This is a genomic window from Cryobacterium zhongshanensis (assembly GCF_022760445.1).
GTDB lineage: Bacteria > Actinomycetota > Actinomycetes > Actinomycetales > Microbacteriaceae > Cryobacterium > Cryobacterium algoricola.
Genome location: NZ_JALGAR010000006.1, coordinates 113224 through 206918, shown reverse-complemented (window position 1 = coordinate 206918; position 93695 = coordinate 113224). Strand labels below are relative to the sequence as shown.

The following is a 93695-nucleotide window of genomic DNA, read 5'->3' as shown; positions in this document are numbered from 1 at the left end:
GACTTCACGGCCTCGAGGCTGGACTTCGCGTTTGAGTCCTGCGAGTAGTTGTACGAGGCGCCGATAGCGACGCCGATGCCTGCCAGAACGAGCACGCCGATAACGAGCGCACCGAGAGACTCGGAGATGCTGGTGGAAAGGCCCTTCTTGCCGCGGAGGACGTCCATAGTGGAGGACGGGCCACCAATCTCACAGAGATCCTGGTTGGTCACGTCCGAGGTTGCCTTGAACAAATTGCCACTTCCTTTTTTGTGCGGGGTACTCGGTGCGTGAGAGCGATCTGGGTTTCCAAATCGACGGACTCTTACGGCTGAGGTGTGCGCTTGCTGTGTAACTGGCGAACTTAAAACACTTAGCTCGCTCGTTAGTCTATAGGTGTTTTTCCTCGTTTATCAACGAAATGCGCGTTTCTGCACCCTAGATGTGCACCGGAAAGGCGATTGAAGCGACGAGTGTCGCGAGGGCCATTGCCGGGACGTGAGGGAGGGCCAGCGGCGCTTTTCGGAGCCGCGTATTGACAGCGAAGAACGTCTGGTGGAGAACGATCGCGCAGGCAATCCACCACAGCCCGATAATCGGGTTGCTCAGGCCCAGAACGAAGGCCGGCACGATGGACAGCTTCACGTCACCGCCGCCCATGATTCCGCGCCGACCGAGGCCGAGGTAGACCGTGAACGCAATGCCTGCTGCGAGTAGTGCGCCGACCCACTGCTGCGGGTGGACGCCCTCGAGACCCGCGCCCACGACCGCGATGCCGAAGAGTGCGGCGGTGGCGTAGTCCTCGACCTCGCGCCGCCACACATCCAGGGCTGCGAGCACGAGCATGCCCACGATGACCACCGAAATGGTCGTCGTGGGTACAACGTTCTCCGGGCTGCCCATCATGAGACCCAGCAGGAAATCAGTCATCAGCCGATGGTCGCGATCATCGTCGGGATGAAGGTCAGGATCGGGCTGATGATCAGCATCACCAGGAGGATGACCACGATGACGACGGCACCTTCGGTGAGCGGGCCGACGCGGTCAGCGAACCGGGTCAGTCGCTGCTGCGCCTTGGTGTGGAACGTTTCGGCCAGCTCGAACAGAATCTCGATCCGGCGGGTGAGTGAGCTCGTGGTCTCGATGCGGTTGCGGAAGTTCCACGGCAACATCTCGGTCTGTGCGACGTCACCGAAAGCGACCAGGCCGACGCGCTGGCGGCCGACGTGCTCGTCGACCCAAGCCTTCAGTGCCCGGTTGCCACAGGCGCGCCCTGCGGTCTCCAGGGCTTCGATTTCGGACATACCCACGTTCAGGCACGCGGCCAGGACGTCGCAGAAGCGCGCCGCCACGGACATACGGGTGATCTCGCCGATCAGCGGCATCTCGAGTGCCCAGGTGTCGCTGATGGTGGCCATCCGCTCGTTGTTCTTGCCGATGATGGCCCAGAAGAGCTTCCACACCACGATGAAGATGATGACGGCGAGCAGGCCCCACTTCAGCCATGAACCGACGCTGATGATAATCACCGTGGTCGGGGGAATGGCAGCACCGATGCCGGTGAACATGCCTGTGGTCATCGGCAGCAGCCACTGGATTGACGCCAGCGTGAAGAGCAAAAGGAAGAATGCCATGAAGCCCGGCTTGAACAGGGCGTTCTTGATCTGCGACTTGATGTTGTCGGCCTCAACGATGATGATCGCGGCCTGGCGAAGGTTGCGGTGCATGTCTTTCGGCATCTTCGCGGCGCCAATGAGCTCACGCACTACCGGGGGGAAAGCGTCTTCCTGGTCGGCCATGGCTGCACCGAGAGTCACGCCGCGGTCCAGCAGCATGACCACTCGCTCGTACGCCTCGCCGATGTCATAGTTCGAGTACTGCTCCGCCAGCGCTTCGACGGACTTACGCTCGGACTGCCCGTTCTCGAGCATGGAGGCCAGGTCAGTGAGGGTCTCCGCGACCTCGTCCGGCCGGGCCCGCTTTCCGTTGAAGACCGTCAGGAACGGCTTCTTCGGGATCACGATGTTGTCGTCGTCCGTGCCGTTGATGCGCATGGCCGCGGCGTCGGCTGTGCGCTCCTTCAGCAGAAGCGCCTTGTCGGCCTTCCTCTGCTCCTTCTTGCTGAGCTTCTTCGGCGGTTTCGGCTCGGGAAGCATCTTCACCGGTGCAGCAATACCCTGTTCATCGACCGGCGCCTTGGCCTTGGACTTCTTGGCCGGCTTGACTGCCTTGGCCGCCTTCCGGGCAGCCGGCTTCTTGTTCGCCGGCGTGCTGATCGCGCCCGGTGCTCCCACCAAGAACGTAGCGTTCGCGCTCGGCTGCCACCCTGTGACCGGCGCAGCGGCGCCGGTGTCAGGCGAGGTATCCGTGTTGACCCCGCCCGCCTCGGCCGTGTCATCGGCCAGTGTGAAAGTGTTGCTCATTGCTGTTCCCCCTGCGATCAAGTGCAAAAAATGATTGGCCGTGCTGCTGTGGCTATGGCTATGCTGCGCTGGGCACACGGACACCCACGAGCGTGAGCTTCTCCTCGAAGGCATGGCGGTCGCGAGCTGTTGAGTAACCCGACTCGAGCGTGATCTCCTCTTTCCGAACGAGGGTGGCCAAGGCCTCCTCCATCGAGATCATGCCGTCGGCTTTGCCCGCGGTGCTCAGGAGCAGCTGCTGGATGTACTTGGTGTCGTTGCTGCGGTTGCCGGAACCGCGCAACAGCTCGGCGAAGGTCGGTGTGTTGAAGGCGATCTCCTGGGCCAGAGCCATGCCACCGCCCGGCTTGGCGATCAGGTTCTGCGCCACGATGCCCAACAGGCTCTGGGCCAGCTGTGTCCGAACCAGGCCCTGTTCCTCTGGCGTGAACATGGACACGAACGAGTCGACGGCTTCTGCAGCCGTACCGGCGTGCATCGTGCTCACAACGAGGTGACCCGAAGACGCGGCCAGCAGTGCGGAGCGAGCCGTCGCGGTGTTCAGGATCTCACCGACGACGATGATGCGCGGGTGTGAACGCTTGGCGTTCTCGACACCCTCTGCAAACGAGCCGACGTGAACGCCGATCTCACGCTGCACCACGAGGCTCTTGCCCTCCGGGTACACGTACTCGATGGGAGCCTCGAGCGTGTAGATGGAGGTCTCCTGCGTCATGTTCACGAGGTTGTTCAGCGCCGCGATGGTCGTGCTCTTGCCCGAGCCCGTCTGGCCCACGAGCAGAACGAGACCAGACGGGCGTCCGATCAGGTTCACCACCGGGCTCGGCAGTCCCAGCTGCTTCGTCGTGGGGATGTCGCGCGAGATGATCCGCATGGTGCCTGACAGCCCGCCGAGCTCCTTGCGGATCGTCAGGCGGCCGCGGTAGCTGCCTCCCTGGTCGAACGAAGCATCCGCCTGACCGTGCTCGTTGATCTTTGCCATGCCTCCGACGATGACGTTGTCAATGAGGCTCTGGATCAGTTCGTCACCCTTGAAGGGAAAGTTCTTGATCTTGCGGGTTGCCTTGTCCTTGACGTAGTAGGCCCCACGATTCGAGGTGAGCTGAATGTCCGAGGACTTGAAGTCGCCGTACTGATCGAGCATCTCGGAAATCGTGCTCAGTGCGTTAGACATTGCGTACCACCTTGCGTACCTCTTCGAGTGTTGTGATTCCATCGGAAACGAGTTCGGCGACCGTTTCCTTGAACGTTGTCGATGTGGCTGCTGCGGCAGACCGGATGTGCGTGCGTGACGTGCTTTCGATCAGCGCATCGGTCAGCTCATCCGAGTTGGCCGTGACCTCGTGGATCGGGTATCGACCGGAGAACCGGTTCGTGCCGGGGATCAGCCGCGGCACCAAACGCTGGGAGACGACCCCGTTGACGGATTCCAATACCGACAGGGGCGTGTCGTCAACCATGCTGATCAGCCGGAGGAACGCACTCACGTTGTCGGTGGCGTGAATCGTGGCGATCACACGGCGGCCGGACTTGGCGATCTCCACGGCGGCCGTGGCCGTCGCGCGGTCGCGGATCTCACCCACGAAGAGCACGTTGGCGTCCGAGCGCACGAGGAACCGCATCATGTCGCCGAATCCAGCGCCCTCCACTTCCTCCTGCACCTCCATCTGGGAGACGCCCGGCATGACGCGTTCCACCGGGTCTTCCAGCGTGATGATGACGCCGTTGTCCTGGTCACGCAGATACATCAGCGAACTCTGTGACGTGGTGCTCTTGCCCTCACCGGTCGGACCGGCGAAGAGTGTCATGCCGCCGGGGATGTCTAGGAGCTCCTTCGTGGCGGTGAGGTTCTTCGCCGTGAAGCCCAGCTCGTCCAGCGTGCGCAGCCGGCCGGTTTGCGGCAAGCGGAATACGAGATGCTCCCCACCGTCGAAGAGTGGAAGTCGCACGGCGCGGGCACGGTAGGGAAAACCGTCGATGGGCAACGCGTAGCTACCGTCCTCGGGGACCTTGTTCACGTCGGTCGCCATCTTCGCCCGCGTTTTGAGGAGCGTGATGATCTTCTTGGCTTCGACGCCTTCATACTCGTGGACAAGCTGTTTTTTGCCGTCGACCCGGGCTTCAAGCCTGAGTCGGCCATCCGAGCCCGACATCATCATGTGCACGTCGGAGACGCCGTGTGCGACCAGGTCACGAAATACGTCTGAGAAATCGAGTGCATCGCGCCGGGTGATGACCTCGCTCAGGGGCGTGACCAGTTCGGCGTGCATGGGTGCGGCGTGAACCCTGGGGGCCGCAGCGGGAATTCGCTCTGGTGACAGGCTTCCCAGCGGTCGAGCAGCGTTTGGCGAAAGAGACGGTGTGGACGGTGCAAACGGAGCGCCGAAGCTAGGTGCTGGCGCGGTGCGCGCTGACGGGCGGGTCGCAGGCGAGGCGGTCGGGGTCGTTGCGGACGCCGGGCGATCCCTCTCCGAAGAAGCCGCGCTCGGGAAGAGCGCCCTTCTCTTCGGCTGAGCGATGTCGTTGCTCATTGTGGCCTTTCTGCGAATGTAAATGGGTCTTTCTGCGTGGCACTTGCGCATCGACATGGAGGTGTCTCTGCACCCCCAATCGTATCGTTATTTACTCGTAAATGTGCAATTATGCGCTTTTCGCCATGACCCCCGAAGGGGAGTATTCGGGGCCGTTTTGCCAAATTGCGACGGGTCCGCCACTGCGTTCCGGCATCGCGCCAGCCTCCCGACAACCGGGGCAGAAATGCACTGGCAAAGCACATCGCCCGCACCGGGTTCCCGTGTGCGGCAGCGCTGCAAATCAAGAACAAGCCGTTGCAGCAGAGCTGCCCCCGGGGGCTTCATCGAGACGTCTCTCGACACTGCACCTGCTGTCGTGTCGCGCGTCATCGCGCGCGTCATCGCGTCCATCACGTCGCCCGCACACAGCCCTGTTCACCCCTACGTCACCGCATCCGAAAGCGAGCGCCTCTGTCATGTCTAAGACCCCCAAAACCCTCGTCGTCGACGAGACACCGCACCTGACCGACTATGCCGTCGCCCCAGGTGAGTTCCTGGCGGAGTGGATCAGCGAGCAAGCGCCCTCCCCGCAGCCCATCGCCGAGCGGCTTGGCTTCAGCGGCGATCAGCTCGACGAGATCATCACCGGGCGCGTACCCGTCACCCGCGAAACGGCACACCGCCTGGAACGGGTCGTGGGCATACCCGTCGACGCCCTGCTCCGGTACGAGGCCGCCTATCGGGCCGATCTGGCACGACTGGCCGGCTGAGCAACGAAACAGCAATCAACCACAGAGTGCTGCGACTCATCGCAGCCGGGTATCTCCGTGAGAAGAAAAGACCTCTTCCTCCAACCTCTGTCGCGAGACTCCGAAGACCCCCAACTGCCTCTGCAGTGGGGGTCATCCTCTCGTGACCCCTCGCGTTTCATCCCGCGCCACTCACTGAAGGAGCACGCCATGTTCATGAACCTCTTCGAGGCCCCCGAGGCCGAAGCTGCCCGCCTGGCCCAGTCTCCTGTCAGCTCGATCAACCACACGCTGTCGACGCTGCCGGTGAACATCGACAGCTACCTCCAGGACCTCATCATCCAGATGCCGCGGATGCACCCTGACGACACTTACACAGTGATCGTCGTGCCGTTCGAGCCGGTCAAGCTGAGCGCCGAAGAGATCGCCGACCGGGACGAGCTCCCCCGCAAGCGCCACACCGGCTGGTGGACCTGCCTCGTGGTCGCCTCCGACCACCCGAGCTACCCGGTCGGCGGCCACCGCCTCAGCGTCCCTGCTGCCCAGCTGGTCCGCGGTACGCAGCGCACGCTGGCGCTCACCGTCTAACTGCACGCACTTCTCGCCATACCCCGATCTCAGGAGCCAACCCCTCATGGAATACAGAATCGACCCCGCGTCCTACTCGCAGATCTCGGGCATGACCTACGCCGAAGCCGTCACGTCCGTGATGGCGCGCTCTGACCTGAGGGAAGAGCAGGCACAGGCCGTCATCGACATCAAGCAGTTCGCGGCGCCCCGTGCCCCCGAGTTCGACGAGATGGCAATCGACGCCGAGTGGGCCGCGTTCGACGCCCTCGGCGGCGGCGAAACCGATGAACGAGCTGCGTTCCGCGCGGGCGTCTTCGCGGGTGCGCGCCTCGCAAATTCTCAGCACGTCCTCTGACGCCGTTCGCGGCGCACACCCCCGTTCAAGAAAGCGAGTCACCTCATGACCACCGCCACCTCACCCGCAACTGCCTCAGCCAACGCGCCGCTGCGGCTCGAAAAGGACTTTCCGCGCACCGCGACCGTCACCCTGTTCGCCCCCAGCGGTAGGTACTACAAAACGGAGTCGTGGCGCCGCCCGTTCGGGGCAGTCCACCCGAGCGAGATGAACGCGAGCCCCGACTTCCACCAGATCAACGGCGGAGCCATCCTCGTCGAGACCGACGCGGGCACAGAGTTCCCCGAAGACGAGAACTGGGGCTTCCCCCACATCATCATGGTGTCCGCACTGGCCCTCGCCGTGCGCGCCGGAAGGGTGCAACGATGACCACACAAATCATCCCGTTCCAGACCGCCGTGACACGGCCGCTCAGCCTCGTCGTCGAATGGGACGCGGCGATGAACCGACTGCGCGTCGAGGATCCCGATACCAAGGCGACGCTCGCGGTCTACAGCAACGGAGAGGTCTACCGGGTCATGCCCGAGGCCCCTGCCGGGCACATCGTCATTACGGTCGGCGACGAGATGCCACGCATCGTCGAGGACCTGGTCCGCGCCGGCGTCATCCGCGTCGTCACCAAAGTCCACGACAGCGTGTTCCACAACACGGTCGTCACCGCCAAAGTCCTGGTCTAACCACGACTCCAACCCCACCGAACCGCCCAAACCGACTCAGTCAGGAGCACACCGTGCTGAAAAACATCATCAAGCGCTACCGCTCGACCAAGTACACCGTCCTCACCCTGGAGCCCCTCGAGGGGCTCCACACGGCGTCCGACGCTCAGATCGAGGACGAAATACAGATGCACTACATCCGTATGCGATCGCTCTTCTCCGACCTCGGCTACCGGCCGCGCGGGCTCGTCGCCGGCATGTACAACGACGGTGTCAGCGCGCGCGCGACCGTGCGCGTCGCCTCGGAGCAGGAGATGTCTCACCTGCTCGCAGCCATCAATATGCGTCTGAACCCGAGCAACGATCCCGTCAGGCAGATCGCCACCGTCGACCGACTGGACCCTCGTCACCGCCACCTGGTGCCGAAGATGTCGTGGCTGGCTGCGTAACCCGCACGCCGCGCTGAGAGCACGCCCTTCGGGTCCATATCGGAGACCCATCGTGCAGACCTTGTTCGATCTGGGTGTTGCCAGTGCTGGCGCCGAAGGGTGGTGACGGAAGAAGTGAAGGGCCAGTGGCGATGCTGCTGGCCCTTTCGTCGACCCTGAGCCACCCCGGCAGCCGCTGGTCTCACCAGCATTTCGCATGATCACGACCGCTGAATCACGACCACCAACACTGAACACAGAGGAGAGCACGCCATGACCGAAACACTTCTGAGAGAGGCCACCGCCTTCTCGAACACCCCCGCGTACAAAGCCTTGACCGAACAGCAGAAGACCACCTACGTCCGCAATGACGCCGTCGGTTTCGGCTATGCCTGGGGCCGCTTGGACCAGGGACACCCCGCGATCGTCTCGCTGAGCAAGATCCCTGACCTGGGTATCCGGCCGGCTCAACCGTCCACCACGGATACCGCGTGGGCGTTCGGGAGCCTCTACGCACAGATGCTGCTGGAACTGCACAGCCCCGTGCACCCCCGCACGTCAGGATTCTCCGTGCAGGGGGCCTGGGACATCTTCGCCAAGACCGGTTGCCCCGAGGGCCACCTGCCTCACCGGCTGAGCTGAGTCACGCGAGCTGATTCATGAGCTCGCGTGACTGCGCGCTTTGCGTCTTAGAAAGGCGTCTCATCGCTGAAGTTGCCCGGGGTATTCCACACGTCTCCGCCGGCGCCTGCGCTCACGGATGCCGGTGCTCCGCCGGGGGCTGTGGTTGCCCAACCGTTCTGAGCACCGCCCTGAGACGGCTGCTGTCCGCCGTGACTGTTGCTGCTGGCCGCGCGCGTCAGCGATGCCGTGGCGTACTTCAGCGACGGGCCGATGTCGTCGATTTCCAGCTCGAAGCTCGTGCGCTTCTCGCCTTCCTTCGTCTCGTACGAACGCTGCTTCAGTCGTCCGGTTGCGACGACCCGCGCGCCCTTCGTGAGAGAGCCGGCGACGTGCTCGGCGAATTCGCGCCAGACGCTCGCGCGGAGGAACAGCGCGTCGCCGTCCTTCCACTCGTTGGCTGCCCGGTCGAAGTTGCGAGGGGTCGACGCGATGGTGAAGTTCGCCACCGCCAGACCGCCTTGGGTGTAGCGGAGTTCTGGATCGCTGGTGAGGTTGCCCACCACTGTGATTACCGTTTCGCCTGCCATTGGATTCCTTTCCGTGCGGTCGAGCCGCGGTTCGTATGTGATTTCGGCGTGCTGACGAGGGGCCACACGAGGCGGCACAGACGGCGCGAACGATTCCGCGTTGCAGGGTGCGTGGGATCTCTGGGTACTGAGACCGGATGCCACAAACGACGCCCCGCCGAGGCTGCTGCGCTGACCCACCCCGCACAACTGCCTACCCCATTCTGCACGAATATCAGAGAAAAAGGAGACATGGCCATGAGCCCCGTCCGCCCACCTGCACTCCCCATGCCGACCAAGGCTGAGGTTCTTGAACTCGTTTCTTTCCTCGCCGCCAACGTTGCTGTGTCCCAGGAAGACGGTCACCCCGAGAAGGCCGATCGCTACCAGGCGCTGCTCGACACCGTGAAGGCCCTGGCCGAGCGAGCTGTTGACCTCGTCGATGTCAGCCGCGTTGTCATCGTGACCCAGGGCGCGGGCCGGCTTTACGACCGCGGCGCGCTCTACAGCAACGGATGCGTCGCCGAGGTCCAGGATGACGGGCGCACGCTGAAGCTGATTCCGACGCCCAGGCCCGGATCGTTCATCTGATGCGCGCACTCCTCCGGCGCTATTTCGCCAGCAAAGACTGGCGGGAGACCTGGATCATGGGGGTGTTCACGGGCGTGACGCTGAGCCTGATAAAGGCCGGTGCTTCGTTCTTCCTCCAGATCGAACTGCCCGCAACGGCGAGCTGGATAATCACGGCCGTCATCGTCGTTGGCGGGCGCTGCGTCGTGGATCTGGTCCAGCGCAACCCACCTCCCGAACCGACCGGTGATCCCGATGACGTGGACCCCTGACGCACGATCACGATCCACCGAACGGCCGCCGGCTACCTCAACGAGAGCCGGCGGCCCACCTCGCAGCGAATCCGCCGCGTCATTCTCGACCAAGAAGGAAGCACAGCTATGTCATCCCAGACCCAGACCCAGGCACCCAGCCTTCGCGCCGCCGTCGAGTCCACCGACCTCAACGTGCTCATGCTGGTGGAATTCGGTTCCCGCGCTTACGGTGCAGCGACGGTGGAGTCCGACCATGACCTGCTCGGCATCTACGTCGAACACGACCGCCAGCTGTATGGCCTCGAAGTTGCCGAAACGCAGAGCTACCGGCTCCACGCCGACGGCGAACTGGTCCGCATGGGTGTATCGAACAAGCCGCGCAGCCATGCCGACGACATCGAATTCCTCCTGCATCCGCTGCGGAAGTACGTGTCGCTCGCCGCTGCAGGTAACCCGTCCGTGCTGAGCACGCTCTGGGTGGACACGAGCAGCGACCTCGGAGTCATGACGTCGCCTGCCGCCGAGCTGCTGCTCGCCCACCGGGACGCGTTCGTGTCCAAGCACGCCGGGTTCCGTCACGCGGGATACGCCCGTGCACAGCGCGACGCTCTGCTTGGCCTCACGAACAAACGCACGAACCGTCCGGAGCTGAAAAATCTTCACGGTTTCGACTCGAAGTATGCCTCGCACCTGATCCGGCTGCTGATGGCCGGTCTTGACCTGGTCCGCGAGCACGCGTATCACCTGCCAATGAAGCCCGAGCAGACCGAGCTGTTGCTGGAGATCCGCCGCGGCGAACTCACCCTCGCCGACGTGCTCACTCTCTCCGAGAAGCTCGAGAACGAGCTGATGACCGAGACCCAAGATTCGAGCCTCCCCGACTCGGTCGACTTCGGGTTCCTCAACGACCTGCTTCGGCAGGTTCGCAACGAGCACCTCGGCCGCTGACGAGCCTGTATCGTCACCCGAATACGCGCACCTGAATGCAGAAGGAAACGAGCCTCATGAATCCCGCCACTCCTGCCGCGGCCGCCGGCGAACCGGACGCCGTGACGCCCGAGCCGATGCTCTGCCGCGCCAAGGACCCGAACGGCGAGCCCTGCGTCAGGGACCGTGCACACCCGTACTCGGACTCGGCAGGTCCCAAGACGGCTCACCACACGGCCGACAAGACGGCCTTCTACGGCGGCATCAAAACGCCGGCTCGGTTCTATCTGGGGCCGGCTGATACAGGGCACGTCTCTGAGGCCGACCGCCAGACCTGGATGCGCCTCTAGCGTCACCTGAATACCCCATGACCCGCTGGAAGTCACTGCAACACCTGCTTCCAGCGGGCCTTTGTCGACCCATTTTTCCGCCCAGATTCCTTTCGTGCCCACACCTGAACCAGGAGACACCCTCATGACCAGCCCCGTATCCACTGCGCCCACCGAGGCCTCCCGTGTCGCGGACTACGACGCGCGCGTCCTGGCGACCATCGTCACGGCCTATCAGACCGAGTTCGAGACTCGTGGATCAACGATGTCCGGCCACTTCGCCGCCAACGTCGCTCGCGCCGTCCTCGCAGCGGGAATATCCCGCTCGGGTGACCCCCTGACGGACCAGATCGACATCATGCACCTCCACGTCAGCGCGCACGACCTCTGGTTCGCCGGCGCCTACAAGTGCCAGGAGCCCGGATTCCACTTCCGCGACTTCCTCGCGGCCGAGCTCGTGGCCAACCGCTTCTTCCTCGACGAGTCGATTGCTCGCTGAGCTGCACCCCTCCCCCGATCACCAGCGTCACCTCACGCCCAGAAAGCGAGCTCCGATCATGGACACTGACATCCGCATCGAAACCGACCTCATGCCCGAGATCAAGGACCGCGCCGAGCTTGCCAGCGAGACGGGTTTCACCGGAACCCTTGCGGCGTTCCTGCAGTGGCTCGACGACGCGTGCATCTACGGCGGCGTCGTGATCCATGAGCCGTCGCTCAACAGTTTCGGGCACCCCATCATCAAGGTGGAAACCGTCACCTGCGGCTACTCCTCCGACGAGCACCTGCTGGGCCGCGTCGCCCAGAGCGTGCTCGTCCGGTCGCGCTGGGTCTCCAGTCACCGCGGGGGTCTCGTGGTCTATGAGTTCCCGACCGACTGGGTAGCCAGCGTGGACGAGCAGGCCTGGCTCGAACCCGAAAGCGACGTCTTCGACACCGTCTATCGCGTGCGCCGGGTTCGGCTGTACGACACGACGGGCTACTACGTTGAGATGGGCTACGACGGTGTCGCTGAGCTGCTCTTCAGCGAGCCCGACCGTGACATCAACGAGCCGGCGGGCCTGCTGATAATCCGTCCGGCCGTCGATCAAGACGTGTCCGCTGTCGACGCCCAGCTCTGACACCACCTGCAGCAACGAAGGCCCGCCGGGAGACGCGCACACGCGATCTCTTCCCGCGGGCCTTCGTTCGCTCTCCTGAACCATTTCATTCCACCCTTTCGCGTCCCCACCAGAATCGAGATCCCTCTCATGACTGAGACACCAAGCGCGCAGCTACTGCCGCCCCATTTCTCTTGCGATTGCGTTCCCGACCTCGGGCCGAAGCACTGCCACCGCTGCAGCCAGATTGCAGGCAGCGGCATCGTCGAATGGGAGAACGCGCCCTGCCGCGAGATGGTCGAGGGCTTCACCTACTCGGTTCTGCTTACGGCGCGCTCCGACGCGGCGTTGCTGCTCGTGTCGGATGCGTTCGACGCTGAGTGCCAAGCGCCCGCTGTGGCCATCGCCGAGACGCCGGCGTGCGAGAGCCTCGCGGACCCTGCGATTGCTGTGGGGGCCATCCCCACTCCAACGAAGCCCGTGCCCCGTCCGTCCAAGGTCGTGCTCCTGAGCGCTCACGAGGGTCAGGAGATGGCCGCGACCTCCGGGCCCTGGCGTTTCACGAACCTGGCCCGCGATCAGTTCCACGAGCTCGAGCTCAGGAGAGACGACATCGTCAGGATTCTGGAAGAGCCCCACGTGACAACGCCGTCCCAATCGGGAACGGCCACGAACCACTTCGGTGAGGGGCTGCTGATCATGGTCGACGAGGACGAAGAGTGCGTCATCTCGATCATCAAGCGCCACGCGCCCGCCGCCGTCGGAAGCGCCAGCTACACGGATGCACCGTTCTCGACCAAGTCGCCCGCGCTCCGAAAGGCGCACAGTGGCGGCGCCGGTCGAAGGATCCCCTCCAACTGGAAGGAATTCCTCACAGCACTGACAGCGCACGGCTTCACCACTGAACTCGGTGGCAAGGGTCACCACCTCACCGTGCACCCGCTGCATCCCGACGTACGCATCTCGGTGCCCGGCTCGCCGAGCGACAACCGTTCGTACATGAACGCTGTCGCCGACATCAAGCGCCGGACCGGCATCGACATCACCAAATCGAAGGACTGAACCCATGCCCAAACGAACAGTTTTCTACCCCGATCGAAGCCACCAGCAGAAGATGCACGCGCGTGCGATCGCCGTCCAGTCCTTTCTGGCCGCGCCCTTCACCAAGCTCAGGATGCCGAAGCCGAAACTCACCGAGGTGCCGGCTGTTGCGCCCGTTGCTTTGCCACATGAACACCTCACCGAAAGGCCGCCGGTCGACTCCATCGGTCGAGTCGTAGCGCACTCTCGGTGCACCGAAGACGACAACGGGGTCCTGGTCGACTAGGGACACTCCGACGGGCGTGTGCGCTGCTCGTTGGACGAGCTGGCGCTGGTCGTCGACGAGCTGCGTCTCTGAGCGGTACTGGCGCCCTTCAAGCGAACAGCCAAGAGCCCTGCGACACAGTCGCAGCGGGGTGACTTGCGACGAGAAAGATGACTCGTCCCCAAGCATCCCGCGATCCCGCGGAATCAGACAGCCCGATTCACACAATCCAGAAGAGGTTCACCATGCTCACCATCCTCAAGACAGATGTCGCTGTTTCGTTCGGTTCGTACCGCACAGAGGGCACCATCCTGCACGACCCCGAACGCCAGATCCTGGTCATGTCTGACCCGATGGAGCCGGACGAGGTCATCAGCAAGCGCCTCGACGCCTACGGCTACTTCCCGGCCGAGGACGGCACCACCGTCTTCATCACCGACTGGAGCGAGAACGAAGGCCTGGCGGCATCGCTGGTCGCCGCCGGCGTCATCGAGATCGTGCGCGAGCTGATCGTCGGACCGTTCAAGTCGCGGGCCTACGAGGTGCGCGTGCTCCCCATGGGAGCCGCCGCTGCAGTTGCTGCGCCCGTTGCCGAGCTGGCGGCGGTGTAACGATGGTGGAGAAGTTGACGCCCTCCAGCCCGAATTCTCGGATCATCGACCCGGGCATCACGCTCCAGCTCGCCAACGGCAAGAGCCTGACCGGCCGCCTCGAGTACTTCATCCCGTCCAAGAACCTCGTCGTCTTCGATGATGACTCTCTCGAACCGGTGACGCTCACTGTCCTCGTCGCCGAGGCACCCAGCGAGCACGCTGCTCTGGGATCGGACGAAGTGCTGCTGCGCAACTGGACCGATCTGCGGGGCGCGCCCGCCGCGCTGGCCGGCGTCGGAATCGTGGAACTCACGGGTCAAGAGGTGAAAGTCGGCATGTTCCGGCTCCAGGCTCTCGTTGCCCGACTGCTCTGACCTGCTATATCCCATCCCAATCACCCGAGTAGGAGCAACATCATGCCTGAACAGACCACACCGCTGGCCCCGCCGGCCTCTGCCGCGGCGCGTCTCGCGGTGCAGATCGCGGACATCACAGCTCGCGCAAAGGCGGAAGCGCAGATCGAGATTGGGCCTGCGGAAGTTGAGCTCGCGGCGGCCCGCGATGACGTCGTGCGTGCTGAGGCGCGATTGGTCCGGGCGGTTGCCAGCGTGCGCGAGCTTCAGGACCTCCTCGGAGACGTCGCAACGTGCGACGTCATCATGACTCAGGACGAGGTCGACAGCCACAACGTCGAGATCCAGTACGACGAGCGCGTGGACCCCATGGTCTTCGGGCACTCCCTCAACAGCAACCCCTAAAACCAGGGCGAGGGCAAGAGCCAGAGCAAGGTCTTCGCGAAGCGCAGACCGGGTAGAACCGTGAGAGTGATGCTCTCAGACCTGAAAAGGGAGTTTCACCGACCAAGCCGCATAAGTGAACCGAGGACGCTCGGAAGCAGCGTGAGCAGTCTGGTGAAGCTCCCTTTTCATTCCCAAACCACAACGAAATACCGCGCAGCAAGGCGCTGCGACCAAGTACCAACTCCCTAGAGCAGCACAGCTGCTTCCGGGGGGATAGGTGACGGAGGAACATCCTCTGCACCCAAGAACTCAGGTCCCGACACACGTCGACGACCACCCTTCCAAAAGGAGAACTGAAATGACGAACCCCCTCAACACCGGCACGCTCGTTGGCCGCGTTTCGCAGGACATCAAGGAGTTCCCGAACAACGACGGCAGCAAGGTGCTCCTCGTGACCGTCGCCGTCGACAACAACTTCACCTCGGGTGCCGACAACACCGCCAAGACCCAGTACGTGCCCGTGCGCGCGTTCCTGGCCAAGACCGTCAAGGGTCGCGGCTCCTGGGACCGCGTCCACAAGGGCGACCTGATCGCCATCCAGACGCGCATCTCGTCCGAGCCGTACCAGAAGAACGGCGAGACGGTCTACCCGGCGCCGACCATCGAGGTCGACGGCTTCCCGCAGTTCCTCGAGTCCAAGTCCGTCACCGAAGCACGCGCCGCGCGCAAGGCTGTCGAGGCGCCGACCGCTCCGGAGACCCCTGCCGAGACGATCGCTCGCCTCACGAAGGAACTCGCCACGCAGGCCGCCCCCGCGACCAACTACGACGAGACCAGCCCGTTCGCGTAGCTCCATCGCTGCGGCAGAACGCTGCAACACCTCGTCGAAGACGATCCACGGGCCATCCATAGATCCTGACACCAAGTGCTCCGAGCCATATAGAGGCCGTAGCCGAGAACCAGGAACTCGCTCAGATGAGCAATGCCCTCATAACTAAATAGACGAGAAACCCTGCCCGGAGCACACGCTCCTGGGTGGGGTTTCTTTTTTCCCAGTGACACGTCGAGCAATTCGTTTACGCGGCGATTTCGAGGCAGTAGCAACACGGCACAGCCGTGTCGGAGAGGCCTGTGACAGAGAGAAATACCTGTCTAAAAGCTTGCATGCCCGTCCACCTGGACCGCACGAATCGACCGATCAAGGAGCACCGATGATTCACATGTCCCCGTACCAGAGCTGGACCACGGTGCTCCTGCTCGTCGTCTTCGCCGCCGCCATCGTTTGGCTGATCCATGAACTCAACCGTGCTCGTGCCGAAAGCAGCCGCCTGGCTGCCAGCGCCGCCGATGTTCGCCTGGCTACTGCAGCCGCCACGACTGTCCGCTACGCCAGCGTGACCGAGCTTCGGCCCGATCGTGCCCGCCAGCTCACCCTCGTTCCGGACCTTCCCCGTGAAGCGTCCCCTGAGGTCTACGACTGGCAGGTCAGCGGCCTCTAGGCCGGCTGCTCCCGCCTCGCGCTTCCTGCGCTGCCCGAACATCCGCTGATACTCAGCGCCCCCATGCAAAGCCAGTTCTGACCTCTCACCAAGGAGTACCACCTTGTCCCCTCGCACCATTGAGCGCGCCGATTCTCGTGCAACCAAGTCCACGCAGGTCGCCCCGTCCGTCCGGACGTTGCTCGCCCGCACCGGCCACTTCACCGTGTCGACGCCGCTGCTCGCCGCCTACATCGGCAACGTCATCGTCCGCGAACAGTTCGATCACTTCATCGACGAAACCGTCAAGTGGTCCTTGGCCATGTTCGACGTCACCTGCATGAGCGGTGGCGCCGCCTCGCGCAGCATCGCCGAGATCGGCCTGGACGTCGACGAGTACATCGAGAACCGCATCGAGACGACGACGGACATCGAGCTGAAGCTCGCCATCACCGCTGTCCTTCACTCGCTGGAGACCGTCTACGGCAAGCAGCTGCACCTGACCGGTTGGCTGCCCGGCTACCGCGTCGCGGAAGGCCGCACCGTGCTCGAGCTCAGCGGAGACGCCTGCCCCAACTGCCTGGTGAACCCCACCGGCTACAAGGTCAACAACAAGAGCACGACTCGCCACTGCCTCAACAGCGAGGACTGCGGCTGGATGAGCGCCTAGCGCTCGCTCCCGGCATCCTCACCGGCATCGCCCGCAAGCAGCACCCGCGTGACCACGCACGCGCCCACAGAACGACGGCACGACCAGCACGACACCCGCATCACCTCGCAAAGCCATTCCTCATCAAGGAGAAGAAACCATGAACAACTGCCCCAGCTGCGACGACGTCGAAATGATCGTCACCCACTCCGGTCACACCTGCTGCCCCGTCTGCGGTTACGCCGAGTAGCCCGACACCCTCAAGAAGATCCAGGAGAACAGGCCATGGCAAACACGCAGAACCTTGTGGGCATCCGCTGCCCGATGTGCTTCGAGACCGGCGGCTTCGTCATCCAGAAGACCATGAACGTCACCATGCAGGACGACGGCTACGACTCGATGGGCGGCCGGTTCCCGAACGACCAGTTCCCCGGCCGAGTCATCGCCGAAGAGGACGGCTTCCAGGACGATGACCCGATCATGTGCGCCAACCGCAACGGTTGCGAGCACCGGGGCACCGTCCACGAATTCCTCGAAATCACCCAAGACACCACCCGCGAATACAAGCACGAAGGAGCACGACGTTGACCACCACAAGCATCAGCATCCGCATCACCGAATCGCGCGGCCCGGTGCGCCGACGCGTGAACATCCCCCAGTCCGATGTCAAGACTCAGGACTGGTGGGACGCCCAGGGTGACGTCTCCACCTCCCTTCGGCTGCTCGTCCTCGAAGAGGTCGCCGCCCACGGGATCGTCGACCGGGTGAACCGCACCGGTTCGCGGAGGGTCCAGGCCGCAGTACCGGTCCAGGCCGCGACGCCCGTCGCCACTGCGCATCTGGGTTCCCCGTTCGTGTCCGCCGTGCCGCCGATCGCAGCTGTGCCGGTCACACCCGTCGCGCCGGTCGCTCCGGCCATCCCTGCCGACCCGAAGGACGCCGTGATCAACGAGCTCAACGCCCGAATCGCGGCGCTGCAGGACGCCATGTCACCGTTCCTGACCTTCAGGATCAGCCCGGATGACGACCTCGTCGTTAGCCCAGGCGACCAGGACGACAAGCCGATCGTCACCGTGCTCGGCACGGGCTCGGCGGCCTAAACCGCCTCGTTGGCGAGTTTCTCTGATCCCGATGCGAACCGCTGCCACGTGCAGCTCGTATCGGGGTCGGGGTGGCGACTCCAACTACATGCATGACCCCCGACATCCCACAGAGACAGGACGACCAATCATGACCGAGCACATCACCTGCCATAACACCGGCTGCAAACGCTCTGCGGCCACCGATCAGCTCTACTGCTCGATCGACTGCGCATCCGTCGACGCATGGAGAGTGCGTCGGTCGCCGGTGACAGCCGCCAACACGCCCACCGCCGCCACGCGCCCTCTTGAACCGGGCGACCGGGTAATGATCCGTCGAGACCTCGACCATCCCGCGTGGAAGACGCAGGTCGAGTCCGATCCTCGTGATGGTGGATATGCCTGGGTAGCCAATCCCGAAATCGAGGAAGAGATCGGCGTCGGAACGATCGTTCGCTCGCACCTTCGACCGAAGAGTGGCGAGGTCCTCGTCGATAACGGCTTCTGGTACGACATCGCAACCGGCGTCCAGTCGAACTCCGGAGCCACCCGCGTCACCCGGCTCACCAAGTAGCCGCGCACCACCCCGTCACCGAGACCAGAAAGAGAGCGTCCGCCATGCACCCGCAGCTCAAAGACCAGATCGACATGCCCGACTACAACCCGGCCGCCAACGCCGGCCGCGGCGCCTGGGGCCTGCGGGACGTCTCCGAGGGAACCGTCACCTTGCACCCGACTGACATCGTGCGCTGCGTCGACCACGGCGCGATGAACTCCGTGTCGGCGACTCGGACCCTGTGGCGATGTCTCACCTGCGGGCGCGCCGCGTACCGGCCGCTGGTCCCGAACCTGGCACTGAGCCTCACCTCCACGACGCTGCCCGGTGGCATGTGCGTTCCCGTCTTCGCCTATGACGACGGCCGCAGCGTCCTCGGCCTCGGACACATGGAAAACGAGAAGTTCCTTCGACACGCGAGCCTCCTGCTCGAGGTGCTCGGCATCGACTTCAACGAACTCGACGCCGGCGGCATCATCCGCCGGTACGCACTGCTCCGCGAGGAAGCCGACGGTTCCCTGACGATCATGTGGAACGTCTGGGGCACCTGGGAGCGCGTTACCGAGACCACCGCCGGCGCGATGCCGGTGACCCTGATCGAGATCTGAAGGAGAGCTGAGCTATGACCGAAAAGCACGCCGACGTGACTGCGCAGTTGCGTCCCCTCGAATCGGGAGACGAGCTCCCCGTCATCGACACAGTGCCCGCTCTCGACGCGCTCGTCGTGGGCGATGTGATCCGAAACAAGCGCGGCCACGTGTGGCTGGTGGACGACGGAGAGACCGACGGCACCGAGGTCCGGTACCTGGGCGCCGGCGTCAAGGATTACCGCACCGGACGCGTCCTGCTCGAGGTCTACGGGCCATTCACGCTGATCTTCACTACCACCGTCGCGCCGTCGTAGCGTGCATCCCCGGCCACCACCGGGTGTGCGCGTGGCAATTACGCAACCGATCCAATCACTCCACCCAATAACCCGCACAGACCACAGCAGACACCGAAACCAAAGGATGAACACCATGGCACTCAACAACCGCACCGCACGCCGCGGCGACAAGTTCAAGCTCGATGGCGGCATCTTCACCGTGCACACGATCTCCGCGCCGGGCACGGGCGGCCGCTCGTACGCCGTCGGCCCCATCATCGGTGCGCACCTGCACCCGGGTGGCTACGCCATCACGATCGACGAGGGCGACACCGGCGTCGAATGGATCGAACGGCGCGCCGCGCACGTGGCTGTGTTGGAAGCGCGCCGCAACTAGACGACAACGCAGGACCAACCGAAGGGGGCTCCCATGGAGCTGTATGAGACGAAAGTCCGACGCGCGGCGGCAAAGATTCGCCTGCAGGAAGACGCCGAGAGGCTGGTGCGCGAGGAAGACGAGCTCGCCCGGGTGACTGCAGTTCGCGAGAGCATTGCTGCCAACCAGGCCCTCTCGAAGGCGATCATCGAGAAGGAGGCCCAGGAACGTCGTCAGGCCAAAGCGGCGTGGGACGCACGCGGACCGAGCAAGTACCTGCCGATCGTCGCGCTGATCGTGGTCGCCTGCGTGGTGATGACCTTGTTCGTGACCGGCGTGATCAGCGGCGCCCAAGCTCCGCCCTGCGCTGCCACGGTCGCCCGCTGGTACGTGTGTGGCAAGTGACCCAGAACTGTAATGTGACACACGTGAAGGACACCGTGGAAAACCAGAGTGCAAGTGGGCGTTCGACGGCACGAAGAACCGGTGAAGTAAGCCCCGAGAGCCACCTCGCGCGGCGGGTGCGAGACAGGACGCGGGTCCAGGCGCTGTGGGCCGTTGTCGCCGCCAACCTCGCGTTCTTCTCGGGGCTATCCTTCAACCTTCCAGCCTTGCAGTGGGTCTCACTCCCCCTGTACCTGCTCGCCCTTTCGCTGGGCGCGTACAGCATCCGGCTCGCGTTCAGAGCTCAGAAGATCGACGACAGAGAGGCGAGCCATGAGTAGACCGGAACCTACGCCCGAAACCGACCAGGCGATTGCCGAATTTAGGGCTGAAAGCCACCGCCTGTGGGCCGTGCGCGGTCGGCGTCTATTCCAGTGCCTGCTGCTCATTCTCGCTGGCGTGGCCGTGTTCGTTTGGGGTGCGCTTCTGCGAGTCGACACCTTGGTGTGGGTTGTGGCCGTCTTTTGGGCGAGCGGATTTGTGGTGTTGATTGACATCATGCGAATCCGCTTCGCCTCCGAAAACGTCGATTTCAAGGTACGCGAACTGGATCCCGATGCACGACCACGCCCGTCGCTCTGGAAAGAGTTTGGCTTCGACATTCGGACAGCGCTGGGAATGCGCCCCGACAGCGTTGAGATGACGCCATGAAGAACCCGATCCACACGCCGGTAGACACGCTGCAGGCCCAGTCCCGCCACCTCTGGGATGCGCGCAGCATCCGTCTGTTTTGGAGCACGCTCTTCATCCTCGGGGGCGCGTTCATGTTCGGCCTCGCCTGCCTCCTTGACCGCCGCGAATTCGCGTTGGTCGTGTCCGCCATGTGGATATTTGCGTTCGTGCTCATCGCGGATAGCCTGCGCCTCCGCTTCAAAGCCTCGAGGCTGGACTCGATAGTGAGCAGCCGCACCGGTAGGCGGCAGACCCGCGGGTCTCGCTCGGAAGAGTTCCTCAGAGGTGTTCGAGGGGCGCTCGGCAAGCGCCCTAGCTGACCTGAACGGTCAGCCGAGCAGGCAACAACCCTCGTGGCAAAGCCACGTTCGGGGGAAGACGTGACGCGGTAGTTCAACCGATTTCAAGCCCCCTGGCGGAGTGCAATCTCCCAGCAGACTGAATTGGCCGTATCGAGCCTCTCTTGCACGAGCAGCTCGATCGAGAAAGAATGCCGGCCTGTTAAGCCGGAGATGGAGTGAAAACCTCCCCAAGTCGTCCCTCATCAAGAGCCCCGCCACCCCTCATCGGGCAGCGGGGCTCTTTCTTTTCCCGACGCCGACATTCGACGCTCCGCGTCGTCCCCCGTGCTACACCGCCGAGACTATTCTGGAGACCACCATGACCGACACATACGAGCAACAAGTCGCCCACCGCGCCGCGGAGCTCCAGCTGGAACGAGACGCCGAACGTCTCCTGCGCGAACAGGACCGCCTCGCCGAATTGAAACAGTGGCAAGCGGAGAACAAGAAGGACGCGCTGGAGGCGCGCGAGCGGCAGCGGCAGAACCGCGTTGCGCAGGCCGACGCCAAGGCTCGATGGGCTGCACGGGGTCCGAGCAAATACCTGCCACGGATCCTGATCAGCCTCGCCCTCATCGCCGGCATCGTGGTTCCTGTGAGCCTGATCATCGCGTCAGACGCGCCACGACCTGAGTGCTCTTTTGTCGCGAGGCTCGCTGGCGAGTGCACCGTTCGCTGACTCGTCGCCGAAAGAGCCCCGCCACCCTTCATCGGGCAGCGGGGCTCTTTCTTTTTTCGGGCACCTGATGAACCCGCGATCCGGCAGCAGGATAAAGTGCCCGCATGGAACCCGAATCCCTGGGTGCAGACCCGAACTGCGAACAGTGCCTGACTCGCATGCACGTAGCTGGAACGGAAGACCATCCGTTCTGGCGCTGCCCGTCGTGCGGCTTGGCGCTTCTCGCGAATGGTCTCGAATTCGATCGGAGTCAAACGTCCTAGCGCTGCTTGTGTGCGGCGCCGGTGGTAGGTCCGTCCGGAGCTAGCTGCACACGTCTGCGACTAGGCCGTTGCTTCCCGTGTAGACATTGACGTCAGCGACCAGGCCCTCGTATGTCTGGCCGCTGACGGTGACCGACACGTAGTCCCAGACCTCGCTGCTGCCGTAGGTCCCGTAGACCAGATCGCCGACTCGCTGGCAGATGATGTGGACGGCGGTGCCCTTGGGAAGAAACGTGACTTTCGGGCAGTTGGTTGAAGGCCACTGCACGGGGTGGTAGCAGTCACGGACCGTTGCCCCCGCACCGATCGTGCTCACTTGCGCTGGGTACCAGCTCGCGGACGCTGGCAATGCTGTGGCCATCACGCCCGCCGATGCGAGAATGATCGCTGCTACTGCGGCTGTACGAATTTTCATGTCTTAGCCCCCCGTTTGTTGTGACTGAATCCTAGGACCTCCCCGGAGGCTGGATCAATAGATTTTGAAGGCGGATATGGGACGCCGAGTGCCATCCGTTTCGCTGCGTTTGATTGCGGCAGTAGCGACGGTGCCCGCCGTGCGGCTTGGCGCTTCTCGTGAATGAACCGCAGCTGGTCTGAATTCCCGGTTGAGTCCGGCCCGAGCACGTTATGGCTGGCGGAGAGCGCGCGCCGAGCGAGAATAGAACGATGAACTGGGACCTGGCACACCGCCCGCGCGACACGAGCGAACCGACGACGGTGACCGTCGACGCGCCAAGCAGCCTGGCCGCCATCGAGAAGCTGCGCGCGTCGATCCCCGCCGACCACCTCGTGCTCTACGTTCGCGTCGCCGCCTGAACCTCGCGGCAGAGCCTCCGGCACAACCCGGGGCTAAGGTGGACCCACTGGGCCTGATCGCGCCGCTGTCAGCACCCCAGCTTTCTTCGCACGGGCGGCACCCCCCCTCATCACCACGGCCGAATCGGCCATCTCAACGCGCAAGAAAGCGGTCCCCACATGGCGGTCGAAATTGTCAAGCTCCAATTCGTAGGTGGCGAGATTCCTTGTCTGGAATACGCCCTCGAACAGGTCATCGAGCAGCTGGAAGTGACCGGTCAAGATGCACACACGCACATGTACCGGTACATGCTCGCCAGGGCCAAAGCAGCCAACCGCGAACTGGTCTAAAGCCAGAACGCTGCACTACCTGAAACACGACGAAGCCCCGAGGGATCATCCCTCGGGGCTTCTCTTTTTGTCACAGCGCACACCTGTCCAGCCGGTCCAGCCGGCGCCCGCCGCCCCGCGTATCCTGTGTCGGATAATTGTGAGATGGACTCCGACAAAGCCCGCGATGCACCCGATACCCGGGTGTACGCCGAGACCCTGAAGCCCGTCGAGCCTGATAACGGTATCGAGCAAACGCCCCCGCCGTTCAGCCTCACGGATGCCGAGCTGGGCCGCCTGCTGGCGACTGTGGCCACAGAGCCCGTCGACGTGTTCGCCTGGGTGAGGTACCCCGCCGTGTCGGTCAACGTGCAAGGCCGCGCGCTGGCCTGGACCGCTCGAGCGGTCTACATCGAGTGGGATCACCGCGGCACGCACCGAGCCTGGGTGTGGGCGTCAGCCGTTCAGCGCGGCGGGCTATCCGGCTAGAGCTGGCTGAGATGCGGGCACGGCGGGATCAACGGGCACCGCGACCGCGAAGATGTTCTGCTTGAAGAGGTGGTCGGCTCCCACCGTGCCGCCACAGGTCGTCACGACGAGCTGCCGCACGCCGTCCGGAGACCAATACTCCTGCGGGAACTTGGTGTGATCTTCAACCCGCATCTGGGTCAGCTTCCAGCTCTGAAGCGCCCCGGCCGCGTCCTTGGTGTACATCATCTCGCCGCCCTGGAGCCGGTACAGGTACCTGAGCGCGCCCCAAGCCGTCCGGGTACTGACGTGCGAGACGATCAGCGTCGTTCCTGTCTGGCCCCCAAACATCGGGGCGCCGCCGGCGTAGCGAACGCCGTGCGTAGGATCCGTCGGAATCTTGATCGTCTCAAAGCCCGCGTAGTGACTTGCAACGACGGTCTTGTCGGCCTCGATCGGCATGTACGTACCCAGCGCCGGGATGAACAGCGTGTCCGGCGCCATCTGCGCGGTCGACATGCTGCCGCCGCCGTCCAGCGCTACGGGATCCGTTCCAGTGGGCCCGGTAGCCGGCGCGGATGCCGGATTCTCGAACTGGCTGGCGGGCAGCGGTGCGTCGACGCTCTCAGGCGTGAACGCCTTCCACACCAACAGGCCTGCCGCCAGCACCAGGACGACCACGAGCATGCTGAGCAGGACGGTGCCGAGTCGACTGGGCTTCTGCTGGGGTCTCTTCGCGCTCTTCTTCGTCGGACGTGGACTCTTCGTCGGAAGGAGTTCGGGCTGTGATGGGTGTGAGCGAGGCGGCGTGAAGGATGAGGTGCTGGAGCTACTGGCCCAGGAAGGACGCGGTGTGGTGTTCGTCATGCGTCCACCGCATCGTCAGCGGTCTGGTCCTTCGACGCCTCGATGAACTCCGTCATCGCCATGACGGCGGCCTCGGCTTCGGAAACGTTGCGAGAGTTGAAGAACCAGCGTTCGGCAGCCTCCGCCGCGGTATTGCGGAGACGATTGATACGCTCGGCTTCTGTCCAGACCGCCAGCTGCGGGTCATCCGCCGGCAACAGGAACTGGCCCCGGTACGGGTCCTTGCCGAGCTCCAGGACTTCATCGGGTCCGGGCTTGAACCTGCGCCCGTCCACGATGATCTGCGTCGCGGTGACGCGTTCGACGACAGTCATCCTGAAGCTGTGATTGCGGTGGCTTCCACCCCTTGTGACGAGAGCCACCAGTGATCCAGGGACGGCCCAGGGAGGGAGCGAGGTGGTCATGTGATGTCCTGTCGTGCGTCGCTGGGATGAATGTGCCTGCCGCCGCAGTCACAAGGACCACGGCGGCAGGCACGGGATTGGGGCGGCTCTGGGAGCTGGTCAGGCAGCCTTGGCGGCGGGAGTCTTGCTGGCGGCCAGCGTGGCCTTGGCCTTCTTGACGTCCTGTTCCTCCACGATCGTGGCGGCGATCAGGAGGCCCTCCCTGTTCAGGTGACGCGAGTAGCGCACGTCGAGGAAGAGCACCGGGGTGCCCTCGGACACCACATCCAGCAGCAGCGGGTGCAGCGATTCGCGCACCGAGCCACTGCCACCACCGAAGACGTAGACGACCTCGGTGTCGCGGCCGACCTCGGCGAGGATCTTCCGGAACTCCTCGACGACCTGCTCAGAGAAAAGAGCAGCCTGTTCGGCGACGATCGCTGAGACCTTCTCGTGCTCCGCGCGCTTGATGGCGCTGGGCGTGGAAAGCAGGTAGTCGGCCAGGGCCTTACGCGAGTTGAAGCCGAGCTTGGCCTTCTTCAGCGGGCTGAGCGAGTTCAGCAGCACGGTGCCGTAGCCCTTGTCGAAGGTGCGCGAGGCGTCCCCGTTGAACTTTCCGTCAGAGTAGACCGGGAAGTTGACCGTGCCCTCACCGATGTCGATGCCGACCGTGCTCCGGGCCTCGAAGATGTCCTTGCTGGTGATCCCCTCGAGCGGCTGGCCGTTGGAGCGCACGTCAGCGAGCATCGTATCCACCAGCCCGAAGCCGAGCTGGCTGATTGCGAACTGGGCAGAAGCTCCCTCTGCTGCAACCTGCACGTCAACGAAGGTGACCCGGACGATGACGGGGGTCTCGAAGTTCAAGACCGTGACCAGGTGGACGCCCTTCTTGAAGCTCTCGGCGTAGGTCAGGCGGTGTTCGCGGTACTCGTCGATCGGCAGCGCCAGCGCAACACGCGCCTCCACGTCGAGCTGGTCGGAGGGAAGCACGCCGTGCTTGTTGACGTAGTCGCGGACGGCTTTGCCCGCGAAGACACCGAGCACGAGCACCTTGGAGAGGGATTGTTCAGCCTTGCTGATGCCCGAGACCACGTCGAATTCCTCGAACCGAGGCGTCTGCGCTTTCAGCGCGCGGCGACCGAAGAGGTGGCGGTGCGTGGAGTGCACCAGCGGGGTTGCGAAGGTGACGTCGAGTTCGTTGAAGATGTCCCCGGCCAGAATCTCCGGTGCAGCCGTGTCGGGGGTGGGAAGGTCAACGGCCCCGGTGACGAGCGCAACACCCGAGGGGAGGTCGAACTTGTCGACCTTGCCGTCGGCGCCGCGCAGGGCTGCCTTGACGTAGCCGTTTCCGACGTCTACCCCGCCGGTGATCTTGAGCTTGCTCATGGTGATGGTTCTCCTTGTGGTCGTGAAAGTCGGTGTGCATCTGGGGTGAAGCCGGGGTCACGCCGAGCGGCGCGGATGAAGCAAGAGCGGGAGGGTAGCTGCGCTACCCGTTCATCAGGTCGTCGATGAAGCTGTTGCCACCCGCTGCGACCAGCTGGGGTACGGGCGCGGGGGCAGCAGGGGCTGCAACGGCACGGACCGGCGCCTGAACGGGCGCTGGAGCCGTTACGGCGACCGGAGGGGCAACCGGGGCAGGTTCATGTGCAACGGCCTGGAGCGGGTCAAGGATGGCCGGAGCATCCGGACGAGCGTCATCGAGGGTGAAGACGCGTCCTTGGCGGGCGTCTTCCCCGCCGAGTTCGTCGAGCTCGTCGACGCCGATGCCAGGAGGACGTCCGCGACGAGGGAGCTGGGCCACGGGACGATATGCCGCGTCGGTGTAGCCGTTGCGCTCGATCTCGTTGCGAATCAGGAGGCGCACGGAGAGGCCGGAGTCCTTCTGGACATCCCACCAGGCGAGTACTGAATCGTCGGCCTTGGGGATGGAGATGCGCTTGCGTTCCGAGTTCTCGTCGGCGGAGATTCTGGCCATGGCGCGCCCCCTTTCTTGTGTCTGCTGGTTTAGGTGCGAATATGCGTTTTCTGCTGAGATACGAGCATATCGTAACCGCATCCCGAACGGCAAGCCGTGCGGGTGTGTCGTGGTCACTTTCTGGTCAGACAGTGGCCCAGAAGTGGTCACGCGGTGGTCACGCCCCTGTTTTCCAACTGTTCCCAGACTGTTGCGGCCCGTTTCTGGCCAGCTCCTGACCCGCTGCTGGTCCGTTCCCGGCCTTGCGCGGGCCCACGAAGAGCGTCAGCACAGACGGAGACGCACTCGTCTCCCGGCAGAGCCAAGGCGGCACAGCGCCGCCTCGGGAAGGTCCCGAGGGCTCTCTGCACGCAAGCGAGCAGTCCACCGACCGAGGAGAGAACATGCCCCTTTCTACGCCGCCCGAGTCCTTCCACGTCGCCCTGACGGGTCACCGACCGAGCAAGCTGGCCGGCTACGACCTGACACACCCGTTCTACGTCGCGCTCCAGTCGTGGCTGGAACACATCATCAGCACCGGCCTCAACCAGCACCCACATCTCACCCTGCACTCAGGTCTCGCGCTCGGCGCGGATACCGTGTGGTCTCAGGCGATCCTCGCGATGCGCGAGCGGTTCCCGGATCGCATCTCGTTCGTCGCGGAGGTCCCCGTGATGACCCAGTCCTCGCAGTGGCCGGCGAAGCGGGACACACAGTTCTGGCAGAAGCAGATCGACAGTGCCGACCTGGTCAACGTCTACGCCGAGAGCTACACGCCGCGGGCGATGCAGCTCCGCAATGAGGGCATGATCCGCGCCTCCCAGCAGGTCCTCGCCGTCTGGGACGGTTCCACCGGCGGGACCGGCCACGCTGTGCGGTTTGCCGAGAAGAACGGCATCCCGGTGTTTCGGATGACGCCGGAGCAGATCCGCGATTGCGCGGGGAACACCATCACCCACTGAACAACACCCCATCGAACATCACGCACCGAGAGGAATCATCATGCCGATCCCGACGAGCACCACCGTTCCGGTCGCCAGCGGCACCGCAGGCTTCATAGCCCCGCCCGACCTCGCCATTGCAGGAGCTCGCATCAGCGCAGCCCTGCGCCTGGCCCGCACCGATGCGGCCGCCGATTCCCGGACGGTGGATGACCCGGAAACCCCGGAAGACCTGTCCTGGATCCACCGCTATCGTCGCCGGCTGCTCGACTTCCTGGGCGCCAGCCCCGACGTCGACCTCGACGCCGTCAACATCGTGGCGGGCTACGAGGCGCCGTACGAGTGCTTCGGACACTCCGGCGGCGGGTACTTCTCGATCGACGTGTCCTGGCAGGAGATGGAACCCCGCAAGGGGCCGTTCTCCAGGGAGCGCGACTTCGAGGGGCCCTTCGAGCGTCACGCACAGCTCACCAACGAGCAGGTCGCCCAGTTTCTGAGCAGCCTGGAAAGCCCGACGTAGAGCTTCGATTCCGACCACAACAGAGAGAGGGCCATTGTGCCTGAGAACAAGATGCCCGTGCCACGTGCCACCACTGCCAGCCCCTACGACTCGCAGCCGACGCCCACCAACGCGAGCGTGCCCATCACCCGTTTCAGGGACGGGAACCGCTTCCTGTCGAACTTCTGGTTCGTTCCCCAGGGGGTCAGTTTCGACCAGATGACGGGTCCGACCGTGGAGCACGTCTTCCAGGCGGCCAAGACGCTCGACCGTCACCAGAGGGGCGCGATCCTGAACGCCCGCACCGCCCTCGAGGCGAAGACGCTCGGCCAGAAGGTCGACCTGCGGCCGGACTGGGAGTTCCTCAAGCTCGGCGTCATGGCCGCGCTGCAGGGATCCAAGTACTCCGACCCGCAGCTTGCCGCGTTGCTGATCGCAACGGACAACGCTCACTTGGAGGAGGGCAATCACTGGCACGACACCTTCTGGGGTGTCTGCTCGTGCAGCGCTCACGACGCAGTCGGTGAGAACTGGCTCGGTCGTCTTCTGATGATCAAGCGGAGCCTGCTACTGGCGTGACTCACCTGTACCCAAAACAGGTCACATACCCAGCCCCAACCATTGCATGCACTCGCATTCCCACATACGATAGTGAGTGCACGTTACCCCTGTTTTGGGGGCATCCCCGAAACAGGGGGTAATTCCGTTGTTAGGGGTATCCCCAAAAAGGGGGTAACCCTTTCCTGGTCAAGGAGATCAGATGACTATCACAGCACCCCACCCTGAAGTTCAGGAGAGCGTCCAGTACTTTCTGGCGACCGCTCAGTCCCAGGGGCAGAACGATGAGCTGGTGATTAGCCTCCTTCGGGAATCAGCTGACCTGCTGAAGAAGCGTCAGCCGCACGGAGGCACCCTTTCCGACGAGCAGGTGGCCTTCCTGATCGAATCCGGAGATTTCACTGCAGAGGAGTTTGCTGAAACCGAAGCCAGCGTTGCCCGTGGCGATCTAGCCGAAGAAGAGCGAAAGACGCGACTCGAGGCCGTATCCGCCTCGCTGAGCGCCGCCGAGGTGGCTAAGAAGCTCGGCATCGACGCATCGAGCGTGCGGCACCGCCAGTCAAAGGGCAGCCTGTGTGCGTTCATAGCCGGCGGCAAGAGGCGTTACCCCACCTGGCAGTTCACGGACGACCCCACCCAGCCGGTGCTTCCGGGCCTCGCGGCCCTGGTGAGGGGGGTCCCAGAAGACATGCACCCCGCAAGCATTCAGGGCTTCATGTCGACCCCGCAGGCGAGCCTGCTCATCAACGATGAACGCGTCACTCCTGCCGAGTGGCTACGACTCGGCGGGGACCCGCAGGCCCTGGTGCGCATCCTCAACAGCATTCTCCAGTCGTGAAGGTCCCAGCCACTCCTCCAGCCGCGTTCATCATCGAAGAGAAGCACCTCCGCTCGTTTCGGAATGTGCTGTGGCGCGTTTCACGCACAGAGGGCCCGCACGCACTGGCGTGGAACGAGCTGCGCCATTTCGGTCCGGTCGAGGAAATGCGCTTCGATCCGCACCCACCACCGGCGGACAATTACCCAGCCGTTGGTGTGATGTACGCGGCGACCCGCTCATACACGGCGCTCGGGGAGGTCTACCAGGGGACCCACGTCATTGATCGTTCGATGGGTGGAGCGACGATTGCCGCGTGGATCCCGTCACGCGAATTGACCTTGCTGGATCTCACAACGAACTGGCCCGTGCTCAACCATGCGGCCGCGTCGATGATGATGGACGACAAGGCGAACACCCAGCCATGGGCTCGAGCGATATTCGAGCGTCACGGCGATGTGCTTGACGGCCTCTATCACCAGTCGTCGATCAACAACGAGCCCCTCGTCACCTTGTTCAGCCGCACTGAGACCATCCCTGCATTCCCCCGCAGGGTGTCTTTCAGCACGCTGCTCAGCGACACCAACGCGGACGAGATCGTCGCCCGCGCCAAGAAGAAGCTGAATTACTCCTCGCTGTAGCCGCCGAGGGCTGCACCGCGGCACCACGAAGGGAGAGGGCGATCATCACCCTCTCCCTTCTCTGCATCCATCGAGTATTCTGGTTCTAGATGCTCATAAACGAGCAAAATCATCCACCGAAAGAGAGACACCATCATGGCGAAAACCTCGCCCCAAGAAGCCGCCCGGCTGATCGCCGTCGCCGATGGTGCTCAGGGCGCCGCCGGACACCGCGTCACGGACCCCGCGGCGCGCGAGATCATCCGGCGCCAGGCCGCCGGCGAGATCACCGGCGACGAAGCACGCGCTCTCCTGATCGCCGCGGCGCAAGCCAAGAACGAGAAGAAGTAGCTCGTGGCGGCACAGAAGCGGCGTCTCCCCGCGCCGCTTTACGCGATCGCGAAGAAGCGACGCACCAAGGACCTCTCCCCCGCTGATGTCGCGTGGGCCGACTACATGATCCCGGGCACCGACACCCTGCGGAACAAGCTCGGCCGCGGCAAGAACTCCTACGGCATCACGGATCCCGACGAGCTCGATGAACTCGAGACGCAACTGTCGATGTCGCGAATGGTGGAGCTTCAGCAGAAGCCGATCCCCGGCAAGTTCGACTACGCGCACATGAAGAAGATCCACGAGTTCCTGTTCCAGGACACCTACGAGTGGGCCGGACAGCAGCGGCTGGTGAATCTGGTCAAGAACGGCCACACGTATGCGCCGCGCACCAAGATCGAGACGATGTGGGCGCAGCAGGAAGGCTTCCTCGCGGACGACGGAATGCTTCGCGGCATCACGGACCCGGCTGAATTCGCCGACAAGTTCGCCGAGCACTGGGGAGCCCTCAACGTGGCGCATTCGTTCCGAGAGGGCAATACCCGCAGCCAGACGATGTACTTCAAGCAGCTCGCCGACGAGGCCGGCTGGGAGCTGGACGTCACCAGGCTGGACCCCAACCACCCTGAATCCATCCGCGACGAATTCATCGAGGCCCGGTTTCACCACCAGAGCCACAACTTCGATCATGCCCCTCTGGCGCGGGTCCTCACCAAGGCGCTGACGCGCCGTGAGCCCGAGCTGCAGCGAGCGTTGCATCCGGGGAAAGACCGCGGCAGCGTGCCGCATCGGCTGGCGCGCGATGCCACTGAGTCCATCTGGGCGGACCCTCATCAAGAGGCGAACTCGGTGGATCCGAACCCTCCCGGTGCCGACATCGCCGCGCGGTACCGCAAGTACCCGGAGCTCGCACCCGATAACGATCCAAGCCACGATGGTGAGGTAGGCCCTTCCCGATCCAGCGTTGACAGCTCATCAATGGGGCCTGAGCTATGACGCAAAAGCAGAATCCAACGATCACCGCATGCCCCTGAGCTGCGTCATCTTGCACCAAGAATTCATCGACAAGGAAGGACCCGCCACATCATGTACAGCCCGGAGAATTCAGAGGAAATACGCGAATCGCTGAGTGCGATGGAGGAGAACGCTTACAAGTCCGGGTATCGCGGTAGCACCCAAGTGCTATCCCAAGCGAGATGGGCACTCACGGATGCGGACAAACGGATCAAGGAGCTCGAAGATACCGTGGTCGAGTTGACCTCGAGAGTGGCCGAGCTGACTGCGTCGCAATCGTCCAACAGCCACGAAGCCGTGCAAGCCCGCAACGAAAAGAAAACTGCACGCATGCGCAAGTACCCGGAGCTTGCGCCCGACAGCGCTGAACCCGCCACCACCGACCAGAAAGGACCCGAACGATGAGCGTGAGCCACCAATGACAGGCGATGCTGTCTGCGCAGCCCTCGAGTGCACAGCCTCGTACAAGGACCACAACTGGGGAACGACGAAGGCCGGCAAAGACGGCTGGTTCATACAGAAGGACGGGACGTCCTGGTGTCCGGCTCATGTCCCCGAGTGGGTGGAAGCGTGGCGTAATCGGAGTTCGGTGGCATCCGTGAGCAATCCGCCCGAGGAGCAGTCACCAGTGACTGTTGAATCTGGTCTGACGATCTACACGTGCACGTACTGCCAGGAGCACAAGGTCGGGAACTCGCCGTTTGAGGCCGACAAGCCCGTTGGATTCTGGATCGAAGTGCTCAAGGTCACGGGCGAGCGATACCCGCACCACAGTAAGACGCCGGGGCCGGTCTTCTTCTGCACCAAGGAGTGCATGCTCGACGGTCTCAAGTACGGCATCTCGGGCATGGTCGAAGAGATCATTCCCATCGGCCGATCGCGAGAACAGGTCTCACCCTCGAACCGACGCTGAGAGGGCGCGAGCCTCATCGAAAAAACGAAACCCCCGCAGCCAAAAGGCTGTGGGGGTTTCGTTTTGCCTCAGGAAGTCAGACGGCGAACCGGGTAAATTCCGTCCAACATTTCGGGTGGGGCGTTTGAATCTGGCTACGCGAAAAGATACGAGATGTTGTCGTTGTGCACGAACCGGAGTTCATCGGGTGAGTCGATGTCGACATCTCCCGAGATGACGATGCAATCGTGGTCGCCATCCTTCGTGAATACGTCCGGAACGGAGGTCTTGCTTGCGCCGACGGCGTTCATGAAGCGAGTGAAGTGGCGCTTATCCGCCACCGATACCACCCCGCGAAGATCGACCCTGCGGCCCGTGCCTTTCTCGCGAAGACGGGCGCTCAGGCGACCCTTCCCGTTGTCGATTTCCTCGATGTAGCACTTCGTGCTCGTACCCTGGTCCATTGCAACTCCTAAATCCTGATCAATGCATAAATGCTCAAACGAACCTACTCCGACAAACCGACGAAATAGACATGTCCATTACCCCCCAATAGACCGAGTATCCCCCCCATGCTTGGACTCTCGATCCCCCCCATTTTTGATTTCGTTCCCCTTCGGCCCATCGCCCGGGTATGCGTTTCGCATACCCCGCCTGAGGCTCATGTCCCCATAAACGAGGACATGCGGCATCGACTGCACCCCCGACAAACCGTGGGTATGGGTGGTTGCCCTGTTCAGGGAGGCCCCCCGTGATGCAGTTGGCATTACCCCCCGCGCCTCGGGCTCGCGTACCCCCCATGTGGATGACGCCGCTGTCCCCCAGAACCACGAAATCCCCGCAGCAAAATTGCTACGGGGATTTCGCTTTCAGTCAGGCGCTACGGCGCGTTACCGCTCCTTACGGGTGGTATTCGTCACCGGAACCAGCTGGCGACGGCGGACACCGTACGCGGCCACGCCTGCGGCCAAGAGCAACAGCGCCGCTCCGCTGAGAAGCCACGGCTTGGCGTCGGCCGGGGACAGCGGGTCTCCAGCAATGGCGATAATTGGCGGCAGCGCCGCCAGCTTGGCGTTCCAGGGATCGCTGTCGCTGACCACGGTGCCTGAGTACGCAGCCTCGGCCGTGACCGACGCCGTGTCCGAGTGATCGGTCCCGGCCTGCACGCCGGTGAGCAGTCCCACCAGCAGGACCTTCTGGCCGACGGCCAGCTCGGTCAGGTCGGTGAGCGGACGCGGCGTGTACTGCGTGCCACCGATCGTGACCGGGGCTGCAGCCGCGGGAACAGCCGGGTCGGACGACACTGCGGGGACGAGCGGATCCAGCCACTTCACGTCCGTGACCGTGCCCGTAGTCGATGCGTCGACCTGGTCCACGAAGGCCAGCTTCTTCAGCGGCTCGTCACCGGTGTTGGTGACGTCGAAGCCGACCTGCACACCGTTGGTGCCCTGCTCCGGTGTGAGTGCCAGAGCGTCCGCGGCCGCGTTGCGGTCACCGGCGTCGCGGCCCTCGTCGAGCGTGTACTTGACGACCTCGAGGCTCGGCGTCGATGGTGCCTTGGCGAACCAGGCGTCCTCCGCCTTGACGAGAGCCTTCGTGAAGACGCTCTCCCCGGTCACGACGACGGTGTCGCCGTGCGTCATGCCAGGTGCCATTCCCCGGAGGGTGCCCTTGCAGTCGACCGTCTGGCCGGCGGCGAGCGTGGTGATGGTGGAGGGCAGCACCCAGTCCATCCCGTTCGCGTCGGCCGCGAGGACCGTGGCGCCCTGGATGATGTTCAGCACCGGTGGCACGACCACAGCAGCGGGCACCGCACAGACGAGCCCCTCGAGGTCGCCGCGCATGCCGTCCTGGGTGATGTCGGCCACCGTGACGTTCGTCAGCGGAACGTCGCCCGTGTTCGTGAAGCGCACACCCACCTCGACGCCATTCTGCAGCGCCACGGTCCCCACGGCAGCGTCTGCCGGAAGGTCGGCCAGCTTCAGCTGGTCGGCGCTCTCCGCATACGCGTTCTTGGCGTCGCTGTGCGACCCGTCCGTTTCTCCCTCGGAGAGGGTGAACTTCTTGACCTCAATCGCGGGATATTCGATGGTCTTCGTCCATACGATGTTCGAGTCGCGAGCGAACTTGTTGTAGCTTTCCGAGACCTTGTTTTCGATCTTGTCGCTGGGTGCGATGCGAACCATCTTTGTGTAGGCCGAGAAGGAGCTGGCGAGGTCGTCGCGCGTTCCAACGAGGTCCAGGTACTTCTGAGTGGGCTCGATCTTGACTGTGTAGCTCGCTTCGTCGAAGGTGACGTCGAAGAATCCCGTCCACGACTCGCTCTCGCGGCCGGCTGAGTCCTGAAGCAGGTCGCCCTTCTTGAAGATGAGTGTCGATCCCTGGTAGATGTCAGTGTTCGCGTAGACCGCCCAGATGCCCGTGTACTGATCGTGCACCTTGTCGAACGGATCGGTCAGCGACCACTGGGTCGCCGTGTACGCGCGGTTCGCCGGGATCTCAGAGCTGTTCAGGCGGTAGTTGAAGACCGTGTTCATCCGGACCTCGGTGCCGCCCAGCGAGGCGTCCTGCGTTTCCTCGGAAACTACGACGTCCTTGCTGGGGTCGATGGCCTTCAGCGGGTTCGAGACGATCTTCGTGGCGTAGTGCGTGTTCTGGATGTTCTGGCTCGCCTGGTTCTGGATGACGTAGCCGTCCTCCGCCTTCGTGACCGTGGCCTTCATCGTGATCCAGTAGTTCTTGCCAAGCAGGGTCTGGTCGATGATCGGATCCTCGAGGGGCTTGATCGTCGCGGCGTCGTAGGCTGCGAGGTCGGACGCCTGCGGGTCGCCGGCGATCGTACCGCCGTAGGTGCCCGCGGTGTCCACGGTCTTCGCGAAGACATACGCGACGCCGTCAGTGACCTTCACGTTGAACTTGCCGGTCACGTCCAGCCCGGTGGCCTTTTCCGTCACCGTGATGTCCGCGTCGCTCAGGGCCAGGTGCACCTCGTCATAGTCGTCGACCATGCCGAACTTGTGCACGTTGTACGCCAGCTTGTCGCGAGCGGGCCCGCCATCCATCGTCAGGCGGTACAGGATCACGTCACCCTCGACCACGGTCTTACCGTTGATGTCGATGAGGTTGGTGTTCAGGCTGTCCTTGACCGGCGTGACCGCCGGAATCGCGACAGTCGGAATCTCGGTACCGGTGCGAGCTCCGTTGAGGATCTGGAACGCCTGGTTCACGACGCTGCTGCCCGCGACGACGGCCTTGCTGACGGTGCCCGTGAAGCGCATCGTGAGCCAGCCCTGCGTCAACCACTTGTCGTTCGCGCCGTCTGTGCCGACGTTGGCGTCGATCCAGGACTGCTTGAACGTGGCGGTGAACGTGTGCGCGGCCTCGTCGAAGGTGAGCGTGTACGCGGCGCGAGCGACCGGCTTCGGGTTGCTGTTGTCGCGCGAGTCCCAGAACTCGACCGAGGTCTTGTCGGGCACGAAGTACGGGTCGTAGGCGTCCTCGACGGCCAGCGTCTTCACACCGCGAGCGGTGCCCGCGGGGATCCGCAGGTCCACGCCGACCGAGTACTCGAGCTTCTGGCCGGGCCAGACGGCTGCACCATTGATGTCGCTGTGACCCTTGTCACCGGATTCCTCGGTGGAGCCGAGGACCTCCTTGTTCGGGTTGGGTGTCCAGGTGTAGACGGGCGGCGTGTTGGTGGCATCCGTGCGGTTGTTCCAGGTCTCCGTGCCCGCGTTGCTGAGCGTGACGATCTGGCCGTTGGTGTCGTAGTCAGCTCGGAAGACACCCGAGATGATCAGCTTGACCGCGCCATCCTTCGCGAGGCCCTCGGTGGCGGCCAGGAACGGCGCCTTGGCCGTAGCGACCGTGGTGGTGCCGACGATGTTCACGTCGAAGCCGGCGGTGACGTCGACTCCGTTGTAGAAGACCTTCGCCAGCGCGACCTGGGTGAAGTCGACGTACTGGGCAGCGTCCGTCCAGTCGTCGGTGATCGAGTAGTTGTAGAGCGGCGAGCCAAGGTTGGCCGGGATAGAGCCGTTCACGACAGCTGCGACGGCGTCGTTCTGAAGGAAGACCTTCCCGTCCGCTCCGGCGGTATCGCTCCAGTCCTTGTCCGAGGTGGACAGGCCACCCTGCTCATCGAGAACCCAGACCTTGTCAGGCGTCGGCGTCACGGTGAAGAGAGCCGGTGTCGCCGTCTCAACAGACTTGCCGTTCCATGATTCGGACGCGGCGTTGGTGAGGCGGTCCAGCGCGCCGTTGGTGTCGTAGGTGTTCCGGAACGCTCCCGTGATGAACAGCTTGACGACACCGGCCGCTGCGCGGAACGCGGTGTTGTTCAAGAAGGTTGCCTTCGCGGTCGCCACGGTCTTCGTGCCGATCACGGCGATGTCGAACTGGTTCGTCACGTTCGCGCCGTCGAGGAAGACCTTGGCTTTGCTCACGTCCGAGAAGTCGACGTACGTCGCCGAGCTCGTCCAGTCGTCGGTGATGACGTATGCGTTCAGCTTGGCACCGAGGTTCGCGGGCACGGAACCGTTGACGACCGCCGAGATGCCGGCTCCCGGGGCGAAGGTCTTGTTGTCCACGCCCGCGCTGTTGGTGCCGTTGGGGTCGGAGGTGGTCAGTGCTCCCTTCTCGTCCAGGACCCAGACCTTGTCAGGGTTCGGCGTGACGGTGTAGATCGCCGGAGTGTTCGTGGTGACGGCTTCGTTGTTCCACTTCTCCGAGCCGCTGTTGGTGAGCTTGGTGATCTGCCCATCGGTCTCGTAGTCCAGCCTGAACGAGCCGCCGACGTAGAGCTTGACGCTCCGCGCCTGGGTGAGGCCCTTCGTGCTGTTCAGGAACGTGGCCTTCGCGGTGGCGACCGTCGTGGTTCCAACGATCGTGATGTCGAACTGGCTGGTGACGTCGATGCCGTTCAGGAAGACCTTCGCCTTGCTCGTGTCCGAGAAGTCGACGAACTTGGCGGCATCCGTCCAGTCGTCGGTCAGCGAGTAGGAGCTGAGGTTCTCAGCCAGCTTCGCGGGCACCGAACCGTTGACGACAGCGCCGATGTCGGCGCCCGGCGAGAACACCTTGTTGTCGACGCCGGCCTGGTTGGTCTGGGCGGGATCTGCCGTCGCCAGAGCGCCGTTGGCGTCCAGCACCCACACCTTGTCGGGCACGGGGGTGATCTTGCGCGTCTGGGCCGAGTTGCCCGCGATGCAAGCGGTCTGGCTGGCGGTGTAGCAAACCTTCGAGTCATCGGTGATCGTGTAGTCGGCCTTGGTGGGCATCACGTAGGTGGGAACGATCAGTGTGTACTCGAGGGCCTGGAAGCCGTCCGGGATGCTCGTCACGGTACCAGAGACCGTGACTTTGCCGCCGGAGCGGTTGATCGTGATGTTCGCCGCGGTCTTGTTCCCGTTCGGGTCAAGCACGTACGCGGCCGAGGAAACGTCGCTGGCCTGCGCCCCGATGAACACCTTGTCGGTGCCGATCGTGTCGCTGATGGTCATTGAGCTCGTGATGCCGTTGGTGCGTGCGGTGATCTGCGCGTTGTAGAACATTCCCGAAGCAAGCACCTCGTCGTTGCCGAGCGCGTCAGACGCGACTCCACTGGTGAGAACCTTCCGCGGCGGGGTCGTTCCTGCGGACCAGCTCTCACGAGCGTCGTTGCCGCCGTCGTGGTTGACTGCGGCGTTCATCTTGCCCTGCTGGGCGACGCTGACGTCGAACCAGAACGCCCCGGCGGGCCAGGCGGAGAAGCCGAAATCACCGGGGGTGAAGCCGGGCGAGCTGGTTGTCCCCGAGTTGGAGATGGTGACGTTCTTGCTGGAGAACTTCGGGTTACCCTCGACGCCGCCCCAGCGGAGAGTGACGACCGCGTTGATGTTCTCGCGGATGCTCGAAGGGGTGCTGGTGTTGATGTTGTCGCTGACCGTGGCGGTTGATCCAGCGAGAGCGAAAGTGGATGCCTTGTCGGTATCGAGCGAGAGGTCGTAGTTTGCCGGTCCACCCTCGCCGTCGTTCAAGGCGACGCAGACGATGCGCGGCTGCGGCACGATGTTGGCCATGAAGGAGTTGAACACGTCGACCTGCAACGCATTGTCGTATTGCGGCACCTGACCCTGCCAGGAGCGGGCAGCAGTAAGGCCCTGGTACCAAGACTGCATCTGTGCTTGGCCGCCGCCCCAGCCCATGTAGGCCTGAGAGCCGATGTAATCCACGGCCACGCCGACCTGAATCACGCGGGCGCGGTTCGACGTTCCGTTGCTGCGAGCGACGGCCTGGTCGATGGCTGCGCCGCACGCCTGATTGATTCCGGTACGGTTGCCGCCGACGCCGTCAGACCAGCGAGCCTGCTGTTCCATGCCGCCGGCGAAGTAGTCGATTGAGGTCTGGCCCCAACCTTGCGCGGGGTCATTCACGCCGTCGAAGTTATCGCCCGTATAGAGCCAATATTCGGCAGCTGTGCCACCTCCTCCACCGCCTCCTCCGACTCCGCCGCCGCCAGTGGCGGCGGATGCAGCGAGCGAGCCGCTCATGGCAAGTCCGAGTGTGAGTGCGCCAGCAAGAGCGGCGCGTGCTCCCCGACGGAAACGTCGGTTCCGTGCTGCACGACCTGTGCTCAGGTCGGTCGCAGCGAGCGTCTGATCTCGCATCTATTCCCCCTCTTTACTGTGAACGAGCCCCCTCTTTGACACGAATGTCGCAGAGAGGGTCTCCTCATACAGCCTACCTGAAAAGAGGTGGCAAAAAGCGCAAATCCACTCGAAAATGAGCATAAACGAGGCCTCGAATACGCGGCTCTCGCCGGTATCTCACAGCGCCGGCGGCGACGAGAGCCCGTGCCTGCGGGGCACAGATCGGGCAGACTGGCTCCAGCACGCTCGAGAGGAAACCAGCCATGTCACAGGCCCGCGGCGATGTCGAGACCTACGCCCGCGTGCTCGAACACGCGCCGATCCTGAAGGCGCCCGCCGGGTACGTCCCGGGGCCGGGTGAGCTGGACGGCGTCGTCCGTGTCGGATCCGAGGGATGGGAGGGCTTCGTTGCGCCGGGCCCCGACGCTGCGCAGTTCATTGCCGCCGCCGTCGAGCCTTTCCTGCGTGATAACCCCTTCGACCGAGACGGTCTCATCGAGCGGCTCCAAAGCGGCTCGCCACCAGCACTCGGCGACGGAGGCCGAGCCCTGGACGCCGAGGAAGCCCGGCGAATCGTGGACGTCTGCGACCTGCTGGTGATGATCGCGCGCGGGCCTCGCTGAGTCGAGCGAGCTGCGCCACCCGCCTCAGGGGATCTTGTTCAGCCTGACGTTCAGGATTTCAGCGCCGACGCTCTCGGTGAGCTGGACCGTGAATCTGTATCCATCGGTCACACCTTCTGCCGTGCACAACAAGACCTGGCTCTGAGCCTCCGGTTGCGGCTCACAGCCACCAGAGACTTTCCCGACCCAGCCTGCGGCTGAAATCTTCGTTGCCAGCTCGTCCCGGCTGAGGGGCACGTCGACGTGGTAGAACCGTCCGAAGCTGTCACAGGGCCCCGTCATGCCCGAGCACTGGTAGTGGTCGCTGGCGGATTCGCCGCCCAGGGTCCAGCCCGGCTCCGGCACGAAACGGTCTGCGATGGCGTACATCGTCTTCTCGATCTGGAAGTCCAGGACTACGGGGATGGCAATGGCAACCGCGAGGGCACCGACGATTGACCCGGTGATGATCCACCCCGTTCGTTTCTTCACCGCGACCCCCCGGTCTGCTGCTCACCTGATTCACCTTAAGGGTTCATCATCCCGTGACGCACAGAAGACCCCCGACGAGAATCCGTCAGGGGTCTTCGTGTCAGAGGATGGGTCCGGTGCGACTAGGCGTCGAGCGTGCCCTTCTCACGCAGCTCGCCGAGACGTGCCCAGGCCCAGTCGTAGCCCTCGTCGCGGAGGGTGCCCGGCTTGGCTTCCCAGCCGGAGCCACCGACGAGGGATTCGAGGCCAGTCAGGGTGCCCGCCAACGCCTGAAGGCGCGCCTCCCAGGTCTTGCCGTTGAGGCCGGTGTTCGCGACGCTCGCCACGCGCACGATCGCCTGGTGGCGGGTCACGAACCTGATGATGGGCGCCCAGCCGGCCAGGGAGAGATCCCCCGCCATCGGGTCGGCCAGCGGATCCGGGCGGCCAGCTTCGGCGACCTTGGAGAGGTACTCCGACGACCACTTGGAATAGGCCAGGGCGCGCCTACCGACGACGCCGGAAGCGGCGTCGCTCTTGCCGATGTAGATGACCCCGCCGCGCGGCTCGACGAGCAGGTACACGAACGGGCCCGTCTCGGCGAGATCGGCCACGTCGACGAAAGCGAGTTCCGGTACGAGCGAAGCGAAGGCCCCGAATTCCGGGAGATCGACCGAAAAAGAGGTGGTGAAGTTGTTCATGGTGTCTTCCTTCTGGTTGGGCGACGCGGGTCGTCCTGAGGATTCAGGAGCGACCATGCGTCGTCGTGCCAGAACGGTAACACGAGATTTTCGCGCGATTTTGGAAAATACCTCCAGAACGCGAATTGGCCCAAAGATTCTTGTTTCTGCCCTGAAACTCGTGCAGCGCTGACGCTCCCACCACTCGTTTCGATATATCCACCGAGCACGCTGCGCACTGAGATCGCTCTTCCCCGCCCTCCCCCAGGGGCGGGGAAACGCTCAGCTGTCCACCAATCGCCCGCCCCTTCCCCCCAAAAGCACGGGGAGGGCTCAGCCCTGTTCCAGTCAGGACCCGTCGACCTGGAAAACGAACACTGGGGTGCTCCCGTACCGCGTGAACCCGTTCTTCATCCAGTAGGTAGTGCTGTTCTCCCCTCGCCCCGACGGGGTGAGCACCACAGCACCTGTTTCGCGGCCGATGATGCGCAACAGGGCGTTCACGAGCATGACCGGGTAGTTCCCACCGCGGAAGTTCGGCTCGATCACGATGTCGCCGATGAGCAGAAGATCCGGGAAGATGCCGAAGATCTCATCGTCGAACAAGGATGAAGACGCGTTCCCGGAGTAGCCCTCATTTTCCCCTGCGACAACGTACTCGCCCATCGCCGTCACGGCCTCGTCTGACGCGTCCATGTCCAACGAGAACCCGCCGCTGTCGAGGGCGTTCGGGTAGAGCACAGCGACGGCCGAGCCGGCCGTGTCGTAGATGCTCTCTTCGGTGCCCTCGTCATAGTCGTCCGCTTCTTCGTCCTTGAACGCGCGGATGTTCACCTGCCACGTCTGGAACGGCATCCCTTCCTCGTTCCGGCCGTCGGATCTGACCACCGTCGACAAGGCGAACTGCGGCTTTGGCACGTCAGCCGGCGCCGGGGCATCCCGGCCCTGTCGCTTGGCGGCGACGTACGGGATACCCGCTTGCTCGGCGCGGTCGTGGGCGTTCTGCTTCTCGGTGCGGTTCTTGGTCATGGCGCTGCCGTTTCCGGCCTGGCCCCGCGCACTCAGGCGTGGTCGCTGGGAGTGTGGGCGAATCAAATGCGTGCGATTTCAGAAACCTTGTCCTCCGGAGTCGTCGGCCCGCGCGGGGGACGTTCGACCAGGATTCCGGCCGGCACAGCAGCCGGAATCAGTTTGCGGCCACCGGCCGGAAAAGTCCATACCGGCGGCGACGCTGAGATTCACCGGCCCGGCCGGCCGGCCGCCGGCGACACGATCGCAGCTGTCACGCCTTGGTGCGGAGAGCCCCTACCCGGCCAACGGCCGGCGCCGCCGGACCGAGCCGCGGCTTCGCGTGCTCGGTGTCGCCTGCTCCGACGCGGTTGCTGCGTTCGGTCAGGCTGACCAGGGCGAGATGCTGGTCGGCGGTCCAGCAGACGAGCCGGCCCTTCTGGTCCTTGTTGCGGCCGAGGATGCCCGCATCCGCGAGCTGCACCAACGCGCGGTGCGCGGCCGCTGTGGACACGTTATGCCGCGTGGCCACAGTTTCGATGGTGAGCACGGGCTCGGCGGCGAGCGTCTTAAGGATCTTCAGCACGACGGCGTCACTGCGAGGAACCACCGGGGACAGCTCGTGCTGCCGCCGGTACCCGATGAGAGCATCGAAGACGCGCTCGTCGAGCGCTGCGATGTCGTCAGCGAGCAGAACAGCGTTGCCCGCCGCCAGCTCGGCGGCATGGGCGAAGCCGATGACCCAGTCGTCCAGTCGAGACGGTATCTCCCGGAACGCGGTGAGGCCCTCGAGGTACGCATCCTTGTCGCCGGCAAAGACCGTGCTGATGGGGATCAAGGTGTTCCTGAGTGCGTCGGCCCTGCGCAAAACGGTGTGGATCAGCGCCCGGCCGGTCCGGCCGTTTCCGTCGACGAACGGGTGGATGGTCTCGAACTGCGCATGAGCAATCGCCGCTCGCACGACTGGGTTGCCGTCGGTCGCGGTGATGAAGCCTGCGAGGTCAGTTACCAGGCGCTGCACCTCGGTCTCGGGCGGCGGCACGAAGTCGGCGCGCAATGGGCTCCATCCCGGCCCGCCGACCCAGTTCTGCTCCGTGCGCACTCCGAGGCCCAGCCGAGGCGCGATGATGTGCTGCAGCGCCTCGATGTCGCGGATCGTCACCTGGTGATTGCGATCACCAAGCGCCGCGATCGCTGCTTCGGTGGCGCGCACGTTGGCGACGACATCAAGAGCGACCCGGGTGCTGCCCGTGCCGCCGGGGCGGCCGTCCAGCAGCTCGGCGATGGCGAGCTTCTTCGGGCTGATCGAGTTGCCCTCGATCCACGAGGACGAGATGCTCTCGGAGCGGATCAGCAGATGACTCAGGTATCCACCGCTGCTGCCGATGCGCTCATCAGCACGCGCGAGAACGGCCAGCGCGTCCTCCGCTGCCTGCTGCGCCTCCCGGCCGAGCTGCGGCAGCTGGGTGCCCAGCTCATCGGGAACGTAGGCACTGTATCGTCCGGGCGCTCGGTCCTTGCGGCCCAGGTGCGCAGCGTCCTCGGGGTTCCAGAGCAGTTCGACGTAGTGAGGCATGCGCGTTCCTAACGTCGACGGATGAGCTGGTATATCTACTTTAGTAGACCTAAAGGTGATATGTGACCTATTCGCATATCGTTTACGGGCCTCTGGAGATCCCGGCTGCAGCGCCGGGCACCAAGCCGCTGATGCAACAGGCACGCAACAGAAGCCGGCCGCAGGCCGGTCCGAAAAATCCACAGACCCCCGGCTGGCGTCAGCCGGATGTGCCCACGCCCCTGGCGGGGCGTAAAGAAGCGACAGTGGGCGGGAGCGACGAGCGTATGGGTGCTCGCAAAGAGCCCACTAGGCAAAACCAGGGAGGAGCTTTCCAGCGACCCTCGTCGTCCGGTTCCTCGCTGCGCTCGTGTTGTGCACGCACCCACCGGCTCCTCAGTCTGCTGAACGCCCCACCCTGGTTTTGCCAGCATCTGTGTGGTGTCATGCCGTGGGCTCAATGACGCCAGGGTACGCAAAGACTGACGGGCCGCACGCCGCCCCCTTGAAGGGATTCCTTGGACGTCGAGGATCTCAACAACAAAGGCGGCAGAGCCGCCTTCGGGACAGGTCGTGACGACGAGGGACTTCCTCGGGGAACGCAGACCAGACCCGACCCGAACAGGAGCTCACCATGAGCAGCACTCCTTCGCACCCCCTCCTCACCGATCGCTACGTCACCGAGACGGCGCCGGGCAAGCGCCCCCGTCTGAGCTTCGTCACCATCAACGACCAGTTCACGGTGGACGTCGCCGCCGAGGAAGTCGGGCACCTCGACGGTGACCCGCGATCGCTCTGCTTCCCGATCGTCGGGGATGGCAAGCCCGTCATCTGGACGGATTTCGACAGCTTCGATGGCTACACCATGCTCCTCGAGGACGCCCTCAAGGTCGCCGCCATGGAGATCGCCGCGCTGCGGCTTCTCGCCACAAGCCCTTCATCAGAAAGCAGTGACCAATGACCTCCCAACGCCGCGACGTAGCAACGTTGCCCATCGACCAGCGTGGTCACCAGCAGATCCACCTCGAGTACCTGAAGGCGGAGCAGACCGGCTTCGTGAAGAACGACTCGACGCCGGGTGCACACATCGAGTGGATGAACCCGGTCTACATCTACGAGGGCGCGTTCGACTGCGCAGCGTGCGGCGAGTACCCCGCGTTCAGCGTCGAGGTTGACGAAGCCGGCGAGCCGACGAAACTCGTCGCCAAGTCCGCGTGCGCCCTCACCGAGGGTGTCCCCATGGTGATCGAACTCGCCGTGCCGTCGGGCAAGATGATCGTCCACGACTCTCTGGCCCGGGTGTTCGACTTCGACCTGATGAACTACAACTCGAAGCTCGGCCAGGCGCAGGCGCAGCAGATCATGGCGGCGCAGGGATGCGCCTTCGGACCCGTCGGCAACACGTCGCCGTCGCTGGTCAAGACCGGCGAGGGCGCGTTCATCATCGCCAACATCGACGACGAGCTGGAGCCCGGCGAAGAGGGCTACGTGGTTGGCGAGAAGCTCGCGAGCATCTGCACCGACCTCTGGGCCTACTCGATCGCCGATCTCGACCACTTCGTGGCAACCGCCCGCGCGCAGCTCGCCGCGGCCAGTGACAAAGAGCGCGTCGAGCTGGTCAAGCGCGAGCTGTTCCGCTGGGCCGTGCAGCCGGGCGACCCTCGCGATCGGATCGACCAGCTCGGCTGGACGGTCACCGTCGTGAACGTGACGCCGGGCACGTACCGGTTCACGCATCACACCGGCGAGGTCGGCTTCGACAGCGACGACTGGCCAGCGACCTACGCGCACGTCGAACTCGTCGCGTAGCAACCTCTTCGACGCGAAATCGCATCATCAGCGCAGCCGCCCGTCATGGGCGGCTGCGTCCCTGAATCATCTTCCAGAAAGCGCGGTGCGCAACCATGTCTGAATCCACCCTCTCCTTTGAGGCCGAGCTCCAGCAGATGCTCGACCTGGACGTCCCGTCCAACACGATCATCGAGTCCGAACTGGGCATCGGCACGTTCGGGCTGCTGAAGCAGACGCTCGAGTCCATGAACGCGGGCGTCTACGTCTTGGGCGCTGATCTGGGCGACGAGCTGCTCCGGGCGCGACCCGCTGAGACGTTCGTCGTCCCCGAGGAACTGTTGGGAGCTGACACGCTCATCGTGCACGACGCTGTCGCCATGGACACGGATCTGCACGAAAGGATCCAAGAGGTCACACAGCAGCGCTCGATCCACGGAGAGCCGCTGCCGAATCTGAAGCGGGTCATCCTGATCTACCCGGACTGGGGCCAAGACGGGCGGCGGTTCTTCATGGACCTGGGCACCCACTACGCCTCGGTTCGCATCACGCGCACGGCGCCGGACTACTCCGTCGTCGAGGCCGATCTTGGGGTATTGCGGGACCGTCGCCGCGCACGCAGCACGCTGGCCTCGGACCACCGTTCCGCACTCACGCTGAAGCCCGGCGACGAGCTCACCATCCCGGGCATCGGCACGAAGCGGATCGGCGCCGTCAATCAGCTCGACTTCGACCGCTACCAGATCCGGCTCGACGGGAAGTTCGTCGAGTCCGTCGTCGTCGAGGTCAGCGTCCCGTCCGGTGAGCAGCGAACCCCGGAGCGGCACGAGAGCCGCAGCGGCAGGGAGGACCGTTCCGAGAGCCGAGACGTCGCCCACCTCAAGGAGGATCTCGAAGCATCGCTGAAGTTCGCACTCGGTGACGACTACGCGAACCGTGTGGCAGACGCCCAGGCGATTATCGACGGGCTCGAAGAGTACCGCGACACGTCCGACGCGCTTCGTGCCGTTCAGGCGCGTTTCGGCAACCTTATGTTCGGCAAGGTGACGCTGTACCACCTCGAGAACGGGACTGCCCTCAGTAGAGACGCAGAAGTGGTGACGTTCACCAGGTCGCTCAAGCGGTTGGGCATGACGGTTGCCGACCTCGGCTGGCCCGACGAAGCACTCAATTCCGTGTATCTCTCGCGCGAGTAGACGCTGACCGGCCGGCCGCCGGATCAGCCACGAGAAGACCCCTGTCACCCTCCCGGGTGGCGGGGGTCTCTTCTTTCAAGACACGACGGCACAGCCGTCTCGGGACAGATCGTGACCACGAAGGACCTCTTCCGGTTTCTCGGTCCCGACCTCACTCAAGGAGACGCCATGTCCGTTCAGACTCTCGAAAAGCCGCTGGTTGCCGCAGCTGCAGCGACCTCTTCCGCTCCGCGCGTCCAGCTGCCCGGCATCTACCGCGGCCTCGATGGTGCCGAGTTCGGCCTCTGGCGCCTGCGCAAGGACGGCATCTGGCTGTACTGCGCGCCCGTCTTCGGCGCGTACTGGAGGCGAGCTGCCGACCAGAACCCCGGCGATAAGCTCATCATGCTCGTCGACCAGACTGAAGTCTGACCAGGAAGGATCGAATCATGAAGAGCAAGCACAATCCCGCGGTAGTTCCGAGCATGACCGTTCGCCCCGGCGACGTGATCGCCATCACCGACACCCAGACGAAGACGATCGCCAGGATCGAACAGACGGCGTTCGACAAGTACCAGCTCACCTTCAACGAGAATGACGCCTCGGCGGCCGCGACCGAGAACGTCATCGACGTCGATACGCGCGGCTACGACCGAATCGCTGAGCCGGAACCAGATCTCTCCACGGGCACGCCGACGCGGCGATTGGTAGAGAACGTGGCGAGCCTTGATCTGAGGATCAACGACGTCCTCTCGCTCCCCGTGTTCGGAAAGGCTCAGATCACCGAGATTGTCTGCATCCGCCCGGATCGGTATCAGATCACCCTGCAGGTAAAGTTCGTCGCAGCCTTCGTCATCGACGTCGTCGTGAAGAGCTGACGCGAACACCCTCATCCCAGACCCCTGTCACCCTCGCGGGCGGCGGGGGTTTCTGCTTTTTGCGGCTGCCGCTGTTCCATGCGGTAGCCACTGACAGTAGCGGCATAGCCGCCATCGGGAGAGAGGGTGACCCGCACGAAGCGGATCCCTCACGAAAGACACCTGCACGAGGAGAGACCATCATGGCTAACCAAGCATTCATCACCGCCAAGGGTGCAAACCTCGGCGTACAACTCCATTGGAACGGTGGCAGAGATTCTGTCGAGGCGTTCCTCGAGTACGCCAAGCTCGCGAAGCTCCCACCCCTTGGTCAGCGCAACGAGGGTCTTCCCGCGTTCGTCACGGTACTCTGCAACTACTTCGGCAACGACGGCATGAATGTCCGAATATCCTCCTGTTACCCTCACCGTCCGGACCTCAGCGATAGCGGCGACAACGGCGTCTACGTCGTCGAAGGCTTCAAGATCGTTGCACGATACGGAGGAGGGGGTGTCGAGCAGCGCGTGTACGAGCTCGAAGACATGCTCAAAGCCATCGACAACGCGCAGCCCAAGGCCGATCAAATCGGCATCTTCCTCGACGGGATCGAGACCCCCGTGGACCAGCTCAAGGTCGGCGACCAGGTCATCCTGCCGCGTCGCTATGGAGACGTCGCGAGCGAGGGACGTTTCCAGGTCTTCACCGTGCTCGGATTCAGACCGCCGATTTACGGCCGTGTGAACGGCGAGAACCTCACGGGCAAGCCCTACGTCGACATGTTCGACGACTCGGCGGCCGTGCCCAACATGGACAACATCAACGCCTACATCCGTACCGAGACGGTGCGGGTGCCGAAGTAGTCGCCTCAAAGTGAGATCCCCACTGCCTCTTCGGAGGTGGTGGGATTCGCTTGCCTACTCGTTTGCCATCGAATTCCACACGCTGTGTGACACCCGTCACTGCGTGAATAAGCTACTAGAACAGGAGGTCAATATGAGCCAAACCATTACAGTCGCTCGCGTTGCTGCGCTCATCGCTCACGACATCGCGGCCACAGCCGGCTACCGGCAGCACCTCATCTACCGGGCCGCGGAATTTGACGAATTTCACGAGGCGGTTCGCGTCGCTCTTGCGAACAGCAAATTGGCAGGAGTGCCACTTCACGCCGTGGAGTTCGTCGCCGAACACGACGAGAGTGGCACTGTACTCAGCTTGACCGGACTCATCCCCGAGCACCACGGTCAACTCGCCGCAGTGGTCACGATCAAGTCGACGCTCGCCCTCGACGAACCGGCGCTGATCCAGGTTGTCAAGGACGTCACTCGCCAGGTCATCGCCCACGACACGAACCTTCGCGCTTCCTGGGGCTCGATGATCCACATCGTCGAGGAGCCGACGCCAGCGGTGCCCCCCGTCAAGTCGTAGCTCCCGCTCCTGCTCTACCTAGAACCTCAACCCCTCACCGGGTTGGGGTTCTTTTTTTGAGCCGCGTCACCCGCATCGTTCAGCGACCCGCAGCTTCGGCTGCGGGTCTTCTTTTTTGAGCGCGGTTCCTGACCCGGGTGCGAGCTGCGACACAGCCCCGTCGCGGTTCGTCGTGAGGCGCTTCGCTCTCATCACGCCAACCCGCTCGATCATCCACGAAGAAGACCTGGCACAGATCGCACCTTCGGCGCTCAACACGGGGCAGGGCCCCGCGCCCCTGGCGGCCAAGAAGCTCGTGCAGCGCTTCGCTTCGAGCACGACCTTCGATCAGGCACAGAGCAAGCTGTTTCTTCCGCCACAGAATCCCCTGCGGCGCTTCGCTTTCAGCAGGGGCTTCGATCAGGCAGCGAGCAGGCTTCCCCGGCGTCCCGCCGGATGTTGCTCCGTAACGAGGCGAGGGTGGGCGGGAGCAAGGCGCGTATTTACGCGATCGGCGACCTTATGCAGAGCATTCCTGGTGCTCCCCAGCGTCCCCCGTCGCCTCGGCGTGCACTCCTGCGTCGCTTCACCAGGCGCTCCTCCCGCTGGAACGCACCAGAAAAACTCTGCTCAGCACGGACCACCTGGAAACGGTGGAGCAGGTCCCCATGGCGCCCAGATGTCGCGAGGACTGACGGGCCGCACCTCGCCCCCTCCGAAGGGATCTCTCGAACGATGTGGGTCTCGTGTTCTTGTGGCCGAGGGAGTGTACAGCGGGACGAGCTGCAAAGCAGCAGAGCTTCACAGCTGAGTCCGGTCCGCTTGGAGCTCCCCGGCCGCAGCGCCGGCAGAGCCGATCAGGCAATAGCCGTCCCCGGGGCTACGCCCCGTCGGCATGGTCCGCGAGCCTTGTCGAAGGGCAATTCGACTGCGGATCCTTTGAATGTCCGAGCGGGTGAAAGCGGTCTAGCCCTTAAATGGACTCCGTTCTCGATGCCATCAGGCGAAGGGTCTCACCATCGGCCCTGAGTCCAAATACATGATGCGAGGGGTCCGTGCCCGTGACTGAGCTGGAGAGCTGAATCTCACGAAGCGACAGCGCCGTCGGGGCGGATCTGGGACTGGCTCTGTAGCGGGTGCTGTGTCGATTCTGCAGCAAGCTCTGAATCGAATTCTGAAGCGCTCGCGCGTCGCGCGCTGTGCTCGTCTGGTGCAGCCGGGCTGTGCGCACGCACTGTGCCCAGGGTCGCGGCGGGTCGTGCCGACCCCCGTTGTGACCCCGAAGCACAGTGGCCACCAACGGACCAGCACGCGGTCACTACGCGCCCACGCTTGGGAGCTCGGATTCCAAGTACCGACACGTGGGCGGCCCCTGACCAAAAGACGGTCAGGGTACGGCCCTTTCGCGCCCCCACTGGTATCCAGCGGTGGCTGCGCGTGTCTCGCTGCTGGTCTGGTGACCAGCAATGGGCCGGCCGGTGGTCAGACTCTGGTCAGAGTCCGGCCACAGGGCACAGATCCGGGTCTCAGCAGCCTGGATTCCTCGGGACGCCCCTCGGAAAAGCCGTTGTGACCAGATAGTGACCGGACTACGGCCCGATGGTGGTCACTACGCGCCCACAGGGTGAGAAACCCGGTCCGCCAATGGGGCAGCAACTGGTCAGGTTGCGGTCCATTGGTGGCCTCCGAGTGGTCAGAGATTGGCCACGATGTGGCCAGCACGCGGCCCAGTAAAGTAGTGACAGTGGGCGTGAGCGAGGAGCGTATTTACGCGATCGGAATCCTTATTCACAACCACCCACCGCTACTGCTCGTCCCCCGGCCGCGCCGTTCCACTCCTTCGTCGCTGCACTCCCGCCGCCTCCTCCCGAGCACCGCTACGGGTAGTTGTTCTGGCACAGACCGCCTCCCATCGGCGGATCAGGATTCCATCCAGGCACAGGTACCGCGAGACCTGACAGGCCGCTCCCCGCCCCCTTGGAAGGGATGACTCGAACGACGAGGATCTCCTCGGCCGCGGCCGAGGGAGTGTGCGCTCGAGGGCAGCACAGCAGCTGCTCGTCCGCTGGCGCTCCCGAGCCGCGGCGCCGGCGGAGCCGATCAGGCAAAGGCCGTCCCCGGGGCTACGCCCCGTCGGCATGAAGAGCGCAATCCACCTTCGACGCAAGCGCCGAAGCTGTAACCCCTGAGTATCCAAGGATGCGAGGGCGGCTTAGCCCTTAAATCGGAACTTGGGCGATGAGGGGGCAAAGGACCTTGCGAAGTTCCGAATTACATGATGCGAGGGGCCGAGGCTGACTGAGCCGGCGGCCCAGACTGGCTGAGTGACTGCGCCTCCGCGGCGGATCTGGGACTGGCTCTGTTGCGTGCTCTGTTGCGGGTCGTGAAGCATGCTCTGAAGCGGGCGCCGATACTCGGCGCATCGGGCATAGGTGCCATGCGCGCGCCGTGTTTGAGACGCAGATGACGCTGGACCAGGCAACGACTCTGAAGCTGATCTGCAACGGGGCCTGCGGCCAACCAGGCGACGGCATTCGTGTCGACTGACGTCTCCAATGTGATGAAGCTCACAAGGACACCCAGCGCCGCTACGCGGCTGTCGCGAGTCCCGCATCGCTCTCCTTCGTCGATCGAGACGGATGGTCTGAGACGAGCTCAGACACGGCTGAAGTCGCATGAGGAGGTGCACGGCATAGCCGAGCACCGCGCCGATGATGAGGCAAAGGTGGCCGCGTGCCCGCGACCACGGCAGGGGGAACGAGCCCTGTGACAAGTGCGGTCACAGAGCTCTGCGTCGCTGCGCTCCATGGCTGTCAACACGGTGCCAAGGCACCTCAAAAGCCGTTGACAGCCCAACCCTGCCTTTCCAACGGAAATGGATGCCACTGTTAACAACCCCCAATGCTGTTGACTGCGTCAACGGGGTTGTTAACAGATGAGCTGAATCATCCATTTCCGCTGATACATCAGCAATTATGACCACGATCCTCCGCTGAAGCTCCGGATGCGAGGGAGAGAGAGAAAGGGCATAAGGGGGGGTGGCACCAAGCGTCGTTTTCAATCCGCTGCGCTACTTGAAATCTAGCTTGGTGGTCGGCATAGCCGACACCCCTTCGGGCGACCCTGATCCTGTCGCTTCGCTCGGTCTCCGTGTCTTCCTCTCCCGCCTCGCTGCGCTCATCGGGCCCTTACTTCACTCGCTCCGCTCCCTCGCCCTCCCAACCCCCACCGGGGGTTGTCGGGTGCCTGGCTGACGACGCCTCTCCTCCGCGTTGCTCCCCCACGGACGCCGACAGGATCCACCGGTTCCACTCGGTGACAGGGAAGCGGTGAGGCTGCTTCTCTGAGGCCAACGGAAGCTGATGGTGCGCTGCGATCGCGACGCTGGCGCGTCGAGAGTGGCACCGCTGCGCACCTACGCAACAGGTGGTCGGCGGTGCCGACCCGGGGGTCGTTTCGAGTCCCTCACGATTCCGTGAGTTGAGATCTCTGACGACCGATTGAACAGCAACCAGGAAGACGAAGACGCCATGCCTAAGAACAAGAACCGAGGCCGCCGCCAGACGTGGGTGGCGCAGCAGGAGCTGCCGGTGGTTCCCGATCTTGGGAACCTCTCGATGCCCCGAAAAGGCAACCGGGCTGCGGCCAAGTACGTCGCCTCGGTCGGCAATCTGTGGGATCGCCGGCGGGTAGACCGAAAGGCTCGCAAGAACGCGCTGGCGCAGCGGGACGCCCGCTTGGCGAACCCGCGCCGGAAGCATCTCGACAAGGGCGTGCGCATGCAGATGCTCCGCAGCATGCGCGGCTGGTCCTTCGACCACCAGATCAAAGCCTTCGTGCCCAAGAGCGATACCCGTCGTGCTGACGGTTCAGCCGATGCGAACAGCGGGTCCGAACGATTCGAGCAACTCCTCGACGCAATCGTCGACGTGCGCCCCGCGACCGTCGTACTCAGGATCTCAGGCCTCTCGCAGTTCGAGGCGGCTCGAGCGCGTGGCTACCTCACCGAGGGATCCATGCTCGTCCAGATCAACCCTCGGCTCGATGGACCCGTCACCACCCAGCGCATCATCCGGCCTTAGTAATCATTCCCGGAATGATTTGGCGAAACATTTATCGCCAACATTCCCATCACCCCGAACACCGCGAATCACCCTCGAAGGAGCTGCGCCATGAGCACGAACACCCCGATCGACCGACCGGACACGGCGGCAGCCGCCCCCACGATCACCGTCACCCTCGATGAAACGCAGCGCAGCCTCGTACTCAGCGCCCTCTACGACAAGCTCCTGGACAGCAAGCACTACATCTCCGGCTCCGAGGTCGATGACGAGCCCGGCCTGCTCGACAACTGCTGCGCCGGGCACCGAGCGCGCTATGAGGATCGGAAGCGCAATTACCGCGCCCTGACGCAGCAGAAGGCGGCCGTAGAAGCCACCATCGCGCTCTTCTCAGACGAAGGCAAATGATGGTCGCCCGGCCCTACAAAGAGGTCCGAAAGGACTACATCAACGCTCGTTCGAGCGTCCTCGCCAAAAGCCCGCAAGGCGTTCGCAGCTGGCTGCGCGACGCGAAAGAAGCTGCTTGCCGGGAGTTCGACGAGTTCATCCAGGAGCAGCGCAAGCTCGCCGTCGACGAGGCCCTCGCACGCATCGAAGCCCCGGTCGGAATTGCCGCGATCACCCACTCAAACACGTAGTCACACGAGCCCACAGAGGACGCCACAGCCATGAACATCACCATCCAGGAAGCCCAATATGTCGACGAGCGCACAGGCAACGACAAGTTCTACCGCACCTTCGTCTTCGACTCGGTCTGGGTCACCCAGTACGGGCGCAACGGCACCATTGGCACCTTCACCAAAATCGTCGTCGCTACCTCCCCCGCGGCCGCCCAGAGCGCTGCAGATGCGAAGTACGCGAGCAAGGTCAAGAAGGGCTACACGCCGGAGCGCTCTGGCGTCGTCGTCAGTGCAAGCGACATCGACGCCACGAACCTCACCTCTCTGGATGAGCTGGCCGAAGCCCTGCCAATGGGCACCTCCACGGCCATCGTGAGCGCGCCGGTCAACGTCGTCGACCTGGGAGTGCAGCGAGCTGCCGACCTGACGAAAGACGTGCACGCGTCGCTCCTGAGCTTGCTCGGAGCGTGGGTCGCAACCGCCGAAGACAAGAGCCCCACGCTCCCGATGCGCCCCATGCTGGCCTCGGTGCAGACGGCCGAAACCGTCGCCTCAGCCATGCTCGACACCGCCTGGGTCGCCCAGTTCAAGTACGACGGTGACCGGGTCGTCATCGAGGTCACGGATGGCGACATCCGCGTGCTGAACCGCCAGGGCCAGGAGAAGGTCAAGAACATCGGCACTGCACACCTCCGCCCCTTCAGCGCCCTGAACACTGGCCGCTGGGTGTTCGACGGCGAAGTCGTCGGCCGCACGTTGGTCCTCTACGACCTGGCGGTAGCTACTGACGGGGACAGCACCTGGGTCAACGAGCGAACACCGTTCTCGATCCGCTACACGGTGCTCTCGGACATCGTCGGCATCCTCGGGATCCCCGAGGTTGCTTCGGCCAGCGTCGACGCGCCTGTCGTGCTCGCGCCCGTGGCATCGACCAACGTCGCCAAGGACCAGTTCCTGGCCACCGCCGTGGCGGAACAGCGCGAGGGGATCATCCTGCGTCACCTGGACGGACTCTACGAACTCGGTCGCCGTTCGACCACGTTGATCAAGCACAAGTTGATCAAGGACGCGGACGTGATCATCACGAGCCTGCACGGGACCAAGAGCTCAGCGACCCTCGCTGTGCACGCCCTCGACGGATCGCTCGTTGAGGTCGGAGCCTCTTCCACCATCGGAAAAGGCGACGTGCGCGTCGGCGATGTCTGGCTGGTCACCTTCCTGTACGTCGTCGACCCGCGGCACCCGCACCTGTTCCAGCCGCGCCTGGTTCGCCGGCGCGACGACAAATCCGCCGCAGCCTGCACCATCGACCAGTTTGTCGACGCCGGCACTTCCCGAAAGGTCTAACCCATGAGCCAGGACGATCGCGACCAGCGCGGCGGCCACCGCCGCAGAAGGTCCGGCACGAAATCGTGCGGGTGCTGCCCGGTCCTCGCGCCGCGGGCACAGTCGATCAACCGGACGGAGCGCAACCGCGTAGCCGCCGAATACGAGTCCCTCGCCGAGGGCCGCGTCCCCAAGCACTGAACACCCGACACCAAGGAGCGCCCGAATGGCCAAAAAGGCCGCAGCGGCAAGCACCAACCTCATCATCTTCAATGCCAAAAACATGATGGACGACAACGAATGGGATGCCGAAGAGTACCTCGAGTACGTGTCCGAGATGGACGCTGCGGACTTCCGCAAGTACTACGGGTCATCGGATCTCGACGAGGCCCGGCGCATTCTTCTGAGCTGACACCAGCCCGCAGGCCATATCCATCAAGTTTCGGCACGGACCGCAAATGCCGACGGCGTCGCCGTGCGCCCGAACGACCGAGAACCACCGCGTTGCACCCTCATATCCGCCTCGACATCGTCCAAAGGAGACCCACGATGCCCACACCTGCAATCAACACGCCCCAGTTCCTACACCTGAACGTGCAGGGCACCATCGACCGGCCCAGCGTGAAGATCCGTGTCATCCACAACGACCGCGCCGGCGTCTACACCAACGCCAGCCTCACCGCCGAGCACCCCACGGTGGCGATCACTCCGACACTGCTGAGCAAGATGCGGCTCGGGGCGATCCGCCGCGACGCACTTCGCGTCGCCCTCGGTGAACAGAACGCTGAGCTGTCCAAACGCGCACCCGTGAAAAGCTTCTTCAAGGGGACCGCTGGACGCGCCGTGGCCGAAAAGGCCCGACTCGCTCCCACCGCCGAGCACCTCGAGAACACCGTGCTCGTGTACCGCCTGGCGCGCCTGGTCGGCGACTACCCGGTGCAGGCCGTGGCCCGCTGCTTCAGCCTGGAGCACGACGACGCCGCACGCTGGGTTGCGATCGCACGCAAGAGCGGCGATCTGGCATGAGCAACGTGACCTTCATTTCGGCGCCGGCACGAGAATCCGCCGCCACCGCCACCGACCTCGCTGCGGTCAAGGCCCGGCACCCGTCGTTCAAGACCAAGGTCATCATCGAGTCACCGCTCGCGTCACCCTCCAAGAGCGGACTGGGGCTGAACCAGCTGTACGGGCGGGCCGCCCTGCGCGACTCGCTGCTGCGCGGCGAGGCACCGATGGCCAGCCACATGCTCTACGCGCAGAAGTTCGTGCTCGACGACACTGACGAACTCGAACGCGAGATCGGGATGGTGGCAGGCTTCGCCTGGCTCGCGCTTGTCGACCGCGTCGTCGTCTACGTCGACCGCGGCATCAGCAACGGCATGCGAGAAGGCATCCGCCGCGCTGAGGAACTCAACGTGATCGTGGAAGAGCGTTCGATCCCGGGCTGGGAACGCGGCTAGTGCCCATCTCGAAGACCGCACCCAAGAAGTACGCCGACGCGCGCCGCACCGTCATCACCGACGAGTGGCACGAATGGGAGGCCGACCGGCACGCCGAGGCCGTCGACGACGGCTGGGAAGAAGCGATGGACGCGGGGCTCGAGGCTGAGAAATACTTCCCCGAGCGAGACGGGAAAGCCATCCCCGACGATGGGGCCTGGATCATCGTCCTCGAGGAACCCCATACCGAGATGATGGACCGCTTCCGCGTACCGCCCATCAGCATGTGGCGTGCACGCAGGCACGAGATGAACTCGGCGAGCTTCACCACCAGATCGAAGGTGACGTTCTACCCCCAGCAGGCCGTCATCGCGACGCCGGCCGGAGACCTGCACCTGTGGCCTCACGAATATGTGATGGCCACGCGCCCGATGGATCTCGCGTCGGACCCCGAGGCTGAGCTTCATTCTCTCGGAGGCGAAGTCGTGCTCGACGAGGACAGGATGTTCTACCTGCAGAGCCGGGGCATCCCGCGCAGCGAGGCCACCCTGATGATCTTCGACACGATCAAGTCCCTCGACTTCGTCTACGTGACGTTCCCCGAGTGGCTCACGACCATGTTCGCGGGTGTTGGGCAGGCGAACCACAGGAAAGACCGCCGCGGCTCCCACTGAGCGAGCGTTCCAAGCACGAACAACGAACCGAAAGGAGGCCCGTCGTGGCTAAGAAACAGCACCAACGATTCACCGTGGCGGGCTTCCTGCCCACGCAGAACCCTGAGCAAGCGCACTGGATGCGCGAGCTCGGCAAATCCAACGCGGCCCAGCCGCACGTACCGTCCAGCCAAAAAGGCTCCCGCGCCGCGCGCGAGCGCCAGAGCATCCGCGATCACCAAAACGACCGGGAGGTCTGAGCCATGCAACGAACCGAAACGCTTGCCGACAAGGACACGCTTCTCGTGGGGATCATCACCCTCGACGGCGACGAGTTCGACGAGGTGGCCAACGTGTCCGCAGAGGAACTCGCGGCGCACCTGGCGCAGTGGGACTACGGCACCGAGAACGACGGTGCAGCCACGATCAACGGCTACACGCCGGTCGACGAAGCCGAACGATTCGGCGCCCAGATCGTCACCTACGACGGCATCAAGTACTGGCTCTCGGTCGATCACAACCTGCGCATGTGCTCCCTGCTGCGCCTCCCACTCACGAACACCGCCCAGGAGGGCTGAACCATGAAGACGTTGACCGAAGACGAGTTCGACACCCAGTTCACCACCGTCCCCGACGCCACCGGCGAGGACATCCGGCCCTCCGACCACGGACTCGACCGGGTGTCCACCAAGTTGTGGACCATCGTCAATGGCGATGACGGCAGCCTCGTCATTGCGTCGGGGTGGCACTACGTCAACCGCATCGGGTACGTCATCACCGAAGAGGACTGGACCGAGCCGACCGAAGCCATCTGGATGGCCGCGAGCGAAGACGAAGAAGAGGACGAAGACGCCGACGAGGGCTGACCCTCGCGCAGTCCTGCTCACACCCATCCAAGACCCCTACTTCCGCGACACCGCGCTAACGCCCAGAATCGAGCAACCCATGAGCACCTCCCTGACCCCCTACGACACCGGCGAGATCCTCGAACCGAAGGTCCACGGCGGCACGACCGGACAGGTCGACTTCGAGAACGAAGAGTCCTCGACCATGATCACCGTGAGCGCCCGACCCACCCGCGGGCAGGACGGGGTGACCGTCACCATCGACACGCAAACCGATGACCTGGTTACGGTCGTCATCAACGGTGACGGTCACACCGAACCAATCAGCAATCGCTTGGCCGCGCTCATCGCCGCCCTTGACGCCCGCGGCGTCGACGGTGAGAGCATCGCCATGAACTATCTCGTCGACGTAGCGGCCCCCGACGCTGGCATCGAGTACGACGAGGCCACCGGCGCCTGGCAGTTGGTGAAGGCCTCATGCATCGAATGCGGTGAAGGCATCGCCGCCGATGACGTGCACGCCGGAGACGGCCTCTGCGGGAGCTGCGTGCACAACGAACGACGCTCAGGCTAAGCACCCACGTCAGATAATCACACACGAATCTGCTCGAAAACGAACAAGAAACGAGGTCGGCAGAATTAGTATGGAAGCACTGTATGGCCGATGTCGGCAGAACCGACAGAATGGAGCACCCGCATGACGGATACCAAACTCAAAGTAGACCTCGAGCCCGCTGTCGAGAAGGACTTCCGCCAGCTCCTCGAAGAGCGCGGTCTCCCGTCGATCAACGAGTTCATCGTTGAAGCGCTCAAGGCCGATCGTGCCGAGAAGCGCCTGCGGAAGATCCAGGACATCAGCACCCGGATGTGGCCGAACGGCGCTCCCGAGCCAGGCGCCGTTCCTGGGAACGAAGCATGAGCGAGAAGCCGGTGCCGAAGGCGGTCATCGTCTTCGATGTCAACGTCCTGATCGACGCCGTCAATCCAGACAGCAGGAATCACGAGGCCGCCATGCGGGCGGTTTCTGACGACAACGGCATGCCGATCTACCTTTCGGAGATGATGCTCAAGACGACGACGAACAAGCTGCTCGAAATGGGCGCTAACGAGAAGGTCGTTCGTGAGTACGTCGAAATGATCATGAGCGAGGACGACTACGGCCCCGAGAAGCACGTTCTCGGCTACATCCCCGTGACCGACTACGGGCTCCTCGACAAATTCGGGAAATCGGACTACGAGGACTCAACAGTGGTCTCGCTCATGGATGCCGCCGAGGAAGAGGCACGGCTACCCGCCGTGCTCATCAGCTCAGACGGAGCGCTTCGCACCTGGTGTGAGGAGCACGAGCGCGTGGCGGCGCGCCCCGATCAACTCTCGAGACTCACGTCACAACGGGCAGACGACATGCAGCAAGCGACATATCAATACTTGTCGCGGCGCATGTTCCGGCCAGGCACTCAGCCTGTGCCGCTCGAGAACACCAAGATGCACGCCAAGCAAATTGTGACGAGCATCCGCAGGGACCTCCAGCAGCAGAGCCGCGAGACCACCGCTGCCGCCGAGAAGAACTACCGACGCTTCCCGGAGCTCCGCCCCGATGAGCCGAACAACCTAGAAGCACCCGCCGCTCACGACGGGCTTGGCCGCTAGACGCGCAACACGACAACGGCCACTGCTGAACGCGGTGGCCGTTGTCGTGTGCCCTGGCGGCTGCAGGCCTCGTGACCACTCCCCCGGAATCTGGAGCTAGAAATGCCCGCACACGAACCACTGGCCGCGCGAATGCGGCCCACGTCCCTCGACGAGATCGTCGGACAGCTGCACCTGCTCGGACCCGGTTCGGCGCTGCGCCAGCTGGCTGAGAGCGACTCATCGACCTCGGTCCTGCTCTGGGGCCCACCTGGCACAGGCAAGACCTCGATCGCTCAGGCGATCGCCGCGTCGACGTCACGGCGCTTCGTCGAGCTTTCAGCCACATCGGCCGGCGTGAAGGAAGTCCGCGACGCCATCGCGGCCGCGGGCAAGGCACTGGCCACTGACGGTCAGCGCACGGTGCTGTTCATCGACGAGATCCACCGCTTCTCGAAGGCCCAGCAGGACATCCTGCTCCCCGCCGTCGAGCAGGGCACCGTGTCGCTCATCGGTGCCACAACCGAAAACCCGAGCTTCGCTGTGAACGCTGCACTCATGAGTCGCTCCGTGCTGCTCACGCTGCGGTCTCTCTCGGAGGCGGACCTCATCGCGGTTCTTCAATCCGCGCTGGGCTCCGAAAGGGGCCTCAACAACGCCGTCAGCTTCGAGCTGCAGGCCATCGAGGCCATCGCGCGCAGCGCATCCGGCGACGCCCGGCAAGCGCTCACGCTGCTGGAAGCGGTCGCCAACTCCGCCGCATCGCAGGGGCTTCAGAACGTCAACATCGACTTCGTCCTCGAGGTGGCCCCCAAAGCCATCGCCCGCTACGACAAGGACGGCGACCAGCACTACGACATCATCTCTGCCTTCATCAAGTCAATGCGCGGATCCGACCCCCAGGCCGCTCTGCACTGGCTGGCCCGGATGATCGAAGCCGGAGAAGACCCACGCTTCATCGCACGCAGGCTGATCGTGCACGCCAGCGAGGACGTCGGCATGGCTGACCCGTCGGTGCTCGGAGTAGCAGTCGCTGCAGCACAGGCTGTGCAGCTCATCGGCATGCCCGAGGCGCGGATCAACCTTGCCCAGGCGGTCGTGGCCATCGCCACGGCGCCGAAGTCGCCGGGAATCATCAACGGCATTGACAGCGCGCTTGCAGACGTTCGCGCCGGCAGGACCGGCGAAGTGCCGATGCACCTGCGCGACGCGCATTACCCGGGGGCGAAGGCACTCGGCCACGGCCGGGGGTACCTGTTCCCCCACGACTTCCCCTACGGGATCGTGGCGCAGACGTACCTACCCAACGAGGCAATGGGCGCCGAATACTACGCACCGACCCAGAACGGCTTCGAGAAGACTCTCGGAACCCGCATGAGTGCGATCAAGAATCTGAATGGGATTTGAAGCATGGCAATTGTCACCGAAGCCGCGTACCGAACGAAGAGGGCCGTAGCCCGACGAAAGGTGCTGGGAGAAACGCCCGAGGCTCCTCGCGAGACAGCGCGAATGTTCAACGCGGGGTTTGACGCTGCATCTCCGGATGAGCGAATCCCTGTAACACGCGACAACTCCAAGCCGAACCACTACGCGAACGATTCCCTGGGCGACCCGGCTACGTGCACGGGCGACCACAATCACCCAGGTCCGGACGAATGAGGATCGGCCAGATCGAGGCCACGAATGCCGGGCACCCCTCGCGCCGGCCAGAAAGAAAGTAGATCCCCATGTCATACGTCAATGAACAGCACAACGAAGCGGTCCGCGTGGAGGAGTCGCTGCACGAAGCCGATCGTGTGCTTACCGACCTCTCGAACATGCTCTACAAACAGAACCCTGAGCACCCACTCCTCGAAGAAATCGGCGAGGCAATTCACTCGGTCGAGGTCGTCACCATCAGCCTCGAAAACAACTACGAGGAGGCCCAGACTGCGGCCGGTGAGTCGTGGTGGGAAAAGGCCTGATCCTCGACATTCCAACCACCTCTTGAAAGGAGGCCCAGCGATGGGCAAGAACTCAATTCCGCCCGCATATCGCTGGGCCAACCCGGAATGACCCGGCTTACCGCCGACGAGACCCTCCGTCACATCCACTACAAAGCGTCCAGCCACGAACTCCGCGAAGACCTTGCGGAACGGATGCTCGAGCTGTTCAACGAGGACCCCTCGCTGGACTATGCAGCTCTACGGACAGCGGCCCTGAAACGAGAGATGCCGGACGTGGTCTACCACGCATCGGCACTACGAAATCAACCGAGCATCGCTTGCTTCGGCCTGCTGGCTTCGGACCCGAGGCGTGGGCACGCAGGCGTTTACGCGCTCGGCCAACCCAGGGGGGTCTACGCCTCGGCCAAGCCTGACGAGATTGGGTTCTGGTCTGGGAGCGCCACGAGCTGGGGCGTCTGGTCCATCACCGGCGCGCTGTCTCTTCCCCACCGACAGGATCCACTGAACCCCGAGCACTTCGTAATCGAGTGCGACGTGCCCAATCACATGATCGAGTTCCGTGGTTCCCGCGAAATAAGACATCTCTTTCGCTAACCGCGGCAAGACCGATCAACCACGCAATCCATCCACGAACCCGTGCCCTGCACACCGAAGGAGCCCCAATGCCCGTCACCGAAAAGAACAGCATCGAAGAGATCGAAGCCGCCCGCGACATCGCGGAGACGATCCTCGACTCGGCGAAGCGCCCGGCCGACCTTCTGCGCGTCATGCACGCCAAGGCCGTGCTCCGTCAGGCTTTCCCCCAGCACGCGGTCGCCGTGTTCGCTCGCTACTGGGACCAGGACGAGCCCCGCCTGATCCAGCTGATCAGCGCAGAGGACGACGTGGAGGATGTCGAGCTTCAGGACGACGACGTTGCCACGGCACTCACCGGCGACCAGAAGCGGGCCGCGTCCGTTGCCGACCGCGCCATCCGGCTTCTTGGCAGCGACGACGAGGTCTGGAACTACCTCGACGCACCCGACGAGGAACACGAGGACTGGTACGAATTCGACCTCACCCTCGCCGAGCTGCCTGACGAAACCGAAACTGCGGACTGAGCCCATGCGCGCCATCATCACAAATGAGGACGTCGGCACGACCATCGACTTCCGCAGCGCCGGTATTTACCAGGCCCAGCACCCGTGGCCGAAAGCTACCGTCGTCAGCGCCGGCCGCGGACTCGTCTTCGTCCGCAACGCGAAGCCCGGCGAGCCAAAATCGTACGGAACTCTCTTCATTGAGGTCTACCCGCCCGGCGCCGCGTTCATTCGGGGCGAAGGGGTGAGTGCTGAAGAATGCGAAAACGCAGCCTGGGCCAAGTACCAGCTGGCCCTGCACTGCACTGATGGGAGCGGCACCCACGACTGGGAGCCACGCGATTACCACAATGGCGCGGGCTTCTGCTCGCGCTGCAAAACCTTCGGATCAAAGGTGTTCACGGGTGAACAGCTGGGCCAGTTCTGCAAAACCTGCCAGATCGGCACCACTTACCACTGGGACACAGACGCGAACGGCAACCTCGAGTACCTCTGCGAAGAGCACGTCCCGCCTCGCCCCGAACGGACACTGTCTGAACTGCTGTCTGAACTCTTCGATGACGACGCAGACGCAAGCCCGGCCGCTCCCGCTCACTCCCTCGACACCACAACGAAAGAAGCGTGACGCCTTGACCGCATCAGCCACCCTGGCCGACGACACCGACACCGAGCTGCATCTGACCGTTGGGTCGGGCACCCAGAAGGGTCTGAACACAGATCTCGTCACCGCCGAAGGCACCGTTGCCGCCATCCAGCACCTCGCAAGCGAGTACCCCGAGAAGCCGCTCTGGCAGATCCAGCTGCTCGTCAACATGGCCGCGTCCGACTGGACGAACGGCCACGAAGAGCTGGCCATGAAAGCCCTCACCCGAGAATTCGATCTCACCAACGCCACCCGCGTCGTCGCGCTTCTCGTTGCGACACCGGGCACGCCGCGCTGACCCCCAATATCATCCAAACCAAGGAGTCCCGAACCATGTCCACATCCACCACCGCCTACCTGCCCGACGGGCGCCACGTCGACGTCCCCGAGCAGGCTGCAAGGGACTGGGCACGGGACGCCGGCCAGCTCGACACCACCATCGGACTCGCCGACTGGTACACCGACCAGGGCGACGACAACCAGGACGAGATTCACGGCACAGCCGACGATGAGCCTCGCTGCCAGCATCTCTACGAGGACGAGCCGAAAACCAACCTCACACGCATTCGCGTCGTGAACGCCTCGCAGAGCGATGCCTACGATCCCGATTGCGCCATGGCCTCCACTTGGGTGTGCGGCGCACGAACGTGCATCCTCGACGCCATGGCCTGGGTCGAGCGAGCCACCGGAGAACGCGCCGTCTGGCTCGACGCTGTCACGGCAGACCTGCACACGCTCGCTCCGATGTCGGACCTCAACGGATCCAGCGCGCCCGTCTTCCCGATCAGCCCTGAGGCTGCCGCTGCGATGATGGATGAGAAGGGTTGCGTCAGCGTCATCATCAGCATCGACCGCGGTACCTTCCTCGAGCACGTCACGGGAACGCGCCAAGACCGCATCGTCGAGGACTTCGTCCACGAGAAGGCGTTCGCATTTGGAGCAACGTCCGCAGGCACCGCCGTACCCATCGGCGTCGACGGAGAGACCTTCATCATCGAATACAGGACCTGCATCGCTGACGCCCTGGCCATGCACGAGGAGGACGCCCAGTGATCACCGCAACGGAAGACATCGTCGATGCCGAGATCGTCGACGACGAAGAAAGCGCAGGCGGAACCGCGACCCTCACCGAGCGCACCGTGGTCTTCTTCACTGATCCACGGGCGGCCACGCTCCTGCTCACCGAGACCATCGGGCGGCTGATCAGCACCCTGCGCATCAAGCACGGAATCGTGGACCTCTCCTCAATCCCGGGGCTCGCGGTCGCAGCCGCATTCGAGCGCGCAGGGGTGCCCTACGAGTCGCTGCTCTTCGGCCAGGAGAACCATTACGACAACCGTCCGCCTGAACGCGACGCCGTGAACAATCCGTACATCGAGTCGGACGCGGAACGGTTCCGCCGCCTCGCGGCCGGATCCAAGGTCGTGCCCATGGCTGACCTCGGCACGATCAACGCGAACATCGTTCTGATCCCCGCCATGGTGGGTCCTGACGAAAAGCTGATCGACCTCAGCTTCGATTCCCTGCCCGGCGCGGTGCTCACCCAGCTCGAAGCCGTTGAGCGAGCATTCGTGATCGTCGACACCCCGGAACGCGGTTTGCGCAGCATGCCTGACGGGACGTACGAACGCACGCTCATCCAGGTATCTGGACCGCTTTCCAAAGCCTGATCCACAATCGGCGGGTGCTGCTTCTGCTGGTTTATCAGGAGAAATGGCACCCTCAACGGGTAGAATGGGACCCGGACACACCCACAGTAACCCGCGAAGGAGCGATATGAACGACCCCTCAAACACAGGCGCCAACGCCACAACCGTCATCGAACGCCGCGCCATCGGAGAGTTCGAGGACACCTCGATCTTCGGAGTGCTGCGCCGCAAGCGCGGCTGGACCGATGAGTACCTCATCGACATCAACAACCCGTTCCACGAGGAGTTGAAAGACGTCGACCGCATGGCGGCCGAGCTGCACCGCATCCGCCTGTCGGGTGCGCAGATCGTGGTCCTCCCCGACTTCGACATGGACGGTATCACCTCGGGCTCCCTCGGCTGGGCCGGACTGAACGAGCTGGGCTTCAACGCCGAGCTCTACGTCCCGGACTACCGCCGCGGCCACGACATCTCCGTCGAGGCAGTGCGTGAACTGCGCGAGCAGTTCCCGAACGCCGCGGCGATCATCACCTGTGACGGCGGCATCAACAGCAACGAGGGCATCAGCGAAGCCCGTCGCCTGGGACTGATCACCCTCGTCACCGACCACCACGTCGAACTCGCACCCGGAAGCGTCGCGGACATCGCGGTCAACCCCGTGCGCATCAATGAGAGTTACGGTCACCCGGGCATCTGCGGGGCATACGTGCTCCACCAGGTCCTCACGGCGTACGCCATCCGCTACGCGCCGAACAAGGCCGGGAGCATCTCGATGCTCAAGCTCTTCGCTGGAATTGGCACCGTCTCTGACGTGATGCCGCTCTTCTTCGAGAACCGCAAGATGGTCCGCGACTCCCTGTCGCTGGCGCGTCTGCTCTACGTCTCAATCCCGGCGGAGGACCTCGTCACCCAGTACAACGTCGAGAACAGCATCCTGATGATGCTGCTGCGCGGGCAGAACCACCACCCGGCCTTTCTGTCTGTATTCGAGGGCTTTGCCCTCATGATGCAGGCCTTCAAGGAGCACAGGAAGCCGATCCTCGACGAGGACGGCAAACAGGCCACCGACAACTACGGCAAGCTGCTGTTCGCGTCGGGCAAGCTCCGCTCGATGGCTGACCTGACCGAGGAGTTCTACGCGTTCTACTTCGCGCCGGCCTTCAACGCGATCCGTCGCGTGGGCGGCTCGATGCACGACGCCTTCGGGGTCTTCACCGCACCGACCGCTGCGCAGAAGTACGAACACGCCAAGGCGATCATCGACATCAACGAGCTGCGCAAGGAGCTGAGTGCTGAGTACCTGGCGAAGATCTGGGAGGAGGAGCAGCCCCTCGCCGAGAAGGGTGTCTTCTTCACGGATGCCCCGCTCGGGATGCTCGGCCTGATCGCAAACAACCTGATGCGCGAAAGCGGACGACCCACGGTGGTCGCCCGCCGCCCGGACGGACCCGCGGAGCCCGTCGGCGGCTCGGCCCGGTCACCGTTCTGGTTCCCGATCATCAGCACGATGACGCCGCGAGGCTTCTTCGCGATCGGACACGAGAACGCCTGCGGCGTGCGCGCGGACAACCTGTCCGAACTGGTGCGATTCGCCGAAGAGATGAACGCCGAGGCTGACGTCATCTACGCCACGATGCTGCTCAGCGGGGAACTCGATGCTGCGCAGAGCGCCGCCCTGGTTCTCGGCCCGGAGGATGACTGCGATGCTGGTCTGACCGACGTCGAAGAGCTGATGGACCTCACCTTGGGCATCGACTCGCTTGCACCCTACGGCCACGGCTTCCCGCGGCCGGAGATCGAGCTGGTCGTCGACCTGTCTCGCTGCTCCATCCAGACCCTGGGTCTGGGCGACATCCACCTGCGGATCGTCCTCCCGATCGGGATGAAGATGCTCTGGTGGAACGAGGCCGATCGACTGCACGACCTGCGTGAGCTGGCCGAGAGCCCGATCCCGGGCGAGAGCATCGTGCGCATGCGCGTGAAGCTCTCGATCAACTCGTTCCGGGGGAACGAATCGGTGCAGGCCACCATCGAACAGATGCTGGAACCACGGATCGACGAAAACGACGACGAAGAGAATGGGATCTAACGATGAAGAGCCTCACCACGGTCCTGCCGCCCGGCGTGCGTGCGTGGGGTAAAACCATCGCCATTCTGGGAGGGTCGCTGGCAATCTATGTTGCCGCGGCCCTCTTGGTCACGCTGCTCACCGGCGACGCCATCGCCGGCGCAGCGGTCTCGGCCCTTGTGGTCGCCGTGCTGAGAATTGTCTACCGATGGCGATCGACGGGGACGCCACTGGCGCCGGCGCCGAAACCTCGAGCACTCACAGTGGGCTTCTGGCTCACAGCTGCGGCCGGACTGATCATCTGCTGGGTCGCCGGGCAAACGGCGGCCTCCTGGGTCTACGCGACCTGGGGGTCACGGACATTCGACGCCGTGAACTCAGCGAAGGTGGATTCACCCATCTGGCTGGTCGCCCTGACCGTGCTCTTCCTCGCACCGATCGGGGAAGAATCGCTCATCCGAGGGATCGCCTACCCGGCCCTTAGAAAGCACTGGCCACCTCTGGCCGCAGCATTCGTCACGGCCATGGTGTTCTCACTGCTGCACGGGAATCTCGTGCAGATCGTACTGACGGTCCCCCTCGGTCTGCTTCTCGCGTTCGTTTATGAAGCATCACAGCGGCTGTGGCCCGTAGTGTTCATGCACGTCCTGTTCAATATCGCCGCATCCTTCGTCCCCAAGGAGCTCGTCGAGGGCATCGCGCGGCCGCCGATGGTCATTGCCTTGGCCGTGGCGGTGGCCTTGGTGCTCTTCGCGCTGACGCCTGGCCGCTACGCAGTCGAGACCCGTGACAAGCCAACCGACGCTGGCGACAGCGGGAATGCCGGGAGTGCGAACGCGAAGGTCGAAGAACGTCAGGCTCCGTAGCCGAAAGGCTCCGCGCCCAGGTCTTCGACCTTCGGGTCGGCCACTATGTCGCCGATCTGTAGGTCACTGTGCGGTATCGCACAGTGCTAATTATGCTCAAATACCAGGCAACAGGATACCGGGCGGCGGTGCCGCCCCTGGTATTCCAGTTGCCTGAATGTCTTGTTGGGTGGCCGGGGCAGCCGGCCACCCGGGGGCGTGGTTGAGGAGTTATTCCACAAGGAATGTGCCAAGATCTCCTCAGAAGGCTTTTCCAACTGGAAGGGCACAAATCACAGGAGAAGGAGGTGAGAGCCATGAAGATCAGCGCAACTTTTTACAACGAAGACGGTGAGCTGATGGCTCCCCGCCCTCTCGACGTGACGCTTGGAAGCGTCACCCCCGGCGGCATCCCCTCCATCGAGGAGGGGTTCTACCACCGCTTCAAGTTCGAGGGCCGCACTGAGGCCGAATACCTGGACAAGTACCGGCGATTCTTCGCCAACATGGCCCAGGTCCAGGGCTTCAGCACCCTCGTGCTTCGCCCCTACACCGTGGAAATGGGCAGCTTCGTCCGCTACGGACTCGACGTGCTCTACGCCGTCGAGGCCGTGCAGGCTCCCAGCGTCGCCCCGGTCGCTCGCCCTGCATACGCATCCCGCGTGCAGGCGTCGACCATCATCGCCACACGGTGACCTAGATTCCCCGTGCCTCCCAGAGTGGAGGCTGACCCGGGTACCCCAGCGAGGGGCTTCCTGCACATCCACGACGCACTCTCTCCGCCTGGTCTCAGGCCGCAGTGAGAGAGGTTTCCAGTGATGTGCAGGCACCCCTCGCCCCCCATCTTCACTACTTCCGGTGCGGGCGCAGGCCCAGCACCCGCCTGCATCGGAAGCACCATCGTCGCAACGGCGTGGCGCCGTGCGAAAAGCCACCACGGTGGCAACCCAGCGACACCCGCGACACCAGCGACACCAGCACCCACGCCGATAGGCCTCGCGATAATGCGAGACTGGTAAAAACGCTGAGAAACGCGCATATCCGAGAGGTCTGTTCCATGAACATCACACCCAAGGCGCGCGTCGCCATCGTCGTGGCACTTGCAACTGTCCTGCTCACTGGCTGTTCCGCAGCCGCGCCGGGGACCGAGGCCACCAGCGCGCCGACCGCAACGGCTGGACAGCCGACGCCCAACAGCGCGCACGGTGACTTCACCGACCGGGCCACTAAAGGCCAGATTGGAGCCACCGTGATCAAGGTCCTCACCCCTCGGTCCTTCGTCGTCGGACCCAACGCCTTCGAGCAGAAGCAGAACAAGCTCTCTGGCGAACTCACCGTCCAAATCCGCGCTGACTCTGACCTAGTCACGCCCGCGCAGGGCGCCTGCGGTTACGACGAAACACTCGCTTTCGTTACTCAGTACTTCACCACGAACCCGGAAAATGCCTATGTTCTTGCCGGGGACTTCGCCAGCGACGAGTACTACCAAGACCTCATTCGCGCGGGCTTCGCGTACATCCCCAACAACGAGGGCATCCTCAAGAACGTCCAGGCCGACGCGCAGGATGCGAAGACTGGTCTCTGGACCACCTGTCCCGGCTTCGGTGCATAGCCGACAGTAAGAACTGCCGGCGGGCACTCGCCTGCACCAACGCACCACCAACTACTCAACCAGCCAGCACGACAACCCAGAAAGGGGTCTGAAGACCATGACCGACAAGATCACCACCAGCGCCCCGGACGCCAGCGCGCCCACGGGCCGCGCCCTCGCAATCAAGGCCCGCGTACTCAAGGCCTTGAAGCCGCGCAAGAAGCTCATCGCCATCATCGCCGCGGCTGTGCTCGTCGCCGCTGGCATCACCGTCACCTCTGTGAGCGTGGCCAACGCCAACGCTGAAGAGACCGCGCGCCAGTGCACGGTTGCGCTGAAGGACGGCGCGAGCGCTGCCAAGCTCGTAGCTGCGTCTCTCGCGGCAACCGATGCGGCCCTCGTGGCCGTCACGAGCACGACGTTGCCGGCTAACGGCGGAACCAGCACAGCCTACGCAGCCCGACCGGGCGTCGCAGCTGTTGCGCCAGTCGCAGCCGTAGCGGCTACGGACGGTGTTCCTGCTGTCCCAGAGGTCGCCGCGGTTGCTGCTCGCCCGAGCGGCGCCGACCTGGTCACCGCCGCAACCACAGCGCGTGCAGCCCTGGTGAAGATCGTGATCCCCACGACCTGCACCGAGCGCGCCCAGGCTGAGCGGATCATTGCTCTCACCAGCACAGCGAAGACAGCCACCGCGGAGCTCGACACGAACGGCACGGCAATGACTGCCGACTTCGCTGCGTTCCAGGGCGAAGAAGCAGCACGCATCGCGGCCGAGATCGAAGCAGCGCGAGTTGCTGCGGTTGAAGCTGCACGTGTTGCCGCAGAAGCGGCAGCTGCCGAGGCTGCGCGAGTCGCTGCTGAGGCAGAGGCTGCACGCGTAGCTGCCGCACAGGCTGCCGCGAAGAAGAGCACCTCGTCCAGCTCCGGTTCCAGCTCGTCTGGATCCAGCTCCTCCAGCGGGGGCAGCAGCAGCTCGAGTGGTTCCAGTAGCAGCGGCGGTTCCAGCTCTGGCGGCAGTCACCCCAGCGGTGGCGGCCAGATTGGCCCAAGCGGGACTGGCTGCCTCACGTCCAACGGCACCGGCGGCACCAAGCCCTGCTAGCCACAAAAATCACCTCGGTCTACCCAACGGTAGGGTGAGGACCGGGCCACACCACCGACCGGGTGGTGCGCCCACCTTGAATCCCCTGGGGAGCTTCGGCTCCTCGGGGGATTCTTCTCGTTTGTGCCCCGGGCATTGCTCACAGATTCCCTGCCCACGAAGTAAAATATACCGACGAGGAGATCCGCTCATGGCCGCGAAAGAAGAACGACCGGGATACCAAGAACGCCGCGAATCAACGATCGACATCATGGCGAGCTGGTCCCTTGAGGGCATGGAGCCCACGCCAGAAGTGCTTGCCCGAATCCGAGCCTATGTAAACGGGGAGGTGTCCCTCGAGGAAGCCATTGCACGAGCGAAGGCACTCTATGCGCCGGGCAGCACCTCTCCTGTCAATACCGCTGCTGTCAACACTGCGCCGCGCGAATGACTGATTCCTTCGTCGATCCGTACACGTACCCCAACTCCACCACGCTGCGGAATCTCCTGAATGAGCACGACCCAGAACGGCTACTTGCTGCTGAGTACGAGTTCACGCTCTATCGACGCCGCGAATTGCTCACGCATCCAATCAAAGGGGACTTCGGTCTCAAACGCTTGAGGGAGACTCACAGTCGCCTGTTCCAGGATGTCTATCCTTGGGCAGGTGCGATCCGCACCGTCAATATCAGCAAGGGTGGTTCTCATTTCCACACGGCATCACTCATTGGCGTCGCTGCCGAAGACACCTTCGCGTGGTTGAAGAAAACTGATCTGCTGCCTGGTTCGCGCGGCCCCCGCAAGAACACGCTGGACGATCAAAGTTTCGTTGAACAGTCTTCTGATCTCCTCGAACGACTCAACTATATCCACCCGTTCAGGGAAGGAAATGGTCGAACGCAGCGAGCGTTCCTAGACCAGGTCGCTGCACAATCAGGGCGGACCCTCGCCTGGCGGAACGTGAGCAGAATAGATCACCTCCGAGCGTCCATTGACGCCTTCAACCAAGCGAACAGCGGACCTTTCCACGCTGTAATGTTGCAGGTTATTCAGCCTCCCTTGGATGGTCTCTCGTTGCTTGACGACGAGCTTTATGAGGTGTCGAACGCATCGCTAACAGTGAGCCCGGCCGACGCTCATCCTGCATCACCGGGGCTAGCAGAGCGAATGAGAAAGTTCCCAGAGCTATTCGCCAGCAACACTGACGAAACCCAAAGCAGCGCGGAACCCGAACGGTAAAGGGTCGCGACTAGAACAACGAATTCCCGGCGGGGCCCAGGCTCCCGGGGATTCTTCTCTCATGCTTTCAAATCACCGAACGAAAGGCTGCACCATGGCTGAAAACAGCAACGACGCCCCACGGAAGCTCACCGACGCCGAGATCGACGAGCAGCTCGCCCGCATCGACGGCATCAACGGATCCGCCGGGCATCACCTGGAAGACGCGTATCTGCGAGACCTGCTCAGGCAGCAGATCGCGGGTGAGATCACGGGCGATGCGGCACGAGAACTCGGCCGCCAGCACCTGCCCCGTCAGCACGACGATCGCAACGACGACGACGCTGCGAAGCTCTGATGAGCGAGCAGGACTACATCCCCGGAACCTGCGTGATCAAGAACCTGATTCGGCGCACTGAATCCTCGCCCTACGGGTCGCCGGACCCGCGCGTTCTTGCCGAGGCCGAGAACTTCTACGTCTCCACCCGCATCGCCGAACTCCGCACAGCACCGATCGCGGGCACGTTCACCTTCGGACACATGCGAGCGATCCACAAGCACCTGTTCCAGGACGTCTACGCCTGGGCGGGCGAACCCCGCAACGTGCCGATGACCAAGCAAGACACCGCATACGCATCGCCCACCGAGATGCCAGCCCTGCTCCGTGAGCAGTACACCCGCCTCGCCGCCGAACACCGGCTACGTGGCATCAACGACCGGGCAGAATTCACCCGCAAGCTCGCCGGATACTGGGGCGAGATCAACCACGGGCACGCCTTCCGCGAGGGAAATACCCGCACTCAGACTGTGTTCTTCGAGCAGCTCGCCGAGCATGCCGGCTGGAAGCTGGATGTCGCACGCCTCTCACCGCACCACGCTGAGTCCGTCTACCAGGACTTCGTCGACGCCCGCTTCGAGCACCAGCGCGTTCGTGGGACAGGCACGCTCAGCGCGCAGGAGGCGGCTTCAGAGCTCGCCAACGTGCTCGGCCAACTGATTGAGCCTGATCCCTCAGCGGAGTGCTGCAGACGGCGCGGAGTGCCCCTCACGGAGCCGACGTCCCAGGCCACGGCAACCGTTGCCCGGCTGCGCGCGCGAAGCCCAGAGCTACGCAACATGAAGCTCGATCCATACGGGTTGGATGAAGAACCCGAGCAAGACACCTCCACCGAAAGCGGCTTCCAGCCCTAGAACCAGAAAGTGAGCCCGCCATGTCCCTTGTCCAGACCATCGTCGTCAAGCCCTCGACCCATTTCGACACCATCGCCGCGGCGGCGCTCGCTTCGGGCGTGGCCATGGCGCAGGGAGACCTCGAAAGCGAACCCTGGGCCAGCTGGCTCAGCGGAAGCTTCACCAAAAGCGTGCGGCGCGTGAAGCGCCCCGTCGAGCTCGAGCGCATCCGTGCCCTCGGACTCCCACGCGCAGAGGTCACCGTGGGCGACGCTGTCGGCATCGCTTTCGCGCCCGCGCTCTATGAAGACAGCCCCCGCGAGATCAGCCGGCTGCAAGTCTCCGGCCTCGACCTCGCGCACAACGATGTCGTGCGGTTCAGGATGCCCGGTGCGTTTAACCCGCACATCGAGATCAACGCTGACGCCTCGATGACCACCGGCAAGACCGCGGCTCAGGTCGCGCACGCGCTCTGCGCCTGGCTGCTCGCGCAGCCGCACAGTGTCCGCGACGCCTGGGCTGACCAGCCGGGCCTCGACATCCGCGAGGCGAGCTTCGCTGCACCTGACGAACAGCACGAACACGCCGGTCGCCAGGAGATCCTGATTCGCGACAACGGGCTCACCGAGATCGCGCCAGGCACGGCCACCGTTCGCGTTTACGTCGACCTGCTCGACTGAAGCTCGCGAGCACGTCGGGAATGCCTGCAGGAGGCGTCTGCGACGGTGAAAACAGGCTCTCTGGGGTGAAGTACCGTATCTGGATCTTCCAAATACGGTACCTGAGCACGGCTGGTCGACGAGTCTAAAATGCCTGATGAGAGCCACAAACGCTCGCTCAGATGGCTTGAAGCGACGAGAGCCGGTACCGGCGATCACAAGGCGAAAAGGTACAGCTTTTTAGCCTCTGATCAGGGGCGGAAGTCCAATGTACCGGATGTACCGCGTTATCGGAGGAACTCCTGTGTGTGCGTGTGCGCAGGCGCGCATGTGTAGGGTTTCCCGGATTGAGCGGTACATAAGGTACATCTCTATCTTTCTCTCTTTCTATTTACTGATATATCAAGAGAAAACAGGCAAAAGACGCCTGAAAACACGTACCGTATTTGATTTTCTGGAAAACAATCGCCGGTACCGGTGTTTTCAAAAACGCAGTCTCACCAGGCAATCTGCCCCACGAGCACGTACCGAATATTTTCGGAAATACGGTACCTGGCCTGTTTGTAGCTGCAAACGGCAGTACGGTACACGCCAATCACCCCTCACGAAGGAAGAAATCGCCATGCGCAACACTGAACAAACCCTTGGCACCGCCATCGCTGAGCTGCACTGCCTGAGCACCGATCGCCCAGCCGAACTCGCCGAACTCACCGCACTGAGCACCGCGGCCGAGTGCATCAACCAGCTGCTGAGCTCGTGCGTGACCGAGCTGCGCACGGATCCGCAGATCACCCACTCCTGGCCGGCGATCGCCTATGCGCTCGGCTCGCCGTCTGTGAACGCCACCCGTCAGAAGTACGGCACCAACATCGCCGGCACCGGCGCCGAGCACCCGGTCCACGGCAACGGCAACGTTCGGGCGTTCTGGAACGCCTTCGCAGACCGCTTCACCTGGAACTTCCTCCCCGTCGACTTCGTTCACGCGCTGTACGTGCACTGGATGAGCACGACGTTCCCCGAAGAAGTACCGCTCGGACGAGCGGCCTTCACGGGCCGGCTGAAGAGGCCCGCCACGGCGGCGGCCTCGGGTGGGTGGAGCTACACCCGTCTCCGACCCGCAGCGCTGCTCGGCGACGCCGAACCGCTGGTGGACCTCGTGCCTCAGTGGTCCATCACCTCCCTCAAGAAGGCTCAGTACGGCTTCCGCCGAAACCAGCCGGTGAGCCGGCCGACGCGCTCGAGCGTCATCGAGCACAAGGAGCTGGCCCGATGAGCACAGGCACAGGCACAGGCAACCCGACCACCAGCGCCCTGGACGCATCCGGCGCCGACGTGCACGACGGAGGTCTCTGCCCCATCGTTGGCGGCGACATCGGCTGGGTGAGCCCGGTCGACCTCGGCAACGGCACGACCGAGACTGTGTGCCCCGGCCGCTGCGGCGCCTGGATCATCCAGGACAACGTCACCGGAAAGATCATCGACCGGGAACGGTAGACCTCAGAAGCCATAGAGCGAGCGGGCATGGCCACCAGTGGGGTATCCCCGATCGGCCCCGCCGGCTCACCATGACCAGGAAGAAGCTCATCATGCGAACCAACATCGACGTTGCACAACTCGACGCCGTCCTCGATGCGAGGATCGAAAGCGAGCACTTATCCCGGCGTCAGGCGGCCCGGCAGATTGGCGTCAGCGCGTCGCTCCTGTCGCGGCTCCGCAGTGGGCAACGCCCCGATCTGGATGCCTACGTGAGCATCGTGCACTGGCTCCACATGTCGACTGAGGATTTTCTCCAGCCGGACGATCACGCAAAGAAACAGCCGGAGCTCACGAGCGCGATTTCTGCGCTGCTGCGCGCTCGGCGAGACCTCAGCGATGTCGAGAAAACGTTGCTCGAAAGCGTCCTCGCGTCGGGACTGCAGATGGTTCAGAGCATCCGGGCTGACTGATCGAAGCGTTGGTGCCACGGTGCCCTCGGTAGCCTCTGACAATCGAAACAACCACGAAGTGACAGCCCGTGTCACGCTGCACGAGAGGACAATATGCAAGACCGCGCACCGGTCCAAAGAAGCGCAAGTACTCCCGCCGGAACCGTAGCCTGGGCGGAGCACGTCGCAGCGTGGAATGTCTACGCGCAGCATCACCGCGGCCAGAGCGCCGAGCGCATTGCCGAAAGGGCCGGATTTGGTTACGACGAGATGACGGCGCTCCTCGGTCACTCTCCCAGGACCTGGATGACCAAGTCACCTGCTGTGGCAGTCTTGCCAACGACCCCGTCGACTGAGGCGACACCCATACCCACAGCCTGCCCCGCCTGCGGAACGTGGATCTGCAATGAATGCAGTGCCCGGCGCCCCTACGCCAGCAGATTCGCGAGCATCCCACAGAGCTGCGCGACGTGCTCGAGCACCAACGGTCACATGGCTCCGGTCATCCACCGCGCGAGCCGCGCTGACGACCACGACGCTGCGTATCGTCGAAGCCTGGCCGGCGATGCGGTGCTGCGGTATCCGCTCGTGCTTGGCTGAAGCACGGGAGCTGCGCTTGAGCGGAGTATCTACGCCTCCACGAGGCAGCTCGTCACGGTCCGATGTCACAACCCTTGCAGCGCTCGTGCTCTTGTGACAATGCGCCGGACACTTTGACAGACAAAGCGCCCAATAGCTGCCACTATTGACCGTTACACCTGTCAAACCGAGAGGAGCAACAATGGTCACCGGACGTTCACCGGCACGCACGCGTCTGCTCAAGGAGCTCGGCTCGAACATCTCCCGTTGGCGGACACTCCAGGGCCTCAGCGCCACGGTACTGGCCGAGCGTGCCCACATCACGCGGGATACCCTTCGAGCTATCGAGACCGGCACAGGTGCTCCCCGCATCGACTCGCTGCTCGCGGTGCTCTTATCGCTCCACATGGCCAACACCGTCGTTGCGAGTACCGACCCCTGGAACTCGCTAGCGGGACGAGCGTTGATGGACGAACTGATCGGCACGCCAAACGAGCGGCAGTGGATGACCGAACCACCCGATGGGCCGATCCCGATCGCACGCCGCGACGACCGCTAAACGTCCGAACACATTCCGGGCCTCTATCCGAGCGTTGCCTGAACACCTGATTCATTGCGGTATCACGTGATTCACGAAGGAATCAGCGTCACAGCCCGCTCGGAGGATTCGACAGCACCGGTGCCTGCCATCCCGGCGCGAGATGGTCAAGAAGCGCGATGCGCTCAGCACCAAGCCGAGCGTTGTGATGGTCGTCGCGCCTGTTCTTCAGCCAAGTAGCAACGCGCCGCTCGTCAGCGTCGGAACTGCGTCGGTTCGGCCAGGAGCCGGCTTTCGTCACGTGGTCACCCAGTTCACGCGCGGTCCGCTCCCACACGGTGTCCCGCGGCCCGGCACCCTCCCATCCGGGAATGTTCGCGTTCAGCCACGCAGTCAGCTCCGCGTCCAGCTCCCCGCTGTGGTGCGCGAGTCGCTTCGCGGTCAGCCACGCCCCAAGACGCTGCTCGTCTGCGGTGCCGCCGTTCTGGCGAGGAAGCCGCCCGGTCCTCAGCAGGTGATCCTGCAACGCAGCGGTGATCTCCGTCCGGCCCCGTTGGGGCAGCGCCGGCGATTCGCGCCAGCCCGGGAGATTCGCATCCAGCAGCATCTGCCGCTGCGGCGTCATCCACAGCGTGCCCGTCCTCGCCGCACGGCGCTGGGCCGAGACCCAGCCACCCGGGTGGCTCTCGCCGCGGGGAATCGCACCCCTGACCCGGAAGGCAGCAACGGCGTGCTCGAGGTAGAGCATCCACTTATCGTCATTGGTCGCCACGACTCCAGAGTAGCGACGCCGGTTGCTCTCGTCGGCGCGGACGGCGCTCCGCGCGGCGACCCGAAAAATTCGATCCCGCACCGATGCGTGCCACCTCGACACGCGTCCCCACAACGTTCCTTCCCACGAACGCCGGGCTCTGCCGACGGCTTCGTGGATCCGCCCAGCCACACACCCAGAAAGAGGATCAACCATGTCCGAGATCGTCAGAGTAGAAGACCCGCCGATGATCCCCTTCGGGAAGCACGCCGGCAAGTCAGCAGCCGAGGTGATGGCCACCGACCCTGCATACGTTCAGTGGATGCTTGCCCAGCCCTGGTTCCAGGAAAAGAACCCGACCCTCGTTCAGTTCTTCGTGCACGGCAGCGTTGCAAGCTTGGGCGCCGCCGGTGTGGAGCCGGCTGAGACACCTGAGCACAACGTGCTTCAGGCGAAGTTCACCCAGGATGCGTACTGCTTCGCCGCGGCTGCGATGTTCTCCGCGGGGCAGAAGATTCGCACCGTCGCGGAAGTGCAGAAAGAAGGCGAACAGCTCGCGGGGCCTGCGTTGGAGAGTTGCGTCCAGTCTTTCCACCCCACGATTGCGGATCGGCACTTTGAGCTGCATGCCTGGGACGTGCAATTCAGCTTCACTGGCGCATACAGCGAGATGGGCACTTCCATGGAACCCGTATGTTCCTGTGAGCCGGGCCTCTTGCCTGAAGTGCCGCGCGAGCCGAAGCGCCCCGGATACGAGGCTGACCCCGAGACGAAGGCGGAGCACGGCCGCCTTCAAAGTGCACGCCACGATGCGAGCCAAGACCACTCGCGCGTCTTGAGAATGAACGAGGACCGCGAAAAGGCGAGATTCAACCCGTATGGGTACCTCGGCTCTTGGCAGCAGACCGCAGCCTTCGACACCTACGTCAAGGCGACCCAGCATGAGCTGAATTGCCCGAGGTCGTCGCTCGCATACTTCCGTGCTTGGCCGTTCTACGACGAGTGCCTAGTCACCAGCACACCCCGCCGGTTTGGCCTCGAGCTGAAGCCCACAATGGGCGACGATTTCCCGGCTGTACTCCGGCAGGTTCTCGGGTACCTCAACCGACCCGGCGTGGGAGGGGCCCCATCCCTCGCCGCAGTCGTCGTCGGCGAGTTCCGGTCCGCGAGTGTGCCCTGGCATCTCGTGAAGAAGCAGTTCTGGGAGTCCGGCGTCCTGCTCGTGCGAGAGGCTGAGCTGGATGCGCTCGTCGAAAAGCACGCGCATGACTGGGGCATCGACCTCAGCGCTGCGGCGGCTGACTTCACGATCAGCTTCACCGACCAGTTGTAACAGCACCGTCCGCAGCGCTGGATCGCACGGCTTGAGGTGAGCGTTGCGGCCGAGAGGTCTGCAGCGCTCACCTCAAGCCCCTATCCGTGACAGCACAACTCAGTGATCCCCGCACATGCAAAAAGAACCGCCGCACATGTAGCAGCCCGGCTTTCCATAGCACCGATTGCAACCGCCGCAATCGGTGATCCTCTCGTTGTGCATGCGGCTAGCAGCCGCATCGTCAGCCGCGTAAGTCCCATTGCATGAGGAGCAAGTCACCATGGTTGTTATTTCCATCCTCGTTAGTCCGGTTGATCTTTGTCGCCCGGTCGTGCATGCCGCGAGCATATCGACCACGGGTGACTCGACCGGTCGACGCACCTCCGACCCCCTTTTTTCTGCGCAGCCCCATCTCACTTCAAGGGTGTGGTTTTTTACCACCGATAATCGCACTTATCACTACTATTGGGCGCACGGCCCTTTTTTCGGTTTTGAGCATCGAAAACGGGCATTTCGACCTGTCAGGAGGAAATCGGTGGCGACGGAACAAGAGCTGGACCGCCTGGAGGGGCATGAGAACGTCAGGGCCGAGTTGACTGTTCTCCCCGCCGGCGCGATCGTCCCAGCGCGCGTGAGCGCTCCCCTCTCGGACGAGCTCCTCGCCGCGATTCAGGAGAATCAGGAAAACGCCAGCGCCGCCAACACCAGCCGCGCCTACGTGAGCGACTGGGCCGCATTCGAGCGCTGGTGCGACGAGAACGACCAGGTAGCCTTACCCGCCAGCGGGGCCACCGTTGCTGCCTACCTCACCGACCGGGGCAGCGTCGTGAACAAGACCGGCGAATACGCCTACGCACCGAGCACCATCTCCCGCTGGCTGACCTCGATCAACGTTCGCCACCACGCCGACGGGCACACTCTGCCCGGCTCGCTGGCCGAGGTGAAGAGCACCCTCTCCGGGATCCGCCGCGGCCACGTCCGCCCGACCCGGCGCATGGCGCCGCTGCTACTCAAAGACCTGAAAAAGGTCCTCGCCGGGATCGACACACGCTCGTACCCTGCAGGCATCATCGGCCATCGCGACTCGGCGATCCTTGTCATGGGCTTCGCCGGCGCCTTCCGCCGTTCTGAACTCGCCTCCCGCCGCATCGGCGACGTCATCATGCACTCCGAGGACGGACTCCACGTTCGTCTCCTCACCTCAAAGACCGACCAGGAAGGCCGCGGCTCGATCAAAGGTCTACCCTTTGGCGACAACCCGGCCACCTGCCCGCCGTGCGTGTTCCTGCGCTGGGTGCGCGTGCTCGACGCAGCCGCCAACAGCCCTCGCAGCGAGATGATGCGGCTGTTGCGCGAATCAGACACTGCCGTGCACATCTGTCAGCAGCCGACTCCCGAGCTCGAGCGCCTGGATCCCAAGGATGCCCTCTTCCGGCCAGTGCGCAAGGGCGGCCACATCGGGCTCGACGAGATCAGCGGGCAGGTGATCAACGACCTCACCAAGCGCCGCCTCACAGCCGTCGGCATGAATGCCAAGCGATTTGGTGGGCACTCGCTGCGCGCCGGATTCGTCACTCAGGCGCTCCGCTCGGGAGCGACGCCGCAGGAAGTCATGCGCCAGACCAACCACAAGAGCGTCTCCAGCGTCGAAATCTACCGCCGCGAGCACGACCCGCTCAGGCAGAACGCCGTCACGAGAATCGGGTTGTAGCGACCATGGCCACGAAGGCGCGGGAAGCCCGCGACTGGGAACTCTTCGTCGACTGGTGCGCGTCCATGGGCACCAACGCCCTGCCGACGACGGCCGAGGTCATTGCCGATTTCCTGACTGAGTTCCCAGCGCCAATGGAAGCGCAGGGCCGGCGCGTACGCGCCATCCGCAAGGCGCACGAGAACGAGGGCGTGCCGCTGGCGTTGCCGACGGATCGTCGCGCCTCAGTGTTGCGCGAGGGCCCGGAATGGGCGTCTGTGCCGCGGGCGCTGGCCCAGCTTCCGACGTATGGCCACCCGAAAGTGCTCGAGGCCGTCATCCGCGGCCGCCGCGACGGATGGTTGATTGTGCTGGTCGGGATCCTAGGCCTCAGTCGAAACGAGGCTCGTCTCCTCGAGCAGACGGATGTTGAGCTTTTCCCTCGCCTCGCCATCAAGGGTCACCCGGTCCCAAGGACCGATCCGGCCTCGGAATGCCTCGCCTGCGCCGTGACGCGGTGGCTCCACGTCGCCGGCGCCGCGTCGTTCGGCTTCCGAAATGAGCTGCTGGACGTCATCAGCCCGATTGGGATCGACCCGGCTGCGCACGACTGCGACATCGGCTTGGACGGCGTCTGGCGCCAGGCGAATACGCTCCTGCCGTGGGTCGACCGGCACGGCTGGGTCTCCGCGGACCCGATGAGCTCACGCTCAGTCAGCGCCACCCTGGCCCACCGCCAGGCGTTGGGGCCGGTGGCTGAGATTCGCGCCTACGTCGCACCGACCGGCGGCCGCTATGAGCACGCCACCATGAACGAGTTGGCCGACGCCTACGACGACGTCGACACCAAGGTCGCAGCGATGCTGCTGCACCTAAACGAGATCCTTGACGAGAGTGCCGAAGTGCTCGATCACCTCAAGGAATTCGACCTGTAGACCTCAGCCTTGCAGGCTGCGGTCCTCTCCTCTCGAATGGGTGACAGGGCGCGCGCGGAGCGCGCACCGGGGGACAGGGTGATGTTCAGAACACCGTCAGAACACCACCCACAGACCACAACCACACACAGAGAGGGGTCTGCAATGGGACTGTTTCTCAATGAAATTGCCACGACCAAGCGCCCTCCCGTGAGTGCGCTGGCCGTCGCGTCGTTGATCGTCGCCGCCACCGGCTTCCTCAACGTCGTTGGCTTCATCGTCGGGCCCGTGCTGGCGCACATCGCCCTGATACGCCTCCGAAAAACACACGAGCGCGGCCGCCGGCTGGCGATCGCGACCCTCTGGGTCTCCTACGGGTCCCTGATCGCGGCGGGTGTGTCGCTGCTGGTCATCCTGATCGCCGCATACGCGGCGCTCCCCCAGCCCAACATCCCCACACCCCACATTTTCTGATCCCAAACCATCGCCGATTTCGGCTGAAAGCGAGGCCCTCATGGCTGAGAATGCCGACCACGAACCCACCGTCCACATCACCGTCCAGACGCCCTTCGGGTCCGAAGATGTCGCCGTGGCTGACCTACCTGAACCGATGCGCGCGATGCTGATCGAGAACATCCGATCCGGAGACATGCCCGACGTGATGCGCAATGCTCTCTGCAAAGCACTCGGCATCGACCCCGATGACCTCCCCGAACCGGCGGTGACCGCCGACAGCGACACCGACCCGGACAAGGCCCCTGCGGATGGACACGCGCCCGGCTGCGACTGCGCCGAGCGCTACCGCAAGCACGTCTGGGGCATCCTCGATGACGCGTTCCCGCAGGAACCTCACCTGTGGAAGGCGATGGAATCCCTGTTCGAGCTCTCCGCGATCAACCCGCGAGAGATCAACGACGAGGCCCGGCGCACCGCCCTCGCCGAGGCCGCCACGCACATCCAGCACCAAACGGAGCTGACCGGCCCACCGCTCAGCTCCATGGAGCAGATGATCCGGGACTTCCGCAGAGACCTGGGCATCGCCTAACTTTCCCGTGCAGCAAGGCCGTACCCCACCCGGGGTGCGGCCTTGCTTCGTCGCGCGGAACGGAGGGTGTTCCAGATATAGATCAGTGCGGTTTCCCAGACGAGCAGATAAGCGCTCCTAGACACACGCGAATCGGCCCATGCGGGACTCCACGCACAGACACCCTGAAAGGCATCACAGATGGCGAAGACGCAGAACGAGATCACCAAGCAGGTGACCACCAAATATCTCTCCACCCTCAACGCGGCTAAACCGCCGACGACCGCAACGATCGAGGAAGCCCTCATCGCGGCGACCAACGCCGAATTCGCGATCGAGAACACCGGCCGCATCGGCAGCCACCGCATCAATCTCCTCAAGCGTCTGTCCTTCTCCCAAATCGCCCAGATCCTCATCACGCTCCACCGGGTCGTGCGCATCGCCCCCTCAGGCAAGAACACCGACCGGGACTACGACCTCCTGGCGATCTACGTGGCCGACGGCGAGGACGAGGGGATCTACGCGACCAGTGAGGACCAGATCCGCAGCATCGCCAGGTGGTACAACCGGGAGCTGACGATCAACGACTCACGTGAAGTCATGACCGTGCTGCGCGAAGAGGCTCCCCGAGTCAACCGCTGCGCCGACCGCGACCTGATTGCCGTCAACAACGGCATCTTCGACTACCGCACCAAGAAGCTCCAGGGCTTCAGCCACGAACACGTCTTCCTCTCGAAGGCCCGCGTCGACTACGTGGCAACCGCCCTCTCCCCCGGCATCCAGACACCTGACGGAGACACCTGGGAGGTCGAGGAATGGATGCACACCCTCTCCGACGACCAAGAAATCGTCGAGTTGCTCTGGGAGATCCTCGGCGCCATCGTGCGCCCGCACGTCCGCTGGAACAAGAGCGCCTGGTTCTACTCCGACGTCGGCAACAACGGCAAGGGAACCCTGATCGAGCTGATGCGAAACGCAGTCGGTGCTGCCAGCTACGCGAGCATTCCCATCAGCGACTTTGGCAAGGACTTCCTGCTCGAGCCGCTGACCCGCGCGAGCGCGATCCTGGTCGACGAGAACGACGTCGGAACCTTCATCGACAAGGCCGCCAACCTCAAGGCGATCATCACCAACGACGTGATCTCGATCAACCGGAAGTACAAGACCCCCATCGCGTATCAGTTCTGGGGCTTCATGGTGCAGTGTCTAAACGAGTTCCCGCGCATCAAGGACAAGTCCGAGAGCTTCTATCGCCGACAGCTCTTCGTGCCGTTCACGAAGTGCTTCACCGGCGCCGAGAAGCGCTACATCAAGGACGACTACGTCGGCCGCGACGAGGTCTTGCAGTACGTGCTCAAACGCGTCCTGCACATGGACTACTACGTGCTCTCCGAGCCGGAGGCGACCAAGCTGGTCCTCGAGGAGTACAAGGGGTTTAACGACCCCGTGCGCGCCTTCTGGGACGAGTTCGAGGAAGCGTTCATCTGGGACCTGTTGCCCTTCCCGTTCCTGTACGACCTCTACAAGGCCTGGTTCGCGAAGACCAACCCGTCCGGGTCACCAATCGGGCGCAACGTCTTCGTGAATGACCTCGTCGCCATCGTCCGCAAGTCCACTCAGTGGTACTGCGCGGACAAGACGGCGAAGGTCCGGCCTGCAGCCCGAATGGCCAGTCCCGAGCCGATCATCGCTCGGTTCGACCTGAAGGACTGGATGAGTCAGACCTACACCGGGTCTGACCCGCTGAAGAGAAGCGTCGTCCACCCGCTGGCACCCAACTACCGAGGCATCCAGCGGCAAGGTACGGGCACCGCGGCCGCCAGTCCCGCAGCGTCCACCGACGACGACAAGCCGTAGCCACCTCGGGTGCGCTCACGCTCTCTTCAGAGCGTGAGCGCACCCGGTCGACCCGGCACCCCATCCCCGCACAAGAAGAAGAGACCCCAATGTTCAACAGCGAACGAAACCCTGTCCTGAGGAATCTCCGGAAATGGAAGGCCGACCCTCGCGAGTGGGCCCACATCCTGCGGAGCATCGACACCGGCCAGGCGAAACCGAACGCCAAGGATGTGAAGCAGGTCCTCGCGGCTTGCCAGCTCGGTTCGGCCCGTCTCGTGCCCTTCGACGGTGGGTTCATCGTCAAGGGCGCCCGGCACAATCAGCCGGCGGCTTGGGCGCTGAATGCATCAATCGACCACGCACGCAGGGTGCTCGATCGGTACGTCTCCGTCTACGGACCTGAACTTTCGAGGCGCGACGAATGACGCTGAAACGAATATGGGTCGCTCGTTGCGACCACCCTGGCTGCCCGGCCACAGTGATCGCCGAGCAAACCGATCTGGAAAAAGCCGACTTTGGCATGAGCGTCAACGACGCCGGCTGGCAGGCCTCTCCGAGCCGCCCGAAGACATTCTGCCCCGACCACTGGACTGACCCAAAGGACGACGACGATGGCTGAGAGTGACCGACGACACACGCCGCCCGCAGCACGCGATGAGGAGACGTTCCAATGCCCCAACTGCCTCCGCCAGTGCACTTGGTCCGATGGCTACGGCTGGGTTTGCAGCAAACGAGGCGGCTGTGGGAACGAGTATCCCGTCGCTGAAGTGCCACCCGCGCTCAGCACAAAACACGACTTCACCGACAGCGAACGCTGCACGTTCTGCGGGGTGAACCAGTGGGAGATCAACCTCCCCGACGAATGCACCCCGCATCCGTACAACCACTTCACCACTGAGACCCCCTCAGCTGGCTGATCCGACGCAACGACTCGAGGAGTCACCCATGGCAAACGCACACAAGACGCTGACCGAGAATCTTCGGCGACTCACCGATCCCGCCAGCGGCGCGGATGAAATCGAGACGAAAGATGCGCTGGCCTGGATCGACGCGGCCATCGCCGCCCTGGAGTCCCTTCCGACCTCTCCCCCGGGAGAGACGGAGCGGGAAGCGCTGGTTGCGCGAATGCATGCTCGCAATGAGTTTGATTATGACGAATGTGACCATGGCACATACACCGGGGGTCCCAGCAATGGTGAACCGTACGCAATGTGCGAACGGCAGGCCGATTCGCTGATTGCGGATGGCTACGTCCATGCGATTGAGCCACTACCAGCGCAAGTTGCCTTCGCACCCGTCGAGAACTGGGAGGTCTGGGAAACCGGTCAGCCCAACGGATCCGGGGTCATTGAGCCGAGCGACAACCGCGAGTGGTTCTCCGCCGATCGAGTCACGCACCACCGCCGCGTGCACACCTTCATCGGCCCGTGGGAGCCAATTGGCCCGCCGGTCCTCGATGACAGCCCAATCGACCAGGGCCCGAATCATGGGTAAGTGGTTCGGGGTCGGTGACCGCGTCGTTTGGCGCAACGAGTACGGCAAGATCCAGCGGAGCGTCGTCAGCGAACCTCGCGGCGACGCCTCGTGGGTCAAGCCCGAGGGCATCATCACGACCGAGTCTGAGCTGGTCGCCAACGACCGCCTCTTCCTGAATCCGACGACCCCTGCGCTGCCGCCGGCGCTCACACCGCCCACAGCGACATCGAAGGAGTAGCCCATGAAGAAACAGACGACTGAACTCGATGTTCGGCACCTCACCGGTGCCGAACGCATCGTCGCCGAGCGCGCCCGCCACGTCACCGTGGAAGGCTACGACGCCGAGCACGATCGCGGCCGTGCCCGAGATCTGATGAATGCTGCCGAAGCCTACGTCGAAGTCGCGCTCTGCGGCCCGGATGCCTGGCACGACCCGGACGGAAACTACCTTCCGCCCGGCGGTTGGCCGTGGTCGAACGATGAGTGGAAGCCCACAGGTGACCCCTCACGAGATCTCGTAAAGGCCGGTGCCCTGATCGCTGCAGCTATCGACGCCCTCGAAGACACTCGACAGGCGACGCGTGTCGGAAAGGCGGACACCCGCGGGAGGCACGCGGCCATCGGCGTCACACCAGCCAACGACCCCGCCACCCAGCACATCTACCCCGGATCGGACTACGCATGATGACCGTATCCACACCGAGGTTCAAAAGGCTGAGCCTGTGGCGACTGCTCACCATGCGGAAGGCCGCGCTCGAGGCGTACACCGCCGAAGAAGCCGCGACTCACGAGGCCTGGCTTCTTGAGTTGCGCATTCGCCGAGCCCGCCGGGAGGTCGCTCGCATTACTCAGGCGTTATCCCCCGAGCACAGGCAAGCGCAGACTGAGGCGTTGGCCAAGTGGCAGGCCCACCTCGACTCTCTCCTGGATGACGGCGTTCCCGCCATCATGGCCGGCGACGAGTGACCGGCCGGGCGGAGACAGCAATAGATAGCCTGCATCTCCGCCCCAGCGCCCCACTGAGCGCTACGAAGACAGAAACCGACACAGCTGCACCCCGTGAACGTGAAAACGCGTTAGATGAAGGAAAACGAGCATGAATAAGCAATTCTGGCTGAGTCAGCGAGCGCCCAAGCTCGCAAACGACTCTGTCGAAAACAAAACCTCGACAGAGCTCACCCGATGAGCGGCAGCGTCGAGTATCCCTCCGCGACCAAGCCGCCCTACGACAAGGTCAAGACGGCCACCTACATCACCACCTCAGTGCTGGAACTCAGCGCTGTCATCGTCGGTGCCGGTTACGTCTTCGGCTGGTGGAGCTGATGGGTACCGCCGCCGTGAAGGTCGGCCAGATCTGGGCCGACAACGACGTGCGTAGCAAGCCCCGCACCATTCGCGTGGTCGAAATCATCGGTGAGAAGGCTCTCGTCGAGGTAGTCACGCCGGCCGCGGCGGCCGTCAACAAAGGCGCCCGTACACGCGTCGCGCTGAAGCGCTTCCGGCCGATCGCTACCGGCTACCGCTTGGTGACCGACGTCCCTACTCCGTGAACTAACCCGTAAAGGAAAACGAGCATGAATGAGCAATTCTGGCTTGGCCTGCTTGCATTGCCGATCGCAGCCATTGCCGTGGCGGTCGCGTGGGCCGCTCTGGCCGCTGCTTCCAAGTTGTGGGCCAAGTTGCACCAGCAGCTCTTGACGAAGGTCAAACCTGCAAGGACCGCAAAGCAGCGATCACTGCAGGCCACCACAATCGGTGATGCGCTCGAGAACGGAAACGCCCTGCGAATGATCTCCGGACTCGGATGGGTGATCGTTTGGGCGCGGGACAGCAAGCCAACGCAACCCCCTCGCCCCGGCGACGATGAAGAAGACAATGAGTGAGCGCTATGACGAAAGCAACTACGGTCCTGACCGGCCACGGTCTCTGGTACGAAGGCGCGCCTCACGATGAGAACGGCGTCCGTATGTACGGGCGCGGAACCACCGGCACCGGGCGCGGCATCTGCCGATGCGGAGAGAAATCCCCGATTCTGCACAGCGCAGGTCAGCGCCAGCAATGGCACCGCGAGCACAAGGCAACCATCCGCTCGGCCGCCACGACCGCCGGCGCAACCGTGAAGGTCGGCCAGGTATGGGCCGACAACGACAAGCGATCCGTTGGTCGCACCATCACCATCACCACCGTTGGCGAATCCCGCGCAGAGTTCTTCGATGGAATTCACCACCGGCGCGCGCTCCTCACGAGGTTCCGCCCGACATCCACGGGGTACCGGCTCGTGAAAGACGTGCTCGGCACGCCCCAGCACGAGGCCACGCTGCAGGACTGACTTCGTCACAAAACCCGGGGGCCACACCGCCCTCGGGCGGTCAGTGCTGCCTGCGGAGCGCCCGCAGTATCCACCCGACCCAGACGAAGGAGCCTCCATCGCTGACAAAGACAGCGCCGACGAGGCCCTATCTGCCGAAGAAGCGCTCCGTGCCGAACGCATCGAAGAAGCCAGCGACCGCATGCGCGACCTGATGGTGGCGCTCGACAAGATCGCCCATGACGCAAATCTGTCCCGTGGAGCTTGGCTCTATGAGATCAAGGACGATCTCGAGGGGCTCGCTGATCGCTATGCGGACTGGACAGACCAGTTCAACGACGACTTCGCCGAGGAGCCGCCATACGTGGATCCCAAGCCCTGGGAATGCCAGCCGTGCGGCTACCGCGGCGCGACAAGTCAGAGCGTCACGCCGGAGAACATCCACGAAGGCCATCCCGTCTACAACCCGCGCGCGACGCCGCCCGAGTAACCAGGCCACCAGCTCCGCTGCGCCACCCCCGACGCTGCCACACGAACCAGAAGGAGAACGACCGATGAGCGACAACGAGAACATCGCCCCCACCACCACCCGCACCATCGAACCGGGAACGTTGGTGACCGACGAGACCGGCCACCCGTTCACCTACGGCGGGCCCGCAGAGCACGTTGGATTCACCACCACCAGCTATGGTGCCGGCCGACCTGTCATCCATACCGAGCTGAGCAACGTGGCACCGTTCGATCAGGTACCTGCCGCTGCCCAACTCGACAAGAAGGACCCGCGCATCTCTGTGACACTCGACAAGGCCGGGCGCCCGAACACCTGGAGCGGCAACTGGCGCTCCGAGACCACCGGCACCGCCTTCCCCCGCTGGCACAAGACCAAGCGCGACGGCCTGGAAGAATCCGCCCGCCGCCTGGCTATCGCCGACTGGTGGGCCAACGTCTGAGCGGCACGACAGCCGCTGACGACGCCGAAGTGCACGCAACTGCTCGTATCCGTGCAAGTCTAGACATCTGCGCCCGCACGAATTCAGCAGAGCCACCCACCTGACCACATCGAAATACCACGAGGAAGGAGCCACCGGATGTCGCAGACACTCTTGGCCCCAAGCCAGAACAAAAACACCAGAGCCGTCACCGCCAAAACGGCGAGCTTCACCTTCTACGACATCGAGTGCCTGAACAACGTCTTCACGTTGTGCGCGTACTCGCCGCGCACCAACTCGGTCGACGTCTTCTATCTCGTCGACGACACCGAAGACAGCGCGCTTTCCGCAGAACTCCGCACCTCGCCGTTCGACACGACAGTGGCCGCCCACGCGATCATCGCGTCGAACCCGGCCTTTCAGGCCCGCAACGACCTGACGCGCACCATCCGCTTCCACGATCTGTCCACCTGGCTCGGGAACTACGCCCTCGTCCAGATGTTCGGGCTCAGCGACGCTGACTCGGTCAACGACCCGGAATCCACGTCGAGCTACACCGAGCACCTGCGTCCGGTGTGCGACACGGACCCCGAGTACGACCCGTTCGACAAGCATCCCTACTTCGCCGGCTACAACTCCTCCAACTACGACACGACGATGCTCGCGATGTACTTCATGGAGGCGTTCGCGCACCTGCCGGCTGCCATGGCCGCAGGTCAGCGCGCCGACTACAAGTTCGTCCCGGCCGACGCCAGCCGCCTACGCTCCTACAACAACGACTTGTTCCAGGAGCCGTACAAGAGCTACATGCCCAAGTACCTCACCGACAGTCCTGTCGCCGGGGGTAAGCGATGGAAGTCCGTCCCGCACAAGATCCGTCAGGCGATGATCAACTCCGGTCGCCACCTCGACGTCGCCCGTCTCAACGAGGCGCAGCAGATGGTGGCGCTCAAGCGCTTGCTCGGCGGCCTCGGCCGTCAGATCATGGAGAGCGACAAGCTCGGCACGCACAATGCGACCGTCGAGTCCGTGGAGGACCTCTACGAGCTGCTGTCCTACAACGTTTCTGACGTCGTAGGCCTGGCCAACCTCTTCGATCACCCAACTTTCGCGTCGGGATTCGACCTGAAGAAGGGCCTGCTGGACGAGTACCCAGAGACCGTCTACGACAAGTCAAAGTTCTCCTACGCGCCGAATATCAGCCCTCGAGCTGTGCGTCGCGGGCGTCTCACCCCGGACTCGTCTTCGGCCAAGTTCGTAGGGCTGATCCTCAGCCCCTACGGCAATCTCGAAGACATGGAGAGCGTCAGCTACCTCTACCCGTCAGAGCAGGTCGCCCAGGAACGCGGCATCCCCCGCGTGAACGTCCTGGACGAGTGCCTCACGTTCTTCCAGGCCGGCGTTGCCGACCCCGAAGCGCGTGCGTCGTTCGACGAGGTCTACCGGTACTACAAATCCATCGAAGGAGTGAACTTCAACTCCTCCGAGGAATACCGCAGCAGCTACCCCGACGGGGGGCGCGCGAATGTCCTCTCCGAGATCGCGAAGGCTCCGAATAACCTGCCGTACTTCCAGGCAGACGGATCTCCGTCGACGTGCTTCGCCACCTTCTCCACCGGTGGAATTCACGGCGCCGAGGCGGATTGGGGCGCGTATGGCGAAGAGCTCGTCACCTGGGACGAGAACGAACGCCTGCTCCGGGAGGTCAAGAAGCTGGTTCCTGACCCGCTGGTGATGCGCACCACCAAGGGTGGCATCATGCTGTCCGACGGCCGTGTCGTGGAATTCAAGGACGTCATCTCAGCGAAGTCGACGATCAAGGCCCTCACGGCCCGGTCGGAAGCGATCGCGTCGATGGGTGACAACCCTGACCCCGCACAGCTCGCCGTGATTGAGGAGCAGTACGCCGGCATCGGCTACAAGCCGTCCAAGCCCCGGCCGGAACTGTTCGAGCAGAAGAAGGACGGCTCGACGAAGCTGAAGCCCAAGTACACCTTCACCTCCATGGCCAAGGCCATCCACGAGGACTTCACGAGCTACTACCCGAACATGCTCCGCAACATGAGCGCGTTCTACAACGCCGAGTTGGGCGAGGACCGGTACGCCAAGATCCTCGCGGACAAGGACCGCTACGGGCAGATGATGAAGGACCCGAGCATCACCCCGGAAGAGAAGACTCGCCTCGGCGTTCTTCGCAACGGAACGAAGCTCATCCTGAACTCGGCCTCCGGCGCCGGAGATACCGCGCACTTCACGCCGATCCGGGTCAACAACGCCATCATCTCGATGCGCATCATCGGTCAGCTGTTCTCCTGGCGAATCGGCCAGGCACAGACGCTGGCGGGCGCCCGCATCATCTCGACCAACACCGATGGCCTCTACTCCGTCCTGGACGAAGAGACCAACAACCGGGTGCTGGCCGAGCAGCAGGCGCTCATCAACGTCGAGATCGAGCCCGAACCGCTGATCATCGTCAGCAAGGACTCGAACAACCGGCTGGAACTGGAGGTCCCGGAAGACCCGAACACGCCTATCTGGGAAGCGCACATCGTGTCGGCATCCGGCGGCACGCTCGCGTGCCACAAGGAGCCGCAGCCCACGAAGAGCCTCGCGCACCCCGCGGTGCTCGACTGGGCGCTGGCGCGCTACCTGCGCTACATCGCCGGTGGATTCGTCCCCAGCTGGAGCACGGATGGCGCACCGATCAGCCTGGCCGATCCGATGGATCGTCGCCTCGGCAAACAGCTTCTTCACGAAGCTGTGCGCGAGAACGACCCGGTGCTGGCGGCACGCCTGTTTCAGAACGTGGTCGTCGCCTCCAACGGCAAGATCACGATCCCGTTCGCATCGGACCCGATGGATCCGATCAATCCGGACCCGAACGCGGTAGTCAACCCGCGCACGCTCCAGCACTACAACCGGATGTTCATCGTGCACCAGGGCAAGCCTGGGGCGGTGTCACTCCGGGCAGCTGGCGCGTGGGTGGTCAACCCGGCCTCCAAGATGAAGCGGCAGAAGGAAGGCAAGGGCGCGACGGCTACCGACGGGGTTGCTCTGGCAATCCTCCAGGCCAACGGTTTCGCGCGCACCCGTTTGGAGGCGAGCGAGTTCAACCGTGAGCTTCTTCCCGTGGAACAGGACGTCGCCGTACGCCGGATCTCCGGCATCGACCCGTCCTGGAGCATCCTCATCGAGAACAGCGACCTCATCTGCATGGAAGAGGGCAAGCTGCGGGACCTTCTCGGCTGCCTCGACCTCGACGTCTATCTGGACATGCTCGTGACCGTCTACGAGAAGAACTGGAAGAACGACGCAGAGGACGCCGGCGCAACTGACGACGCGCTGGACGACGACGAGGAATAACACCGCCACACACACACGACCCGCACGAAGGGGCTCTGACCGAATAGTCAGGGCCCCTTCGTGTATCCCGACGCGCACAAATGTGTCGCTGACCCTCCAAACCGAAAGCGAGACCTCGCGATGAGCCCCAATGCAGACACCCCAAACCCCACAGTGTCGGACGAGCTTACGGCGGCGCTTGTTGCCCTCGCCGCCCTCTCGCGTGGCATCGGCGAGGGTGCCCAACACCTGACCTGCACTGAGGCTGAGGCCCTCGCGGAAGTACTTCGCGCCGCGGGTCACGAAGAAGCCGCCGCCGAGATCATCGAGGGCCATACTGCGGGCGACGATGACCCGGACGATGAGCACCGCGCCGGGTATCTCATCGGGAACAGCCTGCCCGCCGACCACGACGCCCACGAAAGCGAGATTGCACCATGAGTACCAAGAACAGCCCTAGCCACGTCTTCGCCAATGGCGACCGCGTGACGTGGCAGGAATCACGTCAATACGGGGGCGACGGCCCGATCCTCAGCGGGGTCGTCAGCACGGTACACCCACCCGATGACGATCACCCGGGCGGCGGTGAATACAGCCTGTCGCTGGACAACGGCGACTCCGTGCTGGCTTGGCGCGAGGAAATCGTGCCCGAGGACCCAGACGCCGCCATGGGAATTTGCAGCAAGGCCTGACCGCGCCCCCGCATCACCCGTGACCCGGTGTCGTCGAACCTCGACATAGCTGCATTCAATTCCAAGACAGGACCCCATCAATTGAAGAAATCACTCATAGCGGCCGTCGTAGCCGGGGCACTCCTGGTGCTCCTCACGGGCTGCACCGCCTCCGCCCAGCCTGACGAGATCGCGTGGGAGCTCACGCTCGAGAATCCGATTGTCGCAATTGACGACGTCTCGGGCGTTTACGTGCAGGGACGGATGGCCACTTTCGGCGGCGGATCCGTGGATTCCAAGGGCGTCATCGACTACACCTACGCGTACCGGACCACGGACGGCGGCATCCGCCAGGGCCTCATCAGCAACTTGTACGAAAAGCTCGGCTTCGCGACCGAATACCCGGGATCGAAAGTCGTCACGATCTACCAGGACGTCACGAAGGACAATGGCGTGCCGCGCCTGGAGATCTACCACTGCAGCCCGAAGCCGCCGTCAGATACTGACCCGCTCGGCGACGTGCTCTTCGACATCTTCAGCCTCAAGACCTGTGTCCTGCCTGACGGTTCCAACATGGGCACCAGCACTTACCGGGTCGACCTCCATGTCCCCGCAGGCGCCGTCGTCAATACCGACTCGCTCAAGACCAAAGATCCCAACCCCGCCGGCTAACCAGGCAAGAGCCGCGTGGCTGCAAGCCGCACCGACGTCCACTGCACCCCCGATACGAAAGAGGCACCCATGCCCAACCACACCCCGTTCCACAACGAGGACGCCGAAAGTGCCACCTCTGCTGGCGACGCCATCGACGAGTACTTCACCAACTCGGCCGTGCAGACGGTCGAATTCAACGACTGCATTGCCGAGGATGCCGAGTACTCCGCGCTGCGCTGGATCACCGCCAAGGCGGTCTACAACCGGATGCACACAGGTCTCGACGCGCTCAACGCGATCCACCTCGGAGCCCTCGCGAACTACCGCGAAGACGTCGCGCTCATGCCCAGCTCTCGCAGTCTCGAGCCCGGAGACTTCCGGAATCTCGGAGCGGCTCTCCTCGCTCTCGGCCTGATTGAGGCCGACGAGATCGAAACGGCCGACGAAGCCGAGTAACTTCCAAGCCCGCACATCAAAGTGCGCCCACCCGA

General features: G+C 63.7%; 131 protein-coding genes. 112 read left to right on the top strand and 19 right to left on the bottom strand.

Annotated elements, in window-relative coordinates:
- The 5 genes from MQH31_RS18405 to MQH31_RS18385 form a co-directional block, all read right to left on the bottom strand.
- Positions 1-212: hypothetical protein (locus tag MQH31_RS18405; RefSeq protein ID WP_243013273.1), on the bottom strand; the 212-nt coding region annotated here is incomplete at its 3' end.
- Positions 213-417: 205 nt separating this feature from the next.
- Positions 418-909, bottom strand: a complete 492-nt coding sequence (locus MQH31_RS18400) for a prepilin peptidase (protein WP_243013272.1) — start codon at positions 907-909, stop codon at positions 418-420.
- On the bottom strand, positions 909-2402 hold the full coding sequence (locus MQH31_RS18395; RefSeq protein ID WP_243013271.1) for a type II secretion system F family protein: 1494 nt from the start codon (positions 2400-2402) through the stop codon (positions 909-911). Before MQH31_RS18395 ends, MQH31_RS18400 begins: the two co-directional genes overlap by 1 nt.
- 58 nt (positions 2403-2460) lie before the next feature.
- Positions 2461-3576, bottom strand: coding sequence for a type IV pilus twitching motility protein PilT (locus MQH31_RS18390; protein ID WP_243013270.1), 1116 nt, complete (start codon positions 3574-3576; stop codon positions 2461-2463).
- Positions 3569-4672: a GspE/PulE family protein gene (locus tag MQH31_RS18385; protein ID WP_243013269.1), complete on the bottom strand. Its 1104-nt coding sequence runs from the start codon at positions 4670-4672 to the stop codon at positions 3569-3571. Before MQH31_RS18385 ends, MQH31_RS18390 begins: the two co-directional genes overlap by 8 nt.
- Positions 4673-5391: 719 nt before the next feature.
- Here MQH31_RS18385 and MQH31_RS18380 point away from each other — a divergent pair.
- The 7 genes from MQH31_RS18380 to MQH31_RS18350 all read left to right on the top strand — a co-directional run bounded on the left by MQH31_RS18380 (position 5392) and on the right by MQH31_RS18350 (position 8315).
- Positions 5392-5685 carry a helix-turn-helix transcriptional regulator gene (locus MQH31_RS18380; RefSeq protein ID WP_243013268.1) on the top strand — a complete coding sequence of 98 codons (294 nt, stop codon included), beginning with the start codon at positions 5392-5394 and terminating at the stop codon, positions 5683-5685.
- A 189-nt stretch (positions 5686-5874) separates the two neighbouring features.
- Positions 5875-6252 carry a hypothetical protein gene (locus MQH31_RS18375; RefSeq protein ID WP_243013267.1) on the top strand — a complete coding sequence of 126 codons (378 nt, stop codon included), beginning with the start codon at positions 5875-5877 and terminating at the stop codon, positions 6250-6252.
- A 46-nt stretch (positions 6253-6298) separates the two neighbouring features.
- Entirely contained in the window at positions 6299-6589 is a 291-nt protein-coding gene (locus MQH31_RS18370; protein ID WP_243013266.1) for a hypothetical protein, read from the top strand.
- 45 nt (positions 6590-6634) lie between these two features.
- A complete protein-coding gene (locus tag MQH31_RS18365) occupies positions 6635-6958 on the top strand; it encodes a hypothetical protein (RefSeq protein ID WP_243013265.1) in 324 nt (107 codons plus the stop codon).
- Entirely contained in the window at positions 6955-7266 is a 312-nt protein-coding gene (locus MQH31_RS18360; protein ID WP_243013264.1) for a hypothetical protein, read from the top strand. Before MQH31_RS18365 ends, MQH31_RS18360 begins: the two co-directional genes overlap by 4 nt.
- Positions 7267-7319: 53 nt before the next feature.
- Entirely contained in the window at positions 7320-7694 is a 375-nt protein-coding gene (locus MQH31_RS18355) for a hypothetical protein (RefSeq protein WP_243013263.1), read from the top strand.
- A 252-nt stretch (positions 7695-7946) separates the two neighbouring features.
- Positions 7947-8315: a hypothetical protein gene (locus MQH31_RS18350; protein WP_243013262.1), complete on the top strand. Its 369-nt coding sequence runs from the start codon at positions 7947-7949 to the stop codon at positions 8313-8315.
- A gap of 47 nt (positions 8316-8362) precedes the next feature.
- On the opposite strand, the gene MQH31_RS18345 is transcribed toward MQH31_RS18350, so the two are convergent.
- The gene (locus MQH31_RS18345; protein ID WP_243013261.1) at positions 8363-8884 is read right to left on the bottom strand and encodes a single-stranded DNA-binding protein; all 522 of its coding nucleotides are present in this window, start codon (positions 8882-8884) and stop codon (positions 8363-8365) included.
- 237 nt (positions 8885-9121) lie between these two features.
- On the opposite strand from MQH31_RS18345, the gene MQH31_RS18340 reads away from it, so the two are divergent.
- The 25 genes from MQH31_RS18340 to MQH31_RS18220 all read left to right on the top strand — a co-directional run bounded on the left by MQH31_RS18340 (position 9122) and on the right by MQH31_RS18220 (position 21821).
- Entirely contained in the window at positions 9122-9454 is a 333-nt protein-coding gene (locus MQH31_RS18340; protein WP_243013260.1) for a hypothetical protein, read from the top strand.
- Complete coding sequence (locus MQH31_RS18335; RefSeq protein ID WP_243013259.1) at positions 9454-9705, top strand: hypothetical protein; 252 nt, start codon at positions 9454-9456, stop codon at positions 9703-9705. The genes MQH31_RS18340 and MQH31_RS18335 overlap by 1 nt, the downstream gene beginning before the upstream one ends.
- 108 nt (positions 9706-9813) lie before the next feature.
- A complete protein-coding gene (locus MQH31_RS18330) occupies positions 9814-10635 on the top strand; it encodes a DNA polymerase beta superfamily protein (protein ID WP_243013258.1) in 822 nt (273 codons plus the stop codon).
- 56 nt (positions 10636-10691) lie between these two features.
- Positions 10692-10964 (top strand): hypothetical protein, encoded by a 273-nt coding sequence (locus tag MQH31_RS18325; RefSeq protein WP_243013257.1) that lies wholly within the window; start codon positions 10692-10694, stop codon positions 10962-10964.
- Positions 10965-11088: 124 nt separating this feature from the next.
- Positions 11089-11442 carry a hypothetical protein gene (locus MQH31_RS18320; protein WP_243013256.1) on the top strand — a complete coding sequence of 118 codons (354 nt, stop codon included), beginning with the start codon at positions 11089-11091 and terminating at the stop codon, positions 11440-11442.
- Positions 11443-11500: 58 nt separating this feature from the next.
- A complete protein-coding gene (locus MQH31_RS18315; protein ID WP_243013255.1) occupies positions 11501-12064 on the top strand; it encodes a hypothetical protein in 564 nt (187 codons plus the stop codon).
- 129 nt (positions 12065-12193) lie between these two features.
- Positions 12194-13105 (top strand): hypothetical protein, encoded by a 912-nt coding sequence (locus MQH31_RS18310; protein ID WP_243013254.1) that lies wholly within the window; start codon positions 12194-12196, stop codon positions 13103-13105.
- Positions 13106-13109: 4 nt separating this feature from the next.
- Positions 13110-13370, top strand: a complete 261-nt coding sequence (locus tag MQH31_RS18305; RefSeq protein ID WP_243013253.1) for a hypothetical protein — start codon at positions 13110-13112, stop codon at positions 13368-13370.
- Positions 13371-13594: 224 nt separating this feature from the next.
- Positions 13595-13960: a hypothetical protein gene (locus tag MQH31_RS18300; protein WP_243013252.1), complete on the top strand. Its 366-nt coding sequence runs from the start codon at positions 13595-13597 to the stop codon at positions 13958-13960.
- 2 nt (positions 13961-13962) lie between these two features.
- A complete protein-coding gene (locus MQH31_RS18295) occupies positions 13963-14316 on the top strand; it encodes a hypothetical protein (RefSeq protein WP_243013251.1) in 354 nt (117 codons plus the stop codon).
- A gap of 42 nt (positions 14317-14358) precedes the next feature.
- The gene (locus tag MQH31_RS18290; protein WP_243013250.1) at positions 14359-14700 is read left to right on the top strand and encodes a hypothetical protein; all 342 of its coding nucleotides are present in this window, start codon (positions 14359-14361) and stop codon (positions 14698-14700) included.
- A 340-nt stretch (positions 14701-15040) separates the two neighbouring features.
- Entirely contained in the window at positions 15041-15532 is a 492-nt protein-coding gene (locus MQH31_RS18285) for a single-stranded DNA-binding protein (RefSeq protein ID WP_243013249.1), read from the top strand.
- Positions 15533-15893: 361 nt separating this feature from the next.
- On the top strand, positions 15894-16181 hold the full coding sequence (locus MQH31_RS18280) for a hypothetical protein (protein WP_243013248.1): 288 nt from the start codon (positions 15894-15896) through the stop codon (positions 16179-16181).
- A gap of 103 nt (positions 16182-16284) precedes the next feature.
- Positions 16285-16830, top strand: coding sequence for a hypothetical protein (locus MQH31_RS18275; RefSeq protein ID WP_243013247.1), 546 nt, complete (start codon positions 16285-16287; stop codon positions 16828-16830).
- Positions 16831-17094: 264 nt separating this feature from the next.
- Complete coding sequence (locus tag MQH31_RS18270) at positions 17095-17397, top strand: hypothetical protein (protein WP_243013246.1); 303 nt, start codon at positions 17095-17097, stop codon at positions 17395-17397.
- Positions 17394-17909, top strand: coding sequence for a hypothetical protein (locus MQH31_RS18265; protein ID WP_243013245.1), 516 nt, complete (start codon positions 17394-17396; stop codon positions 17907-17909). Before MQH31_RS18270 ends, MQH31_RS18265 begins: the two co-directional genes overlap by 4 nt.
- Positions 17910-18039: 130 nt before the next feature.
- Complete coding sequence (locus MQH31_RS18260; RefSeq protein ID WP_243013244.1) at positions 18040-18462, top strand: hypothetical protein; 423 nt, start codon at positions 18040-18042, stop codon at positions 18460-18462.
- A gap of 44 nt (positions 18463-18506) precedes the next feature.
- Positions 18507-19052, top strand: coding sequence for a hypothetical protein (locus tag MQH31_RS18255; RefSeq protein ID WP_243013243.1), 546 nt, complete (start codon positions 18507-18509; stop codon positions 19050-19052).
- Between the two features lie 14 nt (positions 19053-19066).
- Positions 19067-19348, top strand: coding sequence for a hypothetical protein (locus MQH31_RS18250; RefSeq protein WP_243013242.1), 282 nt, complete (start codon positions 19067-19069; stop codon positions 19346-19348).
- Positions 19349-19463: 115 nt separating this feature from the next.
- A complete protein-coding gene (locus tag MQH31_RS18245; RefSeq protein WP_243013241.1) occupies positions 19464-19706 on the top strand; it encodes a hypothetical protein in 243 nt (80 codons plus the stop codon).
- A gap of 33 nt (positions 19707-19739) precedes the next feature.
- Positions 19740-20090 (top strand): hypothetical protein, encoded by a 351-nt coding sequence (locus tag MQH31_RS18240; RefSeq protein WP_243013240.1) that lies wholly within the window; start codon positions 19740-19742, stop codon positions 20088-20090.
- Between the two features lie 23 nt (positions 20091-20113).
- A complete protein-coding gene (locus tag MQH31_RS18235) occupies positions 20114-20410 on the top strand; it encodes a hypothetical protein (RefSeq protein ID WP_243013239.1) in 297 nt (98 codons plus the stop codon).
- Entirely contained in the window at positions 20403-20780 is a 378-nt protein-coding gene (locus MQH31_RS18230) for a hypothetical protein (RefSeq protein WP_243013238.1), read from the top strand. Before MQH31_RS18235 ends, MQH31_RS18230 begins: the two co-directional genes overlap by 8 nt.
- A complete protein-coding gene (locus MQH31_RS18225) occupies positions 20777-21121 on the top strand; it encodes a hypothetical protein (RefSeq protein ID WP_243013237.1) in 345 nt (114 codons plus the stop codon). The genes MQH31_RS18230 and MQH31_RS18225 overlap by 4 nt, the downstream gene beginning before the upstream one ends.
- Before the next feature lie 340 nt (positions 21122-21461).
- Positions 21462-21821 (top strand): hypothetical protein, encoded by a 360-nt coding sequence (locus tag MQH31_RS18220; protein WP_243013236.1) that lies wholly within the window; start codon positions 21462-21464, stop codon positions 21819-21821.
- A 303-nt stretch (positions 21822-22124) separates the two neighbouring features.
- Here the strand turns inward: MQH31_RS18220 and MQH31_RS18215 are convergent, their stop codons facing one another.
- Positions 22125-22400, bottom strand: coding sequence for a hypothetical protein (locus MQH31_RS18215; RefSeq protein ID WP_243013235.1), 276 nt, complete (start codon positions 22398-22400; stop codon positions 22125-22127).
- Positions 22401-22750: 350 nt separating this feature from the next.
- On the opposite strand from MQH31_RS18215, the gene MQH31_RS18210 reads away from it, so the two are divergent.
- The 3 genes from MQH31_RS18210 to MQH31_RS18200 all read left to right on the top strand — a co-directional run bounded on the left by MQH31_RS18210 (position 22751) and on the right by MQH31_RS18200 (position 23698).
- Positions 22751-22900, top strand: a complete 150-nt coding sequence (locus MQH31_RS18210; RefSeq protein WP_243013234.1) for a hypothetical protein — start codon at positions 22751-22753, stop codon at positions 22898-22900.
- Between the two features lie 159 nt (positions 22901-23059).
- Positions 23060-23230: a hypothetical protein gene (locus MQH31_RS18205; protein ID WP_243013233.1), complete on the top strand. Its 171-nt coding sequence runs from the start codon at positions 23060-23062 to the stop codon at positions 23228-23230.
- 144 nt (positions 23231-23374) lie between these two features.
- Entirely contained in the window at positions 23375-23698 is a 324-nt protein-coding gene (locus MQH31_RS18200) for a hypothetical protein (RefSeq protein ID WP_243013232.1), read from the top strand.
- Here the strand turns inward: MQH31_RS18200 and MQH31_RS18195 are convergent.
- The 4 genes from MQH31_RS18195 to MQH31_RS18180 form a co-directional block, all read right to left on the bottom strand.
- Entirely contained in the window at positions 23687-24364 is a 678-nt protein-coding gene (locus MQH31_RS18195; protein WP_243013231.1) for a class F sortase, read from the bottom strand. The two genes, MQH31_RS18200 and MQH31_RS18195, sit on opposite strands and share 12 nt — an antisense overlap.
- Positions 24365-24540: 176 nt before the next feature.
- On the bottom strand, positions 24541-24858 hold the full coding sequence (locus tag MQH31_RS18190) for a hypothetical protein (protein WP_243013230.1): 318 nt from the start codon (positions 24856-24858) through the stop codon (positions 24541-24543).
- Positions 24859-25047: 189 nt separating this feature from the next.
- Entirely contained in the window at positions 25048-26313 is a 1266-nt protein-coding gene (locus MQH31_RS18185) for a ParM/StbA family protein (protein ID WP_243013229.1), read from the bottom strand.
- Positions 26314-26416: 103 nt separating this feature from the next.
- The gene (locus MQH31_RS18180; protein WP_243013228.1) at positions 26417-26905 is read right to left on the bottom strand and encodes a hypothetical protein; all 489 of its coding nucleotides are present in this window, start codon (positions 26903-26905) and stop codon (positions 26417-26419) included.
- 383 nt (positions 26906-27288) lie between these two features.
- Here MQH31_RS18180 and MQH31_RS18175 point away from each other — a divergent pair, with 383 nt between their 5' ends.
- The 9 genes from MQH31_RS18175 to MQH31_RS18135 all read left to right on the top strand — a co-directional run bounded on the left by MQH31_RS18175 (position 27289) and on the right by MQH31_RS18135 (position 32579).
- Positions 27289-27846, top strand: a complete 558-nt coding sequence (locus tag MQH31_RS18175) for an SLOG family protein (protein ID WP_243013227.1) — start codon at positions 27289-27291, stop codon at positions 27844-27846.
- A gap of 40 nt (positions 27847-27886) precedes the next feature.
- Positions 27887-28345, top strand: a complete 459-nt coding sequence (locus MQH31_RS18170) for a hypothetical protein (protein WP_243013226.1) — start codon at positions 27887-27889, stop codon at positions 28343-28345.
- 57 nt (positions 28346-28402) lie between these two features.
- Complete coding sequence (locus MQH31_RS18165; protein ID WP_243013225.1) at positions 28403-28903, top strand: NADAR family protein; 501 nt, start codon at positions 28403-28405, stop codon at positions 28901-28903.
- A 181-nt stretch (positions 28904-29084) separates the two neighbouring features.
- On the top strand, positions 29085-29720 hold the full coding sequence (locus tag MQH31_RS18160) for a hypothetical protein (protein WP_243013224.1): 636 nt from the start codon (positions 29085-29087) through the stop codon (positions 29718-29720).
- Positions 29717-30340 carry an RES family NAD+ phosphorylase gene (locus MQH31_RS18155; protein WP_243013223.1) on the top strand — a complete coding sequence of 208 codons (624 nt, stop codon included), beginning with the start codon at positions 29717-29719 and terminating at the stop codon, positions 30338-30340. The genes MQH31_RS18160 and MQH31_RS18155 overlap by 4 nt, the downstream gene beginning before the upstream one ends.
- Positions 30341-30475: 135 nt before the next feature.
- Entirely contained in the window at positions 30476-30670 is a 195-nt protein-coding gene (locus MQH31_RS18150) for a hypothetical protein (protein WP_243013222.1), read from the top strand.
- Between the two features lie 3 nt (positions 30671-30673).
- The gene (locus tag MQH31_RS18145; protein WP_243013221.1) at positions 30674-31648 is read left to right on the top strand and encodes a Fic/DOC family protein; all 975 of its coding nucleotides are present in this window, start codon (positions 30674-30676) and stop codon (positions 31646-31648) included.
- 90 nt (positions 31649-31738) lie between these two features.
- Positions 31739-32071, top strand: coding sequence for a hypothetical protein (locus MQH31_RS18140; RefSeq protein WP_243013220.1), 333 nt, complete (start codon positions 31739-31741; stop codon positions 32069-32071).
- A gap of 223 nt (positions 32072-32294) precedes the next feature.
- Positions 32295-32579 carry a hypothetical protein gene (locus tag MQH31_RS18135; RefSeq protein WP_243013219.1) on the top strand — a complete coding sequence of 95 codons (285 nt, stop codon included), beginning with the start codon at positions 32295-32297 and terminating at the stop codon, positions 32577-32579.
- A 134-nt stretch (positions 32580-32713) separates the two neighbouring features.
- Here the strand turns inward: MQH31_RS18135 and MQH31_RS18130 are convergent, their stop codons facing one another.
- Complete coding sequence (locus tag MQH31_RS18130) at positions 32714-33022, bottom strand: hypothetical protein (RefSeq protein ID WP_243013218.1); 309 nt, start codon at positions 33020-33022, stop codon at positions 32714-32716.
- A 426-nt stretch (positions 33023-33448) separates the two neighbouring features.
- Positions 33449-39088 carry an LPXTG cell wall anchor domain-containing protein gene (locus MQH31_RS18125; protein ID WP_243013217.1) on the bottom strand — a complete coding sequence of 1880 codons (5640 nt, stop codon included), beginning with the start codon at positions 39086-39088 and terminating at the stop codon, positions 33449-33451.
- A 362-nt stretch (positions 39089-39450) separates the two neighbouring features.
- On the opposite strand from MQH31_RS18125, the gene MQH31_RS18120 reads away from it, so the two are divergent.
- A complete protein-coding gene (locus tag MQH31_RS18120; protein ID WP_243013216.1) occupies positions 39451-39810 on the top strand; it encodes a hypothetical protein in 360 nt (119 codons plus the stop codon).
- A gap of 24 nt (positions 39811-39834) precedes the next feature.
- On the opposite strand, the gene MQH31_RS18115 is transcribed toward MQH31_RS18120, so the two are convergent.
- The 4 genes from MQH31_RS18115 to MQH31_RS18100 form a co-directional block, all read right to left on the bottom strand.
- The gene (locus tag MQH31_RS18115) at positions 39835-40281 is read right to left on the bottom strand and encodes a hypothetical protein (RefSeq protein WP_243013215.1); all 447 of its coding nucleotides are present in this window, start codon (positions 40279-40281) and stop codon (positions 39835-39837) included.
- 122 nt (positions 40282-40403) lie between these two features.
- A complete protein-coding gene (locus MQH31_RS18110) occupies positions 40404-40961 on the bottom strand; it encodes a hypothetical protein (RefSeq protein ID WP_243013214.1) in 558 nt (185 codons plus the stop codon).
- 327 nt (positions 40962-41288) lie between these two features.
- Entirely contained in the window at positions 41289-41969 is a 681-nt protein-coding gene (locus MQH31_RS18105; RefSeq protein WP_243013213.1) for a hypothetical protein, read from the bottom strand.
- A gap of 253 nt (positions 41970-42222) precedes the next feature.
- A complete protein-coding gene (locus tag MQH31_RS18100; protein WP_243013212.1) occupies positions 42223-43524 on the bottom strand; it encodes a Fic family protein in 1302 nt (433 codons plus the stop codon).
- A 613-nt stretch (positions 43525-44137) separates the two neighbouring features.
- Between MQH31_RS18100 and MQH31_RS18095 the strand changes: the two genes are divergently transcribed.
- From MQH31_RS18095 to MQH31_RS18070, 6 genes are all read left to right on the top strand, one after another.
- Positions 44138-44464, top strand: a complete 327-nt coding sequence (locus tag MQH31_RS18095) for a hypothetical protein (RefSeq protein WP_243013211.1) — start codon at positions 44138-44140, stop codon at positions 44462-44464.
- Positions 44461-45312 carry a hypothetical protein gene (locus MQH31_RS18090; protein ID WP_243013210.1) on the top strand — a complete coding sequence of 284 codons (852 nt, stop codon included), beginning with the start codon at positions 44461-44463 and terminating at the stop codon, positions 45310-45312. The genes MQH31_RS18095 and MQH31_RS18090 overlap by 4 nt, the downstream gene beginning before the upstream one ends.
- 95 nt (positions 45313-45407) lie before the next feature.
- On the top strand, positions 45408-46487 hold the full coding sequence (locus MQH31_RS18085; RefSeq protein ID WP_243013209.1) for a hypothetical protein: 1080 nt from the start codon (positions 45408-45410) through the stop codon (positions 46485-46487).
- 168 nt (positions 46488-46655) lie between these two features.
- On the top strand, positions 46656-46898 hold the full coding sequence (locus tag MQH31_RS18080) for a hypothetical protein (RefSeq protein WP_243013208.1): 243 nt from the start codon (positions 46656-46658) through the stop codon (positions 46896-46898).
- A gap of 17 nt (positions 46899-46915) precedes the next feature.
- Positions 46916-47344, top strand: coding sequence for a hypothetical protein (locus MQH31_RS18075; protein WP_243013207.1), 429 nt, complete (start codon positions 46916-46918; stop codon positions 47342-47344).
- 182 nt (positions 47345-47526) lie between these two features.
- Positions 47527-48183 (top strand): hypothetical protein, encoded by a 657-nt coding sequence (locus tag MQH31_RS18070; protein ID WP_243013206.1) that lies wholly within the window; start codon positions 47527-47529, stop codon positions 48181-48183.
- A 115-nt stretch (positions 48184-48298) separates the two neighbouring features.
- On the opposite strand, the gene MQH31_RS18065 is transcribed toward MQH31_RS18070, so the two are convergent.
- Positions 48299-48511, bottom strand: coding sequence for a hypothetical protein (locus MQH31_RS18065; protein ID WP_243013205.1), 213 nt, complete (start codon positions 48509-48511; stop codon positions 48299-48301).
- A 24-nt stretch (positions 48512-48535) separates the two neighbouring features.
- On the opposite strand from MQH31_RS18065, the gene MQH31_RS18060 reads away from it, so the two are divergent.
- The 38 genes from MQH31_RS18060 (at position 48536) to MQH31_RS17875 (ending at position 76312) form a co-directional block, all read left to right on the top strand.
- Positions 48536-48748, top strand: a complete 213-nt coding sequence (locus MQH31_RS18060; protein ID WP_243013204.1) for a hypothetical protein — start codon at positions 48536-48538, stop codon at positions 48746-48748.
- A 3479-nt stretch (positions 48749-52227) separates the two neighbouring features.
- On the top strand, positions 52228-52809 hold the full coding sequence (locus MQH31_RS18055; RefSeq protein ID WP_243013203.1) for a hypothetical protein: 582 nt from the start codon (positions 52228-52230) through the stop codon (positions 52807-52809).
- Between the two features lie 90 nt (positions 52810-52899).
- Positions 52900-53196, top strand: a complete 297-nt coding sequence (locus MQH31_RS18050) for a hypothetical protein (protein WP_243013202.1) — start codon at positions 52900-52902, stop codon at positions 53194-53196.
- Positions 53193-53426 (top strand): hypothetical protein, encoded by a 234-nt coding sequence (locus MQH31_RS18045; RefSeq protein ID WP_243013201.1) that lies wholly within the window; start codon positions 53193-53195, stop codon positions 53424-53426. Before MQH31_RS18050 ends, MQH31_RS18045 begins: the two co-directional genes overlap by 4 nt.
- A 30-nt stretch (positions 53427-53456) precedes the next feature.
- A complete protein-coding gene (locus MQH31_RS18040) occupies positions 53457-54755 on the top strand; it encodes an ATP-dependent DNA ligase (RefSeq protein WP_243013200.1) in 1299 nt (432 codons plus the stop codon).
- A gap of 3 nt (positions 54756-54758) precedes the next feature.
- Complete coding sequence (locus tag MQH31_RS18035; RefSeq protein WP_243013199.1) at positions 54759-54935, top strand: hypothetical protein; 177 nt, start codon at positions 54759-54761, stop codon at positions 54933-54935.
- 25 nt (positions 54936-54960) lie between these two features.
- Complete coding sequence (locus MQH31_RS18030; protein ID WP_243013198.1) at positions 54961-55146, top strand: hypothetical protein; 186 nt, start codon at positions 54961-54963, stop codon at positions 55144-55146.
- A 137-nt stretch (positions 55147-55283) separates the two neighbouring features.
- Entirely contained in the window at positions 55284-55760 is a 477-nt protein-coding gene (locus tag MQH31_RS18025; protein ID WP_243013197.1) for a hypothetical protein, read from the top strand.
- Positions 55757-56194 carry a DUF7768 domain-containing protein gene (locus tag MQH31_RS18020; RefSeq protein ID WP_243013196.1) on the top strand — a complete coding sequence of 146 codons (438 nt, stop codon included), beginning with the start codon at positions 55757-55759 and terminating at the stop codon, positions 56192-56194. The genes MQH31_RS18025 and MQH31_RS18020 overlap by 4 nt, the downstream gene beginning before the upstream one ends.
- Entirely contained in the window at positions 56194-56847 is a 654-nt protein-coding gene (locus tag MQH31_RS20925) for a SufD family Fe-S cluster assembly protein (protein WP_243013195.1), read from the top strand. Before MQH31_RS18020 ends, MQH31_RS20925 begins: the two co-directional genes overlap by 1 nt.
- A 44-nt stretch (positions 56848-56891) precedes the next feature.
- Entirely contained in the window at positions 56892-57086 is a 195-nt protein-coding gene (locus MQH31_RS18010; RefSeq protein WP_243013194.1) for a hypothetical protein, read from the top strand.
- 3 nt (positions 57087-57089) lie between these two features.
- Complete coding sequence (locus MQH31_RS18005; protein ID WP_243013193.1) at positions 57090-57404, top strand: hypothetical protein; 315 nt, start codon at positions 57090-57092, stop codon at positions 57402-57404.
- 3 nt (positions 57405-57407) lie between these two features.
- Positions 57408-57692, top strand: a complete 285-nt coding sequence (locus MQH31_RS18000; protein ID WP_243013192.1) for a hypothetical protein — start codon at positions 57408-57410, stop codon at positions 57690-57692.
- 79 nt (positions 57693-57771) lie between these two features.
- Positions 57772-58245 (top strand): hypothetical protein, encoded by a 474-nt coding sequence (locus tag MQH31_RS17995; protein WP_243013191.1) that lies wholly within the window; start codon positions 57772-57774, stop codon positions 58243-58245.
- Between the two features lie 123 nt (positions 58246-58368).
- Positions 58369-58590, top strand: coding sequence for a hypothetical protein (locus MQH31_RS17990; RefSeq protein WP_243013190.1), 222 nt, complete (start codon positions 58369-58371; stop codon positions 58588-58590).
- On the top strand, positions 58587-59321 hold the full coding sequence (locus tag MQH31_RS17985) for a hypothetical protein (RefSeq protein WP_243013189.1): 735 nt from the start codon (positions 58587-58589) through the stop codon (positions 59319-59321). Before MQH31_RS17990 ends, MQH31_RS17985 begins: the two co-directional genes overlap by 4 nt.
- Before the next feature lie 102 nt (positions 59322-59423).
- Positions 59424-60707: a replication-associated recombination protein A gene (locus MQH31_RS17980; RefSeq protein WP_243013188.1), complete on the top strand. Its 1284-nt coding sequence runs from the start codon at positions 59424-59426 to the stop codon at positions 60705-60707.
- A 320-nt stretch (positions 60708-61027) separates the two neighbouring features.
- Positions 61028-61264, top strand: coding sequence for a hypothetical protein (locus MQH31_RS17975; protein WP_243013187.1), 237 nt, complete (start codon positions 61028-61030; stop codon positions 61262-61264).
- Positions 61265-61351: 87 nt separating this feature from the next.
- Positions 61352-61840, top strand: coding sequence for a hypothetical protein (locus MQH31_RS17970; protein WP_243013186.1), 489 nt, complete (start codon positions 61352-61354; stop codon positions 61838-61840).
- A 68-nt stretch (positions 61841-61908) separates the two neighbouring features.
- The gene (locus MQH31_RS17965; RefSeq protein WP_243013185.1) at positions 61909-62346 is read left to right on the top strand and encodes a hypothetical protein; all 438 of its coding nucleotides are present in this window, start codon (positions 61909-61911) and stop codon (positions 62344-62346) included.
- A gap of 4 nt (positions 62347-62350) precedes the next feature.
- Positions 62351-62950: a hypothetical protein gene (locus tag MQH31_RS17960; protein WP_243013184.1), complete on the top strand. Its 600-nt coding sequence runs from the start codon at positions 62351-62353 to the stop codon at positions 62948-62950.
- Between the two features lie 4 nt (positions 62951-62954).
- Positions 62955-63266 (top strand): hypothetical protein, encoded by a 312-nt coding sequence (locus MQH31_RS17955; RefSeq protein WP_243013183.1) that lies wholly within the window; start codon positions 62955-62957, stop codon positions 63264-63266.
- 35 nt (positions 63267-63301) lie between these two features.
- Entirely contained in the window at positions 63302-64021 is a 720-nt protein-coding gene (locus MQH31_RS17950; protein ID WP_243013182.1) for a hypothetical protein, read from the top strand.
- Positions 64018-64638: a hypothetical protein gene (locus tag MQH31_RS17945; RefSeq protein ID WP_243013181.1), complete on the top strand. Its 621-nt coding sequence runs from the start codon at positions 64018-64020 to the stop codon at positions 64636-64638. Before MQH31_RS17950 ends, MQH31_RS17945 begins: the two co-directional genes overlap by 4 nt.
- Positions 64639-64744: 106 nt before the next feature.
- A complete protein-coding gene (locus MQH31_RS17940) occupies positions 64745-66706 on the top strand; it encodes a DHH family phosphoesterase (RefSeq protein WP_243013180.1) in 1962 nt (653 codons plus the stop codon).
- Between the two features lie 2 nt (positions 66707-66708).
- Positions 66709-67551 carry a CPBP family intramembrane glutamic endopeptidase gene (locus MQH31_RS17935; RefSeq protein WP_243013179.1) on the top strand — a complete coding sequence of 281 codons (843 nt, stop codon included), beginning with the start codon at positions 66709-66711 and terminating at the stop codon, positions 67549-67551.
- A gap of 296 nt (positions 67552-67847) precedes the next feature.
- Positions 67848-68225 carry a hypothetical protein gene (locus tag MQH31_RS17930; protein WP_243013178.1) on the top strand — a complete coding sequence of 126 codons (378 nt, stop codon included), beginning with the start codon at positions 67848-67850 and terminating at the stop codon, positions 68223-68225.
- Between the two features lie 362 nt (positions 68226-68587).
- Positions 68588-69142, top strand: a complete 555-nt coding sequence (locus MQH31_RS17925; RefSeq protein ID WP_243013177.1) for a hypothetical protein — start codon at positions 68588-68590, stop codon at positions 69140-69142.
- A 97-nt stretch (positions 69143-69239) separates the two neighbouring features.
- A complete protein-coding gene (locus MQH31_RS17920) occupies positions 69240-70223 on the top strand; it encodes a hypothetical protein (RefSeq protein ID WP_243013176.1) in 984 nt (327 codons plus the stop codon).
- A gap of 190 nt (positions 70224-70413) precedes the next feature.
- The gene (locus MQH31_RS17915; RefSeq protein WP_243013175.1) at positions 70414-70653 is read left to right on the top strand and encodes an antitoxin VbhA family protein; all 240 of its coding nucleotides are present in this window, start codon (positions 70414-70416) and stop codon (positions 70651-70653) included.
- On the top strand, positions 70650-71441 hold the full coding sequence (locus MQH31_RS17910; protein WP_243013174.1) for a Fic/DOC family protein: 792 nt from the start codon (positions 70650-70652) through the stop codon (positions 71439-71441). The genes MQH31_RS17915 and MQH31_RS17910 overlap by 4 nt, the downstream gene beginning before the upstream one ends.
- Positions 71442-71535: 94 nt before the next feature.
- Positions 71536-71778 (top strand): hypothetical protein, encoded by a 243-nt coding sequence (locus MQH31_RS17905; protein ID WP_243013173.1) that lies wholly within the window; start codon positions 71536-71538, stop codon positions 71776-71778.
- Entirely contained in the window at positions 71778-72611 is an 834-nt protein-coding gene (locus MQH31_RS17900; protein ID WP_243013172.1) for a Fic/DOC family protein, read from the top strand. Before MQH31_RS17905 ends, MQH31_RS17900 begins: the two co-directional genes overlap by 1 nt.
- Before the next feature lie 20 nt (positions 72612-72631).
- Positions 72632-73270 (top strand): peptidyl-tRNA hydrolase, encoded by a 639-nt coding sequence (locus MQH31_RS17895; RefSeq protein WP_243013171.1) that lies wholly within the window; start codon positions 72632-72634, stop codon positions 73268-73270.
- A 601-nt stretch (positions 73271-73871) separates the two neighbouring features.
- The gene (locus tag MQH31_RS17890; protein ID WP_243013170.1) at positions 73872-74522 is read left to right on the top strand and encodes a hypothetical protein; all 651 of its coding nucleotides are present in this window, start codon (positions 73872-73874) and stop codon (positions 74520-74522) included.
- A complete protein-coding gene (locus MQH31_RS17885; RefSeq protein ID WP_243013169.1) occupies positions 74519-74743 on the top strand; it encodes a hypothetical protein in 225 nt (74 codons plus the stop codon). The genes MQH31_RS17890 and MQH31_RS17885 overlap by 4 nt, the downstream gene beginning before the upstream one ends.
- A 92-nt stretch (positions 74744-74835) precedes the next feature.
- Positions 74836-75195 (top strand): helix-turn-helix domain-containing protein, encoded by a 360-nt coding sequence (locus MQH31_RS17880; protein ID WP_243013168.1) that lies wholly within the window; start codon positions 74836-74838, stop codon positions 75193-75195.
- 760 nt (positions 75196-75955) lie between these two features.
- Positions 75956-76312 (top strand): helix-turn-helix domain-containing protein, encoded by a 357-nt coding sequence (locus MQH31_RS17875; protein ID WP_243013167.1) that lies wholly within the window; start codon positions 75956-75958, stop codon positions 76310-76312.
- Between the two features lie 88 nt (positions 76313-76400).
- Here the strand turns inward: MQH31_RS17875 and MQH31_RS17870 are convergent, their stop codons facing one another.
- Complete coding sequence (locus MQH31_RS17870; protein WP_243013166.1) at positions 76401-77063, bottom strand: helicase associated domain-containing protein; 663 nt, start codon at positions 77061-77063, stop codon at positions 76401-76403.
- 193 nt (positions 77064-77256) lie between these two features.
- On the opposite strand from MQH31_RS17870, the gene MQH31_RS17865 reads away from it, so the two are divergent.
- From MQH31_RS17865 to MQH31_RS17755, 23 genes are all read left to right on the top strand, one after another.
- Positions 77257-78375: an exodeoxyribonuclease X C-terminal domain-containing protein gene (locus tag MQH31_RS17865; protein ID WP_243013165.1), complete on the top strand. Its 1119-nt coding sequence runs from the start codon at positions 77257-77259 to the stop codon at positions 78373-78375.
- A 262-nt stretch (positions 78376-78637) separates the two neighbouring features.
- Positions 78638-80068 carry a site-specific integrase gene (locus tag MQH31_RS17860; RefSeq protein ID WP_243013164.1) on the top strand — a complete coding sequence of 477 codons (1431 nt, stop codon included), beginning with the start codon at positions 78638-78640 and terminating at the stop codon, positions 80066-80068.
- Between the two features lie 5 nt (positions 80069-80073).
- Positions 80074-80982: a hypothetical protein gene (locus MQH31_RS17855; RefSeq protein WP_243013163.1), complete on the top strand. Its 909-nt coding sequence runs from the start codon at positions 80074-80076 to the stop codon at positions 80980-80982.
- Positions 80983-81126: 144 nt separating this feature from the next.
- A complete protein-coding gene (locus MQH31_RS17850) occupies positions 81127-81435 on the top strand; it encodes a DUF4190 domain-containing protein (RefSeq protein ID WP_243013162.1) in 309 nt (102 codons plus the stop codon).
- 40 nt (positions 81436-81475) lie between these two features.
- Entirely contained in the window at positions 81476-82006 is a 531-nt protein-coding gene (locus MQH31_RS17845; RefSeq protein ID WP_243013161.1) for a hypothetical protein, read from the top strand.
- A 180-nt stretch (positions 82007-82186) separates the two neighbouring features.
- Positions 82187-83842: a DNA primase family protein gene (locus MQH31_RS17840; protein ID WP_243013160.1), complete on the top strand. Its 1656-nt coding sequence runs from the start codon at positions 82187-82189 to the stop codon at positions 83840-83842.
- An 89-nt stretch (positions 83843-83931) separates the two neighbouring features.
- A complete protein-coding gene (locus MQH31_RS17835) occupies positions 83932-84249 on the top strand; it encodes a hypothetical protein (RefSeq protein ID WP_243013159.1) in 318 nt (105 codons plus the stop codon).
- Complete coding sequence (locus tag MQH31_RS17830; protein ID WP_243013158.1) at positions 84246-84443, top strand: hypothetical protein; 198 nt, start codon at positions 84246-84248, stop codon at positions 84441-84443. The genes MQH31_RS17835 and MQH31_RS17830 overlap by 4 nt, the downstream gene beginning before the upstream one ends.
- 326 nt (positions 84444-84769) lie before the next feature.
- A complete protein-coding gene (locus MQH31_RS17825; protein ID WP_243013157.1) occupies positions 84770-85318 on the top strand; it encodes a hypothetical protein in 549 nt (182 codons plus the stop codon).
- Positions 85311-85538, top strand: coding sequence for a hypothetical protein (locus MQH31_RS17820; RefSeq protein ID WP_243013156.1), 228 nt, complete (start codon positions 85311-85313; stop codon positions 85536-85538). The genes MQH31_RS17825 and MQH31_RS17820 overlap by 8 nt, the downstream gene beginning before the upstream one ends.
- 3 nt (positions 85539-85541) lie before the next feature.
- Entirely contained in the window at positions 85542-85985 is a 444-nt protein-coding gene (locus tag MQH31_RS17815; RefSeq protein ID WP_243013155.1) for a hypothetical protein, read from the top strand.
- Entirely contained in the window at positions 85982-86266 is a 285-nt protein-coding gene (locus tag MQH31_RS17810; protein ID WP_243013154.1) for a hypothetical protein, read from the top strand. The genes MQH31_RS17815 and MQH31_RS17810 overlap by 4 nt, the downstream gene beginning before the upstream one ends.
- Positions 86267-86482: 216 nt before the next feature.
- Positions 86483-86623: a hypothetical protein gene (locus MQH31_RS17805; RefSeq protein WP_243013153.1), complete on the top strand. Its 141-nt coding sequence runs from the start codon at positions 86483-86485 to the stop codon at positions 86621-86623.
- Entirely contained in the window at positions 86623-86850 is a 228-nt protein-coding gene (locus MQH31_RS17800; protein WP_243013152.1) for a hypothetical protein, read from the top strand. The genes MQH31_RS17805 and MQH31_RS17800 overlap by 1 nt, the downstream gene beginning before the upstream one ends.
- Positions 86851-86874: 24 nt before the next feature.
- Positions 86875-87183, top strand: a complete 309-nt coding sequence (locus tag MQH31_RS17795; protein ID WP_243013151.1) for a hypothetical protein — start codon at positions 86875-86877, stop codon at positions 87181-87183.
- A 5-nt stretch (positions 87184-87188) separates the two neighbouring features.
- Positions 87189-87629 carry a hypothetical protein gene (locus tag MQH31_RS17790; RefSeq protein ID WP_243013150.1) on the top strand — a complete coding sequence of 147 codons (441 nt, stop codon included), beginning with the start codon at positions 87189-87191 and terminating at the stop codon, positions 87627-87629.
- A gap of 43 nt (positions 87630-87672) precedes the next feature.
- Complete coding sequence (locus MQH31_RS17785; RefSeq protein WP_243013149.1) at positions 87673-88098, top strand: hypothetical protein; 426 nt, start codon at positions 87673-87675, stop codon at positions 88096-88098.
- A 64-nt stretch (positions 88099-88162) separates the two neighbouring features.
- Positions 88163-88558 carry a hypothetical protein gene (locus MQH31_RS17780; RefSeq protein ID WP_243013148.1) on the top strand — a complete coding sequence of 132 codons (396 nt, stop codon included), beginning with the start codon at positions 88163-88165 and terminating at the stop codon, positions 88556-88558.
- Positions 88559-88696: 138 nt separating this feature from the next.
- Positions 88697-91900 carry a hypothetical protein gene (locus MQH31_RS17775; RefSeq protein WP_243013147.1) on the top strand — a complete coding sequence of 1068 codons (3204 nt, stop codon included), beginning with the start codon at positions 88697-88699 and terminating at the stop codon, positions 91898-91900.
- Positions 91901-92053: 153 nt separating this feature from the next.
- The gene (locus tag MQH31_RS17770) at positions 92054-92320 is read left to right on the top strand and encodes a hypothetical protein (RefSeq protein ID WP_243013146.1); all 267 of its coding nucleotides are present in this window, start codon (positions 92054-92056) and stop codon (positions 92318-92320) included.
- On the top strand, positions 92317-92571 hold the full coding sequence (locus MQH31_RS17765) for a hypothetical protein (RefSeq protein ID WP_243013145.1): 255 nt from the start codon (positions 92317-92319) through the stop codon (positions 92569-92571). Before MQH31_RS17770 ends, MQH31_RS17765 begins: the two co-directional genes overlap by 4 nt.
- Positions 92572-92652: 81 nt before the next feature.
- The gene (locus tag MQH31_RS17760; RefSeq protein WP_243013144.1) at positions 92653-93222 is read left to right on the top strand and encodes a hypothetical protein; all 570 of its coding nucleotides are present in this window, start codon (positions 92653-92655) and stop codon (positions 93220-93222) included.
- 69 nt (positions 93223-93291) lie between these two features.
- Positions 93292-93660, top strand: a complete 369-nt coding sequence (locus tag MQH31_RS17755; RefSeq protein ID WP_243013143.1) for a hypothetical protein — start codon at positions 93292-93294, stop codon at positions 93658-93660.
- The last annotated feature ends 35 nt before the right edge of the window (positions 93661-93695 follow it).

Coding starts and splice junctions, on each gene's coding strand:
- MQH31_RS18400 (WP_243013272.1), bottom strand. CDS start 909: ATGACTGATTTCCTGCTGGGTCTCATGATGGGCAGCCCGGAGAACGTT.
- MQH31_RS18395 (WP_243013271.1), bottom strand. CDS start 2,402: ATGAGCAACACTTTCACACTGGCCGATGACACGGCCGAGGCGGGCGGG.
- MQH31_RS18390 (WP_243013270.1), bottom strand. CDS start 3,576: ATGTCTAACGCACTGAGCACGATTTCCGAGATGCTCGATCAGTACGGC.
- MQH31_RS18385 (WP_243013269.1), bottom strand. CDS start 4,672: ATGCACGCCGAACTGGTCACGCCCCTGAGCGAGGTCATCACCCGGCGC.
- MQH31_RS18380 (WP_243013268.1), top strand. CDS start 5,392: ATGTCTAAGACCCCCAAAACCCTCGTCGTCGACGAGACACCGCACCTG.
- MQH31_RS18375 (WP_243013267.1), top strand. CDS start 5,875: ATGTTCATGAACCTCTTCGAGGCCCCCGAGGCCGAAGCTGCCCGCCTG.
- MQH31_RS18370 (WP_243013266.1), top strand. CDS start 6,299: ATGGAATACAGAATCGACCCCGCGTCCTACTCGCAGATCTCGGGCATG.
- MQH31_RS18365 (WP_243013265.1), top strand. CDS start 6,635: ATGACCACCGCCACCTCACCCGCAACTGCCTCAGCCAACGCGCCGCTG.
- MQH31_RS18360 (WP_243013264.1), top strand. CDS start 6,955: ATGACCACACAAATCATCCCGTTCCAGACCGCCGTGACACGGCCGCTC.
- MQH31_RS18350 (WP_243013262.1), top strand. CDS start 7,947: ATGACCGAAACACTTCTGAGAGAGGCCACCGCCTTCTCGAACACCCCC.
- MQH31_RS18345 (WP_243013261.1), bottom strand. CDS start 8,884: ATGGCAGGCGAAACGGTAATCACAGTGGTGGGCAACCTCACCAGCGAT.
- MQH31_RS18340 (WP_243013260.1), top strand. CDS start 9,122: ATGAGCCCCGTCCGCCCACCTGCACTCCCCATGCCGACCAAGGCTGAG.
- MQH31_RS18335 (WP_243013259.1), top strand. CDS start 9,454: ATGCGCGCACTCCTCCGGCGCTATTTCGCCAGCAAAGACTGGCGGGAG.
- MQH31_RS18330 (WP_243013258.1), top strand. CDS start 9,814: ATGTCATCCCAGACCCAGACCCAGGCACCCAGCCTTCGCGCCGCCGTC.
- MQH31_RS18325 (WP_243013257.1), top strand. CDS start 10,692: ATGAATCCCGCCACTCCTGCCGCGGCCGCCGGCGAACCGGACGCCGTG.
- MQH31_RS18320 (WP_243013256.1), top strand. CDS start 11,089: ATGACCAGCCCCGTATCCACTGCGCCCACCGAGGCCTCCCGTGTCGCG.
- MQH31_RS18315 (WP_243013255.1), top strand. CDS start 11,501: ATGGACACTGACATCCGCATCGAAACCGACCTCATGCCCGAGATCAAG.
- MQH31_RS18310 (WP_243013254.1), top strand. CDS start 12,194: ATGACTGAGACACCAAGCGCGCAGCTACTGCCGCCCCATTTCTCTTGC.
- MQH31_RS18305 (WP_243013253.1), top strand. CDS start 13,110: ATGCCCAAACGAACAGTTTTCTACCCCGATCGAAGCCACCAGCAGAAG.
- MQH31_RS18300 (WP_243013252.1), top strand. CDS start 13,595: ATGCTCACCATCCTCAAGACAGATGTCGCTGTTTCGTTCGGTTCGTAC.
- MQH31_RS18295 (WP_243013251.1), top strand. CDS start 13,963: ATGGTGGAGAAGTTGACGCCCTCCAGCCCGAATTCTCGGATCATCGAC.
- MQH31_RS18290 (WP_243013250.1), top strand. CDS start 14,359: ATGCCTGAACAGACCACACCGCTGGCCCCGCCGGCCTCTGCCGCGGCG.
- MQH31_RS18285 (WP_243013249.1), top strand. CDS start 15,041: ATGACGAACCCCCTCAACACCGGCACGCTCGTTGGCCGCGTTTCGCAG.
- MQH31_RS18280 (WP_243013248.1), top strand. CDS start 15,894: ATGATTCACATGTCCCCGTACCAGAGCTGGACCACGGTGCTCCTGCTC.
- MQH31_RS18270 (WP_243013246.1), top strand. CDS start 17,095: ATGGCAAACACGCAGAACCTTGTGGGCATCCGCTGCCCGATGTGCTTC.
- MQH31_RS18260 (WP_243013244.1), top strand. CDS start 18,040: ATGACCGAGCACATCACCTGCCATAACACCGGCTGCAAACGCTCTGCG.
- MQH31_RS18255 (WP_243013243.1), top strand. CDS start 18,507: ATGCACCCGCAGCTCAAAGACCAGATCGACATGCCCGACTACAACCCG.
- MQH31_RS18250 (WP_243013242.1), top strand. CDS start 19,067: ATGACCGAAAAGCACGCCGACGTGACTGCGCAGTTGCGTCCCCTCGAA.
- MQH31_RS18245 (WP_243013241.1), top strand. CDS start 19,464: ATGGCACTCAACAACCGCACCGCACGCCGCGGCGACAAGTTCAAGCTC.
- MQH31_RS18240 (WP_243013240.1), top strand. CDS start 19,740: ATGGAGCTGTATGAGACGAAAGTCCGACGCGCGGCGGCAAAGATTCGC.
- MQH31_RS18230 (WP_243013238.1), top strand. CDS start 20,403: ATGAGTAGACCGGAACCTACGCCCGAAACCGACCAGGCGATTGCCGAA.
- MQH31_RS18225 (WP_243013237.1), top strand. CDS start 20,777: ATGAAGAACCCGATCCACACGCCGGTAGACACGCTGCAGGCCCAGTCC.
- MQH31_RS18220 (WP_243013236.1), top strand. CDS start 21,462: ATGACCGACACATACGAGCAACAAGTCGCCCACCGCGCCGCGGAGCTC.
- MQH31_RS18210 (WP_243013234.1), top strand. CDS start 22,751: ATGAACTGGGACCTGGCACACCGCCCGCGCGACACGAGCGAACCGACG.
- MQH31_RS18205 (WP_243013233.1), top strand. CDS start 23,060: ATGGCGGTCGAAATTGTCAAGCTCCAATTCGTAGGTGGCGAGATTCCT.
- MQH31_RS18200 (WP_243013232.1), top strand. CDS start 23,375: ATGGACTCCGACAAAGCCCGCGATGCACCCGATACCCGGGTGTACGCC.
- MQH31_RS18195 (WP_243013231.1), bottom strand. CDS start 24,364: ATGCTCGTGGTCGTCCTGGTGCTGGCGGCAGGCCTGTTGGTGTGGAAG.
- MQH31_RS18190 (WP_243013230.1), bottom strand. CDS start 24,858: ATGACTGTCGTCGAACGCGTCACCGCGACGCAGATCATCGTGGACGGG.
- MQH31_RS18185 (WP_243013229.1), bottom strand. CDS start 26,313: ATGAGCAAGCTCAAGATCACCGGCGGGGTAGACGTCGGAAACGGCTAC.
- MQH31_RS18180 (WP_243013228.1), bottom strand. CDS start 26,905: ATGGCCAGAATCTCCGCCGACGAGAACTCGGAACGCAAGCGCATCTCC.
- MQH31_RS18175 (WP_243013227.1), top strand. CDS start 27,289: ATGCCCCTTTCTACGCCGCCCGAGTCCTTCCACGTCGCCCTGACGGGT.
- MQH31_RS18170 (WP_243013226.1), top strand. CDS start 27,887: ATGCCGATCCCGACGAGCACCACCGTTCCGGTCGCCAGCGGCACCGCA.
- MQH31_RS18160 (WP_243013224.1), top strand. CDS start 29,085: ATGACTATCACAGCACCCCACCCTGAAGTTCAGGAGAGCGTCCAGTAC.
- MQH31_RS18150 (WP_243013222.1), top strand. CDS start 30,476: ATGGCGAAAACCTCGCCCCAAGAAGCCGCCCGGCTGATCGCCGTCGCC.
- MQH31_RS18140 (WP_243013220.1), top strand. CDS start 31,739: ATGTACAGCCCGGAGAATTCAGAGGAAATACGCGAATCGCTGAGTGCG.
- MQH31_RS18130 (WP_243013218.1), bottom strand. CDS start 33,022: ATGGACCAGGGTACGAGCACGAAGTGCTACATCGAGGAAATCGACAAC.
- MQH31_RS18125 (WP_243013217.1), bottom strand. CDS start 39,088: ATGAGCGGCTCGCTCGCTGCATCCGCCGCCACTGGCGGCGGCGGAGTC.
- MQH31_RS18120 (WP_243013216.1), top strand. CDS start 39,451: ATGTCACAGGCCCGCGGCGATGTCGAGACCTACGCCCGCGTGCTCGAA.
- MQH31_RS18110 (WP_243013214.1), bottom strand. CDS start 40,961: ATGAACAACTTCACCACCTCTTTTTCGGTCGATCTCCCGGAATTCGGG.
- MQH31_RS18105 (WP_243013213.1), bottom strand. CDS start 41,969: ATGACCAAGAACCGCACCGAGAAGCAGAACGCCCACGACCGCGCCGAG.
- MQH31_RS18100 (WP_243013212.1), bottom strand. CDS start 43,524: ATGCCTCACTACGTCGAACTGCTCTGGAACCCCGAGGACGCTGCGCAC.
- MQH31_RS18095 (WP_243013211.1), top strand. CDS start 44,138: ATGAGCAGCACTCCTTCGCACCCCCTCCTCACCGATCGCTACGTCACC.
- MQH31_RS18090 (WP_243013210.1), top strand. CDS start 44,461: ATGACCTCCCAACGCCGCGACGTAGCAACGTTGCCCATCGACCAGCGT.
- MQH31_RS18085 (WP_243013209.1), top strand. CDS start 45,408: ATGTCTGAATCCACCCTCTCCTTTGAGGCCGAGCTCCAGCAGATGCTC.
- MQH31_RS18080 (WP_243013208.1), top strand. CDS start 46,656: ATGTCCGTTCAGACTCTCGAAAAGCCGCTGGTTGCCGCAGCTGCAGCG.
- MQH31_RS18075 (WP_243013207.1), top strand. CDS start 46,916: ATGAAGAGCAAGCACAATCCCGCGGTAGTTCCGAGCATGACCGTTCGC.
- MQH31_RS18070 (WP_243013206.1), top strand. CDS start 47,527: ATGGCTAACCAAGCATTCATCACCGCCAAGGGTGCAAACCTCGGCGTA.
- MQH31_RS18050 (WP_243013202.1), top strand. CDS start 52,900: ATGAGCACGAACACCCCGATCGACCGACCGGACACGGCGGCAGCCGCC.
- MQH31_RS18045 (WP_243013201.1), top strand. CDS start 53,193: ATGATGGTCGCCCGGCCCTACAAAGAGGTCCGAAAGGACTACATCAAC.
- MQH31_RS18040 (WP_243013200.1), top strand. CDS start 53,457: ATGAACATCACCATCCAGGAAGCCCAATATGTCGACGAGCGCACAGGC.
- MQH31_RS18035 (WP_243013199.1), top strand. CDS start 54,759: ATGAGCCAGGACGATCGCGACCAGCGCGGCGGCCACCGCCGCAGAAGG.
- MQH31_RS18030 (WP_243013198.1), top strand. CDS start 54,961: ATGGCCAAAAAGGCCGCAGCGGCAAGCACCAACCTCATCATCTTCAAT.
- MQH31_RS18025 (WP_243013197.1), top strand. CDS start 55,284: ATGCCCACACCTGCAATCAACACGCCCCAGTTCCTACACCTGAACGTG.
- MQH31_RS18020 (WP_243013196.1), top strand. CDS start 55,757: ATGAGCAACGTGACCTTCATTTCGGCGCCGGCACGAGAATCCGCCGCC.
- MQH31_RS18005 (WP_243013193.1), top strand. CDS start 57,090: ATGCAACGAACCGAAACGCTTGCCGACAAGGACACGCTTCTCGTGGGG.
- MQH31_RS18000 (WP_243013192.1), top strand. CDS start 57,408: ATGAAGACGTTGACCGAAGACGAGTTCGACACCCAGTTCACCACCGTC.
- MQH31_RS17995 (WP_243013191.1), top strand. CDS start 57,772: ATGAGCACCTCCCTGACCCCCTACGACACCGGCGAGATCCTCGAACCG.
- MQH31_RS17990 (WP_243013190.1), top strand. CDS start 58,369: ATGACGGATACCAAACTCAAAGTAGACCTCGAGCCCGCTGTCGAGAAG.
- MQH31_RS17985 (WP_243013189.1), top strand. CDS start 58,587: ATGAGCGAGAAGCCGGTGCCGAAGGCGGTCATCGTCTTCGATGTCAAC.
- MQH31_RS17980 (WP_243013188.1), top strand. CDS start 59,424: ATGCCCGCACACGAACCACTGGCCGCGCGAATGCGGCCCACGTCCCTC.
- MQH31_RS17975 (WP_243013187.1), top strand. CDS start 61,028: ATGTCATACGTCAATGAACAGCACAACGAAGCGGTCCGCGTGGAGGAG.
- MQH31_RS17970 (WP_243013186.1), top strand. CDS start 61,352: ATGACCCGGCTTACCGCCGACGAGACCCTCCGTCACATCCACTACAAA.
- MQH31_RS17965 (WP_243013185.1), top strand. CDS start 61,909: ATGCCCGTCACCGAAAAGAACAGCATCGAAGAGATCGAAGCCGCCCGC.
- MQH31_RS17960 (WP_243013184.1), top strand. CDS start 62,351: ATGCGCGCCATCATCACAAATGAGGACGTCGGCACGACCATCGACTTC.
- MQH31_RS17950 (WP_243013182.1), top strand. CDS start 63,302: ATGTCCACATCCACCACCGCCTACCTGCCCGACGGGCGCCACGTCGAC.
- MQH31_RS17940 (WP_243013180.1), top strand. CDS start 64,745: ATGAACGACCCCTCAAACACAGGCGCCAACGCCACAACCGTCATCGAA.
- MQH31_RS17935 (WP_243013179.1), top strand. CDS start 66,709: ATGAAGAGCCTCACCACGGTCCTGCCGCCCGGCGTGCGTGCGTGGGGT.
- MQH31_RS17930 (WP_243013178.1), top strand. CDS start 67,848: ATGAAGATCAGCGCAACTTTTTACAACGAAGACGGTGAGCTGATGGCT.
- MQH31_RS17925 (WP_243013177.1), top strand. CDS start 68,588: ATGAACATCACACCCAAGGCGCGCGTCGCCATCGTCGTGGCACTTGCA.
- MQH31_RS17920 (WP_243013176.1), top strand. CDS start 69,240: ATGACCGACAAGATCACCACCAGCGCCCCGGACGCCAGCGCGCCCACG.
- MQH31_RS17915 (WP_243013175.1), top strand. CDS start 70,414: ATGGCCGCGAAAGAAGAACGACCGGGATACCAAGAACGCCGCGAATCA.
- MQH31_RS17910 (WP_243013174.1), top strand. CDS start 70,650: ATGACTGATTCCTTCGTCGATCCGTACACGTACCCCAACTCCACCACG.
- MQH31_RS17905 (WP_243013173.1), top strand. CDS start 71,536: ATGGCTGAAAACAGCAACGACGCCCCACGGAAGCTCACCGACGCCGAG.
- MQH31_RS17900 (WP_243013172.1), top strand. CDS start 71,778: ATGAGCGAGCAGGACTACATCCCCGGAACCTGCGTGATCAAGAACCTG.
- MQH31_RS17895 (WP_243013171.1), top strand. CDS start 72,632: ATGTCCCTTGTCCAGACCATCGTCGTCAAGCCCTCGACCCATTTCGAC.
- MQH31_RS17890 (WP_243013170.1), top strand. CDS start 73,872: ATGCGCAACACTGAACAAACCCTTGGCACCGCCATCGCTGAGCTGCAC.
- MQH31_RS17885 (WP_243013169.1), top strand. CDS start 74,519: ATGAGCACAGGCACAGGCACAGGCAACCCGACCACCAGCGCCCTGGAC.
- MQH31_RS17880 (WP_243013168.1), top strand. CDS start 74,836: ATGCGAACCAACATCGACGTTGCACAACTCGACGCCGTCCTCGATGCG.
- MQH31_RS17875 (WP_243013167.1), top strand. CDS start 75,956: ATGGTCACCGGACGTTCACCGGCACGCACGCGTCTGCTCAAGGAGCTC.
- MQH31_RS17865 (WP_243013165.1), top strand. CDS start 77,257: ATGTCCGAGATCGTCAGAGTAGAAGACCCGCCGATGATCCCCTTCGGG.
- MQH31_RS17860 (WP_243013164.1), top strand. CDS start 78,638: ATGGTTGTTATTTCCATCCTCGTTAGTCCGGTTGATCTTTGTCGCCCG.
- MQH31_RS17855 (WP_243013163.1), top strand. CDS start 80,074: ATGGCCACGAAGGCGCGGGAAGCCCGCGACTGGGAACTCTTCGTCGAC.
- MQH31_RS17850 (WP_243013162.1), top strand. CDS start 81,127: ATGGGACTGTTTCTCAATGAAATTGCCACGACCAAGCGCCCTCCCGTG.
- MQH31_RS17845 (WP_243013161.1), top strand. CDS start 81,476: ATGGCTGAGAATGCCGACCACGAACCCACCGTCCACATCACCGTCCAG.
- MQH31_RS17840 (WP_243013160.1), top strand. CDS start 82,187: ATGGCGAAGACGCAGAACGAGATCACCAAGCAGGTGACCACCAAATAT.
- MQH31_RS17835 (WP_243013159.1), top strand. CDS start 83,932: ATGTTCAACAGCGAACGAAACCCTGTCCTGAGGAATCTCCGGAAATGG.
- MQH31_RS17830 (WP_243013158.1), top strand. CDS start 84,246: ATGACGCTGAAACGAATATGGGTCGCTCGTTGCGACCACCCTGGCTGC.
- MQH31_RS17825 (WP_243013157.1), top strand. CDS start 84,770: ATGGCAAACGCACACAAGACGCTGACCGAGAATCTTCGGCGACTCACC.
- MQH31_RS17820 (WP_243013156.1), top strand. CDS start 85,311: ATGGGTAAGTGGTTCGGGGTCGGTGACCGCGTCGTTTGGCGCAACGAG.
- MQH31_RS17815 (WP_243013155.1), top strand. CDS start 85,542: ATGAAGAAACAGACGACTGAACTCGATGTTCGGCACCTCACCGGTGCC.
- MQH31_RS17810 (WP_243013154.1), top strand. CDS start 85,982: ATGATGACCGTATCCACACCGAGGTTCAAAAGGCTGAGCCTGTGGCGA.
- MQH31_RS17805 (WP_243013153.1), top strand. CDS start 86,483: ATGAGCGGCAGCGTCGAGTATCCCTCCGCGACCAAGCCGCCCTACGAC.
- MQH31_RS17800 (WP_243013152.1), top strand. CDS start 86,623: ATGGGTACCGCCGCCGTGAAGGTCGGCCAGATCTGGGCCGACAACGAC.
- MQH31_RS17795 (WP_243013151.1), top strand. CDS start 86,875: ATGAATGAGCAATTCTGGCTTGGCCTGCTTGCATTGCCGATCGCAGCC.
- MQH31_RS17790 (WP_243013150.1), top strand. CDS start 87,189: ATGACGAAAGCAACTACGGTCCTGACCGGCCACGGTCTCTGGTACGAA.
- MQH31_RS17780 (WP_243013148.1), top strand. CDS start 88,163: ATGAGCGACAACGAGAACATCGCCCCCACCACCACCCGCACCATCGAA.
- MQH31_RS17775 (WP_243013147.1), top strand. CDS start 88,697: ATGTCGCAGACACTCTTGGCCCCAAGCCAGAACAAAAACACCAGAGCC.
- MQH31_RS17765 (WP_243013145.1), top strand. CDS start 92,317: ATGAGTACCAAGAACAGCCCTAGCCACGTCTTCGCCAATGGCGACCGC.
- MQH31_RS17755 (WP_243013143.1), top strand. CDS start 93,292: ATGCCCAACCACACCCCGTTCCACAACGAGGACGCCGAAAGTGCCACC.